The following is a 110,530-nucleotide window of genomic DNA, read 5'->3' as shown; positions in this document are numbered from 1 at the left end:
TGCGCCGTCGCGCTGGCTGACCGTGAGGCCGAGCCCGCCATAATTGCCGTCGGTGGTGAGGCGCATATTGTTGAAATCGCTGGCTTCGACATAGCTGCTGTGCGGGTCGAGCGAGGCCAGCATTCCGTCGATCGCGCCCTTGATCAACGTGTGATCGTCGACTTCCTCGACATAGTTGGCGCGGACCTGCTGGAAGACCGACAGGAAATTTTCCAATTCGCGATAGGTATCGACATCCTGCGCGGCCAGCGTCGCGCTGGTCATCGGAACCGCCGAAAGCGCCCCTACGACCGCCAACGGGGGCAGGAAGGTGGCAGCGAATTTCTTCATGCAAACATCCTTTGTCAAAGCGGCTCGCATCTTAACCGGTTCGAGCGCCATTTGACATGATTTTAGATGAACCTGCGATGAGAGCAGGCGAACGTGGGGCGCCCCGATGCCATAGTTCGACCCCGACAGGGCCTTGCGCCCGTCCGAGCGAGGCGCCCGCGCGCACCTGTTCGCCTTCCTCAAGGGTGGTCGCGACGCCGGTGAGCAGGCTCGCCCAGCCATCGCCATGGTCGATGATTACCACCCCGTCGAAACTGCGGAAGGCACCTGCATAGGCGATGCGCCCGTCGGCGGGGGCGATCAGCCGGGCGCCCCTCGGGGTATCGAGCAGCAGGCCGCGCGAGCGGATGCCGCCTTCCGACAGGCTTCCGAGGCCGCGCCGGACCGGTGCCGCGACGGGCAGGCGATAGCCCTGAGGTCCCTCGATGCGAAGCGGGCGAGCGGCGATTTGCGACGGGCGCGGCGGGGCGGGATCATATTGGGCAAGGGCGCGGGCCTGCGCGCGGCTTTCGCGGCGGCGGGCGGCACTGTCGCCGAGGTCGGCCAAATTTTCGGCGACCGCAATGCGCTGGCTGTCGGCGCGGAAGGCGGCATCGGTGAGCGCCTGCGCGGCGGCGAGCGCGGCGGCTTCCTCCTCGGCGAAGCGGGCGCGGCGGGCATCGCGCACGGCGATGCGTCGTTCGAGATCGGCCAGTTCGCGGCGTGCCGCCTCGGCCATGCTGCGCTGGCGGGCGGCGTCGGCACGGATCGCACGGGCGCGCTTTTCGAGCGCGGCAAGGCTCGATTCCACGAGCGCCTGGACACGCACCAGTTCATCGACCGACTGGCTGTCGACGAGCGCGAGAAGCGGCGGCTGGCGACCGGCGATGACCAGCCCGGCGAGCAGGCCCGACAGCGGCGCCTTTTCGGCACGGATGCGCTCTTCGCGGGCAGCGATTTCGCGCCGGATCGCGGCGAGTTTGAGGCTCGCCTCGGTGATGCGCGCCTCGTCGGCGGCAATCTGTTCGGCGAGCGCGGCGCGGCGGGCGGCGAGCCTTTCGGCATCGCTGCCGGCTTTTTCGGCCTCGGCGGCGAGGCTGCGGGCGCGTTCCTCGGCTTGCTCGGCCTGGCGGCTGGCCTCGGCAAGCCGGTCATCGACGCCGGGCGCGCGGCTGTCCTGCGCGGCGGCGGCGGCGCCGAGGAGAAGGAGAAGAGCGAGCGGGGCGCGCCTCATCCGCCCGTGCGTCCTTCGCGGTGATAGGGGTGGCCCGAGAGGATCGCGACCGCGCGAAACAATTGTTCGGCAAGCATCGCGCGGCACAGCATATGCGGCCAGGTCGCGGGTCCGAAGGAGAAAAGAAGGTCGGCCTCGCGAGTCAGTTCCTCGCTGTGACCGTCGGCGGCGCCGATCAGGAACTGGGTTTCGCGCACCCCTTCGTCCCGCCAGCGGCCCAGCAGTTTTGCGAAATCGGCCGAGCGCATGGCCTTGCCCCGCTCATCGAGCACAATGGTCTTCGCGCCGTCGCGCGCGGGCAAATTGCCGCCGGTGTCGGGCAGTTCGGTGACGCGGGTTTTCCAGTTGATCCGCTTCAGATAGCGGTCGGTCAGTTCGGCTTCGGGAGATCGGCCGATCTTCCCGCGGGCGACGATATGCAGCAGCATGTCCGCCCGCCGGCAGGATCAGGCCGAACCCGTGGACGGCTCGTCGCCGAAGGCCCACATGCGTTCGAGATTGTAGAAGCTGCGCACTTCGGGCCGGAACAGGTGGACGATCACGTCGTCGGCATCGATCAGCACCCAGTCGGCCACGGGCAGGCCTTCAATCCGCACCGGGCGGCCGAATTCCTTCTTGATCCGCTCGGCCAGCTTCTGCGCCATCGCGCCCACCTGGCGCGACGAGCGGCCCGAGGCGATCACCATATAGTCGGCGATCGAGGATTTGCCGGCCAGCGGGATCGAGACGATTTCCTCGCCCTTGTCATCGTCGAGGCTTTTCATCACGAGCGCGTGCAGCTTCTCGATCTCCTCGGGAGTGGCAGGCGGGGACTTGCGACCGGTCTCACTCAAGGCGTGCGATTCAGCCAAATTCATTCCTTTTCAATACGGCCAGGCAGGGCCTTGGAAGCCCTGTCCTTGTGCCAATCGGGGTTGAGCGCGCGCAAGCGTGTAGCGGATGTCGGATCGGGCGGTAAACGCAGGAACGTGATCGCCGGAACACTCCATTCGGTCCACTGTCTTGCCTTGGCCGAGGGGCGGACGAACCACCTGAGCCAGCCCATCGCGCGCGCCGCGCGGGCATCGTCATGATACCCCGGGCGGCTCAGCACTGCAATCGCTACGCTTTTAGCGAGGCGGCGCCAGTCCTTCCATTGGTGAAATTGGGCAACAGTATCCTCGCCCATCAGCCAGATGAAATCATGCTGGGGATGGCGTTCGAGAAGCTTTTCGAGCGTGTCCACGGTGTAGCGGGTCCCGACCTGCCGTTCGAAGTCGGACACGCGGATGGGAGCGCGGCGAGCCATCGCGCGGGCCGAGGCGAAGCGGGCTTCGTAGGGGGCCATGCCCTTGGCGGATTTCAGAGGATTTCCGGGCGAAACCAGCCACCAGACCTCGTCCAGCCCGAGCGCTTCCCTCGCATGGAGGCTCACCTTGCGATGACCGAAATGGGCCGGATTGAAACTGCCGCCGAGGAGACCGATGCGCGCCATGCAGACGGCGCTAGCATGCACATTTTGCCTGCGCCACCGCGATGGCCTAACAGGAGGGGGCCTGAATGAAGGGGAAGGGGCGATGAGCGAACTGGAAGCGGCAGCCGAAGTCGCGGGCGGCGCCATGCTGGGCCGCGCGGTCGAGCCGGTGAGCGACGGCAAGGGCGGCGAAGTCACGCCGGGACCGGGTGATTGCCTCAATTGCGCGGCGCCTCTCGAGGGCCATTATTGCTCCAACTGCGGGCAGAAGGTGCAAATCCATCGCACGCTCGGCGGGCTGGTCCATGACATCGTCCATGGCGTTCTCCATCTCGACGGCAAGTTCTGGAACACGCTGCCGCTTCTCGTCTGGAGACCGGGGAAACTGACGCGGCGCTATGTCGCGGGGCAGCGCGCGCGCTTCATCAGCCCCATCGCCTTCTACCTGTTCACCGTGGTGGCGATGTTCGCGCTGGTCGTCTCGGTGGGCGATGTCAAAAGCGAGGACGTGACCTTCGGGGGCGCGGCGGCTGCCGATACGATCGAGGAACAGGAAGCACGGATCGCGGGCCTCGAGGAAGCGCTGGCCGAACTCGAAGAGCAGCAGGGATATGGAACCGAGGGGATCCGGACCGGGCTTGAGGCCGCGCTGGAGACCGCCGAGGAACAGCTGGAAGTGATGCGCGCCGAGGATGCGGGCATCGAGCCGCCGCCCGCGCGGCAAGTCTCGATCACCAGCAGCGACAGTCTCAAGCCGCTGGTCGAGGAACAGTTCGAAAAGGCGCGCGCCAACCCGGGGCTGTTTCTCTACAAGGTCCAGACCAAGGCCTACAAGTTGAGCTGGCTGCTCATCCCGCTGTCATTGCCCTTCCTGTGGCTGCTTTTCCCCTTCTCGCGGACATGGCGCATGTATGACCATGCGGTGTTCATCACCTATTCGATCAGCTTCATGATGCTGCTGGTGATCGCGGTGGGGATTGCCTCGCGCTTCGGCTTCGGCGAACTGGCCGGCGTGGCGGCGCTTTTCTATGCGCCCTTCCACATGTTTCGGCAGCTGCGCGGCACCTATGGCCTGTCGCGCCTGTCGGCCCTCGTCCGGACAGTGCTTCTCATCCTGGCGGCCTTCATCGTGCTCGCGCTGTTCGCGGCGCTGATGCTGGTCCTCGGCGCGGTGGGCTAGGCGGTCGCGGGACCGCCGATGCCGCCCTTCCTGGGGCGCTTGGCCTTGGGGATCGAGCTGCCTGCCGCCGGGATGGTCGGGGCGCTCGGCCCGCCACGGTCGATCGAGCCGCCGTCGAGCAGAGTCTTGATCTCGTCGCCCGACAGGGTCTCATATTCGAGCAGCGCCTGGGCGAGCGTCTCGAGTTCGTCGCCATGCTCGGTGAGAACGGTCCGCGCCCGGTCATAGGCCTGGTCGATGATGCGACGGATTTCCTTGTCGATCTTCTGCGCGGTCTCGGCAGAGACGTTCATCCCCTGGCTCTGGGAGTAGCCGAGGAAGGTCTCGCCCTGCTGTTCCTCATATTGGACCGGGCCCATTTCGTCGGACATCCCCCACTGGGTGACCATGTCGCGCGCAAGCTTGGTCGCGTACTGGATGTCGCCCGAGGCGCCCGAGGAGACCTTTTCATAGCCGAAGATGATTTCCTCGGCGACGCGGCCACCCATCGCCACGGCAAGGTTCGCGTGCATCTTGTCGCGGTGGTAGGAATAGCTGTCGCGTTCGGGCAGGCGCATCACCATGCCGAGCGCGCGGCCGCGCGGGATGATGGTCGCCTTGTGGATGGGGTCGGACGCCGGTTCGTGGAGCGCGACGATCGCATGGCCCGCTTCGTGATAGGCGGTCATCTTCTTCTCGTCCTCGGTCATCACCATGGACTTGCGCTCGGCGCCCATCATGACCTTGTCCTTGGCTTCCTCGAATTCGCTCATCGCGACGAGGCGCTTGCCCTTGCGGGCGGCCATCAGGGCGGCCTCGTTGACGAGGTTGGCAAGATCGGCGCCCGAGAAGCCGGGCGTACCGCGCGCGATTACGCGCGGATCGACGTCGGGAGCGAGCGGCACCTTGCGCATATGGACGATGAGAATCTTCTCGCGGCCCTCGATGTCGGGGCGCGGCACGACGACCTGACGGTCGAAACGGCCCGGGCGCAGGAGCGCCGGGTCGAGAACGTCGGGGCGGTTGGTGGCGGCGATGATGATGATGCCTTCATTGGCATCGAAGCCGTCCATTTCGACGAGCAGCTGGTTCAAGGTCTGTTCGCGCTCGTCATTGCCATTGCCGAGGCCCGCGCCCCGATGGCGGCCGACCGCGTCGATTTCGTCGATGAAGATGATGCAGGGCGCGTTCTTCTTGGCCTGCTCGAACATGTCGCGCACGCGGCTGGCGCCGACGCCGACGAACATCTCGACGAAGTCGGAGCCCGAAATGGTGAAGAAAGGCACCCCTGCCTCACCCGCGATGGCGCGGGCGAGCAGCGTCTTGCCGGTGCCGGGCGAGCCGACCAGCAGCGCGCCCTTGGGAATCTTGCCGCCGAGACGGGCGAACTTGCCCGGATCCTTCAGGAATTCGACGATTTCCTGCAGTTCCTCGCGCGCTTCGTCGATGCCCGCGACATCGTCGAAGGTCGCTTTCTGCTTGTTCTCGGTGAGCATCCGCGCCTTGGACTTGCCAAAGCCCATCGCGCCGCCGCCGGCATTCTTCTGCATCTGGCGGATGACGAAGAAGGTGATCCCGAGGATGAGGAGGAAGGGCAGCGAGTTGATCAGCAGATATTGCCACAGGCTGCCCTGTTCTTCCTGCTGGACCTTGACCGAGATGCCCTGTTCGATGAGCCGGTCGCCAATATTGGTATCGGGCGGCGCGGTGGTGGTGAACGGGGTGTCGCCGTCGAGCGTGCCCGCGATCTGGGCATTGCCGCTGGGCGTGGTTGCCATGGTGACCGACTTCACCTTGCCTTCGTCGACCTGCTTGACGAATTCGCTGTAGGGAATGGCTTCGCCTTCCTCGGCGTCGGAAGGTCCGCTCAACGCCTGGACGAACAGCACCATGCCGAAGATGATCGCGACCCACAGGAAGAGGGAGCGCGTCCAATTGTTCTGCGGCGGCTGCGGAGGCTGGTTCTGGTCCATGACGATCTAGGTTTCCGGCAAAATGCTTGATGTGCGCTTAAGATAGGGTGCGGAAGGGCGCCCTACAACGCCCGACGCGGCGGGGCCGGGGCAATTCGCCAATTTTCGCCCTTTACCGAGAGCAAAAGACCCCCGAGCGCGGCTTGGCGGCCCTCGAAAAGCCCGTCGATCGCGCGCGCGAGGTCGGGGCCGCGAGGCGGGCTGCGGTGGAGCGAGTCGAAGGCCATGAGAAGGATGCGGCGGAGAATTTCGCGCGGCAGGCCGCGATGCGCGAAGAGAAGCCCGTCTCCATCCTCCTTCACGCGGTGCGGATAGATGAGTCGTGCCGCCCAGCCGAGGGCCTGTTCGGCCTCGGCGAGATGTGCCGCGCTTTCGGCGAATTTGGCGGCGTCGCCAAAGCCTGCTTCGCGCAGTGCCTCGCGAAGGCGCGCCCGGTCGTGGGACGGATCCTTGTTCATGGGATCGTCGATGATCGGCAGGCCCGTGGCTTCGACCAGCGCCCGCAAGGTCGCGCGGGGCCAGTGAAGGAGGGGACGCACGAGCGTCACCTTTTCGCCCAGCGGACGCTGTTCGCGGATCGCGGTGAGACCCGAAAGGCCCGCGCCGCGTGCGAGGCGCATCAGCATGGTCTCGGCCTGGTCCTCGGCATGATGGGCGGTGGCGATATGGGTCAGCCCTTCGCCGGTCGCCCAATGGGCGAGGCGGGCATAGCGGATCTTGCGGGCGCTGGCCTCGATATTGGAAATCGGGGGGCCTTCGGGCCAATCGGCCTTGAGGATGGAGTGCGGGATTTCGCGATCGAGGCAGATCGAGCGGACCTGCCGCGCTTCCTCCGCGCTTTCGCGGCGCAGGCCATGATCGACCGTGACCGCGCGCACCGCGCCCGGCCGTGCGGCGGCGGCGAGCAGGAGAAGCGCGAGGCTGTCGGCTCCGCCCGACACCGCGAGGCCGAGCGGGGCGGTGCCGGGAACGAGCCGGTCGAGATCGACGGCGAAACGGCGAACGGCGCTTTCGTCAGGAAGCGACCCGTCCGCCATCAGCTAGTTCCTAGCCGCACTTGGCATCGCGCATCGCGGCGGGAAGGCGTTCGCGCAGATAGTCGCGCATGTTCGCGCCATAGACGTCGTTGAGTTCCTCATAGGCCTTGCAGGCCTGTCCCGGCTGGTTGAGGCGCATCAGCGCCTGGCCGAGGAAATAGAGGCTGTCGGCGGCGCGTTCGCCGTCGGGATCGCTGCGGTAATTGGCCAGCAGTGCTTCGGCGGCGGCGCGCGGTTCGCCCTTGTCGAGAAGCGCGCGGCCGATGAGATTGCGTGCCCAGCTCACGCGGCGATGACCCGGAAAGGAGGATTCCATTGCCCGAAGCACGGTGATCGCTTCGTCATTGTTGCCGCTGTTCCACAGGCGATAGCCCTGCGTATAGGCCTCCTCTCCCGCTGCCTCGAACGAAGGGTCGTTGGCGGGAACGGGCTTCACGGTCGTGTTGGCCTGCGCGGCGCGCGGAGCGGGCGGCGGCGGAGCGGCCTCTTCCTCTTCCGCGGGTTCGGGGCGGTTTTCATAACGCGGGGTCGAGACTGCGGGGCGCGTTTCGTCCTCGACCACCACCGAGCGGCGCGAGGCGGCTTCCTGTGCGGCGCGAAGGCGCGCCAGCTCGGCTTCCATCTGGCCGAGGCGATATTGCGCCTCTTCGGAATTGCGGATGAGTTCGGTCATCTGCCGTTCGAGCGTGTCGACGCGGCCGGTGAGAACGTCCACCGACGAGCGGCTGGCGACCGGATCGTCGTAGAAACCCGCGGTATCGGCGGGGCGGCCATCGGGGAAGACCTGCTTCTGGACCTGGCGGACCTGCTTCTCCAGCCGCTCGATCCTCTCGCGGTTTTCGCGTTCGCGCTTGCGGTCGTCCTGGGCGTGGGCCGGAACCGCGATCAGCGAAGTGGTGACGAGGAAGGCGGTGAGGATGGGAAGTCGCATGGTCAATCTCGTGAATTCTGGTGAAACGCTGTGATGGAAAAGACGAGCTTACTCGCCGCTGAATGTCAGGGATTGGCGGGCGGAGGCGCGGTGCCGCCGCTTGCCCCGCCGGTCGTACCGGTGGGTGCCGGTGCGGATTGCGCAGGTTGCGAGCCGCCCAGCAGATCGGAGCCGAGAAGGCTAACATTCTGGACGCGGACGCCCGCGGGCCCGACCTGCGGGGCATCGCGGTTGCCGACGCTGATGCGCAGCACTTCGGGGCGGGCGGTTTCGAGCATCGGCGCATTGGCATCGCTCGGCACCACGAAGGTTTCGCCTGCCGCGAGTTCGCGGGCGATGAGGACCTGGTTGCCGTCGGTCACGCGCACCCAGGCGGCCTCGTTGGCGATGATCACCACATTGTCGGCGGGGACGATCGCGGCCTCGGGCTCGCTTTCCTCGGCCTGCGTGCCGATGGTCGTGAGCGCGGGCGGATCGACGTCGCCGTCGCTGCTGAGCGAACGTTCGTTGTACCAGATGAAGAAGGCGATCGCGCCGATCAGCAGGATGAGCGCGGTCCAGATCAGCCAGCCGGGCATCGCGCGGTTGGGATCGGCGGGTTCGAATCCCTCGACCGTCTCGACGGGAGAACGGAAGCCGTCCATTTCCTCGCGAAGCTGGGCGCCCGCCTCGTCGCGGTCGAGGCCCACTTCGCTGGCGTAGGACTTGACGAAACCCATCGTGTAGGTGGGCGCCGGAAGCCGCGCGAAATCGGCATTTTCAAGGCTTTCGATATGGCGCTTGGGGATGCGCGTCTTGGCCGCGATATCCTCGATGCTCAGACCCTTCGCCTCGCGCGCTTCGCGAAGCCGCTGACCGATCGGGGTGACCCCCGGCAATTCGTCCTGAACGCTCTCTTCTTCCATCGCCCACTCCCAAGATTGGCGCACTGTCACGCAGCCCATCGGCGCAGTCAATGGCCATCCGCCAAGCCGGTGGATTAAGTCCTAGCCGAGATCGACCTTCTGCCGTTTCGCCCAGTCGGTGAGACTGCGGCGCACGTCGCGCGGCGGCTTGGCCAGGACCTTGCGCATCTTCTTGCGAACCTTCTCCGCGTCGAGCGAACGGACCATCGCCTTGATGGGTCCCATCGCGGCCGGCGTGATCGAGAAATTCTCGATCCCGATCCCGATGAGCGCCATCGCTTCGAGCGGGCGCCCGCCCATTTCTCCGCAGATCCGCACGGGGACGCCGGCCTCGTTGGCCTGGTCGGCGATCCGCTTGAGGAAGCGGAGGATGGCGGGCGATAGCCAGTCGTAGCGTTCGGCGAGGCGCGGTTCGGCGCGGTCCGCGGCAAAGAGGAACTGAGTGAGGTCGTTGGTGCCGATCGACAGGAAATCGAGCTGGGGCAGGAGGATGTCGAGCGTCTCGGCAAGGCTCGGCACCTCGAGCATGCAGCCATATTCGATGCGGGTGGGCAGCATCCGCTTGCGCGAATGGCACCATTCGACCTGCTCTTCGAAGAGGGCGCGCGCTTCCTCGAACTCCCACGGTTCGGAGACCATCGGGAACATCACCTTGAGCGTGCGTCCTCCGGCAGCTTCGACGAGAGCGCGGGCCTGCGCCTTCATGAGGGCGGCGCGATCGAGACTGAGCCGGAGCGCGCGCCAGCCCATCGCCGGATTTTCGGCCTCGTCCTTCTCGTCCATCAGATAGGGGAGCGCCTTGTCGCCGCCGATGTCGAGCGTGCGAAAGACGACCGGGCGGTCGCCCGCCGCGTCGAGGACTTCACGGTAGAGCTTGAGCTGGCTTTCGCGGCCCGGCAGCGTCGCCGCGACGAGGAACTGGAACTCGGTGCGGAAGAGGCCGATGCCTTCGGCGCCGGAAGCATCGAGCATCGCGGCATCGTCGGCGAGACCCGCATTGACCATCAGCGTGACGCGGGTGCCGTCCCTTGTCTCGGCCTTCTTGTCGCGAATCGCGGCATATTCCTCGCGGCGCTTCTGGCTGGTCGCCATGCGCTGGTCGAAGGTGGCGGCGATGCCGCGTCCCGGACGGACGATGACAATGCCCTGGTCGCCATCGACGAGGATGGTGTCGCCTTCCGCAACGATATGACGGATATCCTCGATGCGTCCGACGACGGGGACGCCCATGGCGCGCGCGACGATGGTGACATGCGCGGTGAGCGAGCCTTCCTGGAGCACCACGCCCTTCAGGCGGCGGCGATCATAGTCGAGCAGTTCGGCGGGCCCGAGATTGCGGGCGATGAGGATGGTGTCTTCCTGGAGCCCGGTCTGCGCCGCAGTGCCGACACGTCCGGCGACGATCCGCAGAAGGCGGTTGGACAGATCCTCGAGGTCGTGCATCCGCTCGGCCAGCAGGGGATCGTCGATGTCGCGCATGCGCGCGCGGGTGCGCTGCTGGACGCGCTCGATCGCCGCCTCGGCGGTGAGGCCGCTGTCGATCGCTTCGTTGATGCGCCGCGACCAGCCTTCGTCATAGGCGAACATCTTGTAGGTCTCGAGGATCTCCTCATGCTCGCCGCCGACGCCGAACTCGGCATCGCGGGTCATATGATCGATCTGTTCGCGCATCTTGCGGAAGGCTGCATAGACGCGCGCGCGCTCGGCCTCGGTATCCTCGGCGACGGTATGTTCGACGGTGACCTTGGGCTGGTGGAAGACCGCCTTGCCGCGCGCCATGCCGGTGACGAGCTTGAGCCCTGCAAGGCGCTGCGCGCCGGTTTCGCGGTTTCGACCGCGTGTGCCGTCGGCGATGCCCGCATTGGCGAGCAGCTCGGACAGGACCATCGCGACCGTCTGGAGTGCTTCGATCTCGACATCGAGATATTTGCGCGTGTCCTCGTGCTGGACGGTGAGGACGCCGATCGGCTCCTCGCGGCGGACGATGGGGATGCCCGCGAAACTGTGGAAATCCTCTTCGCCCGTTTCGGGGCGGTAGGCATATTGCGGATGGCTCGAGGCTTCGTCGAGATTGAGGATGCGCCCTTCCTCGGCAATCGTGCCGACGAGGCCTTCGCCCAGCCCCAGCCGGGTGACATGGACGGCTTCCTTGTTGAGGCCGTGGGTGGCGTAGAGTTCGAGCGCCCCGTCGCGCAGCACGTAGATCGAGCAGACTTCGCTGGCCATGGATTCGGCAATGAGGTCGACCACCCGGTCGAGCTTCGCCTGGGTCGAGCCGCGACCCGCCATGATGTCATGGAGCCCCGTCAGGATGTCCCGGGCAGCAGTGGCGGCGCTTTCTGGCATGGGGGAGGGGCTAGCAGAGCCGCACGGCGGGCGGAAGCACCCTTATTTCCCCCCGCTTCGGACCCTTTGTTGCTGGCAGCCCCGCCACCGCCTCTGTCAGTCTTCCCGCCGAATGACAGGGAATCAGGAAAGGCGCCCCGGCAGGCGGCACGATAGCCGCACCGTCCGGGGCATTTTTCCTTCACATGAAAGGCACCATCAATGGCGAGTTTCGAGCGCTTCTGCCGCTTCCTGGACAAGCTCTGCGAGAATGGCCGCGACCGGCTCCTCGCGCTTGACCATGCCGACCGACTGACCGGCCATGACGCTTCCGGTCTCGACGTCGCCGTCAATGACCGCGCGCTTGAGAGCGCCGGCCCAGTAATGCTCGATCTGGAGCTGGGCCTCGGCCATCTCGACCTCCCCCGTGTCGAGCGCCTGGGCGACCTCGCGCTGCTTGGCGGCGAAGGCTTCCATCTCTTTGTTCTTGAGCGCCCGAACGGGAATCACGGGCAGCCGGGGATCAATCTGAACTGAGGGAATGGCATCGCGCGCCGATGCGCGAATGAACATGCGTTTGAAATTCTCATGCGCGATACATTCGGTGGCGCAGACGAAACGGGTGCCGATCTGGACGCCCACCGCGCCCATTTCGAGATAGGCGGCGATCGCTTCGCCGCGGCCGATTCCGCCCGCGACGAACACCGGAACCTGCTCGGCGACCGCGGGGAGAATCTCCTGCGCGAGCACGCTGGTGGCGACCGGGCCGATATGACCGCCGGCTTCCATGCCTTCGATCACGAGGGCATCGCATCCGGAACGGATCAATTTCTTGGCGAGCGCGAGCGCCGGCGCGAAGGCGATCAGCTTGGCGCCGCCTTTCTTGATGCGCTCGATCGCCTTGCCCGAGGGCAGGCCGCCCGCGAGAACGATATGGCCGACTTCATGTTCGAGGCAGATGTCGATCAGCCGGTCGAGATCGGGGTGCATGGTAATGAGGTTCACGCCGAACGGCCGGTCGGTCATCTCGCGCGTGGCGGCGATTTCCTTGTCGAGCAGTTCGGGCGGCATCGCGCCGCAGGCAATCACCCCGAAGCCCCCGGCATTGGAAATCGCCGAGACGAGGTTGCGCTCGGAAATCCAGCTCATCGCGCCGCCCATGATCGCATGGTCGCAGCCGAGAAATTCGGTGCCACGCTGCATCAGCTGGGCGAGCCGAGCCGCGCCGCCCGCGTCGGGCAGGGGCCGGGTTTCGGGAATCAAGCCTTCACCACTCATCAAATCATTCCTGTTCCTGGTCCAGTTCGAAGGCGCTGTGCAGCGCGCGCACCGCGGTGTCCACATCCTCTTCGCCGATCAGCACGCTGACGCGGATTTCGGAGGCGTTCGCCGCGAGGATGTTGATCTGGCGGTCGGCCAGCGTGTCGAACATCCGGCTCGACAGCGCGGGATCCGAGCGGATGCCCACGCCGACGATCGAGATCTTGGCGATCCGGTCATCGCTCTTGAGTTCGGCATAGCCGATATCGTCCCGCGCATCTTCGAGGAGCGACAGTGCCTTGGCCAGCGATGGCCGCGGCACGGTGAAATTGAGATCGCTCTGCCCCGCGCCTTCGGTGGCGGCGTGGACGATCATGTCGATGGGAATGCCCGCATCGGCCAGCGGGCGCGTCGCATCGGCGAGCGCCCCCGACTGATCCTTGATGCGCGTCAAAGTGATGCGCGCCTCGTTCCGGTCGGCGGCGATGCCTGCGATGGCGGTGCGTTCCATATCCTCTCCCAGTTCGGCGACGATTTCGGTACCCGGCAAATCCTCGAAGGCGGAGACCACGCGCAGCGGCATATTCTCGCGCATCGCCAGCCCCACGCTGCGGACCTGCAGCACCTTGGCGCCTGCACCCGCCAGTTCGAGCATTTCCTCGAAGGTGACCTGTTTGAGCTTGCGTGCCTTGGGGACGATGCGCGGATCGGTGGTATAGACGCCATCGACATCGGTGTAGATGTCGCAGCGGTCGGCCTTCACCCCCGCGGCGATCGCCACCGCGCTGGTGTCCGATCCGCCGCGTCCGAGCGTGGCGACGCGGCCATCCTCGCTGACGCCCTGGAAGCCCGGGATGACGCAGACCTGTCCGCCAGTCAGCGCTTCGTCGAGCAGACCTGCCTCGATCTTCTCGACCCGCGCATTGCCATGCACGCCGCTGGCGCGGACCAGCTGCCAGCCCATGAAGCTGCGGGCATCGACGCCCATGTTCTGGAGCGTCATCGCAAGAAGGCCCGAAGTGACCTGTTCGCCGCTGGCGACCACCACGTCATATTCGCGAGGATCGTGTAGAGCGGCGGCTTCCTTGCACAACTGGACGAGGCGGTCGGTTTCCCCCGCCATCGCCGAAACCACCACGAGGACCTGATTGCCTGCCGCGGCTTCGCGCGACACGAGGCCCGCGACATGGCGGATCCGCTCGATGCCTGCCATCGAGGTCCCGCCGAATTTCATCACGATGCGTTGAGGCTCGCCCATAAGGGTTCATGCTGGTAGGGAGCAGGCATGACGAACACAAGCAGCATCGTAGACCGCGAAGCCGCCCATTTCGGATCGATGGCCGCCGATTGGTGGGATCCCAAGGGCAAGAGCGCGATGCTCCACAAGCTCAATCCGGTGCGGCTGCAATATCTGCGCGACCGCATCGACCAGCATTTCGATTGCGACGAATGCCAATTCCGCCCGCTCGAGGGAAAGAGTGCGCTGGATGTCGGCTGCGGAGCGGGGCTGCTGGCCGAACCGCTGGCGCGGCTGGGTGCGAAGGTGACGGGTGTCGATGCCGCCGCCGAGGTGATCGCGGTCGCGCGCGGCCATGCGGAAGAGCAGGGGCTCGAAATCGACTATCGGGTCGGGGGCGTCGAAGATGTCGAGGGGCAATTCGACCTGGTGACCGCGATGGAAGTCATCGAGCATGTCGCCGAACCGACCGCGTTCGTGGCGGCGCTCGAAAAGCGGCTCGCGCCCGGCGGGCTGCTCGTCATGTCGACGCCCAACCGCACCGCCTGGTCAAAGCTGCTGACCATCACGCTCGCCGAGGGGATGGGGAAGATCCCGCGCGGCACGCATGACTATGACCAGTTCATCCCGCCCGAGGAATTGCAGGCGATGCTTGGCACGGTCGGTCTCGAGGTCGAGGATGTCACGGGGATCGCGATGGGGCCGATGAAAGGGCTGCATCTCAGCGACGACATGCGGCTCAACTATCTGGTGAGCGCCCGCCGGGCCTGAGGGATCAGGGCGGCCTGACCCCGTCGATCGGGCTCGCTGGCGCGACCCGTCGGCCGGCCGTCGCGATCTCTTCGACATAAGCCCGCCTTCGCCTTGCGAAGCCGCACTCATGCTCGGTCGCTCCTGCTAGAAGTCGACCTTGTCGTAATGCGCGGGGGGCGCGATATTTTCCATGCGCTCGCCGAGCAGCGGGCGGAAGCAGGGGCGCGATTTCATCACGCTGTACCAGTCCTTGGTCTGCTGGTGGCCGCGCCAGTCGAGCGCGCCGAGATAGTCGATCACCGACAGGTGCGCCGCGGCGGTGAAATCGGCGAGGCTGAGGCTGCTGCCCGCCAGCCAGCGGCGGTTGTCGAGCAGATAGTCGAGATAGTCGATATAATTATTGCCCACGCGCATCGCCTGGCGCAGCGCGCCCGTATCGGGGGCCTGGCGGCTGACGAGCCGTTTCATCATCCTCTCGTGCATCAGCGGGGCGACGACATCGCCATAGAGCCGCTCGTCGATGAACTGCACGAGGCGGCGCACCTCGGCACGGGCGCGGGCATTGCCGTCGAGCATCGGCGCCTTTTCGGTGGTTTCCTCGAAATATTCGACGATCGGCTGCGATCCGATCAGCACCGCCTTGGTCTCGACCTCGACGATCACGGGGGTTTCGCCCGCGGGGTTCATGTCGATGAATTCGTCGCGCTTTTCCCAGGGATTTTCACGCACCAGTTCGTGCGGAATGCCTTTTTCGCCCAAGACGAGGCGCACCTTGCGGGAAAAGGGGCACAGGGGAAATTGGAAAAGTTGCCACATATCAAGCGGCACTAAGAAAAGCCGCCGCGCCCGTCCAGCGGGCACGGCGACTTATCAACAGAAAAGAAGGGCTATTCGCCTGACCCGGCAGCCTCGGTGCGCATCTCGGCGGCGCGGGCGCGCAACTCGGCGGCCTCGGCTTCGAGCTCTTCCGCCATTTCCTCGAGATGCTCGGGCGTGTCTTCGTGCGCCGCGCAATCCTCTTCCCCTTCCTCACAGGCCTCGATCTCGGGTTCGGGGAACATCGGCGGCAGGTGGGCAGTGCGCGCTTCGAGCGTTTCGACGAGGCCCGGCATGCCTTCGACAAAGTCGGGGAGGCCCGCGAAGACCGCGCGGTAGAAGGTCGGTTCGAACGATGCGGTCCAATTGGTGTGGACGAACTTCTGCCCCGCCGCCGTGTCGGCGAAGGCGGCGAGTTCGCGAAGCTCGCTATCGGTGAACTTCTCGGCGAACAGTTCGGCCAGGACCGCGCGCATCTTGGGTTCGGACTTGTCGAAGACCGGCGGCAGTTCGGACTTCAGAACATCGCGGACGATGTCGAAACGTTCGTCGAAATGCTCGTCTTCGCCCTTGAGGATGCCGCGCAGCGTCTTGTCGCCGAACATGGCGAGCATGAATTCGGCGCCTGCCTCCATCTGCTCGGTGGTGGGCAATTCTTCGCTCGCCTCGCCCGCTTCCTCGGCGGCGATCGGAGCCAGAACGCCGAATGCCTGGATGAGTTCGGTCATGCCGAAGTCGCGGGCGAGCGTCTTGATCGGCGTGTCGAGCATCATCGTCGCGAAATCGTCGAGCATATAGTTGACGACATATTCGGCTTCGCCCTCGGGCCAGTAGAGATCGACCGCATCGAGCGCGAGGGCGCGCCGTTCGGGGCTAAGGGCAGGCGCTTGGGCGGTGGCCGCGCTTTGGCTTTCCTGCGGCAGGCTGGCGCTGGCCGCGGGCGCGGCAAGGCCGATCGACAGCGCGGTGAGGCTGGTGGTGACGATGTGCATGATGTTTCCCCCGTTGAACCTGTCTATTCGGCCTTGGTGCCGAGCGCTTCGAGCCGTTCCTCGATCCCCTCGCCCGGCGGCGGCAGGTGGCTCGTCCGTTCCACGACCTTCTCGATCGCGGCGGGCATGACTTCCATGAGTTTGGGTGTCATTTCGCCCATTACGGCGAGATATTCGGGATCCATGTAGGTCGACATGAATTTGGACGCGAAGCCGCTACCTTCCGGCGTCGCGAAGAAGCGGTTCGCGGCGGCCAGTTCGATGGCGCTATAGTGCCGGTCGAACGCCTGGGCGAGGCGCGCCTTCATCATCGGTTCGACCTCGATCATCACTGGAGCCATCGCCTTGAACGTGACGTCCATGGTAATGCGCTGACGTTCCTCGAAATACGGATCGATAACCGCCATCAGTTCACCCAGCGTCATGCCGGACAGGCGCGCCTCCATGTCGGCGCGCTGCTCATCGTCAATCTGGTTGCCGATCATTTCGATGATCTGATCGGTCGACAGCGACGACATGGAGCCCAGGATGACATCGGTCATCGGACCCGCCATCTGCTCCATCATGGTTTCGCTGGTTCCCTCGGGCCAGAGCGCGTCGACCGCGGCGGTGGCTTGCGGGCTGGCCGAGGCGGTTTCGGCATAAGCGGGTGTGGCCACGCCGAGCGACAATGCGCCCAGCGTGCAGATGATCGATCGCAGCAATGGAATTCCCCCGGTTAAACTATCGGGGACCCTTCAATCATATTGCGCCGAGCCACACAAGCGCGGCCGCCCCGACCGCGATACGGTACCAGGCGAAGGGAGCGAATCCGTAGCGGGTAACGACCGCCATAAAGGCCTTCACCACGATATAGGCGACGATGAAGCTGACGAAGGCGCCGAGCCCGATCCAGCCGAGTTCACTGGCGACGATGCTGTCGCGCGCCTTGAACATTTGCAGCGCGGTGGCGCCGGTGAGCGTGGGCACCGCGAGGAAGAAGCTGAATTCGGCAGCGGTCTTGCGGTCGATGCCGAAGCTCATCGCGCCCATGATGGTCGCACCCGATCGGCTGACGCCCGGGATCATCGCGAGGCACTGGACCAGGCCGATGAGAAGCGACTTCTTGAAGCTCATCGTCGCGACCGCGCCCCCGACCTGGTCTTCGGGGATGTCGGGGCGGGCAGGGGGGTCGGCCCATTTCTCGATGATGAGGATGGCAATGCCGCCCACGATCAGCGCCCACGCCACGACCACCGCATTTTCGAGGAGGTCGTCGATATATTCGCCGAGCGCGAGGCCCAGCACGACCGCAGGAGTGAAGGCGACGAGCAGGTTGCGCGTGAAGGCGATGGCGCCCGGGCTTTTTTCGAAAAGGCCGGTGAGCACGCCCCAGAAGGTCTTCCAGTAAAGGATGACCACCGCGAGAATGGCGCCCGGCTGAATGGCGATGTTGAATAGCGCCCAGCGTTCGGCGTCATAGCCCATCAACTCGGTCGCGAGGATGAGATGGCCGGTCGAGGAGACGGGCAGATATTCGGTGAGACCCTCGACGATGCCGAGGATGATGACGAGCCAGAGAATGGGCATGGGTCTATGCCGTCTCGCTGACGGCGAAGCGGCCGCCCTTTCGATAGCGACCGAGCCATTCAGGCGCGGCCTGTGCGAGCGGGGTCGCCTCGATGCCCATGTCGGCAAGGCCCGGGCGTGCCGGATCGGCGACATTGTCGGACTGGAGCATCAGCCACTGGTCGCGGCTGATCGGCGCGCCCGGCAGGAAGCCGAGCCGCGACATGGCATCGCCGACGAAATCGGGAAGGTCGACGATCTGGGGGGAGCGACCCGCCATGCGCGCGATCCGTTCATTGAGTTCGTGCATCGTCAAAACGTCGGGGCCGGCAATGTCATAGGTCTTGCCGCCGTGCCGGTCGGGACGGAGCGCGGCCTCGGCGATCGCCTTGCCGAGGTCGCCCGCGAAGACCGGTTGGAAACGGCACTTGGGCGCGAGGACCGGCAGGAAGGGCAGGATCGACATGGAGGCGAAGCGGTTGGTGAATTCGTCTTCGGGGCCGAACACGACGCTGGGGCGCAGGATGGTCGCGCCCGGGAAGGCATCGCGAACCGCCTGTTCGCCTTCGCCCTTGGTGCGGCCATAGACCGAGGTGGCATCCGGATCGGCGCCGATCGCGCTAACATGGACGAAGGCCTTGGCACCTGCTTCCTTGGCGGCGAGGGCGGCAGTGCGGGCGCCTTCGACATGGACCGATTCGAGATCGCCGTCGAAAGTGCCGACGAGATTGATCACCGCCGAAGCGTTGACCACCGCGCGCTGGACCGTCGCGGGGCGAGTGAGGTCCGCGGGCATGAGCGCGACCTGGCCGACATCGCCGAGCGGCTGAAGCCGGCTGGCGCGCTTGGGCTGCCGCTCGGCCACGCGCAGGCGGACATCATGCTTGAGCAGATGTTCGCAGGCGTAGCGGCCAATGAAGCCGCCGCCGCCGAAGACGGTGATGATGGGAATGGAATTGGGGTCGCTCATCTGCCTACCGATCACGCTTTCGTAATGGAGGCATCCCTTGGGCCAAGCACGGGTCGCTTGGCAAGGGGGGGAAAGAGCAGGGCCGTCCTCGGAGGGGATATGATGAGGCTTTCACGCGGCCCTGCTCGATCCTTTGGGCGGGTGGCCGTCACCAAGGGATTGAGGGGCCTTGGTGCCGACGCGCCCGACTGCCGGGCGGAGCGTCAAGGGGAATGGCCGGAACGGACCGGGCGCCGGGAAGGGATGTCATCGCGGGCGGAGCACGCCATACCCCTCGCCGCTCGATCCTCTTCGCACGGGCCTTTGCGGCTCGTCCCTGCCGTCGACTATTCGCCTGGCAGTGAGGCCATGTTAAAGCGCGGCAGATGAAAAGCTGTTGAAGCAAGAGGGTAAATGGCGGGGAAGCCATGATGCCTTTCGCACAGCGCAATCGGGCCGGAATCGGGGCCCCCCACAAGGATGTGTTGACAAGGAAGGCAGCACTCCCTTAAGCGCCGCGGCCTACCTGCTGGAAACAGCCCGTGCCCAGGTGGCGGAATTGGTAGACGCACCGTCTTCAGGTGGCGGCGCTCGTAAGGGCGTGGAGGTTCGAGTCCTCTCCTGGGCACCATCTTTTCTTTTACCGTTGATCGTCGGTGTGGCCTAGGCCGCCCCGTGCGAGGCTGGGCGCGAGGGCGCGGCCTCTCGGGGCCACCGCTGAGCAGCGTGGTGCATCGCCGTTCCGCCAAGGGTGGCGAGAAGGCCGACGGCCAGGCTGTCGAAGATCAAGAGCGACCAGACCGCCGCCTCCGGAGCGCCGAATGCCCAGTCATGATTCTTGCCATGCAGAAATTGCAGCGGGATCCACACCATCGCCGTAAAGACGAGCAGGCGGATGGCGGCGAACCAGCCGTCACGGAAAACATCCCGCAATCCGGTCACCCGGTCTCCGGAAATGCCGCGCACCAGAAGCACCAGCAAGGGCAGGGTAGCGATCCCCAAGGCCATGTCGATCCAGCCGGCTTTTTCCTCCCCGATGCTATCGCGCAGCAAGGTTCCGGGCAGCGCCGCCAGCGCAATCAGGACAATCGCGACCGCAACTTTCGCCCATGCCACGGACGCCAGGTTCCACCATCGACCTTCGGTTCGGTCGGCTCCCCAGAAGCGGATGGTGGCGAGAATCGCTAGCAACAGTCCTGCAAGCTTGGCAGCGCCGAACGCCATTCTCGTGGGATTTTCCGAGATGACGCGACCGGCCTCGCGGCTTTCGAACATGCCGAGCTGGATCTCGGCCACGTGCTGGGCGAATTCCGGCAGAACGACCAGTGCGGGAATGATGGGCGCAAGGGCCCAGATGCGGATGCCATCGCGAAGCACCGCCCACATGCGGTCACGCAAGAGTTTAAACACGCTTAACTACCCCCCCCCCCCCGATCAGCTCACGGTCTTCGGTGAAGAAATCGCCGGCCCCATGTCTGCTGTCGACCGGTCTATCAAGCGAGGCAGCCGAGGCAAGGCCGATAAACCGAAAAAGGCCGGGGGTGACCCGGCCTTTTCCTTTGCCAGTTTGACGCGCCTCGTCAGAGGACGGGGGTGAACTGCCCGAGGGTGGGGATGGTGGTACGAAGATCGCGCAGGAAGCGGCGAGTCGCGCTTTCACCGACGACGACGATATCATTGGCGAAGACTACCGGATCCTCGAACTTGCCCGAACGGATGTCCTTGAGGTCGAACATCGCGGCCATCTTCTGGCCGCCCGCCTGGCGGAACACGATCACCCGGCTGAGGCTGGCGGTTTCATCGGCGCCGCGGGCCATCGCGACGGCCTGCTGGAGCGTCAGCGTGCCGACGATGGGATAAATGCCCGGCTGGCGCACCGCGCCATCGACGGTGACAGTGTTGGCGCGCGCCTCGATGATGCTCACCGAGACCTGCGGGTCCTTGAGATAGCGACCGCGCAGCTTGTCCTCGACCGTCTTGGCAAGTTCCTCGGGGGTCTTGCCGCCGGCGAGCACCGCCCCCGCGAGCGGCATGGAGAAATAGCCCGCCGAATCGACGGTGCCCTTGCGGGTCATTTCCTCGACGCCGAACACGGCGATCTCGATCTCGTCATTGGCGCCGATGCGATAGTCGGCGAAATTGCGAGTCAGCGCATCGGGATCGGGCGGAGGAAGCTTGTCCGCGACCGCGACGGCGGTCGAACCTTCATCAAGGCCGACGGAGCTGGCGCAGCCGGCAAGTGCGGCCGCGGCGATCAGGAAAGACGCATGTTTGAACAATGGAATACTCCAGTCCGAAATTATGGGCGATCCATATCGCCTGGATGATGGCCTCCGCCTGAATGGCAGGCAGCGGCGATGTGCCAGGACATTAGGAGATTGGGCGCAATCGCATCAAGCGCAAAGAAAAAAGGCCGGGAAACCATAGGTTTCCCGGCCCCCAATTCTGTCGATGAAAACGATCAGCCACCGCTAACAGGTACAGGTACAGGCGGAATCACGCCTACATCGTCGTCGTCGCTGTCGAGGACAATCGCAGCAATTAAAGCAAGCCCCACCATCATAGAAGCGAAGATAAACGCACGGTCATCCGAGGTGTCTTCGTTATCCTCCTGCAAGCCGACCATCGAAGTGGTCGCTGAAGGAATGGCAGCAGCCGGGCGAACCGAGGCGGCACTGACTGGCGTCGCCAAAAGGCTCAAAACCGCGAAACTTAGGACTGCTTTTTTCACTACTCTTCTCCCAAACACAACTAGCCAGGCTTAGCCCAAGCTCACCGGAAGAGTTTCTTCCTCTTCGTCGTCAAGCAGGGTGATAATGCCCCAAATGAACAGGCCAGCCGCAATCGCGCCAACGACCAAGGTGCCGGCATCCCAGCCATAGCTGCCATCATCATCGATAGCAGTGGTTGCCGAAGTGGTCATCGTCGGCACAGCCGCAGCCGGTCGCGTGGCAGCGCCAGCAGCCGTCATCGGAGCAGCGATCAGTGCAGCCGCAGCAGCAGCGCAAAGCGTCTTTTTCACAATCATTACTAAAACCCCTCTTCTTCGAGTTCTCAGCCGCCTAACATAAGGCATTACACGGAGCAACCCTAACTCACGGACGGACATAGAGTTGCATCGACCTTAAAAAACGGTGAATTTCGGGGAAAAGATTGTCGATTTAGCAACAGGTAAACCGGCTCTCCCCCTGCCGCCCGATTGTCCCCAAGCACGCAATTTATGTTAGTTTTTCGGCAGTTAGCAGGTGCAGCATCGTCCCCGGCGGCATCCCGTTACCCGTTTTGCCCCATGGCGGGCCAATCCCGTCGAAGAGCTGGCAGGCCGCTTCGAACGCTCTGACAAGTCGGGATAAACTGTTGCGCCGTTGCGACAGAAAGTCCGCTTTATCACGGCGTCGACGCTCCTCGTGCGACTCGCTAGAAACGAATCATGACAATCTATTCGCTTGGCGAGCTTTCGCCTTCGATTGACGCTACGGCATGGGCCGCTCCCAGTGCCGATCTCATCGGCGACGTGCGTCTCCACGCCCGGTCGAGCGTATGGTTCGGAGCGGTGATCCGCGCCGACAACACGCCCATCATCCTGGGCGAGGAAAGTAATTTCCAGGATGGGGCGATCGGCCATTCGGACCCCGATGCGCCGCTCATCATCGGCAAGCGGGTCACGGTCGGGCACCAGGCGATCCTCCATGGCTGCACGGTCGAGGACGAGGCGCTGATCGGCATGGGTGCGCGCATCCTCAATGGCGCGGTGATCGGGAGCCAGTCGATCGTCGGGGCAGGCGCGCTGGTGACCGAAGGGAAGGAGTTTGCGCCCCGCAGCCTGATCGTGGGCACGCCTGCGCGAGTGCTGCGCACGCTGGACGAGGAGCAGGTCGAGATGCTGCGCGCCTCGGCGGCACTTTATGCGCGCAAGGCCGCCGATTATGCCCGGCAGCTGAAGGCACATGGATGAGGGCAAGGCACATCGGCGCCACTTGAACCCGCTAAAAAGCGGGCGAAATATCGGACCATGATCGACATCCGACCTTTTGCTTCGCTGGGCCATGCCCGTCATGGCTGGCTCGATGCCCGCCACCATTTCAGCTTTGGCGGCTATCATGACCCCGCGCGCATGGGCTGGGGCGCGATCCGCGTGTGGAACGACGACCGCATCGCTCCGCACAGCGGTTTTCCGCCGCACCCGCACCGCGACATGGAAATCATCACCTATGTCCGCAGCGGCGCGATCAGCCATGAGGATTCGCTGGGCAACAAGGGGCGGACCAAGGCAGGCGATGTCCAGGTAATGAGCGCGGGAAGCGGCGTCATCCATGCCGAATATAATCGCGAGGACGTGGAAACCACGCTGTTCCAGATCTGGATCGAGACCGATCGTCCGGGCGTCGCGCCGTCATGGGGAATGAAGCCTTTTCCCAAGGAAGCGCGGCAGGATAGCCTGCAATTGCTTGCTAGCGGGGAGCGGAGTGACGGGGCGCTCGACATCCATGCCGATGCGCGCGTCTATGGCGCCACGATCGTTAAGGGCGGCACGATCGAGCATGCCGCCGATCCGGCGCGTCATTATTATCTTGTTCCCTCAGGCCGTATCGAGGTGAACGGGGTCGAGGCGGGCGCGCGTGACGGCGTGGCGATCCACGGGGAGAGCGCCATTCAGATCCACGCAATGGAAGATGTGGAACTGGTGCTCGTGGATGCACGATAGGCCGCAACTGGCTTGACCCCGGCCGCATCCTGCTATTCGGGTCGCTGACATGATTCGGGGTGGGAAAATCGGAATGACGGCCCTCTGGCTGGCTGCATTGGCTGCGCAAGGCGCGGTGGCGACGCCGCCGGGCAATTATGAAGCCCTGCCGCCGGGCGAGGTCGACCTGCGTCCCGACGCGGTCGGGCCTGAAAGCCTGCGCGATTTCAACCTGGGTGGCGAGCGGCAGAGCCCGCCGCCACCTGCGCCGCGTGAGCCCGCGCCACAGCCGCGGGCCTCGCAGCCCGTTCCCCCACCGGTGCAGCCTGCCCCGCGTCAGGCGCCGCCGGTCACGCCCACGCGCATGCCCGAACCGCCCGCCGTCGAATCAGGACCGCGCCCCGATGCCGCGCCCGCGACGGCCACACCTGCGCCCCCGACCGAAATCATGACCGAAACGGCGCCTGCGCCCGCCACGAGCGCGCCGGTGCTGCCTCCGCCCGCGCGGGTCGATCTGCCGGGTGTTCCGCAGGACCAGGGGCCGCCAAGCTGGATGTGGGCGATCGTGGGGCTGCTCGCTCTGTTGATCGGCTATGCGATCTTCCGGTCGCGTCGGCCCGTTCCCGCCGCCGGTCCCACCGAAGCGCCGGTGCCGCTCCAGCGCGCGTCCTCCAGTGATACGGGGAGTTCCAAACCCGCGGCCGCTCGCGAACCCGCGCCTGCCGCTCCTGCCCCCGCGCCGCCTCCGCCGCCCGCGCCGTCGAGCGAGGGCTTCGTCGGTATCAAGCAGGCGCCCGACCTACTGCTCGACCTTACGCCGCTACGCGCGGCATTGACCGAGGAAGAGTTCAGCATCGATTATGCGGTGACCATGGCCAATCGAGGCACCGGTCCCGCGCTCGATATCGGGATCGACAGCGCGATGGTGATGGCGGGGCCGCAGCAGGAACAGAAGATCGCCGAATTCATCGCCCATCCTCCCGCCGAGGGGAAGGTCGCGCTGCAGATGCTCAACAGCCATGGGCAGGCGCAGCTACGCGGGACGATTCGCCTGCCGATCGCGCAGATGACGGTCATTCCGCTCGAAGGACGGCAGCTCATCATGCCGACGCTGGTCCTGCTCCCGCGTCATCGCCACGGGCGGGGCAAGCCCGCGCGCTTCGTCATCGGGCGCAAGCCCCGTGAAGGCGACAAGCTGGCTCCGATGCGCGCCGATCTCGGGCCGCGCAGCTGGCGCGATCTGATGGCGAAGAAGGCCTAGATCTCAGTCGAGCGGCGGAGCGTTATAGCTGTGCCAGGCAAGGATCGCCGCGGCGCCCCGATGCGGTGACCAGGGCAGCGCCCATTCGCGCAGCAAATTTTCGGCAGGGCGTTCCTCATGCCCCAGCATCCGCCCGATTTCCTTCTGCACGGCTAAATCGCCAGCAGGAAAGGCGTCGGGGCGACCCTCGGCGAACAGGAGATAGATCTCGGCCGACCAGCGACCGATGCCCTTGATCCGGGTCAGCGCCTCGATGGCTTCCTCGTCGTCCTCGGGCAGGTGGGTGAGGTCGAGTTCGCCCGTATGGACGAGCCCGGCGAGGCTGCGGGCATAGCCGGCCTTCTGGCGTGACAGGCCCGCCGCGCGCATTTCCTCGTCGCTTGCCTTGCTCATCGCTTCGAGATCGGGGTCGGTCCCGAAACGCTGCGTGAGCTTCGCCCACATCGAATTGGCGGCGGCGACGCTGACCTGCTGCCCGACGATGGTGCGGAGCAGGGTCGCGGCGCCCGTGGGCCGCAGGCGCGGCTCAGGCCTGCCATGCTGTTCGAGCGCGGCGGCGAAGCGCGGTTCGATCCCGACCAACGCATCGAGGCTGGTATCGAGGCTCTTTTGCGTCGCGACCATCAGGCGATGCTTGCCGCATAAAGACTGATCGCGGCGGCGTTGGAGACATTGAGGCTTTCCATCCGCTCGCTGATCGGCAGCCTGGCGAGGGCATCGCAATGGTCGCGCACATTGGCGCGCATTCCCGGCCCTTCGGCGCCGAGCACCAGTGCGACCCGGTCGGGACCGAGCGCCTCGGCAAGCGTCGTGTCGGCTTCGCCCGCCAGCCCGATCCGCCAGAAGCCCGCTTCGGCCATTTCATCGAGCGCGCGCGACAGGTTGACGACGCGCACCCAGGGAACTGTTTCAAGCGCGCCCGACGCAGCCTTGGCCAGCACGCCGCCTTCGGGTGGGGCATGGCGGTCCTGCGTGACGATGGCGACGGCATCAAAGGCCGCCGCCGAGCGCAGGATGGCGCCGACATTATGCGGATCGGTGACCTGGTCGAGGACGAGGATCACCGCCTTTTCCAGCGCATCGGCAAGCACGTCGCCGAGCCAGATATCCTCGAGCGGTTCGCATTCGATCACCACGCCCTGATGCGGTGCGTCGGCGGGAACGAGGCGGCCGAGATCGGGCGCTTCGGCCATCACCACCTGCACCTCGGGCGGGAATTGCATGAAGTTCGCGGCCTCGCGCGTCGCCCAGGCCTTGAGGACGGTGCGGTCGGGATTATCCAGCGCTGCGGCGACAGCATGCTTGCCCCAGAAACGGGGACGGTTGGGGTTGCCCCCGCTCTTGTTCTTGCGTTTGCGAGCCATGGTGGCGGCTTAGTGGGCGCCCGCGTGCGAGTCTAGCGATGGCAGGCCGCTTTTGCTTTCCGCCGTCAGCGCAAGATCTTATCGAGCGCCTTGCCCCTTGCAAGTTCATCGACCAATTTGTCGAGCCGCCGGATATTGCGCACCAGCGGATCCTCGATTTCCTCGACGCGGATCCCGCAGATGACGCCTTTGACCTGATCGGCATTTTCATGGATCTGCGGCGCTTCGTCGAAGAAGGTTTCGAGCGTCACCGAGCTTTCGATCTGCCTTGCCAGCCCAGCGTCATCATGGCCCGTCAGCCATTTGATGACGCGATCGAGATCCTCTTTCGTCTGGCCCTTCTTCTCGACCTTTTCGATGTAGAGCGGATAGATTTGCGAAATCTCATATTCGCCGATGGACTTGCGCGGCATGGCTAGCCGACTTTCTCGGCATCGAGCGCATAGCCCGCGCTACGCACGGTGCGAATGAGATCCGGCCCGCCATGTTCGCCGAGCGCCATGCGCAGGCGGCGGATGTGGACGTCGACAGTACGTAGCTCGATATCCTCGCTGTGCGGCCAGACATTCTCGAGGAGTTGTTGGCGCGAGAAGACGCGGCCCGGATTTTCGAGGAAATGGCGGAGCAGCCGATATTCGGTGGGACCGAGCTGGATGGGCTTGCCGTCGCGCGTCACCCGGTGCGCGGCAAGGTCCATCTCCACCCCGCCATAGTCGATCTGTTCGGCGGCAAGGGCAGGGCGCACGCGGCGCAGCACCGCGCCCGCGCGGGCGACCAGTTCCTTCGGGCTGAAGGGCTTGGTGATATAATCGTCAGCGCCGGTTTCGAGGCCGCGGATGCGGTCGTCTTCCTCGCCCCGCGCGGTTAGCATGATGATCGGCTTGTTAGCGGTCGCGCTCTTGCGGCGGAGGCGGCGGCAGACTTCGATGCCGCTGATGCCCTCGATCATCCAGTCGAGCAGGATGAGGTCGGGATCAATTTCCTCGACCAGAATGAGCGCTTCCTCGCCGTCGCCGGTACGGGTGACCTCATAGCCCGCCTTTTCGAAATGGTAGCTGATGAGGTCGGCGAGCGGCCGATCATCCTCGACAAGGAGCACGCTGGCCCGCTGCATCGTGGTGGGTTCGGCCGCGCCCGCCATCAATTATCGGCCTCGCCTTCCTCGACCTTGGCGATGCGGTCGGGCAGATGCTCGCCGGTGGCGGCATAATAGACCATCTCGGCGATGTTGGTGGCATGATCGCCCACGCGCTCGATATTCTTGGCGATGAACAGGAGATGCGCGGCCTGGCCGATATTGTGCTGATTTTCCATCATGTGGGTGAGCAGCGTGCGGAAGATCGAATTGTAGAAATCGTCGACCGCCTGGTCGCGTTCATAGACGCGCATCGCGGCTTCGGCATCGCGCTCGACGAAGGCGTTCAGCACGTCATGCACCATCTCGGTGGCGATGCGCGCCATTTCGGGCATGAGCGACAGAGGCTCGATGTCACGGCTCGCTTCGAGCTTGGGAATGCGCTTGGCGATATTCTTCGCATAGTCGCCGATCCGTTCGACCACCGCCGAGATCTTGAGCGCGGCGACGACATCGCGAAGGTCGCCCGCCATCGGGGCGCGCAGGGCAATGACCTGGATCGCGCGCTTCTCGGTCTCGATTTCGAGGGCGTCGAGCTTGGCGTCGTTGGCGATCACTTCCTTGGCGGCATCGAGATCGCGCGTCTGGAGGCAGCGGATCGCTTCGCGGATGGCATGTTCGGCCAGCCCGCCCATCTGGCTGATGAGCGCGCGCAGCCGGTTGAGATCGTCATCAAATGCCTTGAGCGTATGGCCCGTGGTCTCTTCGTTCATGTCCGTCTCCGATCAGCCGTAGCGGCCGGTGATGTAATCCTGCGTGCGCTTGGCCTTGGGATTGGTGAAAATCTCGCTGGTCTTTCCATATTCGACGAGCTCGCCGAGGTGGAAGAAAGCCGTGCGCTGCGACACGCGTGCCGCCTGCTGCATATTGTGGGTGACGATCGCGATCGCGTAGCGGCCGCGCAGTTCGTGGATCAGTTCCTCGATCTTCGCGGTGGCGATAGGATCGAGCGCCGAGCAAGGTTCGTCCATCAGGATGACCTCGGGATCGACCGCGATGGCGCGGGCGATGCACAGGCGCTGCTGCTGGCCCCCAGACAAAGCGGTGCCGCTTTCGTCGAGCCGGTCCTTCACTTCGTCCCACAGGCCTGCACGGCGCAGCGAGCTTTCGACGATCTGGTCCATCTCCGACTTGCTCGAGGTGAGGCCGTGAATGCGCGGGCCGTAGGCGATATTCTCGTAGATCGACTTGGGGAAGGGATTGGGCTTCTGGAAGACCATGCCGACCCGGGCACGCAGCTGCACCACGTCCATCGCCGGCGCATGGATATCCTCGCCGTCCAGTTCGATATGGCCGGTGACGCGCGCGGAGGGGATGGTGTCGTTCATGCGGTTGAGGGTGCGCAGGAAAGTCGACTTGCCGCAGCCCGACGGGCCGATGAAGGCCGTCACCTTGTCATCGAAGATGTTGATCGAGACGTCGTTGATCGCCTGCTTCTCGCCATAGAAGACGTTGACGTGCTGGGCGCGCATCTTGGGTTTGCGGCCCTGGTCCACTTCGGCGACCGGCAAGGGATCGGGAGCGGTGTCGACCTTCTCGGCCTTGGTGGTGGTGATGTCGTTCATAAGCTTTGGCCTACCAGCGCTGTTCGAAGCGGTTTCGGAGATAGATGGCGAGCCCGTTCATCAATAGCATGAAGATGAGCAGGACGATGATGGCGGCGCTGGTCTTCTCGACGAAGCCGCGATCGACTTCGTCCGACCAGAGGAAGATCTGCACCGGCAGCACGCTCGCCGGATCGGTGAAGCCCTGCGGCGGGCTGGTGATGAAGGCGCGCATGCCGATCAGCAGCAGAGGCGCGGTCTCGCCCAATGCACGTGCCAGCCCGATGATGGTGCCGGTCAGGATGCCGGGTAGCGCGAGCGGCAGGACATGGTGGAACACGACCTGCATCTTCGATGCGCCCACGCCGAGCGCCGCGTCGCGGATCGAGGGAGGCACTGCCTTGATGGCATTGCGCCCCGCGATCACGATCACCGGCATGGTCATCAGCGCCAGCGTCAGGCCGCCGACGATCGGGGCTGATCGCGGCAGGTGCATGAAATTGAGGAAGACCGCGAGGCCGAGCAGGCCGAAGATGATCGAAGGCACCGCCGCCAGATTGTTGATCGAGACCTCGACCATGTCGGTCCAGCGGTTCCGGGGCGCGAATTCCTCGAGATAGATGGCCGACAGGACGCCGATCGGGAAAGCCAGCACCATCGTCACGATGATGGTGAGGAGGCTGCCCTTGAGCGCGCCCCATACGCCCACCGCGCTGGGGTCGGTCGCGTCGGAAGCGGTGAGGAAGGTCGAGTTGAAGCTGCGCGACAGATCGCCCTTGGCCTCGACCAGTGCGACCAGCGCCTCGCTTTCGACATCGCCTTCGTCCTTGGCGGCGATCTCGACCTTGGAAGAAACGGGCAGTTCGACCGTCACCTTGCGGGTGAGCATCGAGGGATCCTCGACGAGCTTGTCGCCCAGCGCCCGTTCGGCGCCGTCGGTGAACAATTCCTCGGCCTCGGGGCCATATTGGGCGATCGCGGCTTCGCGGATGGTGGCCGACAGGTTGGCGCCGGCAACGATACCCTGCGCGCCCGGGCCTTCGAGGCTCTGCGGGTCGATGATCACGTCGGAGGCCGGGAAGTCGATCGTCACCGGCGCTTCCATGCGGGTGAAGCCGCCGATGCCCTTGGCCGCCATGGTGACGAGCAGGAAGGCGAGGAACAGCACCGAGATGCCGACCGCGACCAGCCCGAAGAAGCGGAAGCGCCGTTCGGCGGCATAGCGCTTCTTCACGCGGGTGGTCATCGACCCGTCGGTCCAGCGGCTGGCACCGTTTCCGGGCCCGTCGACCGCGGCAGGCGTGTGCGTCGACACGGCGGCGGCACCGGCCTCGGCCGAGCCTGCGCGTTCCAGATCGCTATTCATACGCTTCCCGATATTTGCGGACCACGCGCAGGGCGTAGAGGTTGAGAACAAGGGTGATGACGAACAGTACCAGCCCCAGCGCGAAGGCGGCGAGCGTCTTGGCGCTGTCGAATTCCTGGTCGCCGGTGAGCAGCTGGACGATCTGGGTCGTCACGGTGGTCACGCTGGCGAACGGATTGGCGGTGAGATTGGCAGCAAGACCCGCGGCCATCACCACGATCATCGTCTCGCCGATCGCGCGGCTGACCGCGAGAAGGATGCCCCCGACGACGCCCGGCAGGGCGGCGGGAAGGACGACCTTCTTGATCGTTTCCGACTTGGTCGCGCCGAGCGCCAGCGAACCGTCATTCATCGCCTGGGGCACGGCCGCGATGCTGTCGTCGGCCATCGAGGAGACGAAGGGGATGATCATGATGCCCATGACGAGGCCCGCCGCCAGCGCGCTTTCGCTGCTGGCGCTCTCGATCCCGATCGACACCGCGAAGCCGCGCACCGCCGGAGCCACCGTGAGCGCGGCGAAATAGCCGTAGACGACCGTGGGAACGCCCGCGAGAATCTCGAGGATGGGCTTGAGCCACTGGCGCACCCGGGCGGGCGCATATTGGGTCAGGAAGATCGCGCTCATCAGGCCGAGCGGGATCGCGACGATCATCGCGATGATCGCGCCGATGAAGATGGTGCCCCAGAAGAGCGGGATCGAGCCGAAAGCGCCCGAAGAGCCTGCCTGGTCGGCACGGATCGCCATCTGCGGGCTCCATTGCGTACCGAACAGGAATTCGCCCGGCGACACCATCTGGAAGAAACGCAGCGTCTCGAAGAGCAGCGACAGGACGATACCGAGCGTGGTGAGAATTGCGATCAGCGACGCGGCAACCAGCAGCCCCATGATCCACCGCTCCACGCCGGTGCGGGCGCGGAACTGCACTCCGAGGCGTCGAAGCGCGAAGAAGAGCCCGCCGAACGCGAGCAGAAGCGCGATGACCCCGCCGATGGTCGAGAAGCGCGACATGGCCGCGCCGTAGATCGGCGCCAGCTCGTTTGACTGGCTGTTGTAGCCCGCGCTGATCCGGCCCGAGGCGATGTCGCGCGCTTCGGCGACGATCTGGGCGCGCTGGATGTCGAAATCGGGAAGCGCCTGGCCTTGCGGCGTGGCAAGCACGGCCTGCTGGATCAGCCCGTCCTGGACGGGCGCCCAGATGGCAAGGAAGAGAAGTGCCGGAACCGCCGTCCAGATGATCGCGTAGAATGCGTGATAATTGGGCAGGCTGTTCAAGCGCGCACCGCCCTGGCGCAGCGTCAACGCCCGGTTTCGGGCATAGACGCCGGCCAGAACGGCAACGACGAGAATGGCAACGAGATAGATCGTCAGCGACATGGTCTCGCTGCCCTCCCTTTTACTTCAGCTGGGCGCCGTCGAGCTTCGTCATTTCCGAAGCGACCTTGGCCGATGCAGCACGTTCGGCATCCGCCAACGGAACGAGACCACGGCTGTTGAGAATGCCGCCCTTGTCCCAGGCCTGCGAATAGGCCTTCACGAATTCGCGAAGCGCGGGCTTCACCTCGGCATGCTGGCCCTTCACATAGATGAAGAGCTTGCGCGCGCCGGGATATTCCAGCTTCGAGATGGTTTCTTCGGTCGGGGTCACCCCGCCGATCGAAACCGGCTGAACCTTGTCGGCATTTTCCTCGAGGAAGCTGTAGCCGAGGACGCCGAGCGTCCCGGGGTCGGCCGCGACCTTCTGGACGAGCAGATTGTCATTCTCGCCCGCCTCGACGAAGGCACCGTCCTCGCGGATCTTGGTGCAGACGGTCTTGTGCTGGTCCTTGTCGGCTTCCTTGAGCGCTTCCATTTCGGGATTGGCGTCGCAGCCCGCTTCGAGGATCAGCTCGGCGAAGCTGTCGCGGGTGCCGCTGGTGGGCGGCGGGCCGAGCACGCGGATCTTGATCGCGGGCAGGTCCGGATTGACGTCGGCCCAGGTCTGGGCGGTCTGTTCCTTGCCATAGGGGTTGGCGGCGAGAGCCTTGTAGATGTCCTCGACGGTGAGGTTGATCGGGGCTTCGCCCTGCGCCTGGATAAGCGTGAGGCCGTCGATGCCGACCGCCAGTTCGACAATGTCGGTGACGCCGGCCTGCTGGCACATTTCGAATTCGCTCGCCTTCATGCGGCGCGAGGCGTTGACGACGTCGGGATGCTCCTGGCCGACGCCCGCGCAGAAGAGCTTCATGCCCGAACCCGTGCCGGTCGATTCGACCTTCACGCGAGTGCCGGGATTGGCACGCTCGAACTGTTCGGCGACCGCGGTGGTGAAGGGATAGACGGTCGATGAACCCACGATGTTGATTTCGCTGGTTCCCGCAGCACCGCTACCGCCACCGCATGCAGCGACCAGGGCCGCGAGCGGCAAGGCAAAAAGTGATTTCTTCATGTGATTCTCCACTGATTCGACCGGTTCCCCCTCGGCCATGGCCACGCCCTAGCCGCGAATACGCTGGTCTTTGTGACACTATGGTTTCAGTTTGATGACAGCGGCTCTCCCGACGCGGCGCGGTCGCGGTCTGGAAGGGGGAAATCGACGGTGACGCGCGTGCCTGCGCCTGGCGCGCTGGCGATGTCGAGCGAAGCGCGGTGCCGTTCGGCGATATGCTTGACGATGGCGAGCCCGAGGCCCGTTCCTCCGCCTTCGCGGCTGCGCGCGGCATCGACGCGGTAGAAGCGCTCGGTCAGACGCGGCAGATGTTGCGGCTCGATCCCCGGACCATGGTCGCGAACGGTCAGACGCACCCGCCCGCGAACCAGCGCGGTCGCGATCTCGATTCGACAATCCTCGGGCCCCGATCCGTAGCGGATCGCATTGGCGATTAGATTGTCGGCAAGCTGCGACAATTGGGGTCCGTCGCCGAGGATCTCGGGCAGGTCATCGGCGAGGCGGGAGACGATCTCGCATTCGCGCCGTTGTGCGAGCGGCGCATTTTGTTCGATGACCCGGGCAATCAGCGCCGACAGGTCGATACGGCTGCGCGGCTGGACGAACCGGTCGGCCTCGATGCGCGACAGGCCCATCAGGTCCTCGACGATCTGGAGCATCCGCTTGGCCTCGCTCTGGATGGTGCTCGCGAAGCGGCGGCGGGTTTCCTCGTCGGGAGCATCCTCGTCGGCAAGCGTTTCGGCATAGCCGAGGATGGTCGCGATCGGTGTGCGCAACTCATGGCTGGCGTTGGCCACGAAATCGACGCGCATCTTCTCGGCGGCGCGGGCCGCGGCGCGATCGACGAGGCGGATGAGCATCTCGCCATCGTCGAGCGGGACGCCGATCACTCGCCAGGGCCGCTCGGTTCGGCCGACGCCCTCGACATTGACTTCGCCGCGCCGTGCTGCCGCGACCATGTCGAGCACCTTGGGGTGGCGAATGACCAGGCGGATATCCTCGCCGACGATGCGCTGGCCGAGGAGATCGCGCGCAGCGCGGTTGGCGGCACGGACCTGACGCTTCTCGATGATCAGCGCAGGCTCGTCGATCGCCTCGAGAATGGGGGTCATGCTGGCCATGACGGCCCCTCTAGACGGTGGACAGGTCGCTTTCCAGCGATTCCCCGATCCGCTTGCGGAAGCGCCACACGGCAACCGCGATGATGAGAAGGATGGGGTAGGACCAGAATTTCTCGGCCGCGGCATAGGCCTGCGGCAAAAGGTCGAGGCGCGAGGCCTTCATCAGGTGCGAAAGGCTGGCGGTAAGGTGGAGGCCCGCGATCCACAGCGGCCAGAAGCGCTGGGAGCGAAGGGCGATGCCGACGAAAACGGCAAGCAAGGCCATGTCGACCAGCGCGACGCCGACTTCGACGCGGCCATATCGCTCGCTCAAGGGAGAGACGAGCGCGACGGTGAGGATGGCGGCGAGGACGCAGGCAGTCGCGGCAAGCTTCTGTTCGCCATTGCCGCGCACCATGGCGTAGAGCGCGACGATGATCAGCAGGGTCCAGAAAAGTGCCGGTGCCATCGTCTTGCCGTCATTCCTAAGAGGTGGAGAAAGTGGGTGGCCGGGCTGCGAAGGGGTGCAGCCCGGCGCAAGGGTTTAGGCGACGACGCGCAGATCGGCAAAGCCTTCTGCGGGCGGACATTCGCTGCCATCTCCGAAACCGGTGGTGCGCAGGCCCGGAACCGACTGCTGGGTTTCCTTGAGGACCATGTGGGCGTCGGCCATTCCGCCGCGGGCGGCAACCAGTGCCTGGACGGTCTGGGCGACATGTTCGAAGGCGGCATGGCCGGTCGCAGTGGCGATACGCGCGGTCGAACGTGCGTGGATCATGCGGCTCTGCAGCTCGGCGATTTCGGCGAGCGCGGTCTCGATGCTGTCTTCGACGGCACGAACCTGGGTGGCAACTTCAAAAGCGGCATTTTCGATCATCTGCTTGCGCATGGCTACTCCTTCGGAGCCGGACGCGTTTTCATAGCGCGCGGCCCAATCGATTATCGAGGAAGCAGACAACGGCAGGCGCCTTGCGGGAGCTAGCCTTTCAGAAGCCGCGCAAGGCTCTCCAGACCAGCCAGATACATCCCGGCGGAGAATGTGGCACCCATCGCGATGATGGCGATCCACAACAGCCGGGTGCCAACGCCCATTTCGTTGCGAGGTTGATTCCTCGTGGCGAACGGCAATGGCAGGGAGATCCGGCCACTCACGTGACCCTGCTCGGTTTTAGGCCCCGCAAAACCGGAACTCCCTGCACGATCAGCGTGCCGAATCTGATTGCTGATCGCCTCATCGGTTTGGCGGGGTTCGGTCGGGGCGGGAATGTGCGACGATTGATGTATCAACCGTTGATATGGGGCGCGGACCTGCGCGACGAGGCGCGCGGCCTGCTGTCGACGAGAAACCCCAAGGATCTGAAGGGACTGGCGGATGCGCTGATCGACGGTGTGCGGAGAAATATCGAGTTCGGCGGCGATTTCCTTCGACGACAGGTGCGCGTCGACCAGCTCCAGGCACTCCAATTGGCCCGGGCTCAGTTTCTCGACACGCTGCGTCAGGTCATCGCTTTCTCTGGTCATCGGTCTCACGCTTGCAATCATCATCTGCCCCCACATCGCCCGTGCTTTACGCATCGGCGATGCTTCTACCCTCATGCTCATGATGCATGCGGGCACATATCTACGCGAAACTCGGGCCGGAAACTACCACCCACCTCCCCAACGGATGAGGAGGCCAAGCGTTTCAACCGCGCAACGACATGCACTGCAAGACCGAATCGTTCCGGACTGCGTATCGGATGGGAAATGGAGGGATGGTGGTGGACAGGGCTGGATTCGAACCAGCGTACGCTTGCGCGGGCAGATTTACAGTCTGCTGCCTTTAACCACTCGGCCACCTGTCCACAGATGCAAGGCAGGCGCGCCAAATGGCGGGCCATGCCGCGACTGTCAACCGCCAATCCCGCAGGAAATGGGCCACCATGTCCCCGCCTCAGCAGGCAACGACATTGGCGGCCAGTCCGCCAAGGCTGGTTTCCTTATATTTGCTCGACATGTCGAGGCCGGTCTGGCGCATCGTCTCGATCACCTGGTCGAGCGAAACGCGCGGGCTTTCATCGGCGTGAAGCGCCAGCCGAGCGGCGTTGACGGCCTTTACCGCGGCAATCGCATTGCGCTCGATGCAGGGGATCTGCACCAGCCCGCCGACAGGATCGCAGGTCAGCCCCAGATTATGCTCCATGCCGATCTCGGCGGCGGCGCAAATCTGCGCGTTGGTGCCGCCCCAGACCGCGGCGAGCCCGCCGGCCGCCATCGAGCAGGCCACGCCCACTTCGCCCTGGCAGCCCATTTCGGCACCCGAGATCGATGCGCGCTGCTTGTAGAGAAGGCCGATTCCTGCGGCGGTCAGCAGGAAACGGCGCGACTTGGCGACGACCGGCTCGCTGCCCTCGGCGCAATAATGACGCATCACCGCCGGAATGATTCCCGCCGCGCCATTGGTGGGGGCGGTCACGACGCGTCCGCCGGCGGCATTTTCCTCGTTCACCGCCATGGCGAAGAGGTTGAGCCAGTCCATGAGATTTTCGGGCTCGTTGGTGCGCGACCCGCTTTGTAGCTGGCGGTAGATCGAGGGCGCGCGGCGGCGAACCTTGAGATTGCCGGGCAGCATGCCTTCCTTCGACAGGCCCGCATCGATGCATTCCATCATGGTGCGCGCGATGAGGTCGAGCCCTTCATGGGTTTCCTCTTCGCTTCGGTAAGCCGCCTCGTTGGCGAGCACCAGTTCGCAGATGGCGAGACCTTCGGCTTCGCAGCGCTCGACCAGTTCGGCAGCCGAGGCGAAAGGATAGGGCACCTGTCGCCCGCTCGAAACCAGGTCGCGTTCGGCGGTTCTCGAAAGTTGATCGGCGGTTGCGTGGAAGCCTCCGCCGGTCGAATAATATTCGCCCCTCGCGATTTCTTCGCCATTCGCATCGATCACCGAAAGCAGCATGCCGTTGGGATGAAGCGCGGGAATGATATCGCGCTTGAGGACGATGTCGCATTCGGGATCGAAGGCGATCTCCTTTTCCCCGAGCAGTCGCAGGCGGCCGGTGCGGCGCGCTTCGGCAACCTCGCCATAGGCGGTTTTGCAGTCGATCGTTTCGGGCTGGTGGCCGAGGAGACCAATGATGCAGGCATCGGGTGTACCATGACCTTCGCCGGTGAGCGCCAACGATCCCAGCAGCTCGACCTTTACCCGCGCGATGCGCTGGAACTGCTCCGCGCCGAGCTGCCCGAGGAAGTCGCGCACGATGCGGATGGGGCCCACCGTGTGGGAACTCGACGGGCCGATCCCGATGCGGAAAAGGTCAAGCGCGGAAATCATGGATCATGCCCTTAGGCAAAGCGGTGCGTGCGTCCAAGCATGGACATCACATCACGGCATATCGGGGATGGAGCGGGTAACGGGAATCGAACCCGTATATCCAGCTTGGAAGGCTGGTGTTCTACCGTTGAACTATACCCGCGCACTTTTCGCGCGCTGCCTCTGCCATCATGCGGGCCATCTGGTCAACAGGCTTCAACCGGCCTTGCCCGCGAAGCGGTCGGCGGCCCGCACAAGCCCGTCGAGGATGCCGGGCTCGTTGAACAGGTGGCCGCCGTCGGGAACGATCTGCAACTCGGCCTCGGGCCAGGCTTTCTTGAGTTGCCAGGCGGCATGGGGCGGAGTGCAGCAGTCGTGCCGACCTTGGACGATGATTGTCGGGATATGCCGGATCTTGTCGACGCCTTCGAGCAGCTGGTTTTCCTCCAGCCAGCAATGATGCGAGAAGAAATGGTTCTCGATCCGCGCCACCGCGACCGCATGGTCGTCCTCGGTGAAGCTGTTCATCACTTCCTCGTTTGGGAGGAGCGTGACGGTGACGCCTTCCCAGCGGCTCCAGGCCTTGGCGGCCTCGACCTTCAATCGCTCGTCATCACCGGTGAGGATCTGGCGGAAGGCGCCGATCGGGTCATCGCGGCCTTCGGGCGGCAGCGGAGCGAGAAACTTCTCATATTCCTCGGGATAGAGTTCGGACGCGCCATAGCGGTAGAGCCAGTTTTCCTCGCGCTCGCTGCCGAGGAAGATGCCGCGCAGGACGAGCTCGGTGACGCGGTCGGGATGGGTCTGGGCATAGGCAAGGCTGAGGGTCGATCCCCAGCTTCCGCCGAACACCATCCAGCGCTCGTGCCCGCAATGTTCGCGCAGCTTCTCGATGTCGGCGACGAGGTGCCAGGTAGTATTATTCTCGAGGCTGGCGAAGGGGGTCGAGCGACCGCAACCGCGCTGCTCGAACAGGGTGATGTCGTAAAGCTCGGGATCGAACTGGCGCCGGTGGTCGGGGCTGATGCCCCCGCCCGGACCGCCGTGGAGAAAGACGACGGGCTTGGCGCCCTTCGTGCCGCACCGTTCATAGTATAGGCGATGGCCGTCGCCGACATCGAGATGTCCGCTCTCATAGGGTTCGATCGGCGGATAGAGGCCACGGCGCGCGTTCATAATATCTCCCGGCATGAAAAGGGCGGCGGATGCTTAGCGCACCCGCCGCCCTCTTGCAGCCCAAAGTTGGGATTTACAGCGTGAAGCCGATTTCGACCCCGAAGATCCGCGGCTCGTTCACGAACCCGGTGAGGTTGTTGAAGTCAATCCCGCCGACGGCGCTTTCATTGTTGGTGATGTTCCGCACGAAGGCCGCAACGTCATAGGTGTCGGTGCGGTAGCCGATGCGGAGGCCGCCTTCCATGAGGTGATCGTCCGAGAATTCGACCGATTCGTAGAGGAAGAAGTTGATCTTCGAGCGGTAGTACCAGTCGGTGAAGAAATAGAGATCGCCCACGCCCCAGGGATGTTCGTAGCCCGCGGTCCAGTTGGCGGTCCACTTGGGTGCCTGCGGAAGCGGGTTTCCGTCGATCTCGAAGATGGCGGGGTTGAAGCCGACCGCGGGGACGAGGACGGGGTCCTTGACCGTGCAGGGCGCACCGCAACCCGCGACGCCGAGGCCCGGGCTGTCGATCTCGGTGTCATTGTAGCTGAGGCCGCCCGTCAGCGTGAGGCCGGGGGTCGGCTTGGCGGTCAGCTCGGCTTCGAAGCCCTGGCCGCGCACCTTGTCGGCATTGAGGAGGGTGGTGAAATTGTTGCCACCGCCCACGGCCGTGAGCTGCAGGTCCTCGGTCACGAAATGATAGCCACCAAGGTTGAAGCGCACACGGTTGTCGAGAAGCTCCGTCTTGATGCCGGCTTCATAGGACATGGTGGTTTCGCTGTCGGCGATCGAGATGTCGCGACCGAACAGCAAGCGACCCTGGATCGAGGGAGCGCGATAGCCGCGAGCCACGCGGGCGTAGAGATTGACATCGTCCGACGCGGCATAGTTGGCGGCGACGTCCCAGGTGATGACATCATCCTCTACCGAGCGGGTCATCGTCGGCACGGGGCCGCCGAAACCGAGGAAGCCCGGACGCTTGTCTTCGGGGCGCGAGGCCGAGAAGTCGCGTTCGTCATGGTTGTAGCGGATACCGGCCTGCAGGTTGAGGCCATTGTCGAATTCGTAATTGACCGAGCCGAAGATGCCCAGCGCTTCCGATTCCTGCCGCTGCAGCGCAATCGCCGAGGGTTCGAGATCCTGCGGCGTGCCGAAATCGAAGCTCGAGATGTCGAGCTTCTCGTTGAAGTAGAAGACGCCAGCCTGATAGCCGAGCCCGCGCGCATTGTTCGAGGCGATGCGGACTTCCTGCGTGAACTGGTCGAGGCTCGGGACATTGTCCTGGCTCTGCGCCGAGAAGGGAATGAAGCCCGGCCCCATGTCGGGGGCGAAGACATTGCCGAAGCCGCCGTCGATGTCGCCGCGGCTCTGCAGGTTGCCGTTCCAATAGCTCGTCACCGAGTAGAGCGTCGCGGGACCGAAGTCGTAATCGGCGTGCGCGCCGACGTTCCAGCTTTCGAGATTCTGGAAGTTGACGCCGTCGTGACGAACCTCGCGGCGGTCGAAATCGCCACCGTCGATGCCGATCAGCTCGTTCGAACCGGTGGCGAAGCTGTTGGCGCGGAAAATGCGCGCCGAGCCGCGCTGGTCGCGAAGCTGGCCGACGAGGCGAAGCGAGAAGGTATCGCTGGGGTCGATCGCGATCTGGAGACGGCCGGCGATGTCGTCATAGCCTTCCAGGTCGTTGTCATCGAGAAGATCGTCGACATTGTCGATCCAGTCGTCGCGGTGCTGCCACAGCGAGGAGGCGCGAACCGAGACGCTGTTGCCGATGTCGAATCCGACCGCGGCCTCGACATTGATCGTGTTATAGCTGCCCCACGAGGCGCGGAAGATATTGTCGGCGCTGCCGCCCGGCTTGACCGTGTCGAACTTGACGATGCCGGCAGGCGTGTTGCGGCCGAAGAGCGTGCCTTGCGGCCCGCGCAGCACTTCGATGCGGTCGAGGTCGAAGGCGGGGAAACCCTTGAGGATCGGATTTTCCAGAACGACTTCGTCATAGACGAGGCTGACCGGCTGCGAGGCGTTGAGGTCGAAGTCGGTATTGCCGAGCCCGCGGATGTAGAAGCGCGGGAAGGTGCGGCCGAACGAGCTTTCGACATTGAGGCTGGGGACGCGGCCCGCGAGTCCGCGGATGTCGGCACCGCCCGCGGTGACGGCGGCGAGCGTGTCGTCGCCCACGGTCGCGACCGAAATCGGCACGTCCTGCAGATCCTGTTCGCGGCGCTGCGCGGTAATGACGATCGCGCCGATGCCTTCCTCGGCATCCTGGATGGCGGTGTCGTCGTCGGCGGTTGCCTGAGCATGGGCAGGCATTGCGAAAGCCGTCGCGGCGGCAACGGCGGCAAGCGAAGTCAGTGGCGAAGTCAGTGGCTGGGTGAAGCGCATCGGACCAATCTCTTTCCTGTCGGCTGGAGCGGCCCCGGTGCCCGCTCCCGATGCTTCGGGCGCTCTAACCTTGCGAAGCCGCGAGTCAACGGCCCGCGTGGCGCGATGCGAAATCTTCACATTTCCATGGCGCGGCGGCCACAGATTTTTCGCGCAAATTCAGAAACTTTGTTCTTCGTAGATATGGCTGACATCGCCATTCCAGCGCCCGTGATAGGCTTCGAGCAACCGATCGGCCGGGCACATGCCGCTGGCCGTGATCTCGCGCAGCGGATCGAGGAAGCCCACTTCATTGTCGCCCGCGCCGTTCATCTCGGCCCGCTCGATGAGGCCGTCGGCGGCGATGTCGATGATTTCGGCAGCGAATTCGCGCATCGACCGGCCATCGGGTACCCGCGCATCGAGCGCGAGGCGCGGAACCTCGACGCGCAGTGCCTCGCGTTCCTCGATCGACCAGTTCTTCACCAGGTCCCATGCGGCATCGAGCGCGCTTTGCGAATAGAGAAGCCCGACCCACAGCGCGGGCAAAGCACAGATGCGGTTCCATGGCCCGCCATCGGCGCCGCGCATTTCAAGAAAGCTCTTGAGGCGCACTTCGGGGAAGGGCGTCGACATATGGTCGGTCCAGTCGGCCATGGTCGGCGTTTCGCCTGGCAGAGCGGGAAGCTCGCCCTTCAGGAAGGCGCGGAAATCCTGTCCGGCGCAGTCGATATAGTCGCCGTCGCGAAAGACGAAATACATCGGCACGTCGAGAACATAATCGCACCACCGTTCATAGCCGAAGCCCTCTTCAAAGACGAAGGGCAGCATGCCGGTGCGGTCGGGATCGGTGTCTTCCCAGACATGGCTGCGGAAGCTCTTGAAGCCGTTGGGCTTGCCCTTGAGGAAAGGCGAATTGGCGAACAGCGCGGTGGCCACCGGCTGGAGCGCGAGGCTGGTGCGGAATTTCTGCACCATGTCAGCCTCGGAGGAATAGTCGAGATTGGTCTGGATGGTGCAGGTGCGCTGCATCATGTCGAGGCCGAGATCGCCCTTGGTGGGCATGTATCGGCGCATGATGCCGTAGCGCCCCTTGGGCATCCAGGGCAGTTCGTCGCGCCTTTTGTCGGGCCACATGCCGACGCCGAGGAAGCCGAGGCCCAGGCGGTCGCCCACCGCCTTGACTTGTTCGAGATGGCGGCCCGCCTCGGCGCAGGTCTCGTGAAGGTCGCGCAGCGCCGCGCCCGACAGTTCAAGCTGGCCCGAAGGTTCGAGGCTGATCGTCCCGTCGGGACCGGTAAGCGCGATGATCTTGCCATGCTCCTCGACGGGCGACCAACCAAACTCGGTCAGTCCCGTCAGGAGGTCGCGGATCCCGCCTTCTTCATCCCAGCTTGGCGCGCGATGGTCCTCGAAGCGATAGACGAACTTCTCATGTTCGGTGCCGATGCGCCATTTCTCGCGGGGCTTCTCGCCACCCGTGAAGACCGAGAGAAGATCGTCGCGCCCCTCGATCGGGGGGCTTTCGCTAAGGTCGGTGCGGGTGGTCATGGCATCGCCCTAGTCTCTGGACCGCTTCAGGCAAAGTCATTTCCAATCGCCCGTCGAAGCCATGAAGGCTGCCAATGCGGCGAGCGCCGCGGTCTCGGCACGAAGGATGCGCGGGCCAAGTGAAATCGCGGTCGCTCCCGGGGCCCTACGGATCGCCTCTGCTTCCTCCGGGGTGAAACCGCCTTCGGGGCCCACCAGCAGGGTGGCAGGGGCGGGGGCGAAGCTGTCGATGGCGGGGGCACCGCCGGTCTCGTCGGCGAAATAGAGCGGATGGCCGTCATGCGCCTTGAGCATCGCCTCGAGCTTCATGGGCGGGTCGAGCCTCGCGACCGCGGTGCGGCCGCATTGTTCGGCGGCCTCGATGGCATGTGCCTCGAGGCGGTCCATCTTCACGTCACGGACGATCGTTCGCTGCGTCACCACCGGAAGGAGGCGCGATGCGCCCAGTTCGACTGCCTTTTCGACAAGCCAGTCGATCCGGCCTTTCTTGATCGGCGCGAAGGCCAGCGTCACGTCGAGCAGTCGTTCCTGCTCGCTTGTCTGCCGCTCGGCCCGCAGGCTCATCTTCTTCCTGCCCGCTTCCTCGACCGTTACGAGCCATTCGCCATCGCTGCCGTTGAAGGCAAGGAGCGTATCGCCTTCGCCAAGGCGCATGACATTGAAAAGATAATTGGCCTGCGCCTTGTCGAGGGTGACGAGCGCTCCGGGCTGGAGCGGCTGGTCGACGAAAAGGCGGGGACCGGACGTGGGCGGCCATGCGGGAGTAGCGGGCATGGCCTTTCCCTTAACCGCCGATGGAACGGGCGTCACGCCCGCGGATTGTTCGACTATGGCAGGCGAGAAGATCGAGCCGATTGTCGAGGAAGGCAAGAATGTCTGGCGCATCGCGCGCGCCAGCGAGGCCGCGATGATTGTCGACGCCGCCGATTATTTCCGGACCATCGGCAAGGCGATGCGCAAGGCGAAAGAGCGTATCTTCATCGTCGGCTGGGATTTCGACACGCGCATCTCGCTCGATCCCGAGGACGACCATGAATATGGCGATTCGCTGGGCCACCTATTCATCGAGTTGGCAAGAGAACGGCCGACCCGCGAAATCGACGTGCTCAAGTGGAATTTCGGCGCGCTCAAGCAATTTCTCTCGCTGCGCGCGATCTACTGGCTGTTTCGCTGGTGGCTGGCCAAAAATATCCACATGAAATTCGACAGCGCCCATCCTCCCGGGTGCAGCCATCACCAGAAGATCGTGGTGATCGACGAACATCTCGCCGCGTGCGGCGGCATCGATATCTCCAGCCGCCGCTGGGACACGCCCGACCATGAGCCGGATGACGAGCGTCGCAAGACTCCCAACGATCGCAGTTACGGACCCTGGCACGACACGACCATGCTGATGCGCGGGCCGATTGCCGGGGTGCTGGGTGAACTGGGGCGCGAGCGGTGGAAGATGGCGACTTCGAAGAAGCTCGACCCCGTGCCGTCGGGGAAGGTCGAATGGCCCAGCGATATCCGCGTGCAGTTCAACGATGTCGACGTGGGCATCGCCCGCACCCGGGCGAGCTATCGCGATGTCGACGAAGTGCGCGAGAATGAGCAGCTTGCCATCGACATGATCTGCGCCGCCGATCGGCTGGTCTATATCGAGAATCAATATTTCACCGCGCCCCGCGTCGCCGCCGCTATCGCGGCGCGGCTGAACGCGCCCGATCCGCCCGAAATCGTCATGGTCATGCCGCGCCGGGGCGATGGCTGGCTCGAATCGGTGGCGATGGACGGCACCCGGCAGAAGCTGATGCAGGCAATCCAGCGCCTTCGCGAAGGCGACCGGTTCCGCATCTATGTGCCGGTCAATCGTGCCGGGGAGGACATCTATGTCCATGCGAAGGTGGCGATCGTCGATGACCGGCTGCTTCGCGTGGGCTCCGCCAATCTCAACAACCGGTCGATGGGCCTCGACAGCGAATGCGACGTGGTGATCGACAGCGCGCTGCCTTCGAATCACGGCACCGAGGCATCGATCCGGGCGCTGCGCCATCGCCTGCTCGGCGAGCATCTGGGCGTCGATCCGCTGGTCGTCGAAAAGGCCGAAGAGGCGGAAGGCAGCCTGATCGCGGCGATCGAGCGGCTGCGCGGCGAGGGCAAGACTCTCACACCGCTCGAAGCCGACCCGCTTTCCGATCTCGACCAGTTCGTCGCCGAACATGAATTGCTCGATCCCGAGACCACCGAGGAAATGTTCGAACCGATCGCGCGCAAGAATCTCAGCCAGCGCTGGCTGCGGAGCCGCAAGCGCCTGCGCCGCCTCGTCCGTGGACGCCACTGACCGGCCTCGACATTCGGCGCGGGCCGAGTCAAAGCCTCTGCCAGCATGACCATCGAGACCGTCCCGGACAGCGAACGCAAGGGCTTCATCGGCGCCTTGCCGAGGGCATGGCGGCCCTATGCCTCGCTGATGCGGCTCGACCGGCCGATCGGCAGCTGGCTGCTTTTCTGGCCCTGCGCCTGGAGCCTGGTGCTCGCCGGTGTCGGAGGGCGCTGGCACCTGTTCGGCTGGTTCGCGCTCGGTGCCTTCGCGATGCGCTCGGCAGGCTGTGCCTATAACGATATCGTCGATCGCGACCTCGACCGGAAAGTAGAGCGCACGCGCCTTCGCCCGCTAGCAAGCGGACGCCTGTCGCCCGGCAAGGCCTGGGCGCTGGTGATTGCGCTTTGCCTCGTCGGCCTTGTGGTGCTGATCCAGCTTCCGCCGGTTGCCGCTGCGACCGCGCTGGCGAGCCTTGCATTGGTGGCGGCCTATCCCTTCATGAAGCGCATCACCTGGTGGCCGCAGGCCTGGCTGGGGCTGGTCTTTTCCTGGGGGGCGCTGGTCGGCTGGCCCGCCGTGACCGGAGAATTGGAGCTTCCCGCCTTTCTCCTTTGGGCGGGAACGGTCTTCTGGGTGATCGGCTATGACACCATCTACGCCATCCAGGATATCGAGGACGATGCGCTGGTGGGCGTCAAATCCTCTGCCCGCGCGCTTGGCTCGCGCGCCCGGCCCGGGGTGGCATTCCTTTATGCTGTCGCGCTGATCCTGTGGGGCGCGGCCCTGTGGCAGGTGAAGGCGAGCTGGCTTGCCCCCCTCGCGCTCGCCCCGGCGGCGATCCATCTCGGTCGGCAGGTAGCACGCATCGACCCGAAGGACGGGGAGGGGGCGCTTGCTCTTTTCCGTTCGAACCGCTTCGCCGGTGCGCTGGTCTTCGCCGCTTGCGCGGTGGTCGGCTTGTCCTGACGCCCAAGGCTCCCTAGTTCGCATCCCATGAAAACTCCCCAGGAAGCCCGCCGCCTTGCCCAGGATCTCGTCCAACGCGCGCTCGATGCCGGTGCCGATGCCGCCGATGCCGCTTATGTGGCGAGCCGCTCCTCCTCGGTCGAAGTGCGCGATGGCGCGCTCGAGGATGTCAGCCGGTCCGAAGGCGAGAAGATCGGTTTGCGCCTGTTCCTCGGAAGCAAGTCGGCTAGCGTCGCGGCTTCCGATTTTTCGGAGGCATCGCAAGCTGAGCTGGTCGAACGGTTGATGGCGATGGCGCGCGAAGCGCCCGAAGATCCCTATGCGGGTCTTGCGCCCGAAGAACTTCTTCTGAAGGGCGACTTCCCCGAACTCGACCTCGACGATGGCTATGAGCCCGATCCCGCGCTGCTCAAGGAACGGGCGCTTGCCGCCGAAGCCGCCCTGCTCGGCGTCGAGGGCGTCGCCAAGTCCACCGGGGCCTCGGCCAGCGCCTCGGGCAGCGTCAATGCGATCGCGACGAGCCATGGCTTCTGCGGCGCGCACAAGGCCAGTGGGCATGGCGTCTCGGCGGGCGGCATCGCGGGCGAAGGCAACGCCATGGAACGCGATTATGACTGGCATTCGGCGCACCATTTCGAGGATCTCGACGATCCGGCCGAAATCGGCCGTTCGGCGGGCGAGCGGGCCATCGCGCGCGTCGGGCCCAAGCGCATCGGCGGCGGCGTGATGCCCGTGCTGTTCGACCCGCGCGTGGCATCCAGCCTGCTCACCCATTTGTCGGGTGCGATCAACGGCGCGGCGGTGGCGCGGCGTACCAGTTTCCTCAAGGACAGGATGGGCGAACGGGTCTTTGCCGAGGGCGTTGACGTGCTCGACGATCCACTCCGCCGGCGCGGCCTTCGCAGTCACGGGTTCGATGGCGAGGGCCTTCCCGTCAAGCGCATGAAGATGGTCGAAGATGGCGTCCTCAAGAGCTGGTTCGCCGCCAGCGCGGCTGCCCGCCAGCTGGGGACCGCACCCACTGGCCATGCGCACCGCGGCAGCGGCGCGCCGGGCGCGGGGCCGAGCAATTTCCATTTCGCGCCGGGCAAGCGCAGTCGCGAGGAATTGATGGCCGCCTATCCGCGCATGCTGCTCGTCACCGAACTGATCGGGCAGGGCGTCAACATGGTCACCGGCGATTATTCGCGCGGAGCAGCGGGCTTCCTCGTCGAAAATGGCGAAATTGCCCATCCGGTGAGCGAAATCACCATCGCGTCCAATCTCAGGGACATGTTCGCGGCGCTCGAACCGGGCAGCGATCTCGAACTGCGGCGCGGCGTGGATGCGCCCACCGTGCTGGTTCCCGAAATGACCGTGGGAAGCGCCTGAGAGGGCGCCGCCCGATAATCGTCTAGCGGCTCATGGACGGGCGATAGCTCCGCGCCCAGAAGACATGGGTGATCTTGCGACGCCCGTTGCCCAATTCCTTCACGAAGGTGTCGGGCCGGCCCGCGCCGTCATGGCCGATCGCGCGGCCCCAGTCGCCCATTTCCTGTCCCGCGGGATGATCCTGGCCCACTTCGCGGAAGGTCAGCGCGTCATTGCCGCACTTGCGCCACCCGCCCCGGCATGGCGGCGGAGGCGGATCGCCGCCGCCCGTGTCGAGGTGGGCGTACATCGTCTCCAGCATTTCATAATCATGGGCATTGGGCTGCTCGTTCCCCGTCGGGTCGTTGCTGTAATCCATGCAGGTCCCGAGGTTGGCATTGTTGAAATTCTCGTCCTGGTGATCGAGCCCGATGTCGTGCGCCAGTTCCTGGCACATGACGAGATTGCGCCAGTCCGAGCGATTATAGCTGGGCGTGTCGAAATAGCTGTCGTTCACCTGCGTGGTGCCTTGGGTGATATGGCTTCCATCGGCCCAGATGGTGGCGATGCCCAGCCAGCCCCTGAACCCATAGGTGTCCGAACAGACGAGGATCTCCCCGGCGAGCGGATTGCATTTCTTGGTCCGCACCTGCCCGCTGAGGTCATTGCCCCGGATGAAATTGAGCACCGACGACTTGTTCCACTCGACGATCGAATGGTCCACGCTGGCGTCCCATTGGCTGCCCACCGCAGTATGGATCGTCAATAACAGGGGATTGGCGTCCCTTGCCCAATGATAATCGCCCCACTGGTGATCGGCACTCGCCGGGCCAGCGGTCAGCACGACCAGCGTTGCCAGCGAAGCGGTAATTGCTCCTTTTCGCATGTTCCGTCCCCTTTTCTCGCGTGCGGCATCCGGCCGCGCGGGGAAAGGAACAGGCGCGGCGATGCGCGGCGCTTATTGTCTGCCTCGCGGAGGCGGGGGTCAAGTTTGGGGAGACTGGGGCTCCACGCCCAACCTCGGGATCTCGATCTTGGGGCAGCGGTTCATCACCACCTTGAGGCCGGCAGCTTCGGCGCGCGCGGCGGCTTCTTCGTCGACGACGCCCAACTGCATCCAGATCGCCTTCGCGCCGATCAGGATCGCCTGGTCGACGAGCGGCCCCACGCGCGAGGAATTGACGAACATGTCGACCATGTCGATCGGCACGCCGATCTGCGACAGCTCGCGCCAGACATATTCGCCATGGACATGCTCGCCCGTGATGCGCGGATTGACGGGCATCACCCGATACCCTTTTTCCTGGAGATAATGCATCACCCCGTAGCTGGCGCGTGCCGGATTGTCCGACGCACCGACCATCGCGATGGCGCGCGTTTCCTTCAACAGCTGGGCAATGTCTTTATCGCGGGTAAGCGGCATGATTTTCTCCTTTGCCGCCCAAACGCATCAGCGCTTCGCTTTCTCCAATTGCGCGAGCAGCGCGCGCGCCAGCCCGGCAAAGGTATCGGCGGCCGGACCCGATCCGGCAGCCGGCGGCTGGCCGGCGTCGGAGGCTTCGCGAAGGCTTGCGCTCAAGGGCAATCGCCCGAGGAAAGGAATGTCGAGATCACGCGCCGAGGCTTCGGCGCCGCCGGTGCCGAAGGGATCGCTTTCCTCGCCGCAATGGGGGCAGCGATAGCCTGCCATATTCTCGATGAGGCCGAGCACCGGAACGCCGGTCTTGCCGAACAGGTCGACCGCCCGGGTGGCGTCGATCAGCGACAGATCCTGCGGTGTCGAGACGATCACCGCGCCATCGGGCCGCGATTTCTGGACGAGCGAGAGTTGCACGTCGCCCGTGCCCGGCGGCAAGTCGATGAGCAGGATTTCGCAATTCCCCCAATCGCCTTCGACGAGCTGGTTGAGCGCGCCCGCCGCCATCGGCCCGCGCCACGCCAGTGCCTGGCCCTCGCCCACCAACTGGCCGACCGACAGCAGTTTGACGCCCTGCGCCTCGACCGGAATGAGTTGCTTGTCGCGTGCTTCGGGCCGGGTCTTCGCACCCAGCAGGGTGGGCTGCGAGGGGCCGTAGATGTCGGCGTCGATCAGGCCCACCTTGCGGCCCATCTTCGCCAGCGCGACCGCGAGATTGGCCGACACGGTCGACTTGCCGACCCCGCCCTTTCCCGATCCGATCGCGATCAGCGTGCGCTGCGGCTTCGACGCGCTCATCGCGACCTGGACCGCGCTGACTTCGGGGATGGCAAGCGCGGCTTCGCGCAGCCGTGCCTCGAGCGCGTCGCGCTGTTCGCCATCAAGACCGCTCGCCTCGACCACCAGCATCGCGGTGCCGTCCCTGAAACGGCGCGAACGGATGCGACCGGCATCGGGATGGCTGTTGAGAAGGTGGAGCGGAGCGTCTTTGTCGGTCATGGCTCGCCAGATAGGCGGCTTTTCGATCAACGCCACTTCTTTTTAGCCCATGCCCTTCCTATAAAGACGGCATGAGCATCTTTCCCAGAGGCCTGAAGTGGGGCCTTTTCAGCGAAAACAAGGGGCCCTGGGGCAGTGGTCCCAAGGGCGGCGACGACGGCAAGGGCGACAAGCCCGGCGGTCCGTGGAAAAAGCCGACGGTTCCGCCTCCGGGCGGCGGCCGCCAGTTGGGCAATGTCTCCTCGCTTGACGACTGGCTGCGCAAGAACAAGGGCCGCTTCGGCGGCGGCGGAAAGGGCGGCGGACCGGGCCAATTGCCGGGCCTGCCCAGCGGCAATCTCCTTTTCTGGGGACTGATCGCCTTCGGTCTCCTCTGGCTCGCCTTCACTTCGATCCATCGCATCGCGCCCGCCGAACGCGGCGTGATCCTGCAGATGGGCCGCTATGCGGGGACGCTCAATCCGGGCATCGGCTTCACGCTGCCCGCGCCCTTTGCCAGCGTGACCAAGGTCAATGTCGAGGAAATCCATGAAATCGACCTCGGCACCGACAGCGCCGAGACGCTGATGCTGACGGGCGACGAGAATATCATCGACATCGCCTATCAGGTGCGTTGGAATATCCGCGATCCCGAGCAGTTCGAATTCGAGATCGCCAACCAGGAAGACACGATCCGGCAGGTCGCCGAAAGCGCGATGCGCCAAGTGATCGCCCAGTCGAGCCTGCAGGACGCGATCGGCGACGGCCGTTCGGAGATCGAGGCCGCGGTGCGCCAGGAAATGCAGGCGACCCTCGACAGCTATGACGCTGGTGTGCGTATCCAGGGCGTGGCGATCAAGCAGGCCGACCCGCCCGAGGAAGTCAACGACGCCTTCAAGGAAGTCACCGCCGCGCAGCAGGATGCGCAAAGCTATATCAACCAGGCGCGTGCCTATGCGCTCCAGCTCACCGCCAAGGCGCAGGGCGAGGCCGAGGCCTTCGACAAGGTCTATGAGGAATATCGCCTGGCACCGCGCGTCACGCGCCGCCGCATGTATTATGAAACGATGGAACGAGTGCTTCAGGGCGTCGACAAGACCATCATCGAAGCGCCGGGCGTGACGCCCTATCTGCCGCTACCCGAAGTCAATCGCCGCCGTTCGGCGCCGGCCTCGCCGCAGGCCTCGCAATCGGGCGGAGGAGGCCAGTAATGACCGCATTGATCAAGCGCCACCCGATGGCCAGCCTGTTCGTGGGCTTCTTCCTGCTCGTCACCATTCTCTCGAGCATCCATTTCGTCGACGAGACCGAACAGGGCATCAAGGTCCGCTTCGGCAAGCCGGTGGCGACCATCAACAAATATCGACCCGACGATCCCTTCGGTGACGAAGGCGCGGGCGTGGCGTTCCGCCTGCCCTTCGCCGAGGAACTGGTGATGATCGACAAGCGCGTGCGCGACCTCGACATGGAGCCGCAGCAGGTCCTGTCGACCGACCAGCTGCGCCTGCAGGTCGATGCCTTCGCCCGCTATCGCATCGTCGATCCGCTGCGGCTCTATGTCGCGGCCGGCAGCCTCGAGAATTTCGAGCAGGCAGTCGAGCCCGTGCTCGGCTCGCAGCTTCGCAACGAATTGGGCAAGCGACCCTTCGCCTCGCTCCTTTCGCCCGAGCGCGAAGGCGTGATGGAGAATATCCGCGCCGGCCTCGACCGGGTCGCGGGCCAATATGGCGCCGAAATCATCGATGTTCGCATCAAGAAGGCCGACCTGCCCGACGGGACGCCGCTGCAATCGGCCTATCAGCGGATGCGCACCGCGCGCGAACAGGAAGCCCGCTCGATCCGCGCGCAGGGTGCCAAGCAGGCGCAGATCATCCGCGCGCAGGCCGATGCCGAGGCCGCGCGCACCTACGCCGCCAGCTTCGGCAAGGACCCGGATTTCTACGATTTCTACCGCGCCATGCAGTCCTACCAGTCGACCTTCGTCGACGGTGAGGACGGCGACAAGGGCGCCACCTCGATCGTCCTGTCGCCGGACAATGAATATCTGAAGGAATTCACGGGCAACTGACCAACGGGCTGCTGCGTTCGACGAACGGGAACGCCTATTCAATGGGCGTTCATGCGCTGAACCTAGCGTCGCCTTATTGCCTGTTTTATGAGAGGAAGAGAATGCTGAGGGAGTTTCGAACCGTGCGCTACGCTTATGGAATTGCCGCTGCTCTGCTGCTCGGGGGCACGGCCTATTCGATGACCACCGGCACGACGGTCGGACAAGTGGCGCAGAACGCGCCGCGCCCCGTCCCGGTCGCCGGCGCGCCCGAGAGCTTCGCCGACCTCGCCGAGCGTCTAGCGCCCACCGTGGTCAACATCTCGACCCGCCAGCGCATCCCCGTTCGCCGCCAGGCCGATCCCTTCCAGGAATTCTTCCGCCGTTTCCAGAACCAGCCGCCGAGCCAGGACGATGGCGAGGAAGGTCCCACCCGCGAGACCGGTTCCCTGGGATCGGGCTTCATCATCTCGCCCGACGGTTATATCGTCACCAACAACCATCTCATCCAGTCGCGCACCGGCAATGGCACGGTGGACGAAGTTATCGTCACGCTGACCGACCGAACCGAATATGACGCGCGTATCGTGGGCCGCGATGAAAGCTCGGACCTCGCGCTTCTCAAGATCGACGGCGCCAACCTTCCCTATGTGAACTGGGGCAATAGCGACAATGTGCGCGTCGGCGACTGGGTCATCGCGATCGGCAACCCCTACGGCTTCGACGGCACCGTCACCGCGGGCATCGTCTCGGCGATCCAGCGTGGGGTGAACACCGGTCCGAACCGCTACATCCAGACCGATGCCTCGATCAACCAGGGCAATTCGGGCGGTCCGATGTTCGACATGGCCGGAAACGTGGTGGGCGTGAACTCCGCGCTCATCTCGCCGACTGGCGCCAGCGTCGGGATCGGGCTTGCCATTCCCGCCGACCAGGCGCGTCCGGTGATCGAAGCGCTCCGCCGCGGCGAACGTCCGCAGCGCGGCTATCTCGGTGTCGGTCTTCAGGGCCTCGACGAGGATATCGCCGCGGGCCTCGGCCTGCCGAGCGAGCGGGGCGAACTGGTACGTACCATCGTTCCGGGCGAAGCCGCCCAGAAGGCAGGCATCCGCCAGGGCGACGTGATCATCGCCATCAACGGCCAGGAAGTGAACCAGGACCAGACGGTAAGCTATCTTGCCGCCCGCCTGCGTCCGGGCACGAAGGTGCCGGTGGTGATCATCCGCGATGGCCGCCGCCAGACGCTCGAACTTACCGTGGGCGAACGGCCCACCGAAGAGGAGATGCGCCGCGCCCAGCAGGAATCGGGCGATGGCATGGTCGAGGAAGACCGTGCCCAGACCCGCGAACTCGGCATGGCGCTCCAGCCGCTTACCGACCGGATCCGCAATGCGCTGCGTCTTGACGATGATCTGCAGGGCGTGATCATCACCCGCGTCGATCCGTCGAGCGATGCCTTCGAGAAGGGCCTGCGCCGCGGTGACGTGATCATGTCGGTGAACCGCCAGCGCGTGACCAGCCCCGAACAGGTCGAACAGGCCGTCGGTGCGGCACGCGATGCGGGCCGGTCGAGCGTGCTCATGCTGATCAAGCGCGGCCGCGCGCCCGAGGCCTTCATCGGCATTCGTATCGCCGACTAAAGGTTGCGGCCAAGGACGGATAAGGCTTAGGCTCCTCTTCCAGCCGGAAGGGGAGCCTAACTTATGGATGGTGGCATTTATCTCGGGACCGCCAACGGCGAGCCACAATATCTGAGGCTCGACAAGGCCAATCGGCACGGCCTCATCGCGGGGGCGACCGGGACCGGCAAGACGATTTCCCTGCAAGGCATCGCCGAGGGCTTTTCCAGCCATGGCGTGCCCTGTTTCGTTTCCGACGTGAAAGGCGATCTGGCGGGCCTCGCGATGCCCGGCTCGGCTACCCACAAGCTGCACAAACCCTTCACCGAACGCGCAGCCGAAATCGGTGATGACGATTATGGCTATGAAGCCTTCCCGGTGCAGTTCTGGGACCTGTTCGGAAAGCAGGGCCATCCGGTCCGCACCACGGTCAGCGAGATGGGGCCGCTCCTCCTGTCACGGCTGATGGAGCTCACCGACACGCAGGAAGGCGTGCTGACCATCGCTTTCCATGTCGCCGACGAGGACGGGCTTCTCCTCCTCGATCTCGATGATCTCCAGTCGATCCTCCACCATATCGGGGAGCGGCGGAAGGAATTGACGCTCGAATATGGCAATGTCTCGACCGCCAGTATCGGGGCGATCCAGCGCAAGCTTCTCCAGCTGCGCAGCCAGGGCGCGGACCAGTTCTTCGGCGAGCCCGCGCTCAAGCTCGACGATTTCATCCGCACAGACGAGGAAGGCAAAGGCGTCATCAACATCCTTGCCGCCGACCAGCTGATGCAGTCGCCGCGCCTCTATGCGACTTTCCTTCTCTGGCTCCTGTCCGAACTGTTCGAAACGCTTCCCGAGGTGGGCGACCCCGACAAGCCCAAGCTCGTCTTCTTCTTCGACGAGGCGCATCTGCTCTTCGACGATGCTCCCAAGGCACTGATGGACAAGGTCGAACAGGTCGTCCGGCTGATCCGCTCGAAGGGCGTCTCGGTGATCTTCATCACCCAGAACCCGATCGACATTCCCGACGATGTCGCAGGTCAGCTTGGCAACCGGGTGCAGCATGCGCTCCGCGCCTTCACCCCGCGCGACGAAAAGGCAGTGAAGGCGGCGGCCGATACGTTTCGGGAAAATCCCGAGGTCGACGTGCAGGAAGTGATTACCGAATTGCGCGTGGGCGAGGCGCTGGTTTCCACGCTCGGCCCCAAGGGCGCGCCAAGCCCCGTCGAACGGGTGCTGATGAAGCCCCCGCGCGCCCGCGCCGGGCCGCTTACCGAACAGGAGCGCAAGGTCATGATGGCATCCGATCCGGTTGGGGCCAAATATGACGAGCCGCTGGACCGCGTAAGCGCCGAGGAAGTTCTCGCCGAGCGCGCGACCGAAGCCGCCGAGCAGGCTGCAGCGGCAGAAAAGGCCGAGGCCGAAGCCAAGGAACGCGAGGCCGAGCTCAAGCGGCGCGAACGCGAAGCGCGCAGTCGCCGTCCGCGTAGCGGCCGATCGCGCCAGACGACTACCGAAAAGATGGTGGTGTCCGCGGGCCGTTCGATGGCCAGTTCGCTGGGGCGCAAGATCGGCGATGCGATCATCCGCGGCATCCTGGGAGGCATGAAGCGTGGCCGCTGATCCCTGTATCGACGATGTCAAAAGGCTCGAAGGCGAATGGCGCGATGCGCTGTTCAAGAAGGATGAGGCCGCGCTTCGCCGGCTGATCCATCCCGAGTTCAAGCTGGTGGGAATCCGCTCGTCAGGGTCGATCGCGGTCGATCTCGAAGGCTGGATCGAAGCCCTGCAGCGCATGGATGTGGCGAGCCTCGATGTGCGCGTCACCGATTGCGTCTGCCTCGACAATCTGCTCGTCGCCACGGTCGATGCGCGCTGGAAAGTGCGCTATCTGGGCCAGCTCATCGACGAACGGGTGCTGCTCACTGATGTCTGGGTCTGCTGCGAAGGCGACTGGCAGGTGGTGCGCCGCCATTCCTCTCCCGTGCCGCCGGGCGTTCACCTCGGCGAGGAAAGCTAGCCCCGACCGCGATAGGAAGCGACGCCCTGGTCGGGCAGCCACAGTCCCTCGGGGGGCGTGCCGCTTTGCCAGAAAACATCGATCGGGATGCCGCCGCGCGGGTACCAGTAACCGCCGATCCGCAACCAGCGCGGTTTCATCTCCTCGAACAGGCGCTGGCCGATCCCCACCGTGCAATCCTCGTGGAAGGCCTGGTGATTGCGGAACGCGCCCAGGAACAGCTTGAGGCTCTTCGATTCGACGATCGTCTCGCCGGGCGCATAATCGATGACGAGATGCGCGAAATCGGGCTGGCCGGTGACCGGGCAGAGCGACGTGAACTCGGGCGCGGCAAAGCGCACGAGATAGAGTTCCCTCGCGCGCGGATTGGGGACATAATCGAGCTCCGCCTGTTCGGGACTGGCGGGCAGGGCGCTGTTCTGGCCAAGATGCTTCGGTGTCATAGCCCTGCGCCCCTAGCAGGGACAAAAGGCTTCGCCTATCCCCGGGGCGCGTGAAGGGAGAGAAGCATGGACGACCTGGTCAGCACCGACTGGCTCGAACCGAGGCTGGGCGAAGAGGATCTGCGCATTCTCGATGCCAGCTTCCACTTGCCCGCCAGCGGACGCGAGGCGCGCGCCGAGTTCGCAGAGACGCATATCCCGGGCGCGCAGTTTCTCGATATCGACGAGGTGGCCGATCGCGACCATCCCGCGCCGCACATGCTGCCCTCCCCCGAGATATTTGCCGCGGCGATGGAGCAGTTGGGGGTCGGCAGCGATGACCGGATCATCGTCTATGACAACAGCCCGCTGCGCACTGCGGCACGCGGCTGGTTCATGCTTCGCCATTTCGGGGCGCGGCAGGTCGCGATCCTCGATGGGGGGATGCAGAAATGGGTGGCCGAAGGGCGTCCGGTCGAAAGCGGCGCGCCGCGCAGCGGAATGGCGACCTTTGTTTCCCGTTCGCCGCAGATGAGCCTGATCGACAAGGCAGAAATCCTCGCGGGCAATGCCGGTCCGATCGTCGATGCCCGGGGACCCGAGCGTTTCGCGGGAAAGGTGCCCGAGCCTCGCGAGGGGCTCGAAGCCGGTCATATCCCGGGCGCCGCGAACCTGCCTTATTCGGCGCTGTTCCGCGATGACGGTCGCTACAAGGCGCGGGCGGCGCTCGAAGCGGCCTTTGCCGGGGCGGGCGTCGATCCTTCCCGACCCTTCACGGCGAGTTGCGGTTCGGGGGTCACCGCCTGCTCGCTCATTTTCGCGGCGCGGCTGCTCGGGCATGAAGGACATGCGCTCTATGACGGAAGCTGGTCGGAATGGGGTGCCGATCCCGACACGCCCAAGGAAAAGAGCGCCGCCTAGAGGGTCAGGAGCCCGTCGAGACCGTCGATCCCGCCGCGCAACTCGGCCGCCAGCTTCTCCATGCCATCGGCGACCCGGTCGTTCCCGGCGGACTGGACTGCGGTGATCGCGGCAAGGCCGGCGATGGCCGCTTCGGCAACCGCGTCGGCCCGTTCCTCGAAGGCATGGCGTTCGGCTGCGCCGGCGCGGGGCCAGGATGCCCCCATTTCATCGATGGCCACTCCGACCGGCCCGACTTCCTCGGCCGCGGCGATCGCCTGCTTCAGGCTTTCAAGGCGCTCGAGGGCTTCGAGATAAGGCTCCCCGCCCTGGGAAGCGCGTGCGGGCGAATCGGTGAGGAAGGAAATCATGCTCCATCGCTAAAAGAGCATGGTAAAGAATCCCTGAATCAATCTCCTTGAGGAGAAGTTTAGCCCTTGTTCGATGCCGCGTCGCGCAGGATCCAGCCGCGCTGGGGAATGGTCTCGATGAACTCGGCGCCATTCGATGCCGACCGCAATTTCTTGCGCAGCTTGGAGATGAAGACGTCGATGATCTTGGGCTGCGGCTGGTCGTCGGCGCGCCGATAGAGATGCTTCAGGAGCATGTTGCGCGTCACGACATTGTTGCGCGCATAAGCGAGCAGTTCGAGCACGCGATATTCCATCTCGGTGATGCCGATGGGATTGCCGTCGATGCGGATGAGCCGCTGCACCGGATCGACGGCGAGGCGGCCGTCGCACAGCGTTTCGGGCATTTCCTGCCCCTGCGCCTTGAGGCTGGCGAGCAGTTTGGAGGCTGCTTCCTCGCTATCCTCCTGGCTGACCGAGGAAGGCGAACCCAGCACCGCCGACTGGATTTCGGCGAGGCTCTGCTGCGCTTCGGCGACGAGGGCAAGGCCGTCGTCGAGACGGCGCTTGGCCCTTTCCAGCTGGCTTTCGAGGTCGACCAGCTTGGAGGAGATGTTGTTCGTCGCCATACGCTTCCCCAATCGCTCTTCTTACTGCGGCACGTCGGCCGTTGCGTCCTGCCCGTCGGTTTCGGGGGCAGCGATGATCTTCGAGGTATCGGCGCCCTTGTCGACGACGCGGGTGTCCGGATCGCCGGCGGTCGAACGCGTGCCGACGGTGCCGCTGTTGCTGCCCGCCGCCTCGATCGCGGCGCGTTCCACTGCGCTGCGGGGAGCAGGGCCGCCGAACAGGGCTTCGATCGCCTGCGCCTGCGCGCCGGTCGCGGTCGAGGACACCGTGCCCGCAGCGGGCGGCTCGAGCGTATAGTCGGGCGGAATGACGAGCGGCGCGTTGCGCTGCACCGCGAATTCGTCGAGCGAACCGCCGCTGCCGCAGGCGGTCAGCGCCAGGGGAGCAGCAAGCAGGATGAGCGTCTTACGCATTCGATTTCTCCTTGGGGGCCGCCATGAAAAAGGCCCGGATCAATAATATCACGACACCGATGCTAATGGCCGCATCGGCAATGTTGAAGACATAAAAGGGCCGGAAGTCACCGAAATGCAAGTCGAGGAAGTCGACAACATAGCCGAGACGAACCCTATCCACGATATTCCCCAGCGCGCCGCCGAGGATCATCGCGAGGCCGATCTGGTCCCAGCGCTGCGTTTCGCGGCGGAGCCACCAGCCCACGATCGCGGCAATCGCCGCGGTTCCCGCGACCAGCAGCCAGCGCGAAAGGTCATCCTGCGCCTGGAGCATGCCCAGGCTGATCCCGCGGTTTTCGACATAGGTGAAGGCGAAGATGGGCAGGAGGTCGATCCGGCCGACTTCGCGAAGCTCGAGCGGCCCGAGCATGATGAACTTGGTGATCTGGTCGGCAATGAAGATTGCGAGGGCGATCAGATAGGCGGTGGTGCGGTTCATTTCAGCACCTCTTCGCAACGGGCGCAGAGGTCGCCGTCTTCCTTGACCTCGGGCAAGTGACGCCAGCAGCGGCCGCACTTGGCGTGGTCGGTCGGTGTGACGGATAGCTGGGTGCCGGGGTGGACGGTGGAGGTGATGAAGAGTTCCTCGAGGAGCGTAGGATCTTCCCTACTGTCGACGGTGACCTCGGCCTGCAGGCTGGAGCGGATCTTCTTTTCGGCGCGGAGCGGTTCGATCGCCTCGTTGACCTGTTCGCGGAGCGCGATGAGCTTTTCCCAGCGGGCCGCGAGCGCTTCGTCCCGATGGTCGCCGATTTCGGGCCACTCGAGCAAATGGACGCTGCCGCCGTCGGGATAGCGGGTGCCCCATACCTCTTCGGTGGTGAAGACGAGGACGGGAGCGAGCCAGCGGACCATCGCGTGGAAGAGCATGTCGAGCAGGGTGCGATAGCTGCGCCGCTTCAAGCCGCCGGGCGCATCGCAATAGAGACAGTCCTTGCGGATATCGAAGAAGAAAGCGCTCAATTCCTCGTTGGCGAAGTCGGTGAGCATGCGCACATAGCTGTTGAAGTCGAAATCATCGACCGCGCGGCGCAGCTTGTGATCGAGCGTCGAGAGCTGGTGCAGCATGTAGCGTTCGAGTTCGGGCATGTCGGCGGGAGCGACGCATTCGTCCTCGCGGAAGCCGTCTAAGGCGCCGAGCATGTAGCGGAAGTTGTTGCGCAGCTTTCGATACTGGTCCGAGACGCCCTTCAAAATTTCATCGCCGATGCGATGGTCCTCGGTGAAATCGACGCTCAGCGCCCAGAGGCGGATGATGTCGGCGCCGCTGGTTTCCATCACCTTCAGGGGATTGACGGTGTTGCCGAGGCTTTTGGACATCTTCTTGCCCCTGGCGTCCATCGTGAAGCCATGGGTGAGCACGGCTTCATAGGGCGCGCGGCCGCGCGTGCCGCAGCTTTCCAAGAGGCTCGACTGGAACCAGCCGCGATGCTGATCCGAGCCTTCGAGATAGAGATCGGCGGGCCAGCGCTGTTCGGACCAGTCGCCGCTTTCGAGGACGAAGGCATGGGTCGAGCCGGAATCGAACCAGACGTCGAGAATGTCGCGGACCATTTCATAATCGTCGGGATCGCGGCCTGCGCCCAAGAACTCGGCGGCGCGCGCTTCGTCCCAGGCATCGACGCCTTCTTCGCGGATCGCGGCGGTGATGCGGGCATTGACCTCGGGATCGACGAGCAGTTCGCCCGTTTTCTTCTCGACGAACAGGGCGATCGGCACGCCCCAGGCGCGCTGGCGGCTGATCAGCCAGTCGGGGCGGCCCTCGACCATCGCCTGGATGCGGCGGCGGCCCTTTTCGGGGACGAAGCGCACGCGGTCGATCTCGTCCATCGCGATTTCGCGCAGCGTGGGGAAATCGTCGACACCGCCATTGTCATTGGGTTCGCCCCCTTCTTCCTCCCACCGTTCCTCGGCGAGGCTCTTGGGATCGAGATGGTGGAGGGGACGGTCGATGGCGATGAACCATTGCGGAGTGCAGCGGTAGATGACCTTGGCCTTCGAGCGCCAGCTGTGCGGATAGCTGTGGGCATAGTCGGCGCTGGCCGACAGCAGCGCGCCCGCTTCCCTGAGGTCCGAACAGATCGGGCCATCGGGGGCATTGAAGGGCTTGTTGATCACGCTGCGGCGCCGTTCGTCGTCGCCGCCGAGCCAGGGCCAGTCGTCGCGGTAGCGGCCATCGCCCATCACCGCAAAGACGGGGTCGATGCCATTGGCCTTGCACAGTTCGAAATCGTCCTCGCCATGGTCGGGGGCCATGTGGACGATGCCGGTGCCGCTGTCGGTGGTGACGAAATGGCCCGCGAGCAGCGGACGCGGGCGAGCATAGAAGCCGCCGAGATGATGCATCGGGTGGCGAGCGACGGTGCCAGCGAGTTCGGTGCCTTTGAACCGCATCCCCTTGGTGAGAGACCGTTCGCTGCCGATCCGTGCCTGGAAAGCATCGAACAGACTTTCGGCGACGAGCCATTTCTCGCCCTGACTGCCTTCGGCCAGCACATAGTCGACCTCGGGCCCGTAGGCGAGCGCCTGGTTCACGGGGATCGTCCACGGCGTCGTCGTCCAGACCACCGCGTGCGCGCCGACGAGTTCGGACAGCTTGCTCTCGACGATCTCGAAGGCGACGTCGATCTGGGGGCTGTCGGCCAGATCCTCATATTCGACCTCGGCGTCGGCGAGCGCGGTTTGCTCGACCGGGGACCACATCACCGGCTTGGCGCCGCGATAGAGCTGGCCCGTCTCGGCGAACTTGAACAGTTCGGCGACGATCTGCGCCTCGGCCTCGGGGCGCATGGTGAGATAGGGGCGGTCATAATCGCCGATATTGCCGAGCCGCTTGAACTGCTCGGTCTGCACCTTCACCCATTTGGCGGCATAGTCGCGGCATTCGGCGCGGAATTCCTTCGCCGGGACGTCATTCTTGTCGCGCTTCTTCTTGCGATACTGTTCCTCGATCTTCCATTCGATCGGGAGACCGTGGCAGTCCCAGCCCGGCACGTAAGGCACGTCCTTACCCAGAAGGCTTTGCGTGCGGACCACCATGTCCTTGATGGTCTTGTTAAGGGCATGGCCGATATGGATATCGCCATTGGCATAGGGCGGGCCGTCGTGGAGAATGAATTTCTCGCGCCCCGCGCGCGCCTTGCGCAGCTGGCCATAGACATCCTCTTCTTCCCACTTGGCGAGGATCAGCGGCTCTTTCTGGGGGAGGCCCGCCTTCATCGGGAAGTCGGTCTTCGGCAAAAAGACCGTTTCTTTGTAATTGGGTTTGTCGGACATATCGGGCGTGGGCCTTATTCGGTAGGAACGCCCGCGGCAAGCAGTCGCTTGGCCTCGGCGGCATCCATGTCCATCTGGCGCTTCAATGCGTCCATGTCGTGGAAGGCGGCCTCGGGGCGGAGATAGTGAAGGAGATCGACCTCGATCGCCTGGCCGTAGAGATCGCCCGAAAATTCGAACAGATGTGCTTCCAGGAGTTCCTTGGGCGGATCGAACATCGGGCGCACGCCGAGATTGGCGACCCCGTCATGTTCGCTGCCGTCGGCGAGGCGCACGCGCACCGCATAGATGCCGTAGGCAGGCCTCAGATAATGGCCGAGTTCGACATTGGCCGTGGGCCAGCCCAGTTCGCGCCCGCGCTTGTCGCCATGAACAACCGTGCCGCGAATCGCGAAGGGGCGAGTGAGGAGGCGCGTGGCGGTATGCGGATCGCCTGCCTGCAGCGCCTCGCGGATGCGGCTGGAGGAGATGATGCCCTCTTCGCTTTCGACCGGGGCGACGGCCTCGGCCTCGATCCCCGCGGCGGGGCCAAGCGCCTTCAGGAGGTCGGCATTGCCGCCGCGGCCCTTGCCGAAGGTGAAATCCTCTCCCGTGACCACGCCCGCCGCGCCGAGCCTTTTGCCGAGGAGCTCGGTGACGAAATCCTCGGCGCTGGTGGAGGCAAGCGCATCGTCGAAGGCGAAAACGAGCATGGCATCGGCGCCCGCGCCCGCGAACAATCGCTCGCGCTGGTCGAGGTCGGTCAGGCGAAAGGGCTTGGCATCGGGGCGGAAGTGGCGCACCGGATGCGGATCGAAGGTGGCGACGATCGCGGGGCGTCCCTCGTGCGCGGCGCGCGCCACCGCCCGCCCGACCACGGCCTGGTGGCCGAGATGAAAACCGTCGAAATTGCCTAGCGCCAGGATGGCACCGCGCAAGGCATCGGGGATGGGTGTATCAAGAGTGAGCCGCTGCATCGGCATTGCTCTATAGATCAGGCGCGGTGTTGCAAGTGCGAAGGCTTGACTCCGACCCTTCCCAAATCTACATGGCGCACATCCCGCGAGGACGGAACTCGGCGGCGCACTTGTTGCGCGCGCCATTTTTTCGTTGTTTCGACGGGAAAATAAACGCTTTGAGATGGAATCGTCGGGTGCCCGCGGTTCCGTGGAGCCGAGGAGTAGAATTTTTATGGCACGTATTGCGGGTGTCAACATCCCGACCAACAAGCGCGTCGAAATCGCGCTGACCTACATCCATGGTATCGGTCACACGACCGCCAAGGAAATCACCAAGAAGCTGAAGATCGCGCCGGAACGTCGCGTGTCGGACCTCACGGACCAGGAAATCCTGCACATCCGCGAGACCATCGACGCCGATTACACGGTGGAAGGCGACCTGCGCCGCGAGACCGCGATGAACATCAAGCGTCTCATGGACCTCGCCTGCTATCGCGGCCTTCGTCACCGCAAGGGCCTGCCGGTCCGCGGCCAGCGCACGCATACCAATGCGCGCACCCGCAAGGGCAAGGCCAAGCCGATCGCCGGCAAGAAGAAGTAAGCGGCCGGTCCGCTTTCTTCCATAGCATCAAGCTTTAAGGAATTTTCGAAATGGCACGTGAACCGCAACGCGTTCGTCGCCGGGAACGCAAGAACATCACCGCTGGCGTCGCGCATGTGAACGCCTCGTTCAACAATACCATGATCACCATCACCGACGCGCAGGGCAATGCGATCAGCTGGTCCTCCGCGGGCATGATGGGTTTCAAGGGCAGCCGCAAGTCGACGCCCTATGCCGCGCAGGTCGCCGCCGAAGATGCGGGCCGCAAGGCACAGGAACATGGGGTGCGCACCCTGGAAGTCGAAGTGAAGGGTCCCGGCTCGGGCCGCGAAAGCGCGCTGCGTGCGTTGCAGGCGGTCGGTTTCACCATCACCTCGATCCGCGACGTGACGCCGATTCCGCACAATGGCGTGCGTCCGTCCAAGCGTCGCCGCGTCTAAGCGCCCTCGCGCTGATCGCAACCCGACGGGACCTGACGTCAGTCCCATCGGTTGACAGATAAAGACAAGAAAGGCGGGGGACGCCCCGCCGCAGGGCAAGGAAACCTATGTCGATCAACGCTAAAAATTGGCAGGAACTGAAGAAGCCCAACGGCCTCGACCGCAAGCCCGGCACCGATGCCAAGCGCAAGGCGACCTTCATCGCCGAACCGCTCGAACGTGGCTATGGCATGACGCTCGGCAACTCGCTGCGTCGCGTTCTCCTGTCGTCGCTGCAGGGTGCCGCCGTCACCTCGATCAAGATCGAAGGCGTTCTGCACGAATTCTCCAGCCTCGCGGGTGTGCGCGAGGACGTGACGGACATCGTCCTCAACGTGAAGCAGATCGCGCTCAAGATGGAAGGCGAAGGCCCCAAGCGCCTGCAGCTTTCGGCAACCGGCCCGGGTGAAGTCACCGCCGGCCAGATCGCCTGCCCGGGCGACATCGAGGTCACCAACCCCGACCTCGTCATCTGCCATCTCGACGAAGGCGCGACGCTCAACATGGAACTGACCGCCGATGTCGGGAAGGGCTATGTCCCCGCCGCGATGAACCGTCCGGCCGATGCGCCGATCGGCCTCATCCCGGTCGACAGCCTCTACAGCCCGATCAAGCAGGTCGCCTACAAGGTGGACAACACCCGCGTCGGCCAGGACCTCGACTATGACAAGCTGTCGCTGACCATCGAGACCGACGGCACCGTGACCCCTGAAGATGCCGCCGCCTATGCCGCGCGCATCCTGCAGGACCAGCTCCAGCTGTTCGTCCACTTCGACGACAGCGCGATCGCTCCGGCGCCCGCGCAGAGCCAGGGTGCTGCCGAAGGTGGCCAGGACACCAACCAGCTCAACCGTTACCTCTTGAAGAAGGTCGACGAACTCGAGCTGTCGGTGCGTTCGGCCAACTGCCTCAAGAACGACAACATCATCTATATCGGCGATCTCGTTCAGAAGACCGAAGCCGAGATGCTGCGTACGCCGAACTTCGGCCGCAAGTCCTTGAACGAGATCAAGGAAGTGCTGGCTTCGATGGGTCTGCGCCTGGGTATGGAAATCCCCGGCTGGCCGCCCGAGAATATCGAGGAAATGGCGAAGAAGCTCGAGCAGGAACTGCTTGGCTAGGCTGTCTCTCGCCTGACAGAAGTGGGGCCGCTTCTTCGGGGGCGGCCCTTCTTTCTTCGAGGGAAGCGATTGCTTGACTCTGCGGGCCGAATCCTCTTTAGGCGCGCGGGTGTGAGAAGCGGGGGGCCGACCTTCCGCTCTTTTCATGTGACGGGATATGGGGCGGCTCCCTTAAAGTCCGCCTGGCTGGGATTACCTCGTACGGATCCCCGACGAACGGAGAAGAGATTATGCGCCATCGTGTTGGCCATCGTAAATTGCAGCGTACCTCGAGCCACCGCGCGGCCCTGCTGCGCAACATGGCGGCGGCCCTGATCAAGCATGAGCAGATCAAGACCACCACCGCCAAGGCCAAGGAACTGCGTCCCTATATCGAAAAGCTGATCACGCTGGCCAAGAAGGGCGGGCTTTCGAACCGTCGCCTGGCTTATTCGCGCCTCATGGACGATGCGCAGCTGACCAAACTGTTCGACGTGCTGGCGGACCGCTACAAGGATCGTGACGGCGGTTACAGCCGCGTGATCAAGGCGGGCATCCGTGCTTCGGACGCCGCGCCGATGGCGGTGATCGAGCTCGTCGATCGCGATGTCGATGCCAAGGGACAGGACTCCGGTCCGGTCGAAGTGGCCGAAGACGCGGACGCCTGAGCGAAACGCGATAAGCGGGGCTCTGGCCCCCTAGACATGAGGGCGCTGGCTGTTCATTCACTCGGCGCCCTTTTTCTATGCGGAGATCATCATGCGTTTTTTGTCCCTTGCTGCCATCCTGATGGCGACCACGGCGTGCACCACCACCATGGATGAGCCGGGGAAGGTGCCGCAGGTCGATCCGGTGAGCGCGATGGAAAAGGGTGCGCCGATCATCGCCTATCCCGAGACGCGCAAGGGCGATGTCGTGGAGACGATCCACGGGGTAACGCTGGCCGATCCCTATCGCTGGCTCGAAAATGACGTGCGCGAGGATGCCGAGGTGGCGGCCTGGGTCGAGGCGCAGAACGAAGTCACCGATGCCTTTCTCGACACGCTTGACGGGCGGGCCTGGTTCAAGGCGCGGATGACCGAGCTTTACGATTACGAGCGGATCGGGGTGCCGACCGAAAAGGGCGGGCATTATTTCTACCGCAAGAATGACGGGCTGCAGCCGCAGTCGGTCCTTTATGTCCGGCACGGCCTCGACGGCGAGGAAAAGGTGCTGATCGATCCCAATCTGTGGGCCGAGGACGGGGCCACCGCGCTGGCGGGTTATGTGCCCACCGAGGACGGATCGAAGATCCTCTATGCGATCCAGGACGGCGGTTCGGACTGGCGCACCATCAAGGTGATGGATGTCGCGACCGGCAGAATCCATGACGACGAAGTCGAGTGGGTCAAATTTTCCGGCATGGACTGGGCCAAGGACGGATCGGGTTTCTATTATTCGCGCTTCCCGGCGGTCGAGGCCGAAGGCAAGTTCACGGGCCTCAACGAGAACCAGGCAGTCTATTTCCACAAGCTGGGCACGCCCCAGTCGGCGGACGTCAAGGTGTTCGCGCGGCCCGACCGGCCCGATCTCAACAATATCGCGCAGGTGAGCGATGACGGGCGCTGGCTGATCACTACTTCGTCGAGCGGCACCGACGACCGTTATGAAATCGCGCTCATCGATCTTGAGCAGCCGAGCGCGGGGCCGCGGGTGCTGATCCCCGGATACGACTGGAACTACAGCTATGTCGGCAATGTCGGGAGCGACTTCTATTTCATCACCAACGAAGGGGCGCCGCGCCTCAAGCTAGTGAAGATGGACATCCGCCAGGGCACGCCCGAGAAAGTCACGATCATCGCCGAGGACGAGGCCACGCTCGACGGAGTGAGCATGGTGGGGGGCAAGCTGATTGCCAACTATCTGGTCGATGCCAAGAGCGAGATCCGCGTTCATGCGCTCGACGGCTCGCTTGAGCGCAAGGTCGAGCTGCCCGGCATCGGCAGCGCCGACGGTTTCGGCGGCGACATGGACGATCGCCAGACCTTCTACAGCTTCTCGAGCTTCGCCCAGCCCGCGACGGTCTATCGCTACGACATCGCCAGCGGCAAGAGCGAGGTCTGGGCCGCGCCTGAAGTGGCGTTCGACCCGGCCGACTATTCGACCGAGCAGGTCTTCTACACCTCGAAGGACGGGACGCGCATCCCGATGTTCATCACCCGCAAGAAAGGTGTCGAGGGACCCGTGCCGACGCTGCTCTACGGCTATGGCGGGTTCAACATCTCGGTCACGCCGGGCTTCAATCCGGTGCGGCTTGCCTGGCTCGATGCCGGGGGCGCCTATGCGGTCGCGAACATCCGTGGCGGGGGCGAATATGGCAAGGCGTGGCACGATGCCGGACGCCGCTTCAAGAAGCAGAATGTCTTCGACGATTTCGCCGCGGCGGGCGAATGGCTGAAAGCCAATGGCGTGACCACGCGCGATGGCCTCGCGATCGAGGGCCGGTCGAACGGCGGCCTGCTGGTCGGTGCGTCGATCAACCAGCGGCCCGATCTTTTCGATGCGGGCCATGCCGCGGTGGGCGTGATGGACATGCTGCGCTTCGACCGCTTCACCGCCGGGCGCTATTGGGTGGACGATTATAACTATCCGTCCAAACCCGAGGATTTCCGCTACAACCTGACCTACTCGCCCTATCATAACATCAAGGCCGAGATCGATTATCCCGCGGTGCTGGTGACCACTGCCGACACCGATGACCGCGTGGTGCCGGGACATAGCTTCAAATATGTCGCGCGCCTGCAGGAAATGGCGGGCCCCGAGGACGAGCCGATGCTGATCCGCATCGAGACCCGCGCCGGGCATGGATCGGGCAAGCCCACCGACAAGATCATCGAGGAAGCCAGCGACGTCGCGGCCTTCCTCGCCCATTTCACGGGCCTGTCGGTTCCCGCGAGCGAATAGAATGGATCGGCCCGGCTCCCTTTTTCGAGGAGACGGGCCGAGCCTTTCCTAGAGGCCGATCGAAACGCCCAATTGGGCAGTGACCTTGCCGTCGCCGCTATTGCCCGCGAGCCCGCAGCCGACCGCCAGCCGGTCGCCGATCCGCCCGGTAAGGCTGCCTGCCAGCGCCTGCGCGCTACCATGGGTGGCGGCATTGATCGAGAGAGTAAGAGGCGCGCTGGTGCGCATAAGAAAGGGCCGGAAGATCGCTCCTCCGGCCCCGCCAAGGTGACGGCTGTTGCCCGCTCGATCAGTAGCGAACGACGCAGCGCTGGCGCGGTGCGGGCATCACCGCCCGGACCTTGCCTTTCTTGGAATAGACCGAGACGCAGCGGTTGCCTTGCGGATTGTACCACAAGCTTTCCATGCTCTTGCGGTCGCGGCTGTAGTGGCTGATCTGGCGCCAGCCGCCATGGCGTAGCATGTCATAGGCGCGGGCGTCGCGTTCGCCCACGACCCGGGCAGGAGCGATGGTGGGGCCGCTGCGAAAGCGGTCGTCATGACGGGTATAGCGGTCGTGATAGTGATAGCGGTCGCGGCCGTCGTAGCGATGCTGATCGTCATAACGGTCGTCGCGGTCATAACGATGATGATCCTCATGACGGTCATGGCGAGTATAGCGGTCGTGATCGCGGTAGCGGTCGCCTGCATAGCGGCGATGTTCCTGCATCACCTGCTCGGCATAGCGCAGTTCGCGACCATCGCAGGCACGCGAGGCATCGACGCGCTGGCCGCGCCGGTCGAATTCGACTTGGCAGTCGCGCGCCATGGTGACGCTGGTCCCGCGTGCATGGTCGCGGACATGGGGATAGGATTGGGCTTGGGCGGGAGCGGCGAGGGCCAGCATTCCGGCGGTCGCAATCGCGGCAGTGGTAACGACTTTAAGCATCATGACACCTCGGACTCTCATTGTTTGGAGAGCCCCTTATGCCTGGTCGAGGTTGAACGGATGATGCGTTGCCCGTTCAGCAGCGGGTAAGGCACCCGCCGCCGAACGCGCGAGGTGTGGCTAGAGTCCGAAGGTGACCGCGCCGCGCACGCCGACCTTGCCGCTTCCGGTGTCGCCCGCGACGCCGCCCGAGAGATAGACGCCATCGGAGACACGGCCGTTGAGCGAGCCCGCGAAGGCGGTTTCGCCGGCATAGGACTGACCGGAGCGTTGGCCCGAAGGCAGGGAAAACCGCGTTTCCTTGCTGAACGGGGGACAACATTTCCGTTCAGCATCAATGAATTGCGACATTGCTAGAAGGGAGGGCGTTCGCCGGAGAAGCGGCGTTTAAACCAGCACCAGGGAGATCGCGTCCATGTCGATCAAGAAGAAGCTTTTCATCGGGGCCGCTGGCCTCACTGCCGCCGCCGGGATGGCCGCCGTCCCCGCACAGGCACAATATTATCCTAACTCGGGATATAACAACAACAACACGACCGGCCAGGTGGTCGGCGCCATCATCAGGGGCATCCTGGGCGCCGGTAACTATGGCAGCTATCCTTACGGCAACTATGGTTATGGCGACCGCTATGGCTATGGCATGTCGGAGCGCACTGCGGTCGATCGCTGCGCCCGCGCTGTCGAGGCGAGGCTGAACCATCAGGGCCGCTATGGCGCCTATGACCGATACAACAGCCGCTACGACCGTTATGGCTATGACAATTATCGCGGCCATGCGCGGGTTGCCGGGATCACCGACGTTCGCCGCAAGAGCTATGGCCTCAAGGTCTATGGCGTGGCGATGTCGGGTCATTCGGCGAGCCAGTACGACCGCTACAACCGCCATGGTTATGGCTACAACACTGCGCCCGACCTCAAGTGGGACTGCAAGATCGATCGCAGCGGACGGATCCGCGACATCGATATCGAGCGCAACGACCGTCGCTATCGCCGCTACTAGAGTTCAGCGAAGCGGGAATGAGGAAGGCGTGGCCGGAAGGCCTCGCCTTTTTCATGCGTGGCGGCGCATCTGCCCCGCGCCCAGGAGCGCTTCCACGCGGACCAGAAGTTCGTCGGGATCGCAGGGCTTTCTCACATAGTCGTCGGCGCCTGCCTGATAAGCGATCGCTTCGTCGGCGCGGCTGGTGCGGCCGGTAAGCATCATCACCGGGATCGAGCCGCCGGTATGGGCGCGCACTTCGCGCAGCGCCTAGATGCCAGTGGTGCCGGGCATTGAGCAATCGAGGATGAGAAGGTCGGGCATCTTGCGCGCGGTCACCTCGGCAACGGCCTCGCCGTCGCCGGTCGCGCCGACGATGTGGCCTGCCTGTTCAAGAAGCGTGCGGACGAGGAAGATGGTGGTGGGATCGTCATCGGCGATGATGATGCGGGCCATGGCAACACTTCTCCTGGGTGGGAGAGGCCAGTCTGGCGGCACAAGGTGAAAAGCCAATTGCCGAAGGGTCCGAAACGGACCGAGCCCGGCAGGGGGGTACAGCAGCCTTTCTAATCTAGATTATTGTCCTATTCAATTTTCAGCGGAAAACTGGCATATAGCCATGCCTTGAGCGGCAGCCGAGTCGGGCCGAGCCGCCGAGAAAGGAGGGCGCCCGTGGGGGAGCGCCGATACAAGGCCTTCCTGTCCTATTCCCACCGCGACAAGGCGGTCGCCAACTGGCTGCACCGTGCGCTCGAGACCTACCGGTTGCCCGAGGACCTTGTCGCCGAGGGGGCGCCCGAGCGACTCCATCCCATCTTCAAGGACCGCGAGGAACTGGCCGCCGCCGATGATCTGGGCGCGGCGATCCGCGAAGCGATCCACGAGAGCCAAGCGATGATCGTGCTATGCTCGCCAGACGCGGCGGCATCGCCCTGGATCGCCAAGGAAGTCGATGCCTTCAAGCGCGAGCATGGCGATCGCGATGTCTATCCGGTCGTGGTGGCGGGCGAACCGCCCGACAATTTTCCTCCACCGCTTCGGACCCATTATGAGCATGGCGCGCCCGGCGAGGGACTTGCCGAGCCGGTCGCGGCGGATTTGCGGCCCGAAGGCGACGGCCGCAAGCTCGCGAGGCTCAAGCTGGTCGCGGGGCTGGCGGGGGTGCCGCTCGACCGGCTGGTGCAGCGCGACCAGGCGCGCAAGCAGAAGAGGCTGGCGATGGTCGCGGCGGCGTCGCTGCTGGGCATGGTGGGGACGAGCGGGCTGGCGCTCTATGCCATCGACCAGCGCGACGAGGCCCGCGAGCAGCGCGCCGAGGCCGACGGGCTGATCGAATTCATGCTCACCGATCTTCGCAAGCAGCTGGAACCTGTCGGGCGGCTCGAACTGCTCGACAGCGTGGGCGCGCGCGCGCTCGATTACTATGCGCGGCAGAAATTGAAGGAGATGTCGCACAGCGAATTGGGACGACGGGCGCGGGCGGTGCAATTGGTCGCCGAAGTGCAGAATTTGCGCGGCAACAATGAGGCCGCGCTTCCGGCTTTCCGCGAAGCGGCGCGCACCACCGCCGAACTGCTGGAGCGGCGGCCGGACGATCCCGAGGCGATGTTCAACCATGGGCAGAGCCTGTTCTGGGTGGGCTATATCGCATGGCAGCATGAACGGCTGGACGAAGCGCGGCGCGCGCTGCGCGGCTATGCCGACATTTCCGAACGGCTGGCCGCCAAGGACCGGACCAACCTCGATTGGCAGATGGAAGCGGCCTATTCGCAGACCAATCTCGGCGCGCTGGCGGTCGAGGAAGGACGGCATGAGGAAGCGCTGGCCTATTTCGAGCAGGGAGTGCGCGATACCGAACGGGTCGCCCAAGCCGAGGGACGCCCGCCTGCGCGAATGATCTCTGTCGCCGAGGCGGAAAGCTGGGTTTCCACGACGCTGGCCAGCCTCGGGCGCTGGCGCGATTCGGCCCGCTCGCGAATGCGCCAGATCGAGGTCTATCGATCGATCCTGGAGCAGGATGCGAACAATCATGACGCGCTCCAGGGGCTGGTCTTCGCGCTGGGCCAGATGGGCATGATCCACATGATGACCGGCGAGCATCGCGCCGCGCAAAGCGATCTCGACGAAGCGATCGCGGGAGCGCGGACGCTGCGCGCCGCCGATGCGGACAATACGCTGTCGGTCGAACTGGCGCTCGATGCCTGGATCAACCGGGGGCTTCTCCATTTCGCGCAGGGGCGCGACCAACTGGCGCGGGAGGATTTCCGCACCGCGCGGGAGCTGGCCGCCGATCTCGCCCGCCGCGACCGGGACAATCCGGTCTGGAACAAGGACAATCTCGCGCGGGTGGACCTGCATGAAGCGCTGACCGTCGAGAAGGCGATGGCGCCGCGCGCGATGGCGGAACTGGCGGGTCGATGGATATCGCGGCTCGCCGACGAGCCGGTCAAATATGAATGGGAACTGGTGGCCGCGCATTTGCTGCACGGCGAAGCGATGCGCCGCGAAGGACGGGCCGGCGATGCGCGGACCGCCTGGCGCAAGGCGCTGGCGGTGGCAGGCAAGGAGGCCGACCCGAACGGTTATCGTTCGCTGGCGCTCAAGGCGGCGGCGGCCGAGCGGTTGGGCGAGCGGTCGCGGGCGCGCGAATATCGTGGCCGGTTGCAGAGGATGGGGATCGACCCGCCGATCGACGAGGGTTTGACGAGTTCATAGGGCAGGAGGCGTTGGTGAAGGTGCGGCCCGTGGCCGCTCGTGCCCCTTGGAGGAGGAAGCGGAACGGCCGCTTCCCGTGACAAAGGAGAAGCAAGGATGAGCAAGCAGACGAGCGGCGTGGGTGCCGTCACCATTACGGTCGATGACCAGCGGCAGGTGAGCTATGATCCGGAGGACGTCACGCCCGATGAAAACAACAATATCGAGATGACGCTGCAATCATCGGGGACCAAGCAATGGTCCTTCATGCAGAACAACCCGGTGACGATCGCCAACCCGCAGGATTTCACCAGCCGGTTGATCGACGACACCCATCTCAACGTCAATGACACGGGTGCCGACAAGGCACGCAACCCGACGCACCAATACACGGTGCATGTGGTGAGCAATACCGGCGAACATTGCGATTTCGACCCGATCATCCGAGATCGGGGCAATTGAGCGCCGAGCGGGCGGTCCTTCGAAAGAAGGGCCGCCCGTCCTTATTCAGGGCAGGAGTTTTTTCAACGGGAGGAGAAAGGGAGATGGCACAGGTAGTAAGTGTGGACGTCAGCGTGAAGGATGTCGTCTGGGACAGCGTCGACAATGTCTATCGCGGGCAGTTCAAATATCAGCAGAAGAGCCCGTCCAATCCCAAAATTATCGGGAAAACCGGCAATATCGATGCGAGCGCGGTGAACGATTCGCTCGATCTTACCTTCAATCTCAAGACCAAGAAGGTGAAGATCGGCGGCACCGATTATGACGTGTCGCTGAAAAATCCGGTCAATCAGAGTGTGCTTCTCGGCAACGGGATTCTCGACAAGCCCACCAACCCCGCGCCGCCCTCGGGTGGGCCCATCACCGTCAATCCCGGCGGCACGGACAGCTTCGTGATGAGTGACAGCAATGATAATGGCGGCAAATACAGTTATGCGCTGGAACTCCATGTCGACAAGGATGGAGGCCAGAAGCTGATGGACGATCCGATCATCATCAACCGCCAGCCGAGCGCCTGACGGCCTTTCCGACGGCCAGCCGCCCCCGCTGGACAGCGGGGCGGCGCGCCCCTATCGAACGCGCCAATCGAAGTGGCGCGAAAGGCTTGGGGCATGAGTGTGGCGGAAGAAGTTGGCGAGACGATCCTGATCGTCGATTTCGGGAGCCAGGTCACCCAGCTCATTGCGCGCCGCGTGCGCGAAGCGGGCGTCTATTGCGAGATCGCGCCCTTCGCCACTGCCGAAGAAGCCTTCGAACGGTTGAAGCCGGGCGGGATCATCCTGTCGGGTTCGCCCGCGGGCGTGCCCGAGGAAGGCTCTCCGCGCGCGCCGCAGATCCTGTTCGACAGCGGGCTTCCCATCCTCGGCATCTGTTATGGCCAGCAGGTCATGACCCACCAGCTCGGCGGGCGGGTCGAGGCCGGGGACAGCGGCGAATTCGGCCGGGCTTTCCTGACCGTCACCAAGCAATGCGCCCTGTTCGAGGGGATGTGGGAAGTGGGCGAGCGCCACCAGGTGTGGATGAGCCATGGCGACAAGGTCACCCAGTTCGCGCCCGGTTTCGAGATCGTCGCCACCAGCGACGGCGCGCCCTTCGCGGTGATCGCCGACGAGAAACGCAAATATTATGGCACCCAATTCCATCCCGAAGTGGTGCACACTCCCGACGGGGCGCGGCTCCTGGCCAATTTCGTCCACCATGTCTGCGGGCTCAAGGGCGACTGGACGATGGGCGCCTATCGCGAAGCCAAGATCGCCGACATCCGCGCGCAGGTGGGCGACGGCAGGGTCATCTGCGGCCTGTCGGGCGGAGTCGATTCCTCGGTCGCCGCAATCCTCATCCATGAAGCGATCGGCGACCAGCTGACGTGCGTGTTCGTCGATCATGGCTTGCTTCGCCTCAACGAGCGCGAGCAGGTCGAGACGCTGTTCCGCGACCATTACAACATCCCGCTCGTCGTGGTGGATGCCGAGGAACGCTTCATGAAGGGGCTCGAAGGGGTCACCGATCCCGAGGCCAAGCGCAAGTTCATCGGCGGCGAATTCATCGGGGTGTTCGAGGAAGAAGCGAAGAAGCTGGGCGGGGCCGATTTCCTCGCGCAGGGGACGCTTTATCCCGATGTCATCGAGAGCGTGAGCTTCACCGGCGGGCCCTCGGTGACGATCAAGAGCCATCATAATGTCGGCGGGCTGCCCGAGCGGATGAACATGGAGCTGGTCGAGCCCTTGCGCGAACTGTTCAAGGACGAAGTGCGCGAACTGGGGCGCGAACTGGGGCTCAATGACCAGTTCGTCGGGCGGCATCCCTTCCCGGGGCCGGGTCTCGCGATCCGCATTCCGGGCGAAGTCACCAAGGAGCGGTGCGACATCCTTCGCAAGGCCGATGCCATCTATCTCGACGAGATCCGCAAGGCCGGGCTCTACGATGCGATCTGGCAGGCCTTCGCGGTGCTGCTGCCGGTGCGCACGGTCGGAGTGATGGGCGATTATCGCACCTATGACAGCGTCTGCGCCTTGCGCGCGGTGACCAGCGTCGATGGCATGACCGCCGATGTCTATCCCTTCGACGCGGGCTTTCTCACCAATTGCGCGACGCGGATCGTCAACGAGGTAAAGGGGGTCAACCGCGTGGTCTACGACTATACCTCCAAGCCGCCCGGAACGATCGAATGGGAATGACGGGGGGGCGCGCGCAGGCATGACCTCGCCGCACGCCCGGCTGGTCTCGGGCTCCATCGCGGGCCATCTGTGGGCGCAGACCTCGCCCATGCTGCTGGGCGTGGCGGCGATCATGTCGGTGGGCATCATCGATGCCTATTTCATCGGCCAGCTGGGCTCGGCCGAATTGGCCGCGGTGAGCTTCATCTTTCCGGTGACGGTGGCGCTGTCGAGCCTTGGCGTGGGGCTGATGGCGGGAACGAGTTCGGTGGTGAGCCGGGCGCTGGGCGAAGGCGATCATGACAAGGCCTGGTCGCGGGGCAATCTCGCCATCGCGCTGGCAGCGATCGCGGGATTGAGTTTCGCGGGGTTGCTGCTGCTCGTCCGCTTGCCGCTGTTCCGCCTGATGCAGGCGGAACCCGAACTGCTTCCGCTGATCGATGCCTATATGGTGCCTTTCGCGATGGGCTATCCGCTGTTCTTCCTGATGTTCGGGATCAACGGGGGGTTGCGCGGGCAGGGGGCGGCCAAACGGTCCTCGGCGATCCTCATTGCCTACGCGGCGGCCAATTGGGTTCTCGATCCCATTCTCATCACCGGGGCTTTCGGCTTTGCGGGGTTCGGGATCGCGGGGGCGGCCTATGCGACCATCGGCGGATGGATGATCGCCGCGACGCTGGGCTTCTTCATGTTGCAGAGCGGGACGATCCCCTTTTCGCTCAACCGGTTGCGCGGGCTCGACTGGGGGGTCGGGACGAAGGCCATCGCGCGGGTGGCAGGGCCGGCGGCCTTTTCCAATTCGGTCAATCCCATCGGCCTTGCGGTACTGACCGCGCTGGTCGCGGCGAGCGGGCAGGACGCGGTGGCGGGCTTTGGCGCGGGCGGGCGCTTGCAGAGTTTCGCGGTGGTGCCCCTTCTTGCCCTGTCGGGGTCGATCGGGGCGATCGTCGGGCAGAATTGGGGAGCGAGGCGGATCGACCGGGTGCATCGTGCGCTCCTGCTGGCGGGTGGCTTCTGTCTTGCCTACGGGCTGGTGACCGCTGCGGCGCTGGTGTGGGCGCGCGAGCCGCTGGCGGCTTTGTTCAGCGAGGACGAGGCGATCCGCGCAGAGATCGGGCGCTATCTGGCGATCGCGGCCTGGGGCTATGCCGGATATGGGCTTCTCATCATGGGCAATGGCGCGTTGAACGCGGTCGACAAGGCGGGAGCGGCGCTGGCGCAGTCGCTGGTGCGGGTGCTTTTGGTGATGGTGCCGACGGGGCTGGTCCTGCGTGCCGCATGGGGCGCCGAGGGCGTCTACGCGGCCGAGCTGGCGGCCAATCTTGCCGGGGGGACGATCGCGGCGGCGATGCTTTACTGGCTGTTCTGGCGGCATCCCGAGGCGATCCACGAGCAGAGCTGAAGCGAAGGCCCCTTCACGCGGGGAGTTGCAGCGGCGGGGGCGGGGCGCTAGGGGGCGGCCATGGCTGACATCACACTTTACGGCATTCCCAATTGCGACACGGTCAAGAAGACCCGCGCATGGTTCGAGAAGCGCCAGATTCCCTACAGCTTTCATGACTATAAGAAGGCCGGGATCGAGAAGGAAAAGCTCGAACTGTGGGTGCTCGAAAAGGGGTGGGAGCCGATCCTCAACAAGCGCGGCACCACCTTCCGCCAGCTTCCCGACGTGCTCAAGGAAGATATCGACGGGGACAAGGCGATCATGCTGATGAGCGCGCATCCCTCGATGATCAAGCGGCCGATCGTCGAGATCGATGGCGAGCTGATCGTCGGCTATGATTCGACGGCGTACGAGACGCTGCTCGGCCTCTAGCCATCCGGAACATCGCGGGGGCGCCTTCCGTTCATGGCATCGAAGGAGAGATGCCATGGTCAAGGCGATGTGGAACGGCGAAGTCATCGCCGAGAGCGACGATACGGTCGTCGTCGAGGACAATCATTATTTCCCGCGCGACAGCGTGAAGATGGACCGGCTGGTGCCGTCCGAGCACACAAGCCATTGTCCGTGGAAGGGCGAGGCTTCCTATTATTCGATCAAGGCCGGCGGGGTGACCAATGCCGACGCGGCCTGGACCTACAAGGAACCCAAGGAAGCGGCGAGCGAGATCAAGGATCGCATCGCCTTCTGGAACGGGGTCGAGGTCAGCTAGCCATTCCCGCGAGCCGGGCGACGAGCAGTTCGCGGCGGGTCTCGCTGCGGTCGATGATGCGCGCAAAGAGGCTGACGACCAATCCGGTCAGGGCAAGCGCGGCATAGGGTACGACCGGCCAGTGCGAAGTGCTCGACAGCATCAGGAGGCCCGCGCCGAGCGCCGAAAGCATCAGCAGCATGTCGGCCCCGAACATGGTCATGGTGCGCAGCCGCACCGTGCCCCCGACAAGCATCATCAGCCCGCATACCAGCCAGGCAGCGATCACCATGCGGTCGCCCTGCGCCACGCCGAGGCGCGTGGTGGCGGCCAGGCCCGGCACCCCGATCCAGTGCGCGAGCGCAAAGACCGAGACGCCGAGGCCGCCGAGCGCCGCGACCCGGTCACAGAAATTGCGACCGGCATGCGGCGATGCCGGGACGGGACGCTGGCGAGGGGTGGGTGCCATTTGCGTCGCGCCAGTGGCGTCGGGAAGAGGTGCCATGACCAGGGAGCCTAGCGGCGGGCCATGAGCGCGCGCTGTTCGAGCGCAGTGCGTTCGCGGACGGCCTTGTCGAGACGGTCCTGCGCCTTGCGGAGCGCCGAGGCCGATTTGGATTCGCGTTCCTCGGCCTTGCGCCATTTCTTCGCGCCGTCTTCATGCTTGCGTTCGTGAAGCGCCCAGTCGTCGGCGGATTCGGCAAGCTTCTTCGCCCATCTGTCGGCCATTTCGGCATGGCCGGTGGGCGGAGGCGAAGCGAGCAGCCGCTCGTAAGACTGGCGTGCGTCGGCCGAACGGGACAAGGCCCGGTCCTTGGTCGCGGCGATCTCGGCAAGCTTGCTCATGTCGCGGGCATGGTCGGTATGGAGGCGGTTCACGTCGCGGCGCAGCTCGGCCTCCTTCTCGGATAGCTTGACCCATTCGCCTTCGGCGGGCGAACCCGCGATCGAGGCGGGCGGAATGGCCTGAGCGAGCGCGGGAGCGCCACAGGCGAGCGACAGGGCCGAGGCCATGGTGAAGACAGTCAGTTTGATCACGGGAAATCCTTTCATTCCCCGCCTGTAACGGTACGCCCTTATCCGGTATATCGGGATTGTCTGAAGGTTAAATCCGGTATAACCGGATAATCATGCAGATCGATTTCCTCCGGACCTTCGTGGCGGCGGCTCGCGCCGGGAGTTTCGGTGCGACGGGGTTGGTGGTCCATGCCAGCGCCTCGACGGTTACCGACCGGTTGCAGCGGCTCGAGGAGCGGCTGGGGGTGCGATTGTTCGAGCGCGACCGCGGAGGGTGCCGGTTGACCGTGGCGGGCAACCGGCTGCTGCCGGTCGCCGAGCGGATCGTCGATGCATGGGACGGAGCGCGCGCCGATGCCCAGCTTGCCGAGCGGTTCACCGACCGTATCGTCATTGGCGGGCAGACCGCGCTTTGGCCGGGCCTGATGCAGCATTGGCTGGTCGAGGCGCGGGCCGCGCATCCCGCGCTGGCGTTCGAGGTGACCGCAGGGGCATCGGCGCGGCTGGGGCGCGACCTAGTGGCCGGGCTGATGGACCTGGCGGTGACCTATGCGCCGCTGCTCGAGCCCGGGATCGCCGCGCGCAAGCTGGTCGACGACCAGCTCATCCTCGTTACCGGGGGCGAGCCGTCGCGATGGCGCGAGGATTATGTGCAGGTCGAATGGGGCGGAGTCATCGGGCGGCAGATGATGGCGATGATCGACTTGCCGCCCGGCAATGGCCTTGTCCTCGATCTCGGCGCGCAGGCGGCGCATTGGTTGGCCGAACAGGCGATGGCGGGCTTCATGCCCGCGCGGCTGGTGCGCGAGCGGATCGCTTCGGGCGAATTGCGGCGGGTGGAGGAGGTCGAACCCTTCGACTATCCGATCTTCGCTTGCTGGCGCCGATCGGCCCAGCATCCGGCGGCCGAGGAATTGATCGGGTCGCTGGGGCGCTTCCTACGCTAGATCCAGCGCTTGGTCGCGGCCTTGTAGGCGCGATAATCGTCCCCGAACTTGCGTTCCATATAGCTCTCTTCGCGGCGGATGACGCCCCGGTCGATCACCACCACCGCAAGCACGAACAGCGCCAAGAGGAGGAGGCAGGCGGCGATCAGCGTGATGCCGAAGAAGATGAGCGCCATCCCCAGATACATGGGATTGCGCGTTCGCCGGTAGATGCCGCCGGTGACCAGCGCGGTGGTCTCCTCCCAGGGTTCGGGCGGGGTTTTGGCCTGGCCGAAGCGGAGCAGCGCGAGGACGATGATCACCGCGCCCGCCGCCGCCAGCGCGCCGCCAGTGAGGGCACGCGGCAGCCAGGGCAGGATGGTTTCGGGAACGTCCATGCCGCCGATGGTGGCGTGGATCCACAGCCCCAGAGCGAGCGGGATGCCGTAGATCAGCGGAGGCGGAGCGATGACGCCCGCGATATCCTTGTCCTTGCCTGCCATCCGAGCCGGTCCTTCCCCAGATCTGGCCCCAGTTTTCGCCAGCCTAGCGCGCTCGCCCGCCCCCCGCTAGAAGCTTGGGCCATGAGCAAGATCACGATCGATACCGATACCAGCCGGGCGACGCCCGCGCCCAAGCCGGGCAAGCGCATGACGGTGCCCAAGATCCGGGCGCGCAAGGGCGATCCCGAGGCCGAACCGCTGGTGATGCTGACTGCCTATACGATGCGGCAGGCGCAACTGCTCGACGCGCATTGCGACATGCTGCTGGTCGGGGACAGCCTCGGCAACGTGATCTACGGGCTCGACAGCACCGTGCCGGTCACCATCGAGATGATGATCAACCATGGCGCGGCGGTGGTGCGCGGATCCTGGCACGCGCAGGTGACCGTGGACATGCCCTTCGGCAGCTATGAGGAATCGAAGGAAGTCGCCTTTCGCAATGCCAGTCGCATCCTCAAGGAAACCGGCGCGAGCGCGGTCAAGCTCGAGGGCGGGGAAGCGATGGCCGAGACCATCCATTTCCTCAACGCGCGGGGCATTCCGGTGATCGGTCATGTCGGCCTCACTCCGCAGGCGATCAACCTCCTCGGCAGCTATCGCGCGCGGGGGCGCGACGAAGCCGAAGCCGCCAAGGTGCTCGCCGATGCGCGTGCGGTGGCCGAAGCGGGAGCCTTCGCGCTCGTGATCGAAGGCGTGATGGAAGAGATTGCCGACGAGATCACCGAAAGCGTGGATATCCCGACGATCGGCATCGGCGCCTCGGCAAAGTGCGACGGGCAGGTGCTGGTGACCGAGGACATGCTGGGGCTGTTCGAGCGGGTTCCGCGCTTCGTCAAACGCTATCATGACCTTGCCGGCGAGATGAGCGATGCGGTCGAGCGCTATGCCGCCGAAGTGCGCAGCCGCAGCTTTCCCACCGATGAGCAGACCTATCGTCCCAAGGGCTGAAGCCTGCCCGTCGCGCCAGGCGCGGCGGGGGAGGGGTCATGTCCCCTTTGCCTTTGGCAAAACGCCGCGCTAGGGGGTAGCCAGCTTCTGTTCACCCGGGGTGGGAAAGAAGCGAGTCACAATCACGTCCGCCCCGTCCAGCGAAGAGGTCCCCATTGGCGCTGCCCCCCAATGACGCTCCTGTCAGTTTCGAACGCGAAGTGGATGAGAATCTGCGCCGCGACCAGATGGCCGACTTTGCCAGGAAATATGGCAAGTGGATCGTTTTCGGCCTGATCCTGTTCCTCGGCGCGGTGGCGTTCAGCCTGTGGTGGCAGGACCGCGAGGACAAGATCGCGGGCAAGCATGGCGAGGAAATGGCGCTCATCCTGCGCGACATCGAGAACAACCGCATGGACGATGTGCCGGCGCGGCTCGATGCACTCGCCGCCGAAAGCGAGGGGGCGGCGCGCGCGACCGCTCTCATGACCCGGGCCTCGGTGGCGCTTCGCCAGGGCGACCGCGCCAAGGCAATCGAGAGCTATGCCGCGGTGGCGGGCGACGAAGACCTGCCCGCGCCCTATCGCGAACTGGCGACCCTCCGCCAGACGCTGCTGGAGTATAACGATCTCGACCCCGATACCGTCATCGCCCGCATGCAGCCGCTCGCGCAGCAGGGCGAACCCTTTTACGGCACCGCCGCCGAGCTGACCGCGATCGCCATGGAGCGCGCGGGTCGAACCGCCGAAGCGGCCAAGCTTTTCGAAACCATCGCGCAGGACAGCGCGGTTCCCCAGACCTTGCGCAGCCGCGCCGAGCAGATGGCCAGCAGCCTTGCCGCCGCCGCGGCGGTGAAATCCTCCGCCGAAGCTGCCCCCGCACAGGAAGAAGAATCCGAATGATGAAGAGCCTTCGTACCGCGATCGTCCTGACCCTTGCCGCGACCACCCTTTCGGGCTGCGGCATCTTCAAGAAAGCGCAGCGTGGCACTCCGGTGCTCGGCGAGCGCGTGCCGGTGCTGGGCGCCGAACTGGAAATCGGGATCGATCCGGCGACCGCGGCGATGCCGATGAGCCTGCCGGTGCAGACCGCCAATGCCAGCTGGGAGCAGTCGGGCGGCAATGCCAACAAGTCGATGGGGCATCTCGCGCTCAATACGGGCGACGGGCTCAATTACACTTGGGGCGCTTCGATCGGCGAAGGCAATTCGCGCGAAGCCCGCATGGGCGGATCGCCGATCGTGGTTGGCGGGCGCGTCTATACGATGGACACGCGCGCGGTGGTGCGCGCCTTCGACGCCAAGACCGGCGCGCAGGCCTGGATGCTCAACTTTGGCGGGGGGCAGGGCAATGCCTCCTCGCTTTATGGCGGCGGCCTCGCCTTCGGCAACGGGCGTATCTATGCCACCAACGGCCTTGGCCAGGTGGGGGCGATCGACCCCGTCTCGGGCAGCCTCGTCTGGCAGGTCAAGCCGGTGGGTCCGCTGCGCGGCGCGCCGTCGGTGTCGGGCGACACCGTCTATGTCACCAGCCAGGACAATCAGATCATCGCGCTCAATGCCGCCAATGGCGAAACGCGCTGGAACCAGGCCGCGACGCTGGAAGTCGCGGGCGTGTTCGGGGCATCCTCGCCCGCGGTCGCGCGCGGCACCGTGGTCGCCGGTTTCTCCTCGGGCGAACTCAATGCCTATCGTTATGAGAACGGCCGGCTCGTCTGGTCGGACACGCTGGCGCGGACAAGCATTTCGCGCTCGGTGAGCTCGATTTCGGACGTCGATGCCGATCCGGTGATCGACAATGGGCAGGTGATTGCCATCGGGCAGGGCGGGCGCATGGTCGCGCTCGATCTCCTGTCGGGGCAGCGCATCTGGGAACTCAACATGGCGGGCATCGCCACTCCCTGGGTCGCGGGTGAATGGGTGTTCGTGGTCAATGACGATGCCCAGCTGATGGCGATTTCGCGGGCGACCGGACGGGTGCGCTGGATCAACCAGCTGCCGGCTTTCCGCAACGCGAAGAAGCGGCGCGACCCGATCAATTATGTCGGGCCGGTGCTGGCCGGGGACCGGCTGATCGTGGCCGGATCGAACGGCGCGCTCATCACCATCAATCCCAATGACGGCGCCTTCATCCAGCAGCAGGACGTGGGTGCGTCGGTGACTCTGCAGCCGGTGGTGGCCGACAATATGCTCTACATCGTCACGGGCGAAGGGCGGCTGATCGCCTATCAATAGGCGCTAAATGCTTGACCGGCGCGGCCGGGGCGGGCAGGGCGCGCTGCCATGGCCCTCCCTGTCGTAGCAATCGTCGGTCGACCCAATGTCGGAAAATCCACCCTTTTCAATCGGCTGGTGGGTAAGCGGATCGCGCTGGTCGATGATCGGCCAGGGGTGACGCGCGACCGGCGCGAAGGCACGGGCATCCTCCTGGGCACCGAATTCAAGGTCATCGATACCGCGGGGTTCGAAACCGACGATCCCGAGACGCTGCCGGGGCGGATGCGCGTGCAGACCGAAGCGGCCGTCCGCGAGGCCGATGTCGCGCTGTTCCTTATCGACGGGCGCGCGGGAGTGATGCCGCTCGACGAGGAAGTCGCGGGCTGGCTTCGCGCCATCGACACGCCGGTGATCGTCGCCGCCAACAAGGCGGAGGGATCGGCGGGGGAAACGGGGAGGCTCGAGGCCTTTTCGCTGGGCTTTGGTGAACCCTTTGGCCTGTCGGCCGAGCATGGCGAGGGGATCGTCGACCTGTTCGAGGGACTGCGGCCGTTCATTGGGCGCGAGGATGAGGAAAGCGGCGGGGCCGAGGACGAGGAAGAAGAGGGCGGACCGCTCAAGCTTGCCATCGTCGGGCGGCCCAATGCGGGCAAGTCGACCCTCATCAACAAGATGCTGGGGCAGGAGCGGCTCATCACCGGCCCCGAGGCGGGGATCACCCGCGATGCGATCACGATCGACTGGGAGCATGGCGGACGCAAGGTCCAGCTGGTCGATACCGCGGGGCTGCGCAAGCGCGCCAAGGTGCAGGACAAGCTGGAGAAACTCTCGACCATCGACACCAAGCGGTCGATCGACATGGCCGAGGTGGTGGTGCTTCTGCTCGATGCGACGCGCGGGCTGGAGGCACAGGACCTGCGCATCGCCGACCAGGTTCTCGAAGAGGGCCGCGCGCTCATCATCGCGATCAACAAGTGGGACGTGGCGGACAATGCCTCGAGCCTGTTCAACGGGATCAAGGCGGCGCTGGTCGACGGGTTGAGCCAGGTGAAGGGCGTGCCCGTGCTGACCGTGTCGGCCAAGACCGGCAAGGGCATCGACGTCCTTATCGAGGCGGCCTTCACGTTGCGTGACCAATGGTCGAAGCGGGTGCCGACGGGCGAACTCAACCGCTGGTTCGACGATGCCATCGAGGCGCATCAGCCGCCCGCGCCCAAGGGCCAGCGGATCAAGCTGCGCTACATCACGCAGGTCAAGTCGCGCCCGCCCACCTTCGTCATCTTCGGCAATCGGCTCGACATGCTGCCGGCGAGCTATGTGCGCTATCTCGAAAATTCGATGCGCGACGACCTCGACCTGGGGCCGGTGCCCATCCGGGTGAACCTCCGGATGCAGAAGAACCCTTATCACAAGCGGGCGCGCAAGGCCTGAGCGGCTTGCGTGCGCGGCAATCCGCAGCGGCGAAGCGTCAACCTAAAATTTACCTGCGGGGCGTAGCTGTCGGGCATGATCATTGCCCGGGCGATGTGGGGCCGCGCGGGTAACGGAGAGGGTGATGCAGCAAGGCGTCGAGATTATCGACTGGCGTTATTTCGAGAAGGCGCGGGCCGAGTTGGGGCCGGGCTTCATCCGGATTCTCGGCTATTTCCGGGAAGATGGAGCCACGGCGGTCGCCAATATCAAGGCGGCGATGCACGCGCAGGACCCCGTCAAGCTCATCATTCCCTCGCACACCCTCAAGGGAGAAAGCCGCCAGTTCGGTGCCGAGCCGCTGGCCGATGTCGCCGAGAAGATCGAGATGACCGCCCGCCAGGCCGTCGAGGAAGGACGCTATCCCGACGAATTGGTGCCCGACGTGGTCAAGCTCGAGCAATTGTTCGGACAGACCGTGGCGGCATTTGACGAGCGGATCAGCCCGCTCAAGCGGCGCGACCGGCCGACCTTCGGGCAGAAGGCCGCCAACACTGTTTTCGGTCGCTCGGGCTAGGCGGCCGCGCTCGCCCGGCCCATGGGCTGGAGCGAGAAGCGCGAGAGGCTGCGCCACAGCCATTCGAAGGGGCCGTAGCGGAAGCGGTCGAGCCAGGGTTTGGACCAGAGCAGCATCAGCGCCCACATCCCGATGACGAACAGGTAGAGCCCCGCGCGGCCGACCTCGCCATAAAGGCCGAGGCCGTAGCCGTAGAAGATCGTGGTCATCACGATCGAGGTCATCAGATAATTGGTGAAGGCCATTCGCCCCGCAGCGCCGATGCGGGTGGCGAGCGGGCCTTCAAGCGCGCCCTTGGCGAGCCAGGTGACAAGCGCCGCCCAGCCGATCGCCATCAACACGTCGAAGGGCATCGAAAGGACCAGCGTGCTGTTGAGCACGACGATCGCGTCATAATCGCTTTGCACCTGCCAGACGAGCAGAGCGAGATTGGCGGGCACGCCGATGGCGAAAAGGGTGATCGCCCATTTGCGATAGCGCTCCCTTGGCCACTCGCCGGTGAGGAAGCCCGATTTGAACAGCGCCATGCCGACCAGCATCAGCCCGAGCGTTTCGGGAAGGAGGAAAAGGGCGTTGGTGAAGGGCTTGAAGCGCCATTCGACGAACCGCTTGTCGACGATCTCTTCGTAGCTGCCCCGATGAAGCTCGAGATGTTCGCGGACCTTGGCCTCGGATTCGGGCGTGTTGGCGCCGAAAAACCCCTCGGTCTGCGTCAGCGCCTGGTCCAAGGATTTACGCTGCTCGGCGGTGAGGTCGGGATTGTCGGCCATCCGGAAAGCGAGATTCTGCGAACCGACGAAGAGGAAGCCCAGGGTGAGCATCACGATCGCCCAGATGCGCAGCACTTTCACGCTGCAGTTGCGCCAGAAGAAAAGGAAGAGGCCCGCGATGGCGTAGATGGCGAGGATGTCGCCCCACCAGATGAACCAGAAATGCACCAGCCCGAAGGCAAGGAGCCAGATCATCCGGGCATAGTGGCGCACCGCCGGGCGGTCGCTTTTCGCCATCGCCCGTTCGATGACAAGCAGTGTCGAAGCGCCGAACAGGATCGAGAAGAGCCCGCGCATCTTGCTGTCGACAAGGACGAAGTTGAACGCCCAGACGAGCCAGTCGATGCCGCTGTCGCCCCCATAGGCCGCGGGATTGAAATACATCGCGCCGGGACCGGCGAAGGCGTAGATGTTCATTGCCAGGATGCCCATCACCGCGACCCCGCGAATGATGTCGAGCGTCAGGATGCGCGTGCGCGTGGTCGTCGCCATATTTCCCCCCGGTTCAAGCGTCCGAAGATCCATGCATAGCCGATCGCGCCAATAAGCGCGATGGCCTCAGAACCAGCTGCTGATCTGTTCGAGGGGTTTCTTTTTGGTGGCGTGGACCGGGACGGTCGCGTCTTCGGCAGGATGGCCGGCGACGATGATCATCATCGGCTTTTCATCGCCGGGGCGATTGCAGATCTCGCGCAGGAAGCCCATCGGCGAAGGCGTGTGGGTGAGAGTGGCAAGGCCCGCCTTGTGGAGGCTGGCGAGAAGCAGGCCGCAAGCGATGCCGCAGCTTTCGGTGACATAATAATTCTGCTTCTTCTCGCCGGGTTCGATCCCGCCCTTCCGTTGGCCGAAGACCACGATGTGCCAGGGCGCGATGTCGAGATAGGATTTGTCCTCGTCGGTGCCGATGGGGGCGAGCGCTTCGAGCCATTCCTGCCCCGCCTTGCCCGCGTAGAAGGCCTTTTCCTCGACCTCGGCGGCTTCGCGGATGCGGTGCTTCATGTCGGCGTCCGAAATCACCGCGAAATGCCAGGGCTGGTGGTTGGCGCCGTTGGGGGCGGTGCCTGCGGCGAGGATCGCCTGTTCGATCACTTCGCGCGGAACGGGCTTGTCCGAGAACATCCGGCACGAGCGGCGCGATGCCATGTCGAGATAGAAGGAACGCGCCCGGGCGATGCGCTCGCTGTCGCTGAGGTCGGGCAGGTTGGTGTAGGGGATCGAGGGCACGTCTTGCATGCCCCCGCTTTTACAAGCCGACGCGCCGCCGTCCAGCCCGCTCAGCCGTCGGCGGGCTTGGACTGGAGCTGGATATAGTTTTCGAGGCCCATCTGGCGGATCATGTCGAACTGCGTCTCGATCTCGTCGACATGGTCTTCCTCGGCCGAGAGGATCGAGACGAAAAGGTCGCGGCTGACATAGTCCTGGACATTTTCGCAATGGCGGATCGCGCCCTTGAGCTGTTCGATCGCTTCGCGTTCGACCTCGAGGTCGGCTTTCAGGATTTCCTCGACGCTTTCGCCGATGCGCAGCTGGCCGAGTGCCTGGAAATTGGGAAGCCCGCCGAGATAGAGGATGCGCTTTGCCAGTTCGTCGGCATGCTTCATTTCCTCAATCGATTCCTCGCGCTCATGCTCGGCGAGGCGAGTGACGCCCCAGTCGTCGAGCAAGCGGTAGTGGAGCCAATATTGGTTGACCGCCGTCAGCTCGTTCTTGAGCGTCTCGTTGAGCAGTTCGATTACCTTGCCATCGCCCTTCATGTTCGGACCCCTTTCGCACGCAGCATTAAGCCTTCGCGGCGCTTAATGCAAAGCGAAAAAGTGGCGGAAAATCGGGAAAAAGTTGCGATTGCGACTGATTATCAGCCGCGGAGACGGATCAGGCCGCGGTCTTGTTCGCGGCGACGCCGAGCGCCTTTTCCTCGGCGATGATATGATCGGCATGATCCTCGCAGCCGCCGCACTGGAATTCGCAGCCCATCGAGCGATAGGCGCTCACGGCGCAGGGGTGCCCCTTGCGCGCGGCGTCACGGATGTCCCGTTCGCGAATCACGTTGCAGCTGCAAATAATCATGCGAGCCAATATAGGCTAATGCGAATGAGTTGCAATAATTAAGATGCAGCGCCCCGGAAGGGGTGTCAGAGTTCGCCTTCCATCAGCGTCGGAAAGAAGCCTTCATGCGCGGCGCGCAGCCGGTCGAGCGCGATGCTGTCGTTGCCGTCGAGGGTGATCTGGCCATCGTCGCGGGTGGTACCGAGGGGTTCGAGCGCTATGCCATTTTCCTTGGCGCTCTTGCGCAGGGCGTCGGGATCGGTGGTGGTGACGACATAGCGGGCCTGGTCCTCGCCGAAGAGCATCGCCGCGCGGTTGCGGGCATTGAGCCGTTCGAGATGGAGATCGGCACCCATGCCGCCCGCGAGTGCCATTTCGGCGAGCGCGACGAGCAAGCCGCCATCGGATATGTCGTGGACCGCGCTGACGAGACCCTCGCCGATCGCGGTGCGGACGAATTCGCCATGGCGCCGTTCCAGCTCGAGATCGACGGGCGGCGGAGGGCCTTCCTCGCGGCCATGCACTTCCTTGAGGAACACCGACTGGCCGAGATGGTGCGGGGTTTCGCCGACGAGGAAAATCTGTTCGTCGGCGGCCTTGAAGGCGAGGCTGGCCGATTTTTCCCAATCGTCGAGCAGGCCCACGCCGCCGATCGCGGGAGTGGGGAGGATCGCCATGCTCGAGCCGTCGTCGAGGCGGGTCTCGTTGTAGAGCGAGACGTTGCCCGAGACGATCGGATAGTCGAGCGCGCGGCAGGCTTCGCCCATGCCTTCGAGGCAGCCGACGAACTGGCCCATGATCTCGGGGCGCTGCGGATTGGCGAAGTTGAGGCAATTGGTGACCGCGAGCGGGCGTGCGCCCACTGCCGAGAGATTGCGGTAGGTCTCGGCGATCGCCTGCTTGCCGCCTTCGCGCGGGTCGGCGAAGCAGTAGCGCGGCGTGCAGTCGGTGGTGATGCCAAGCGCCTTGGTGGTTCCATGAACGCGCACCACCGCGGCATCGCCGCCGGGCTTCTGGACGGTGTTCGCGCCGACCTGGCTGTCATATTGCTGCCAGATCCAGCGGCGGCTGGCGAGCGCGGGGGAGCCCATCATCGCTTCGAGATCGGCCATCACGTCCTTGCTGTCGGGCTCGTCCTCGAGCGGAGCGGGGCGCGGGGTCTCGACATAGGGGCGGTCATATTCGGGGGCTTCGTCGGCGAGCGGGCCGAGCGGGATGTCGCACACCGTCTCGCCTTCGAAGGTGAGGACCATGTGGCCGCCCTCGGTGACTTCGCCGATAACCGCGAAGTCGAGTTCCCATTTCTCGAAGATGGCTTTCGCCATCTCTTCCTTGCCGGGCTTCAGCACCATTAGCATGCGCTCCTGGCTTTCCGAGAGCATCATTTCATAGGGCGTCATGCCTTCCTCGCGGCACGGCACCTTGTCCATGTCGAGGCGGATGCCGACCCCGCCATTGGTCGCCATCTCGACCGAGGAGGAAGTGAGGCCCGCCGCGCCCATGTCCTGGATCGCGACGATCGCGTCGGTCGCCATCAGTTCGAGGCAGGCCTCGATCAGGAGCTTTTCGGTGAAGGGGTCGCCGACCTGGACGGTGGGGCGCTTCTCTTCGCTATCCTCGTCGAAATCGGCGCTGGCCATGGTCGCGCCGTGGATGCCGTCGCGGCCGGTCTTCGAGCCGACATAGACGATCGGATTGCCCACGCCCGTGGCCGCCGAATAGAAGATGCGGTCGGCATCGGCGACGCCCACCGTCATCGCGTTGACGAGGATGTTTCCATCATAGGCGCGGTGGAAATTGGTTTCGCCGCCGACGGTGGGGACGCCCACGCAATTGCCATAGCCGCCGATCCCCGCGACCACGCCCGCGATGAGGTGGCGCATCTTGGGATGGTCGGGACGCCCGAAGCGCAGCGCGTTCATGTTGGCGACGGGACGCGCGCCCATGGTGAAGACGTCGCGAAGGATCCCGCCCACGCCGGTCGCCGCGCCCTGGTAGGGTTCGATGTAGGAGGGGTGGTTATGGCTTTCCATCTTGAAGATGGCGGCCTGGCCGTCGCCGATGTCGATCACCCCGGCATTCTCGCCCGGCCCACAGATCACCCAGGGCGCCTCGGTGGGCAGCTTCTTGAGGTGGAGGCGCGAGGATTTGTAGGAGCAATGCTCCGACCACATCACCGAGAAGATGCCCAACTCGACGAGATTGGGTTCGCGGCCGATGGCAGCGACGATCCGGTCATATTCCTCGGGCGAAAGGCCGTGTTCGGCAACGATTTCGGGGGTGATCTCGGTCATGGCGCAGGTCCATAGCGCCGAGGGGGGTGCGGGGCTAGTCGCAACCGTGCGGGGACGGCGAAATTTGCAGGGACTCGGAGGCGAGGCGCATAAGGCGGATTGCCTTGAGAGGGAGAAGCACCATGGCACAGCCCGTTCCCGAAGGTTTTCATAGCGTAACGCCCTATCTGACCGTCGACGATGCCGCGGCGGCGATCGATTTCTACAAAAGGGCTTTCGGCGCCGAGGAAGTGATGCGTCTCGAAATGGGGGATGGCATCGGCCATGCCGAAGTGAAGATCGGCGACAGCCATCTCATGCTGTCGGACGAATGGCCCGACCATGGCAAGCTGGGCCCCAAGTCGCGCGGCGGCACGAGCACCTCGATGATGCTCTATGTCGAGGATTGCGACCGGGCCTTCCGGCAGGCGGTCGATGCCGGAGCCACCGAAGTGCGTCCGGTCGAAGATCAATTCTATGGCGACCGGTCGGGCACCCTGACCGATCCGTTCGGGCATGAATGGACGATCGGCACGCACAAGGAGGATTTGTCCACCGAGACGATCCAGCGGCGTATGCACGAGATGATGGCCGCGCAGGCATGAAAAAAGCCCCGGCCGCAATGGCCGGGGCTCTCATGAATTTCGGATCGGACGAGCGAACGCCTCAGCGTTTGCAGGTCTGGCCGTTGTAGGTGATGCTGGCATCCGAGGGGGCACCCTTGACGGTGACGCCTTCGCCCGTGAACGTGCCGGCTTCCTCGCCTTCGACGGCGGTCACGCCCGCTTCGCCTTCGGGGGTGACGCGGACGCTGTTTTCTTCGCCCGTCTGGATGAAGTCGACCTGGACGAGACTGTTGTCGGCGCAGCGATAGTCTTCGCTGCCGACCATCACCGGAATGGGGCCGATCGGCTCGGCATTGGCGAGCTGGTTGGCCATCGGATCGGCGGGGCCGCCCACGACATCGGGTTCGTCATTCTGGCCACAAGCGCCGAGAATGGCGGTCGCAGCGATGCAGAAGCTGAGGACATTCTTTTTCATGCGCGCCCCTTTCGCGGGTGCAGCATCCTTCGTCAACCCCGATTGCAAAGCGGATCGACGAGCGGATAGGATAAGGCGATGGCATTAGCTTCCGATCATAGTCAGCGGATCCGCATCGGCCTTACCGGGCTGGGCGTGGTCTTTCTCATGGTGGTGCTGGGCAGCGCCATCGGCGGCGGAACCGAGGAAGAGGTGCCGGTCGCCAACGAGGTGGTCGCGCCGTCGCCGCGCGAGCCGCTGGCCGAGATCGGGGCAGCGCCCGGGTCGGCCGCCGAAGTCGACGCCGATGCCGCCGAGGCGCAGGCCGAGGCCAAGGCAGGCGCCAAGGCCGAGGACATGGTTGCCGAGGAATTGAAGGACGAGCTGGCCGGAGAAAGCCGCCCGCAATGATGCGCCGCGCGATGACCCTGCTGGCCGCGCTCGCGCTCGGGGCCTGCGCTTCGGAAGGCAATGGCGAATCGCCGCCTCCCGCCGAAGCCGGGCAGCCGCCGCTGGCGATGTTGACCAGCCTGCCGCTGATGTTCGGGGAAGAATTCTCGATCGAGGGCGCGGGGTCGCCCGCGCTGAGCGCGCTGCAAAGCGAATGGCAGGTGCAGGCGGTGGCAACCACCGATGCGCGCGAACTGGCGCCGCATGACCTTTTGCTGATGGCGCATGCGCCGGTGCAGACCGCCGAGGGTCTGGTCGATCTCGACGCCTGGGTGCGCGGCGGGGGGCGGCTGTTGCTGCTCGCCGATCCGCGGCTCGACTGGCCGAGCGACCTGCCGATGGGCGACCGGCGCCGTCCGATTCCCTTTTTCGCGGACACCGGGCTGCTCGGTCATTGGGGGCTGGTGCTGCACGGGCCGATCGCCGACGGGCCGGTGAGCGTCGATGTCGAAGGGCGCGACGTGATGACCAGCAGTCCGGGCCGTTTCGCCGCGACCGGCGAGGCATGCGCGCTGCGCGCCAATGGTTTCATCGCCACCTGCGCGCTCGGCAAGGGGCAGGTGACGCTGATCGCCGATGCCGATTTCCTGCGCGCCGAGCGCCAGGGCGATGCGGGGCTGGCCTTTCTGCTTTCCGAGCTGGCGCAGCTTTCGGCCCGATGAGCCGAGTCGGCGGCAAACCGCACTTTCCAACAGATTTATCCACAGGCTTTTCCCGATCGGGGAGGGGTCCGCCCATGTCATGACGTGCCGTAAAAAGTCGCGGAAATCCGCGAAGTGGCATGAGAATCCATGAAATGGCATAAAATCCCATTGTATCCCGCAGCGAGATGCGTTACCCACAAAGGGTTAGCGCGGGGCTACCCATTGCATGGTGCGATGATCCGGTGACCGGGCGGCGATGCCGCTCGCCTGGACACGGGAGAGGTTTGCCTCCGCTCGGGGAAGCAGCAGGGTGGCACTCGAACATCTTTTCCAGGGAAGCGCGCTCAACGCGGTAGACGCCAAAGGGCGTGTCTCCGTGCCCGCATTCCTGCGATCGGTGATCGAACGGCGCGGCGACGCGCGCACCATCGTGCTGGCGAAACATGACCTTTTCGATGCGCTGTCGGCCTATGATCCCGCTTATGCCGCACTGAAGCATGAAAAGCTCGAACGGCGGGCCGAGAAGCTCGAGACTTCGGACGGCTCCGACCTCGAATATATGCGCACCTCGATGATGGCCTTCGGTGCCACCGAGGAAGTTCCCTATGACAAATCCGGACGGATCGTCCTGCCCCCGATGATGCGCCGCAAGGGCCTTATCGAGGACCTCGCGCTGTTCATCGGCGTCGGCGAGACCTTCCAGATCTGGAACCCCCGAATTTTCCTCGGCGACGACCGCATCCCCGAGGACATGAAGGACATCGCCCGTTTCCGCATGGAAGAACGGGGGATCAGCGAATGAGCGCCCGGCCACCACATATCCCTGTGCTTCTCGACGAGGTGGTCGCGGCGCTCACCCCTACTCCCGACGACGTGATCGTCGACGGCACCTTCGGGGCCGGCGGCTACACGCGGGCCATTCTTGCCGCGGGGGCGGGGCGGGTGATCGGTCTCGACCGCGATCCGGATGCGATCGCGGCCGGGCCGGCACGCGTCCCATCGGATCGCCTCACGCTCATCGAAACCGAATTCTCGCGCATGGACGAAGCGGTCGGCGACAAGGTCGACGGCGTGGTGCTCGACATCGGCATCTCCTCGATGCAGATCGACCAGCCCGAACGCGGCTTTTCCTTCCAGGCCGACGGGCCGCTCGACATGCGGATGAGCCAGGCCGGCCAGACCGCCGCCGAATTTCTCAACCATGCCGACGAGGCCGAGATCGCGCGGGTCATCAAGACCTATGGCGAAGAGCCGCGCGCGCGCCGCGTCGCCGCCGCGATCGTCAAGGCGCGCCCCTTGAGCCGCACCGGCGAACTCGCCGACGTGGTTCGCGGCGCGCTGGGCCATCATGCGGGGATGAAGGTCGATCCGGCGACCCGCACCTTCCAGGCCATTCGCATCTATCTCAATGCCGAGCTCGAGGAGCTGGAGGCGGGGCTGCGCGCCGCCGAACGCATGCTCAAGCCCGGCGGCCGGCTCGCGGTCGTGACCTTTCACAGTCTCGAGGACCGGATCGTCAAACGGTTCCTGCGCGATCGTAGCGGGAACCGGCCCCAGGGGTCGCGTCACCGTCCCGTCGCGGCCCCTGGCCCTGAACCCACATTCACCAACATCGCCAAGCCCGTCGGCCCTTCGGACGACGAATTGGCCCGGAACCCGCGCGCGCGCTCGGCACGGCTGCGGTCGGCAGTCCGCACCGACGCGCCCGCGTGGGACGAGAGGGAGGCAGCATGAGAGGCTTCGGTCCCATCCTCTGGGCGTGCGGCGTCGCTTTCGCAGCCCTGTCCTGTTATCTGGTATCGCTTCAGGTGGCGTCCGAACGGGCGCAGCTCGAAGATGTCGAGCGCGAGATCCTCGCGGTTACCCGCGAGATCCGCGAACTGGAAACCGAGATCGGCACGCGCGGGCGGCTCGCCCAGCTCGAGCAGTGGAACGTCCGCTTTCTCCAGCTTTCGGCGCCTCGCGCCGGACAGTTTCTCGATGGCAGTTTCCAGCTGGCAACGCTGACGCGGCCCGAAGAGAAGCCCGTGGTCGAGGCGCCGGTCATCCTGGCCGCCGCGCCCGCCGAGGAAAGCGTTTCGCGTGAAGATCTGCTGGTGCAGGCATCGCTGCCCGCGCCGGTCGAGCCCAAGCGGGCCAAGAAAATCGCCCCGGCTCCGGTGCAGGTGAGCGCGGCCGATCCGCTTGCCCCCTTGCCAGCGCGCGAACAAGCGTCCAACGCTGGCCGCGAGGATGAGCGCAGCCCGATGGCATTCATCTCCACCAAGGAATCAAGCCCGGCACGATGAACGCACCCATGCCCAACCTCGTCGCCAAGCCCGAGCGGCTGCGGCTGGTCGGGCAGAAGCGCAAGCTCCTGGCCATGATGCACCAGCGCCTGATGCTGGTGCTGATCCTTTTTGCCGGGGCGATCCTCCTCGTCGCGGGGCGGATCGGCTGGCTTGCCGCATTCGGTGACAGTTCCTCCGAGCGCGCGGGCGTGGGCGCCTTCGTCCCGGCACGAGGCGACATCATCGACCGCGAAGGCGAAGCGCTGGCCCGCACCATCGATGCCTGGTCGATCGCGGTGCAGCCGCCCAAGGTCATCGGCAACAAGCTGGACCTTGCGCGCAAGCTCGCCGAGATCATGCCCGACCGCGACGAGGGACAATATTACGAACTGCTCTCCTCGGACCGCAATTTCATCTATCTTTCGCGCCGTGCCAGCCCGCGGCTCGTCGAGCGGGTCAACGCGCTGGGCGAGCCCGGCATCCAGCTAATGCGCGAGCCTGACCGGCTCTATCCCCAGACCGCGCTGGCGGCCCATGTGATCGGCTATACCGATGTCGACGGCAATGGCGTCGCGGGGGCCGAGCGCGCCTTCGACGAATGGCTCACCGATCCCTCGCGCCGCGCCGAGCCGGTGCAGCTGTCGATCTCGAGCCGTATCCAGCAGGCGTTGAAGGCCGAACTGGCGCACGCCATGGAGAAATATTCGGCGATCGGGGCGGCGGGCGTCATCATGGACATCCACACCGGCGAAATCCTCGCGATGACGAGCCTGCCGCAGCTCAATCCCAATGTCGCGGGCGAAGGCTCGGCCGATGCGCGGTTCAACCGCGCGAGCCTTGGCGTCTATGAACTCGGATCGACCTTCAAGCCCTTCACCGTCGCGATGGCGATGGACGAGGGGATCGTGAAGAGCTTTTCGCAAATGTATCCCTGCCCCAAGAAGCTAACCATCGGGAAGCGCACGATCGGCGATACCCATCCCTTCGGGCGCGCCTGCTCGGTGGCCGAGATCATGCAGGAAAGCTCCAACGTCGGGACCGCGCAGATCGCGCTCCAGCTGGGTGCCAAGCGGCAGGAAGAATATCTGCGCAAGATGGGCTTTCTCGACCGGCTGGGCCATGAGCTGCCCGAGCGCGGGCGCACGCTTTATCCGCGCGACTGGAGCGAGATCGCCACCGCGACGGTGGGCTATGGCCATGGAATTGCGGTGACGCCGCTCCATCTGGCGACCGGCTATGCGACGCTTCTGAATGGCGGGCTCTATCGCAAGCCGACCATCCTCAAGGTCGGGCCCGGCCATCCCGCCGCCAAGGGCGAGCGGGTTTTTTCCGAGGACACCAGCTACAAGATGCGCGCGCTTTTGCGGATGGTGGTCACCCATGGCACGGGGCGCAAAGCCGAGGCCAAGGGCTATCGCGTCGGGGGCAAGACCGGGACTGCGGAGAAACTGGTGAACGGCCGCTATTCGCGCCAGCTGGTCGTTAACAGCTTCGCGGGCGTTTTCCCCATGGACGAACCCCGCTATGTGGCGGTCGTGATGCTTGACGAACCCAAGGGAACCAAGGAAACATTCGGTTTCCGCACGGCCGGGTGGAACGTCGCGCCGGTCGTTTCCGGAACGATCAGCCGCATCGCACCGATGCTGGGGGTTCGTCCCGACGAATCCCGCGAACCCGAACTGGATAGCGTTCTGCCCTATTTGTACGAAAACAAGGATTAGGCTTTTGAAATTGTGCGACCTGGTACGCCGGGGAAGCGACCAGAAAGTCACCGGCTTCGCGATCGACCATCGCAAGGTCGTGCCGGGCAATGTCTTCGGGGCCTTCCAGGGCGCCAAGTTCAACGGCGAGGATTTCATCGAAGAAGCGGTGGAGCGCGGAGCGATCGCGGTGGTGACGCGCCCCGGGGTCGAGACCGGCCGCGCTTTCCGCATCGAGAGCGACAATGTGCGCGCGACCTTCGCCGAACTCGCCGGGCGTTATTATGCGCCTTACCCCGACGAGATCGTCGCGGTGACCGGGACCAACGGCAAGACTTCCACGGTCGAGATGACGCGCCAGATCTGGCGGATGACGGGCAAGCGTTCGGCCTCGATCGGGACGTTGGGCGTGACCACTGGCGATGACCAGGTGAAGACCGGCCTGACCACCCCCGACATCGTCACCTTCCTGTCGAACATGGCGGGGATGCGGCGGATGGGGATCAGCCATGTCGCCTATGAGGCGTCGAGCCACGGGCTTGACCAGCACCGCTCCGAAGGGCTGCCAGTGAAGGTCGGCGCCTTCACCAATTTCTCGCGCGACCATCTCGATTATCACAAGGACATGGACGCCTATTTCGCGGCGAAGATGCGCTTGTTCACCGATGTGGTGGTCGATGGCGGGGCCGCGGTGGTGTGGACCGATGATCCGCGCTCGGACGAAGTGATCGCGCACGTCAAGGAACGCGGGTTGCGGCTGCTCACGGTCGGTGAGCGGGGGGATACGATCCGGCTGGGCGAGCGCCGCTCGACTCCGCTGGGGCAGGCGCTCAACATCGTGCATGACGGTGAACAGCGGTTGTTGAAGCTGCCGCTGATCGGGGCCTACCAGGCTGCCAACGTGCTCGTCGCGGCGGGGCTGGCGCTGGCGACCGGAGGCGACTGGGAGAAGATCTTCGGGGCGATGACGAGATTGTCGCCGGTGCGCGGTCGGTTGGAACGGGCGGTGATCAGCCGCAAGGGCGCGCCCGTCTATGTCGATTATGCCCATACGCCCGACGCGCTCGAGGCGGCGATCGCCGCGCTTCGCCCCCATGTCGAAGGGCGGCTCATCACCCTGTTCGGAGCGGGCGGGGACCGCGACACGGGCAAGCGGGTGCCGATGGGCGAAGTTGCCGCGGCAGGGAGCGATCTCGTGATCGTCACCGATGACAATCCGCGCAGCGAGGATCCCGATGCGATCCGCGCCGAGATCATGAAGGGCGCGCCCGATGCGCTCAACATCGCCGGGCGGCGCGATGCCATTGCGGCCGCGATCAAGGAAGCGCGCGCGGGCGATATCGTCCTGCTCGCGGGCAAGGGGCATGAACAGGGGCAGATCGTCGGCGACAAAGTCTTGCCGTTCGACGATGTCGAAGTGGCGCGGGAGTGTGCGGTATGAGCGTTCTGTGGACCGCCGAGGAAATCGCCGCCGCGACCGGCGGGGAAATTCATGGGAACTTCGCCGTCGGGGGCGTGACCTTCGATAGCCGCGAAGTCGAGCCCGGCGACCTGTTCGTCGCCATGCCCGGCACGCGTCATGACGGCCACCAGTTCGTTCCCATGGCTTTCCAGAAAGGCGCGCATGGCGCCTTGGTGAGCGAGGAAGTGAAGGGGCCGCATATCCTCGTTCCGGATGTCGCGGCGGCGCTTGACGCGCTGGCGCGCGCGGCGCGCGAGCGGCTTTCCGAGGATGCGGTGGTCATTGGCGTCACGGGGTCGGTCGGCAAAACCTCGACCAAGGAAGCGCTCTATGCGGCGCTCGAACGCAGCGCGCGGGGACGAGCGCACCGTTCGGTCAAGAGCTATAACAACCATACGGGCGTGCCGCTGAGCGTGGCCCGCACGCCGCGCGACGTGCGCTTCGCGGTCTTTGAAATGGGAATGAACCATGCGGGCGAAATTGCCGAACTGGTCAAGCTGGTGCGGCCGCATATCGCGCTGGTCACTGCCATCGCGCCCGCGCATATCGAGAATCTCGGCACCATCGAGGCGATCGCCGACGCCAAGGCCGAAATCTTCACCGGGCTGGAGGAAGGCGGGACCGCGATCCTGCCCGAGGATTCGCCGCACCGCGACCGGCTGATCCGCGCGGCGCGGGGCAAGACCCGGCATATCCTCACTTTCGGCAGCAAGGATGCCGATGCGGCACTTCTCCATGCGGTGCCCGCGCGGAGCGGCGGGAGCCTGGTGACGGCCCGGCTGCGCGGGCGCGAAGTCACTTACACCATCGCGCAGAAAGGCGACCATTGGATCGCCAATTCGCTGGCGGTGCTGGCCGCGGTCGAGGCGGCGGGCGGCGATGTCGCGCAGGCCGGGCTGGCGCTGGCCGACATGGCCGGGCTCAAAGGACGCGGCGAGCGCCATGTCATTCCGGTCGATGACGGCCAGGCGCTGCTGATCGATGAAAGCTATAATGCCAATTCGGCGTCGATGAAGGCGACGCTGGCAAGCCTCGGGCGCGAGGAGGGGCGCAAGATCGCGGTTCTCGGTGCGATGAAGGAATTGGGCGAGCAGAGCGCGCAGCTCCATGCCGATCTTGCCGCGCCGATCCTCGATGCGGGGATCGAACAGCTCATCCTGGTCGGCGAGGAAATGGCGCCGCTCGAGGCAGCCCTGGAAGGCAAGGTCCCCCTGGCGCGGGTCGACGATGCCGGCGAAGCGACCGACGCCGCAAAGGCGATTTTGCGGCCCGGGGACGCGATCCTCGTCAAGGCGAGCAACTCGGTAGGACTTGCGAAACTGGTCGAAGCACTGGCAGGGGGGCGTCCATGCTCTACCTGATCGCCGAACAGCTGGGCTTTCCCGGCGTCCTGAACCTCATCCGCTACATCACATTCCGTGCGGGGGCGGCGACGGCGACCGCGCTGATCATCGGGCTGATCCTCGGGCCGCCGCTCATCAACTGGCTGCGGAAAAAGCAGGGCAAGGGCCAGCCGATCCGCGCCGACGGACCGCAGACCCATCTTGCCAAGCGTGGCACCCCCACCATGGGTGGCCTGCTCATCCTCATTTCGGTGATGATTTCGGTCCTTCTTTGGATGGACCTGTCCAATCCTTTCGTCTGGGCCTGCATCATGGTCACCGTGGGCTTTGGCGCGATCGGTTTTCTCGACGATTATGCGAAGGTGAAGAAAGCCCATCATGGCGGCATCTCGGGCAAGATGCGGCTGCTTCTGGAATTTGCCATCGCGGGCTTTGCGACATGGGCAATGGTGCGCGTGTCGGGCACCGAGCTCTACCTGCCTTTCGTGCAGGGCGCGCTGTTCGATATCGGCTGGCTTTACATTCCCTTCGGCGCCTTCGTGATCGTTGCCTTCGGTAATGCGGTCAACCTGACCGACGGGCTCGACGGGCTGGCGACCATGCCGGTGATCATCGCGGCGGTTGCCTTTACCCTCATCGCCTATCTCGTCGGCAACGCCATCTTCGCCGAATATCTGGGCATTCCCAACGTGCTGGGCGTAGGCGATCTTACCGTGCTCCTGCTTGCCATCGTGGGAGCGGGGCTGGCCTTTCTCTGGTTCAATGCGCCGCCGGCGGCGGTGTTCATGGGCGATACCGGTAGCCTTGCACTGGGCGGCGCGCTGGGCGCGGTCGCGGTGGCGACCCATCATGAATTCGTGCTGGCGATCATCGGCGGGCTGTTCGTGCTCGAGGCGGTGAGCGTGATCGTGCAGGTCTTCTTCTACAAGCGGACGGGCAAGCGGATCTTTCGCATGGCGCCGATCCACCATCATTTCGAACAGCTTGGCTGGTCCGAGCCGACCGTGGTGATCCGTTTCTGGATCATCAGCTTCGTTCTCGCGCTGGCGGGCCTTAGCACCCTGAAACTGCGGTGATCCTGAGCGAGGCCTGGCAGGGCAAATCCTACGCTGTCTACGGGCTGGCCCGTTCGGGGCTGGCGAGCGTCGAGGCGCTGGTGCGCTCGGGCGCCAAGGTTGCCTGCTGGGACGCCAGGGAAGAAGCGCGTGCCAAGGCCTCGCCATGGGCTAGCCGAGTCGATTTCGAGACCGAGGGGCTGGATGGTTATGACGCGCTGATCGTGTCGCCCGGCGTGCCGATCAACCGGCACTGGATCGCCGACATGGCAAGGAAGGCCGATGTGTCGGTCATCGGCGACATCGAACTGTTCGCGCAGGCGAGGGCCGGGCTTCCCGATCATGCAGTGGTGGGGATCACCGGAACCAACGGCAAGTCGACGACGACTGCGCTGATCCATCATATCCTCAAGGAAGCGGGGGTGCCGACGAGCATGGGGGGCAATATCGGGCTGCCCATTCTCGAGCAGGAGCCGCTGCCCTTCGGTGGGGTCTATGTGCTCGAGCTGTCGAGCTTCCAGATCGATTTGACCCGCAGCCTCGATTGCGAGGTCGCGGTGCTTTTGAACGTCACGCCCGATCATCTCGACCGCTATGCCGATTTCGATGCCTACAAGGCCTCGAAGGAGCGGCTGTTCGCCATGCAGTCCGAGGAGGGGGTGGCGATCGTCGAGCCCGACGGGTCGGGTCTCGACACGGGCAAATGGCCGAGCCTCCAGGGCCCGCACAATGCCCAGAATGCCGCTGCCGCGGTGATGGCCTGTGCGGCGCTCGGTCTCGAACAGGCGGAAATCGAGGCGGGGCTCGCCAGCTATGGAGGGTTGCCGCACCGGATGGAGCGGGTGGCCGAGAAGGATGGCGTGCTGTTCGTCAACGATTCGAAGGCGACCAACCCGACCGCGACCGCGCCCGCGCTGGCGGCCTATCCGCATATTCGCTGGATCGCGGGAGGGCAGGCCAAGACCGACAATCTCGACGATCTCGAGCCGCATTTTTCCAATGTCGCGCGGGCCTATCTGATTGGCGAAGCCGCCGACCTGTTCGGCCGGTTGCTCGACGGCAGGGTCGATGCGGTGCAATGCGGGACGATCGACGAAGCGGTGAAACAGGCGGCTGCGGATGCGGAGGCAGGGGACACGGTGCTGCTGTCGCCGGCCTGCGCCAGTTTCGACCAGTTCGACCATTATGAAGCGCGCGGCGATGCCTTCCGGAAGGCGGTGGAGGCCCTGTGAAGAGTTTTGCCGACAAGGCCCGTTACGGGCGCGCCGACCGCTCGATGATGGGGCGCTGGTTCTGGGAAGTGGACAAGGTGCTCCTCCTGATGATCGCGATGCTGATCGGCATCGGGCTCATTGCGGTCGCCGCGGCCAGTCCGGCGGGCGCGCGGCGCCTGTCAGGCGGAGCGGTAAAGGTCCCCGAACTCTATTTCTTCTACCGGCAGATCGCCTGGATCACCCTGTCGATCCCGATCATGTTGTTCATCTCGATGATGAACCGCGACATGGCGCGGCGGTTGAGCCTCGTCGGGGCGGGGGTGGCTTTCGTCGCGCTGCTTCTCGTGCCTTTCATCGGATCGGAGACCAATGGCGCGCAGCGCTGGATCGACCTCGGCATCTCGCGCTTCCAGCCGTCGGAGTTTCTGAAGCCCTTCTATGTCGTCGCGCTGGCATGGCTGTTCAGCCTGAAGGACAAGGGGCTGCCGACCGGGCTGATTTCGGCTGCGATGTTCGGGGCGGTCGCGGTGCTCCTGATGGCGCAACCCGATTTCGGATCGACGATCATCTTCGGCGCGGTCTGGGCGGGGATGTTCGCGCTGGCCGGGGCCAATATGCGCCTGTTGGGCGCGATGGGCGTGGCCGCGCTGGTCGGGATCATTCTGGCCTATTTCTTCTATGATGTCGCGCAGACGCGCATCGATGCCTTCCTTTTCGGCGAGGGCGACAATTTCCAGACGCAGAATGCGATGCGCACGCTGACCGCGGGCGGGCTGTTCGGCATGGGGCCCGGCGCAGGACGCTTCAAATTCACCCTGCCCGAACCGCATACCGATTATATCTTCTCGGTGATCGGCGAGGAATTCGGGCTGATTGCCTGCCTGGTCATCGCGCTTCTCTATCTTGGGATCATGGCGCGGGTGCTGGTGCGGCTGCTCGACGAGGAAGATCCCTTTGCCATTCTCGCGGCATCGGGGCTGGCGATGATGTTCGGGCTGCAGGCCTTCATCAACATGGCGGTCAACGTCCAGATCGCGCCGTCGAAGGGCATGACGCTGCCCTTCATTTCCTACGGCGGTTCCTCCATGCTGGCCTTGTCGATCATGATCGGATTGCTGCTCGCCTTCACGCGTGCGAACCCTTATCTCAACCGGTCACCCTATGTGGTCAAATGGAGCGGATCATGAATGTCATCCTCGCAGCGGGCGGAACCGGCGGTCACATGATCCCGGCGCATGCGCTGGCCGATGAACTGAAGCGGCGCGGGCATGGCGTGATGCTGGTCACCGACCAGCGCGGCGCGGGCATCCCCGCGATCTTCGACGATGTCGAGACCCATGTGCTTCCCGCCGGGCGCCTGCAGGGCGGGCCGCTCGGCATGATCCGGACGATCTGGAACGTCTACAAGGGCACGCGCGCGGCCAGCGAACTTTACGAAAGCTATCCGCCCGACGTGGTGGTGGGCTTTGGCGGCTATCCGGCCCTGCCGTCGTTGCTGGCGGCGCAGCGGCGCGGCATCCCGACGCTGCTGCACGAGCAGAATGCGGTGCTCGGACGCGTCAATCGTGCGCTGGCGGGCAAGGCCAAGGCGGTCGCCACTGCCTATCGCAAGGTCCAGCGGCTGAAGGACCAGGGCAAGGCGGTACTGGTCGGCAATCCGGTCCGCGCCGAAATCCAGCGGCTGGGCGAAATTCCCTTTCCGGCCTTCGACGAAAGCAGCCCGCTGCATATTCTCGTGACCGGCGGGAGCCAGGGCGCGCGCGTGCTGGGCGAGGTCGTGCCAGCGGCGATGGGGCGGCTTCCCGAGGAACTCAAGCACCGCTTGAATATTGTTCAACAGTGCCGACCCGAGGATATCGACGATGTCCGACAGGCCTATGTCGACCTCGATATTCCCGCGGAGACCATGACCTATATCGAAGACATGCCGGGCCGGATCGGCGATGCCCATCTGGTGATCGCCCGTGCGGGTGCCTCGACCATCGCCGAACTGACCGTCGCCGGTCGGCCCGCGATTCTCGTGCCGCTGCCGAGTGCGACCGACAATCACCAGACTTATAATGCCATGGACATGGCCGAGGGCGGGGGAGCGCGGATGATCCGGCAGGAGAATTTCACCGCCGAGACGCTGGCCGCGCAGGTCGCCGAAATCTGTTCCGATCCGCAGGCGCTTGCCAACGCCGCGCAGCGCTCGCTCGCGATCGGCAAGCCCCATGCCGCGTCCGAACTGGCCGACCTGGTCGAGCGGGTTGCGGCGGGGGACAATCCAATGCCCACCGATCCCGTTCGCGCGCAGCGCCCCGCTCCGCGAACCGGCGGGATGGGGGTGCCCGCATGAAGGCCCTGGGGCGCGACATCGGGATCATCCATTTCGTCGGCATCGGCGGGATCGGCATGTCGGGGATCGCCGAGGTGATGTGCGAACTGGGTTACCAGGTCCAGGGCAGCGACATGAAGGAAGGGCCGACGGTCGAGAAATTGCGGTCCAAGGGGATCGAGGTGAAGATCGGGCATGACCGGGACAATCTCGGCGATGCCGCGGTGGTTGTCTGTTCGACCGCCATTTCGCGCGGCAATCCCGAAGTCGAGGCGGCGATCGAGAAGCGCCTGCCGCTGGTCAAGCGAAGCGAGATGCTGGCCGAACTGATGCGGATGCAGGCGACCATCGCGGTCGCGGGCACCCATGGCAAGACCACCACCACCTCGATGATCGCGGCGATGCTCGACCATGGCGGGATCGAGCCCACCGTCATCAATGGCGGGATCATCAATCGCTACGGTTCGAATGCGCGGTTGGGCAAATCGGACTGGATGGTGGTCGAGGCCGACGAGTCCGATGGCAGCTTCCTGCGGCTCGACGGCACGGTCGCGGTGGTGACCAATATCGATCCCGAGCATCTCGAGCATTATGGCGGGTTCGACAAGGTCAAGGACGCTTTCTGCCAGTTCATCGAGAATGTGCCTTTCTACGGTCTCGCGGTGATGTGCATCGACCATCCCGAGGTGCAGAATGTCCTCAGCCGCATCCAGGACCGGCGCATCCAGACCTATGGTTTTTCGGCCGCCGCCGATATCCGCGCCGACAATGTGCGGTCCGAAAATGGCGGCAGCCGTTTCGACGTGGTGATCACCGATCGCGACGGCGAGAGCCGTACGCTTCGCGATGTCTTCCTGCCCATGCCCGGGCGGCATAATGTCCAGAATGCGCTTGCCGCGATCGCGGTCGGGCTCGAACTGGGGATGAGCGACGAAGCGGTCACGCAGGGCTTTGCCGACTTCGACGGCGTGAAGCGGCGTTTCACCCGCGTCGGCGAAGTCGATGGCGCGATCATCATCGATGATTATGCCCATCACCCGGTCGAGATCCGCGCGGTGTTGAGCGCGGCGCGCGAAGCGGTGTCGGACAGCGATGGCGGGCGGGTGATCGCTGTGGCGCAGCCGCACCGCTACAGCCGTCTTCACGATTTGATGGACGAGTTCCAGACCGCTTTCAACGAAGCCGATATCGTGATGATCACGCCCGTCTATGCCGCGGGGGAGGAGCCGATCGAGGGGATCGACGCCGAGGCGCTGGCCGATGGCCTGCGCGCACGCGGGCACCGCATGGTGCGCACGGTGAAGGACGAGGAGGATCTGGCCGAAGCGCTTCGCGACATTGCCGCCGAGGGCGACCTGGTCCTGTGCATGGGCGCGGGCGACATCACCCGCTGGGCCGCGGGGCTGGCCGATGGAATCAGGAAGGCGCGTGTTTCGAAATGACTGAAATGCCCTCCGTTCGAGGCAAGTTGAAGAAGGATGCGCCGCTGGCGAAGCTTGTCTGGTTCAAGGCCGGCGGTCATGCCGACTGGCTGTTCGAGCCTGCCGACCGTGACGATCTTGTCGAATTCATCGCTTCGATACCCGAGACCATGCCGGTGATGGCGCTGGGCCTCGGGTCGAACATGATCATCCGCGATGGCGGGGTCGAGGGCGTGGTGGTGAAGCTCGGCAAGGCCTTCGCCTCGGTCGAGAAGCTGGACGATGTGACGCTCAAATGCGGAGGCGGAGCGCATGGCGTTCTCGTGTCCTCGGCGGCGCGCGATGCGGGGATCGGCGGGCTGGAATTCCTGCGCTCGATACCGGGCACGGTGGGCGGTTTCGTCCGCATGAATGGCGGCGCCTATGGGCGCGAGACCTGCGAAATCCTCATCGAGGCCGAGGTGCTGCTGCGCGACGGAAGCGTGCGCACGCTGTCGAACGAGGAGCTGGGCTACAGCTATCGGCACAGCGAACTGCCCGAGGGCGCGATCGTCCTGTCGGCGACCTTTCGCGGCCATCCCGAAAAGCCCGAGGCGATCCAGGCCGAGATGGACCGCATCCAGGAAGCGCGCGAGAATTCGCAGCCGGTCCGCACCCGCACCGGCGGTTCGACCTTCAAGAATCCCGAGGGTGGGAAGGCCTGGGAGCATGTCGACGCGGCAGGATGCCGCGGCCTCACCCGCGGCGACGCGCAGGTGTCGGAGAAACATTGCAACTTCCTCATCAATCTCGGTAACGCTTCGGCAAGCGACATCGAGCAGTTGGGCGAGGATGTTCGCGACAAGGTGAAGGCCCATTCGGGCGTGGAACTGGAATGGGAAATCCAGCGGGTAGGACGGAAATCCGGGTGAACAAGGATCTCATTGTCGTCGTTCTGATGGGCGGTTGGTCCGCCGAGCGCGAAGTCTCCTTGATGAGCGGCAAGGGAGTGGTCGCAGCGCTCGAGGAGCGCGGATGGAAGAATGTCACCGCGCTCGACATGGACCGCGACATAGCCGCGAAACTTGCCGAACTGCGCCCCGATGTCGTCTTCAACGCGCTGCACGGCACGCCGGGCGAGGATGGCAGCGTGCAGGGCCTGATGGACATCATGGGCATCCGCTACACCCACTCGGGCGTGACCACCTCGGCGGTGGCGATCGACAAGCAGCTCACCAAGGCGGTGCTCGAACCGCATGGCATTCCGATGCCGCCCGGAAAAGTGGTCGAAAGCGCTTCGCTTTTCGAAGGCGATCCCCTTCCTCGTCCTTTCGTCCTCAAGCCCGTCAACGAGGGGTCGAGCGTCGGCATCGCGATCGTCACCGAGGACAGCAATGTCGGCCATCCGATTTCGGCCAAGGCCGAGGGTCCGTGGCAGAAGTTCGACCGGCTTTTGGCCGAGACCTTCATCGAGGGACGCGAACTCACCGTTTCGGTGCTGGGCGAAGAAGCCTTTTGCGTCACCGAATTGAAGCCCAAGGCGGGCTTTTACGACTATGAGGCCAAATATACCGACGGGAAGACCGACCATATCTGCCCCGCGCACATCCCCGACGACGTCGCCGAGGCGATGAAAGCACATGCCGTCGAAGCGCATCGCATTCTTGGTTGCAAGGGCGTGTCGCGCTCCGATTTCCGCTGGGACGACGAAAAGGGCATGGACGGCATCTTCCTTCTCGAGACCAATACCCAACCCGGCATGACCCCGCTCAGCCTCGTGCCCGAACAGGCGCGCGCGATCGGGATGAGCTATGGCGAACTCGTCGAGAAGATCATCGCGGAGGCGCTTTCGCGATGAGCGCCAAGCATGTGAAACGCAGTGCCCCCAAGCGGCGAAGCGCGCGGCGGACCCGCAAGGCCGCTCCGCGCAAGAATGCCGCCGGCGGCGCGCAGGCAGGAGCCGACAGGGTTGCCCGTTTCGCATTCTTCGCCTTTGCCGCGGTCATCGGCATCGCCATTCTCTTCGCGCTCGACCTGCCCGGCAAGGCCGCTCGGGCGGCCGGGGAAGGCGTGGGCTCGATGGGCTTTCGCGTGAAGAGCGTCGATGTTCAGGGCATCGAGCGGATGGATCCCGAACCCGTCTATCGCATCGCGCTCAACCAGCGCACCACCGCCCTGCCGCTGGTCGATACCTCGGACGTGCGGCGCCGCCTGCTCGATTTCGGCTGGGTGCATGATGCGCGCGTGTCGCGCCGCTATCCCGACACGCTGGTGATCGACATCGTCGAGCGCGAGCCTGCCGCGCTGTGGCAGGACGACGGGCGGCTGATGCTGATCGATGCAGAGGGCAGGATCCTCGACCGGGTGCCGATCAGCGAGATGCCCGACCTGCCGCTTCTGCTCGGCCCCGGCGCGCCCGCCAACTATGCCCAGCTGGCGCGGATCCTCGACCGCGAGCCCGCGCTCAAGAGCCAGCTTGCCTCGGCGCGCTGGGTCGGGCGGCGGCGCTGGGACCTCAATGTGACGAGCGGGGAAATCCTCGTCCTTCCCGAAGGCGAGAAAGCCGCGTCCGAGGCGCTTGCGAGCTTCATGAAGAACGATCGTGCCAATCCGCTCCTGGGCCTCGGGGTGAAGCGCTACGACCTGCGCATTCCGGGCCAGGCGATCGCGCGGATGCCGGGGCCGGTCGAGGAATTGCGCGACGGGGGAGGCGCCTGATGGCTGCGCTCGGCGAAGCGCCCATTGCCGCGCTCGACATCGGTTCGTCCAAGGTCTCCGCGCTGGTCGTCCAGAAGGATGATGACGGCGCGATCAAGGTGCTGGGATCGGGGCAGCGCGAGTCCAAGGGCGTCAAGCGCGGCTATATCACCGACATGGAAATCTCCGAGGTGGCGGTTCGCGAGGCGGTCGATCTTGCCGAGCGGATGAGCGGAGTGACCGTCGATGAGGTCTGGGCGGGATTTGCCGCGGGCGGACTGGTCAGCGACGTCGCGAATGTCGAAGTCGAACTGGGCGGCCATCCGGTCGAGGAAAGCGACATCGCCGAACTCCTGGCGGCGGGGCGCGCGGCGATCGACCGCGAAGGGCAGGTCGTTCTCCATGCCCATCCCGCGCTTTACACCATCGATGGTGTGCAGGGCGTCAAGAACCCGCGCGGGCTCCATGCCGGACGACTGGGGGTCGATATCCATGTGATTGCCGCCGACGAGGCGCCTTTGCGCAACCTCGATTATGTCATCCGATCGGCGCATCTTGGCGTCCGCGCCATCGTCGCTTCGACCGCCGCCTCGGCCGAGGCCGTCCTTACCGAGGACGAGCGCGACCTCGGCGTCGCGCTGGTCGAACTTGGTGCCGATGTCACCAATGTCTCGCTCCATGCGGGGGGAATGCTGGTCGGACTGCGTTCGATCCCGCTTGGCGCGCGCGATGTCACCGAGGATATCGCGATGGCATTCGGCGTGCCGCGCCGCGATGCCGAGCGGATGAAATGTTTCTATGGCTCGGCGATGCAGAGCCCGCGCGACAATCACGAGATGATCGATGCGCAGGTCGGCGCCTCGGGCGAGCCGATGCGCATCACCCGCGCGCAGCTCGTCACCGTCATCCGCCAGCGCACCGAGGAAATCTGCAACGAAGTCGATGCGGCGCTGCGGAGCCTTGGCTTTTCGGGGCCGGTCGGGCGGCAGGTCGTGGTGACCGGCGGCGGGGCCGAGCTCAAGAATGTCGATGACTATATGGGCGGGGTGCTGGGTCGGCAGGTTCGGGTCGGACGGCCGCGCGGGCTGCCCGGGCTTCCCGATGCGCTGTCGGGGCCGGCTTCGGCGACGCTCATCGGCCTTGCGCTGATGGCAGCCAAGGGCGACGACGGATTGCATGACATCGCGCTAAAGGAAGCGGCGCGCACGGCGCGCAGCGGGGGCCTGTTGTCGCGCCTCATCCGCGCGCTCAAGGAAGGTTATTAGGTCCGGATTGCAGGCATTTGTTGCGCGAAAGACTCAGCAATTGTCCTATATTGAATCAAATCCTAACTTTTTTGGGCCCGCGTTAACTTTTTGCTTGGGCGGTGCATCGGGCTGTGCAAGGATTCGCAGCAAGTGTTGAACCAGTAGTGAGGTCAGGGGGCCAATCATGAGCATTGATCTGATGCGTCCGGAAGTCGATGAACTTCGTCCCAGAATCAGCGTGATCGGGGTCGGCGGCGCCGGTGGCAATGCGGTCGCCAACATGATCCGCGCCGATGTCCAGGGCGTCGAATTCCTCGTCGCCAATACCGATGCGCAGGCGCTCAATGCCTCCGATGCCGATACGCGCATCCAGCTTGGCCTCAAGATCACCCAGGGTCTGGGTGCGGGTTCGCGGCCCGAGATCGGCCGTGCCGCCGCCGAGGAAACGCTCGAGGAAATCGAAGCGGCGCTCGAGGGGGCACACATGTGCTTCATCGCTGCGGGGATGGGCGGCGGAACCGGTACCGGCGCTGCGCCGGTGATCGCCAAGACCGCTCGCAACAAGGGTATCCTGACCGTCGGCGTGGTGACCAAGCCCTTCGCCTTCGAAGGTGCGCGCCGGATGCGTTCGGCCGACAGCGGCATCGAGGAACTGCAGCAGCATGTCGACACGCTGATCGTCATTCCCAACCAGAATCTCTTCCGCCTCGCCAATGCCGACACCACCTTCAAGGAGGCCTTCGAGATGGCCGACGAGGTGCTGCAGCAGGGCGTGCGCGGGATCACCGACCTTATGGTCATGCCGGGCCTCATCAACCTCGACTTTGCCGACGTGCGGTCGGTGATGGGCGAGATGGGCAAGGCGATGATGGGCACCGGCGAGGCCGAGGGCGACAATCGCGCCATCGAAGCCGCCGAAAAGGCCATTTCCAACCCGCTGCTCGACGGGGTGAGCATGAAGGGCGCCAAGGGCGTCATCATCTCGATCACCGGCGGCATGGACATGAAGCTGATGGAAGTCGACGAAGCGGCCAGCCACATCAAGGAACTGGTTGACGACGATGCCAACATCATCTGGGGTTCGGCCTTCAACGACAGCCTCGACGGCAAGATCCGCGTGAGCGTGGTCGCCACGGGTATCGACGGCGAGGAAGGCGTGATGCCCGCGGGCGGCACCACCCAGGCAAGCGGGCAGGCGGGCAAGGTCTTCACCTTCCCGAGCGCCAAGCCCGCGACCCCGACGAGCGCCGCGCCCGTCACCGAGACCCCGGCGCCGACCGCGCCCACGGTGCAGCAGGACGACGAGGGCAGTGACGAGGGCGACGATCTCCTCGACCTCACTGCCGAGGACGAAGCGGGCGACGAACTGCTTCTCGACAATGAGGAAGTGCTGACCACGCCCGTCACCAAGCCGCCGTTCGTGCCGAGTGACAATGACGATGTCGTCACCTCCGAAGGCAGCGCCGAGCGCGACGAGGGCGGCAAGGATGCCGACACGGGCAAGGCCGCGGGGGGCACGCTGTTCGAGCGCATGTCCAACATCGCGCGCGGTTCGGGAGCGGGCGAATCGGGTTCGGGCGAGGGGCCGAGCCTACGCCGCGAACCTCTTGATATTCCGCGTTTTCTTAACCGGCAGAATAACCAATAGGCAGTTAACGCCGGCGACCGGTCATTCACCGTTCGCCGGCAACGTCCTGTCGCGCCGCGTCTCTTCGGACAGGTGAAAGACAGGCGAGGTCTGGCATGGGAGCAATATGCAGACCCGTATCCTCAAAAACGCCCTGACCAGCGCGCTCGCGGCGACGGCTCTTGCCGTGGCCATGCCCGCTTCCGCTCAACATAGTGGCGAACCGCCCGCCGACGTGTTGAAGCGCCAGCTCCAGACGCTCAATTCGCGTCCCAATGACATGGAGGCGCTGGTCGCGGCCGGCTATGCCTCGCTCGATCTGGGCGACTATCCCGCGGCGGGGGGCTTTTTCGGCCGCGCCGCCGACGTCAATCCCAACGATCCGCGCCCGCAGGCGGGGATGGGCGCGGTGATGGCCGAGAATGGCGAAGCCGAACGGGCGCTCGCCTATTTCGCGGCGGCCGAGCGGCTGGGCGCCTCGCCCGCGCAGTTCGGGGTCGATCGCGGCCTTGCCTATGACCTCATCGGCCAGTTGAAGGCTGCCGAGGCCGATTATCGCAAGGGGCTTGGCACCCATCGCGACGCGCAGGCGCGCCGCCGCCTCGCGCTCAATCTGGCGATGCAGGGTGACCGTACCGCGGCGCTCGCATTCCTGAAGCCGCTGCTCGATGCCGGCGATCCCGCCGCGCAGCGCGGGCGCGCCTTCGTGCTGGCGCTGACGGGCGATCTCGACGGTGCACGGCGCGCTTTCGACAGCGCGATGCCCGGCACGGCCGATCGCATCGATCCCTTCATTCGCAAGCTCGGCATCATCGCGGTGCCGCAAAAGGCGGCCGCGGTGCACCTCGGCCGGTTCCCGAGCGACGATCAAATCCAACTTTCCTCGCGCGTGCCGACGCCGCAGGCGCGCACGGTGCCCCAGCGCAGCGTCGCCGAGAATGTATCGCGGCCCGAGCCGCGTCCGGCACCCGAAGCCCAGCGCAGCGCCGACCAGGAAGATGGTCGGCGGGTTCGCCGCTTCCGCCAGGTGGTCGCCGAGCGGCCCACGCCGCATGGCCCCGACCGGCGCGTCAAGCTGGTCGAGATCAACCCCGACCCCGACGATGACGTGGA

General features: G+C 64.8%; 114 protein-coding genes, 3 tRNA genes and 1 pseudogene (2 of these 118 cut by a window edge). 54 read left to right on the top strand and 64 right to left on the bottom strand.

Annotation, left to right across the window (positions count from 1 at the left end):
• The 5 genes from FHS50_RS07595 to FHS50_RS07575 all read right to left on the bottom strand — a co-directional run.
• A protein-coding gene (locus tag FHS50_RS07595) for a S41 family peptidase (RefSeq protein WP_183933721.1) crosses the window boundary here: on the bottom strand, nt 1–330 show its 5' end (the start). It extends 1,014 nt beyond the left edge of the window; only the first 330 of its 1,344 coding nucleotides appear in the window; the start codon lies at nt 328–330; its stop codon lies off the left edge, out of view.
• 31 nt (nt 331–361) lie between these two features.
• The gene (locus tag FHS50_RS07590) at nt 362–1,543 is read right to left on the bottom strand and encodes a murein hydrolase activator EnvC family protein (RefSeq protein WP_183933720.1); all 1,182 of its coding nucleotides are present in this window, start codon (nt 1,541–1,543) and stop codon (nt 362–364) included.
• Nucleotides 1,540–1,971 (bottom strand): 23S rRNA (pseudouridine(1915)-N(3))-methyltransferase RlmH, encoded by a 432-nt coding sequence (locus FHS50_RS07585; RefSeq protein WP_183933719.1) that lies wholly within the window; start codon nt 1,969–1,971, stop codon nt 1,540–1,542. The genes FHS50_RS07590 and FHS50_RS07585 overlap by 4 nt, the downstream gene beginning before the upstream one ends.
• Before the next feature lie 18 nt (nt 1,972–1,989).
• Nucleotides 1,990–2,307, bottom strand: coding sequence for a ribosome silencing factor (gene rsfS / locus FHS50_RS07580; RefSeq protein ID WP_246333087.1), 318 nt, complete (start codon nt 2,305–2,307; stop codon nt 1,990–1,992).
• Between the two features lie 89 nt (nt 2,308–2,396).
• Nucleotides 2,397–3,017, bottom strand: a complete 621-nt coding sequence (locus tag FHS50_RS07575) for a nicotinate-nucleotide adenylyltransferase (RefSeq protein WP_183933717.1) — start codon at nt 3,015–3,017, stop codon at nt 2,397–2,399.
• A gap of 82 nt (nt 3,018–3,099) precedes the next feature.
• Here FHS50_RS07575 and FHS50_RS07570 point away from each other — a divergent pair, with 82 nt between their 5' ends.
• Nucleotides 3,100–4,176, top strand: coding sequence for a DUF3667 domain-containing protein (locus tag FHS50_RS07570; RefSeq protein WP_183933716.1), 1,077 nt, complete (start codon nt 3,100–3,102; stop codon nt 4,174–4,176).
• On the opposite strand, the gene ftsH is transcribed toward FHS50_RS07570, so the two are convergent.
• The 7 genes from ftsH to FHS50_RS07535 form a co-directional block, all read right to left on the bottom strand.
• Nucleotides 4,173–6,128, bottom strand: a complete 1,956-nt coding sequence (gene ftsH, locus FHS50_RS07565) for an ATP-dependent zinc metalloprotease FtsH (protein WP_183933715.1) — start codon at nt 6,126–6,128, stop codon at nt 4,173–4,175. The genes FHS50_RS07570 and ftsH overlap by 4 nt on opposite strands.
• 62 nt (nt 6,129–6,190) lie before the next feature.
• A complete protein-coding gene (gene tilS / locus FHS50_RS07560; protein WP_183933714.1) occupies nt 6,191–7,165 on the bottom strand; it encodes a tRNA lysidine(34) synthetase TilS in 975 nt (324 codons plus the stop codon).
• 10 nt (nt 7,166–7,175) lie between these two features.
• Nucleotides 7,176–8,096 (bottom strand): tetratricopeptide repeat protein, encoded by a 921-nt coding sequence (locus FHS50_RS07555; protein ID WP_183933713.1) that lies wholly within the window; start codon nt 8,094–8,096, stop codon nt 7,176–7,178.
• Between the two features lie 65 nt (nt 8,097–8,161).
• On the bottom strand, nt 8,162–9,001 hold the full coding sequence (locus FHS50_RS07550) for a RodZ domain-containing protein (protein WP_183933712.1): 840 nt from the start codon (nt 8,999–9,001) through the stop codon (nt 8,162–8,164).
• An 81-nt stretch (nt 9,002–9,082) separates the two neighbouring features.
• Nucleotides 9,083–11,347: a phosphoenolpyruvate--protein phosphotransferase gene (ptsP, locus tag FHS50_RS07545; RefSeq protein WP_183933711.1), complete on the bottom strand. Its 2,265-nt coding sequence runs from the start codon at nt 11,345–11,347 to the stop codon at nt 9,083–9,085.
• Between the two features lie 198 nt (nt 11,348–11,545).
• Nucleotides 11,546–12,604, bottom strand: coding sequence for an NAD(P)H-dependent flavin oxidoreductase (locus tag FHS50_RS07540; protein WP_246332993.1), 1,059 nt, complete (start codon nt 12,602–12,604; stop codon nt 11,546–11,548).
• Between the two features lie 4 nt (nt 12,605–12,608).
• A complete protein-coding gene (locus tag FHS50_RS07535) occupies nt 12,609–13,844 on the bottom strand; it encodes an aspartate kinase (protein WP_246332992.1) in 1,236 nt (411 codons plus the stop codon).
• Between the two features lie 27 nt (nt 13,845–13,871).
• Between FHS50_RS07535 and ubiG the strand changes: the two genes are divergently transcribed.
• Nucleotides 13,872–14,594: a bifunctional 2-polyprenyl-6-hydroxyphenol methylase/3-demethylubiquinol 3-O-methyltransferase UbiG gene (gene ubiG / locus FHS50_RS07530; protein ID WP_183933710.1), complete on the top strand. Its 723-nt coding sequence runs from the start codon at nt 13,872–13,874 to the stop codon at nt 14,592–14,594.
• Between the two features lie 126 nt (nt 14,595–14,720).
• Here ubiG and FHS50_RS07525 read toward each other — a convergent pair whose 3' ends face one another.
• The 5 genes from FHS50_RS07525 to FHS50_RS07505 form a co-directional block, all read right to left on the bottom strand.
• A complete protein-coding gene (locus tag FHS50_RS07525) occupies nt 14,721–15,392 on the bottom strand; it encodes a glutathione S-transferase family protein (RefSeq protein ID WP_183933709.1) in 672 nt (223 codons plus the stop codon).
• A 71-nt stretch (nt 15,393–15,463) separates the two neighbouring features.
• Nucleotides 15,464–16,384 carry a DUF2059 domain-containing protein gene (locus FHS50_RS07520; protein WP_183933708.1) on the bottom strand — a complete coding sequence of 307 codons (921 nt, stop codon included), beginning with the start codon at nt 16,382–16,384 and terminating at the stop codon, nt 15,464–15,466.
• Between the two features lie 23 nt (nt 16,385–16,407).
• Nucleotides 16,408–17,088, bottom strand: a complete 681-nt coding sequence (locus FHS50_RS07515; protein WP_183933707.1) for a DUF2059 domain-containing protein — start codon at nt 17,086–17,088, stop codon at nt 16,408–16,410.
• 37 nt (nt 17,089–17,125) lie between these two features.
• The gene (locus tag FHS50_RS07510; protein ID WP_183933706.1) at nt 17,126–17,953 is read right to left on the bottom strand and encodes an undecaprenyl-diphosphate phosphatase; all 828 of its coding nucleotides are present in this window, start codon (nt 17,951–17,953) and stop codon (nt 17,126–17,128) included.
• A 4-nt stretch (nt 17,954–17,957) separates the two neighbouring features.
• Nucleotides 17,958–18,902: a complex I NDUFA9 subunit family protein gene (locus FHS50_RS07505; RefSeq protein ID WP_183933705.1), complete on the bottom strand. Its 945-nt coding sequence runs from the start codon at nt 18,900–18,902 to the stop codon at nt 17,958–17,960.
• A 523-nt stretch (nt 18,903–19,425) separates the two neighbouring features.
• Between FHS50_RS07505 and FHS50_RS07500 the strand changes: the two genes are divergently transcribed.
• A tRNA-Leu gene (locus FHS50_RS07500) sits at nt 19,426–19,512 on the top strand.
• Between the two features lie 32 nt (nt 19,513–19,544).
• Here FHS50_RS07500 and FHS50_RS07495 read toward each other — a convergent pair.
• The 4 genes from FHS50_RS07495 to FHS50_RS07480 all read right to left on the bottom strand — a co-directional run bounded on the left by FHS50_RS07495 (nt 19,545) and on the right by FHS50_RS07480 (nt 21,909).
• The gene (locus tag FHS50_RS07495; RefSeq protein WP_221184843.1) at nt 19,545–20,291 is read right to left on the bottom strand and encodes a hypothetical protein; all 747 of its coding nucleotides are present in this window, start codon (nt 20,289–20,291) and stop codon (nt 19,545–19,547) included.
• A 170-nt stretch (nt 20,292–20,461) separates the two neighbouring features.
• Complete coding sequence (locus FHS50_RS07490; protein WP_183933703.1) at nt 20,462–21,160, bottom strand: polysaccharide biosynthesis/export family protein; 699 nt, start codon at nt 21,158–21,160, stop codon at nt 20,462–20,464.
• Between the two features lie 182 nt (nt 21,161–21,342).
• Entirely contained in the window at nt 21,343–21,612 is a 270-nt protein-coding gene (locus FHS50_RS07485; RefSeq protein WP_183933702.1) for a hypothetical protein, read from the bottom strand.
• Nucleotides 21,613–21,642: 30 nt separating this feature from the next.
• Complete coding sequence (locus FHS50_RS07480) at nt 21,643–21,909, bottom strand: hypothetical protein (protein ID WP_183933701.1); 267 nt, start codon at nt 21,907–21,909, stop codon at nt 21,643–21,645.
• A 402-nt stretch (nt 21,910–22,311) separates the two neighbouring features.
• Here FHS50_RS07480 and FHS50_RS07475 point away from each other — a divergent pair, with 402 nt between their 5' ends.
• From FHS50_RS07475 to FHS50_RS07465, 3 genes are all read left to right on the top strand, one after another.
• Entirely contained in the window at nt 22,312–22,836 is a 525-nt protein-coding gene (locus FHS50_RS07475; protein ID WP_183933700.1) for a gamma carbonic anhydrase family protein, read from the top strand.
• 57 nt (nt 22,837–22,893) lie between these two features.
• The gene (locus FHS50_RS07470; protein WP_183933699.1) at nt 22,894–23,586 is read left to right on the top strand and encodes a pirin family protein; all 693 of its coding nucleotides are present in this window, start codon (nt 22,894–22,896) and stop codon (nt 23,584–23,586) included.
• A 73-nt stretch (nt 23,587–23,659) separates the two neighbouring features.
• Nucleotides 23,660–24,826 carry a hypothetical protein gene (locus tag FHS50_RS07465; RefSeq protein WP_183933698.1) on the top strand — a complete coding sequence of 389 codons (1,167 nt, stop codon included), beginning with the start codon at nt 23,660–23,662 and terminating at the stop codon, nt 24,824–24,826.
• Nucleotides 24,827–24,829: 3 nt separating this feature from the next.
• On the opposite strand, the gene FHS50_RS07460 is transcribed toward FHS50_RS07465, so the two are convergent.
• The 20 genes from FHS50_RS07460 to FHS50_RS07365 form a co-directional block, all read right to left on the bottom strand.
• A complete protein-coding gene (locus tag FHS50_RS07460; RefSeq protein WP_183933697.1) occupies nt 24,830–25,450 on the bottom strand; it encodes a DNA-3-methyladenine glycosylase family protein in 621 nt (206 codons plus the stop codon).
• The gene (rlmB, locus tag FHS50_RS07455) at nt 25,450–26,190 is read right to left on the bottom strand and encodes a 23S rRNA (guanosine(2251)-2'-O)-methyltransferase RlmB (RefSeq protein ID WP_183933696.1); all 741 of its coding nucleotides are present in this window, start codon (nt 26,188–26,190) and stop codon (nt 25,450–25,452) included. The genes FHS50_RS07460 and rlmB overlap by 1 nt, the downstream gene beginning before the upstream one ends.
• A gap of 65 nt (nt 26,191–26,255) precedes the next feature.
• The gene (locus FHS50_RS07450; protein ID WP_183933695.1) at nt 26,256–26,603 is read right to left on the bottom strand and encodes a DUF2200 domain-containing protein; all 348 of its coding nucleotides are present in this window, start codon (nt 26,601–26,603) and stop codon (nt 26,256–26,258) included.
• 2 nt (nt 26,604–26,605) lie between these two features.
• Nucleotides 26,606–27,304, bottom strand: a complete 699-nt coding sequence (gene phoB / locus FHS50_RS07445; RefSeq protein WP_183933942.1) for a phosphate regulon transcriptional regulator PhoB — start codon at nt 27,302–27,304, stop codon at nt 26,606–26,608.
• Nucleotides 27,305–27,330: 26 nt separating this feature from the next.
• Nucleotides 27,331–28,038: a phosphate signaling complex protein PhoU gene (gene phoU, locus FHS50_RS07440; protein ID WP_183933694.1), complete on the bottom strand. Its 708-nt coding sequence runs from the start codon at nt 28,036–28,038 to the stop codon at nt 27,331–27,333.
• Between the two features lie 12 nt (nt 28,039–28,050).
• Nucleotides 28,051–28,797, bottom strand: coding sequence for a phosphate ABC transporter ATP-binding protein PstB (pstB, locus tag FHS50_RS07435; RefSeq protein WP_221184910.1), 747 nt, complete (start codon nt 28,795–28,797; stop codon nt 28,051–28,053).
• A gap of 103 nt (nt 28,798–28,900) precedes the next feature.
• Nucleotides 28,901–30,115: a phosphate ABC transporter permease PstA gene (pstA, locus tag FHS50_RS07430; RefSeq protein ID WP_183933941.1), complete on the bottom strand. Its 1,215-nt coding sequence runs from the start codon at nt 30,113–30,115 to the stop codon at nt 28,901–28,903.
• A 112-nt stretch (nt 30,116–30,227) separates the two neighbouring features.
• Nucleotides 30,228–31,610: a phosphate ABC transporter permease subunit PstC gene (gene pstC / locus FHS50_RS07425; RefSeq protein WP_183933692.1), complete on the bottom strand. Its 1,383-nt coding sequence runs from the start codon at nt 31,608–31,610 to the stop codon at nt 30,228–30,230.
• Between the two features lie 19 nt (nt 31,611–31,629).
• The gene (locus FHS50_RS07420) at nt 31,630–32,661 is read right to left on the bottom strand and encodes a substrate-binding domain-containing protein (RefSeq protein ID WP_183933691.1); all 1,032 of its coding nucleotides are present in this window, start codon (nt 32,659–32,661) and stop codon (nt 31,630–31,632) included.
• Between the two features lie 86 nt (nt 32,662–32,747).
• Nucleotides 32,748–33,782, bottom strand: coding sequence for an ATP-binding protein (locus tag FHS50_RS07415; RefSeq protein ID WP_183933690.1), 1,035 nt, complete (start codon nt 33,780–33,782; stop codon nt 32,748–32,750).
• Nucleotides 33,783–33,792: 10 nt separating this feature from the next.
• Nucleotides 33,793–34,230: a hypothetical protein gene (locus FHS50_RS07410; protein WP_183933689.1), complete on the bottom strand. Its 438-nt coding sequence runs from the start codon at nt 34,228–34,230 to the stop codon at nt 33,793–33,795.
• A gap of 75 nt (nt 34,231–34,305) precedes the next feature.
• Nucleotides 34,306–34,650 (bottom strand): hypothetical protein, encoded by a 345-nt coding sequence (locus FHS50_RS07405; RefSeq protein ID WP_183933688.1) that lies wholly within the window; start codon nt 34,648–34,650, stop codon nt 34,306–34,308.
• 89 nt (nt 34,651–34,739) lie between these two features.
• A complete protein-coding gene (locus FHS50_RS07400) occupies nt 34,740–35,282 on the bottom strand; it encodes a helix-turn-helix domain-containing protein (protein WP_183933687.1) in 543 nt (180 codons plus the stop codon).
• 237 nt (nt 35,283–35,519) lie between these two features.
• Nucleotides 35,520–35,605: transfer RNA gene (locus FHS50_RS07395), tRNA-Tyr, on the bottom strand.
• A gap of 89 nt (nt 35,606–35,694) precedes the next feature.
• Nucleotides 35,695–37,071, bottom strand: coding sequence for an L-serine ammonia-lyase (locus FHS50_RS07390; protein ID WP_183933686.1), 1,377 nt, complete (start codon nt 37,069–37,071; stop codon nt 35,695–35,697).
• A 68-nt stretch (nt 37,072–37,139) separates the two neighbouring features.
• A tRNA-Gly gene (locus FHS50_RS07385) sits at nt 37,140–37,213 on the bottom strand.
• A gap of 53 nt (nt 37,214–37,266) precedes the next feature.
• Complete coding sequence (gene pip / locus FHS50_RS07380) at nt 37,267–38,226, bottom strand: prolyl aminopeptidase (protein ID WP_183933685.1); 960 nt, start codon at nt 38,224–38,226, stop codon at nt 37,267–37,269.
• A gap of 73 nt (nt 38,227–38,299) precedes the next feature.
• Nucleotides 38,300–40,597: a TonB-dependent receptor gene (locus tag FHS50_RS07375; RefSeq protein WP_183933684.1), complete on the bottom strand. Its 2,298-nt coding sequence runs from the start codon at nt 40,595–40,597 to the stop codon at nt 38,300–38,302.
• Between the two features lie 159 nt (nt 40,598–40,756).
• Nucleotides 40,757–42,127: a glutamate--cysteine ligase gene (locus tag FHS50_RS07370; RefSeq protein ID WP_183933683.1), complete on the bottom strand. Its 1,371-nt coding sequence runs from the start codon at nt 42,125–42,127 to the stop codon at nt 40,757–40,759.
• Between the two features lie 36 nt (nt 42,128–42,163).
• On the bottom strand, nt 42,164–42,901 hold the full coding sequence (locus tag FHS50_RS07365; RefSeq protein WP_183933682.1) for a 16S rRNA (uracil(1498)-N(3))-methyltransferase: 738 nt from the start codon (nt 42,899–42,901) through the stop codon (nt 42,164–42,166).
• On the opposite strand from FHS50_RS07365, the gene FHS50_RS07360 reads away from it, so the two are divergent.
• The 3 genes from FHS50_RS07360 to FHS50_RS07350 are packed head-to-tail and all read left to right on the top strand — an operon-like array spanning nt 42,900 to nt 46,769.
• On the top strand, nt 42,900–44,450 hold the full coding sequence (locus FHS50_RS07360; RefSeq protein WP_246332991.1) for a phospholipase D-like domain-containing protein: 1,551 nt from the start codon (nt 42,900–42,902) through the stop codon (nt 44,448–44,450). The genes FHS50_RS07365 and FHS50_RS07360 overlap by 2 nt on opposite strands.
• Before the next feature lie 45 nt (nt 44,451–44,495).
• A complete protein-coding gene (ubiA, locus tag FHS50_RS07355) occupies nt 44,496–45,398 on the top strand; it encodes a 4-hydroxybenzoate octaprenyltransferase (protein ID WP_183933681.1) in 903 nt (300 codons plus the stop codon).
• Nucleotides 45,399–45,425: 27 nt separating this feature from the next.
• Entirely contained in the window at nt 45,426–46,769 is a 1,344-nt protein-coding gene (locus FHS50_RS07350; RefSeq protein ID WP_183933680.1) for a TldD/PmbA family protein, read from the top strand.
• Nucleotides 46,770–46,791: 22 nt separating this feature from the next.
• On the opposite strand, the gene FHS50_RS07345 is transcribed toward FHS50_RS07350, so the two are convergent.
• The 3 genes from FHS50_RS07345 to FHS50_RS07335 all read right to left on the bottom strand — a co-directional run bounded on the left by FHS50_RS07345 (nt 46,792) and on the right by FHS50_RS07335 (nt 49,164).
• Entirely contained in the window at nt 46,792–47,634 is an 843-nt protein-coding gene (locus FHS50_RS07345) for a hypothetical protein (RefSeq protein ID WP_183933679.1), read from the bottom strand.
• A 99-nt stretch (nt 47,635–47,733) separates the two neighbouring features.
• On the bottom strand, nt 47,734–48,171 hold the full coding sequence (locus tag FHS50_RS07340) for a CoA-binding protein (RefSeq protein WP_183933678.1): 438 nt from the start codon (nt 48,169–48,171) through the stop codon (nt 47,734–47,736).
• Between the two features lie 27 nt (nt 48,172–48,198).
• On the bottom strand, nt 48,199–49,164 hold the full coding sequence (locus FHS50_RS07335) for an Mrp/NBP35 family ATP-binding protein (protein ID WP_183933677.1): 966 nt from the start codon (nt 49,162–49,164) through the stop codon (nt 48,199–48,201).
• A gap of 71 nt (nt 49,165–49,235) precedes the next feature.
• On the opposite strand from FHS50_RS07335, the gene hflK reads away from it, so the two are divergent.
• The 5 genes from hflK (at nt 49,236) to FHS50_RS07310 (ending at nt 54,823) form a co-directional block, all read left to right on the top strand.
• The gene (hflK, locus tag FHS50_RS07330; RefSeq protein ID WP_183933676.1) at nt 49,236–50,354 is read left to right on the top strand and encodes an FtsH protease activity modulator HflK; all 1,119 of its coding nucleotides are present in this window, start codon (nt 49,236–49,238) and stop codon (nt 50,352–50,354) included.
• Entirely contained in the window at nt 50,354–51,211 is an 858-nt protein-coding gene (gene hflC / locus FHS50_RS07325; RefSeq protein WP_183933675.1) for a protease modulator HflC, read from the top strand. The genes hflK and hflC overlap by 1 nt, the downstream gene beginning before the upstream one ends.
• 101 nt (nt 51,212–51,312) lie before the next feature.
• Nucleotides 51,313–52,830 carry a Do family serine endopeptidase gene (locus tag FHS50_RS07320; RefSeq protein WP_221184842.1) on the top strand — a complete coding sequence of 506 codons (1,518 nt, stop codon included), beginning with the start codon at nt 51,313–51,315 and terminating at the stop codon, nt 52,828–52,830.
• 63 nt (nt 52,831–52,893) lie between these two features.
• Entirely contained in the window at nt 52,894–54,426 is a 1,533-nt protein-coding gene (locus FHS50_RS07315; RefSeq protein ID WP_183933673.1) for a helicase HerA-like domain-containing protein, read from the top strand.
• Entirely contained in the window at nt 54,416–54,823 is a 408-nt protein-coding gene (locus FHS50_RS07310) for a nuclear transport factor 2 family protein (RefSeq protein WP_183933672.1), read from the top strand. Before FHS50_RS07315 ends, FHS50_RS07310 begins: the two co-directional genes overlap by 11 nt.
• Here FHS50_RS07310 and queF read toward each other — a convergent pair.
• Nucleotides 54,820–55,266: a preQ(1) synthase gene (gene queF, locus FHS50_RS07305; RefSeq protein WP_183933671.1), complete on the bottom strand. Its 447-nt coding sequence runs from the start codon at nt 55,264–55,266 to the stop codon at nt 54,820–54,822. The genes FHS50_RS07310 and queF overlap by 4 nt on opposite strands.
• 66 nt (nt 55,267–55,332) lie before the next feature.
• Between queF and sseA the strand changes: the two genes are divergently transcribed.
• Nucleotides 55,333–56,166, top strand: coding sequence for a 3-mercaptopyruvate sulfurtransferase (gene sseA, locus FHS50_RS07300; RefSeq protein WP_183933670.1), 834 nt, complete (start codon nt 55,333–55,335; stop codon nt 56,164–56,166).
• Here sseA and FHS50_RS07295 read toward each other — a convergent pair.
• Genes FHS50_RS07295 through FHS50_RS07270 form a run of 6 tightly spaced genes read right to left on the bottom strand, consistent with a single transcriptional unit; the run spans nt 56,163 to nt 61,812 of the window.
• Nucleotides 56,163–56,516 carry a hypothetical protein gene (locus tag FHS50_RS07295; protein WP_183933669.1) on the bottom strand — a complete coding sequence of 118 codons (354 nt, stop codon included), beginning with the start codon at nt 56,514–56,516 and terminating at the stop codon, nt 56,163–56,165. The two genes, sseA and FHS50_RS07295, sit on opposite strands and share 4 nt — an antisense overlap.
• A 59-nt stretch (nt 56,517–56,575) precedes the next feature.
• Nucleotides 56,576–57,124, bottom strand: a complete 549-nt coding sequence (locus tag FHS50_RS07290) for a winged helix-turn-helix domain-containing protein (protein ID WP_183933668.1) — start codon at nt 57,122–57,124, stop codon at nt 56,576–56,578.
• A 21-nt stretch (nt 57,125–57,145) separates the two neighbouring features.
• Nucleotides 57,146–57,538, bottom strand: coding sequence for a DUF3035 domain-containing protein (locus FHS50_RS07285; protein ID WP_183933667.1), 393 nt, complete (start codon nt 57,536–57,538; stop codon nt 57,146–57,148).
• The gene (gene lspA / locus FHS50_RS07280; protein WP_183933666.1) at nt 57,531–58,019 is read right to left on the bottom strand and encodes a signal peptidase II; all 489 of its coding nucleotides are present in this window, start codon (nt 58,017–58,019) and stop codon (nt 57,531–57,533) included. Before lspA ends, FHS50_RS07285 begins: the two co-directional genes overlap by 8 nt.
• Nucleotides 58,016–60,856, bottom strand: coding sequence for an isoleucine--tRNA ligase (gene ileS, locus FHS50_RS07275; RefSeq protein ID WP_183933665.1), 2,841 nt, complete (start codon nt 60,854–60,856; stop codon nt 58,016–58,018). Before ileS ends, lspA begins: the two co-directional genes overlap by 4 nt.
• Nucleotides 60,857–60,870: 14 nt before the next feature.
• Complete coding sequence (locus tag FHS50_RS07270; RefSeq protein ID WP_183933664.1) at nt 60,871–61,812, bottom strand: bifunctional riboflavin kinase/FAD synthetase; 942 nt, start codon at nt 61,810–61,812, stop codon at nt 60,871–60,873.
• Between the two features lie 214 nt (nt 61,813–62,026).
• Between FHS50_RS07270 and rpsM the strand changes: the two genes are divergently transcribed.
• From rpsM to FHS50_RS07245, 5 genes are all read left to right on the top strand, one after another.
• Entirely contained in the window at nt 62,027–62,395 is a 369-nt protein-coding gene (rpsM, locus tag FHS50_RS07265; RefSeq protein WP_183933663.1) for a 30S ribosomal protein S13, read from the top strand.
• Between the two features lie 50 nt (nt 62,396–62,445).
• Nucleotides 62,446–62,835: a 30S ribosomal protein S11 gene (gene rpsK, locus FHS50_RS07260; protein WP_183933662.1), complete on the top strand. Its 390-nt coding sequence runs from the start codon at nt 62,446–62,448 to the stop codon at nt 62,833–62,835.
• Nucleotides 62,836–62,942: 107 nt separating this feature from the next.
• Entirely contained in the window at nt 62,943–63,995 is a 1,053-nt protein-coding gene (locus tag FHS50_RS07255; RefSeq protein WP_183933661.1) for a DNA-directed RNA polymerase subunit alpha, read from the top strand.
• A 230-nt stretch (nt 63,996–64,225) separates the two neighbouring features.
• Nucleotides 64,226–64,642 (top strand): 50S ribosomal protein L17, encoded by a 417-nt coding sequence (rplQ, locus tag FHS50_RS07250; protein ID WP_183933660.1) that lies wholly within the window; start codon nt 64,226–64,228, stop codon nt 64,640–64,642.
• Nucleotides 64,643–64,733: 91 nt separating this feature from the next.
• Nucleotides 64,734–66,917, top strand: a complete 2,184-nt coding sequence (locus FHS50_RS07245) for a prolyl oligopeptidase family serine peptidase (RefSeq protein ID WP_183933659.1) — start codon at nt 64,734–64,736, stop codon at nt 66,915–66,917.
• A 48-nt stretch (nt 66,918–66,965) separates the two neighbouring features.
• Here FHS50_RS07245 and FHS50_RS07240 read toward each other — a convergent pair whose 3' ends face one another.
• The 3 genes from FHS50_RS07240 to FHS50_RS07230 all read right to left on the bottom strand — a co-directional run bounded on the left by FHS50_RS07240 (nt 66,966) and on the right by FHS50_RS07230 (nt 68,196).
• A complete protein-coding gene (locus FHS50_RS07240; RefSeq protein WP_183933658.1) occupies nt 66,966–67,145 on the bottom strand; it encodes a YadA-like family protein in 180 nt (59 codons plus the stop codon).
• A 61-nt stretch (nt 67,146–67,206) separates the two neighbouring features.
• Nucleotides 67,207–67,848, bottom strand: a complete 642-nt coding sequence (locus FHS50_RS07235; RefSeq protein ID WP_183933657.1) for a hypothetical protein — start codon at nt 67,846–67,848, stop codon at nt 67,207–67,209.
• A gap of 117 nt (nt 67,849–67,965) precedes the next feature.
• Nucleotides 67,966–68,196 (bottom strand): hypothetical protein, encoded by a 231-nt coding sequence (locus FHS50_RS07230; protein ID WP_183933656.1) that lies wholly within the window; start codon nt 68,194–68,196, stop codon nt 67,966–67,968.
• 64 nt (nt 68,197–68,260) lie between these two features.
• Here FHS50_RS07230 and FHS50_RS07225 point away from each other — a divergent pair, with 64 nt between their 5' ends.
• The gene (locus FHS50_RS07225) at nt 68,261–68,845 is read left to right on the top strand and encodes a hypothetical protein (protein WP_183933655.1); all 585 of its coding nucleotides are present in this window, start codon (nt 68,261–68,263) and stop codon (nt 68,843–68,845) included.
• Between the two features lie 51 nt (nt 68,846–68,896).
• Here FHS50_RS07225 and FHS50_RS10755 read toward each other — a convergent pair.
• Nucleotides 68,897–69,280 (bottom strand): annotated as a pseudogene (locus FHS50_RS10755) (response regulator transcription factor).
• Between the two features lie 216 nt (nt 69,281–69,496).
• Between FHS50_RS10755 and FHS50_RS07210 the strand changes: the two are divergent.
• The 7 genes from FHS50_RS07210 to FHS50_RS07180 all read left to right on the top strand — a co-directional run bounded on the left by FHS50_RS07210 (nt 69,497) and on the right by FHS50_RS07180 (nt 76,328).
• Nucleotides 69,497–71,539: a toll/interleukin-1 receptor domain-containing protein gene (locus FHS50_RS07210; protein WP_183933652.1), complete on the top strand. Its 2,043-nt coding sequence runs from the start codon at nt 69,497–69,499 to the stop codon at nt 71,537–71,539.
• A gap of 96 nt (nt 71,540–71,635) precedes the next feature.
• The gene (locus tag FHS50_RS07205; protein WP_183933651.1) at nt 71,636–71,980 is read left to right on the top strand and encodes a hypothetical protein; all 345 of its coding nucleotides are present in this window, start codon (nt 71,636–71,638) and stop codon (nt 71,978–71,980) included.
• A gap of 83 nt (nt 71,981–72,063) precedes the next feature.
• A complete protein-coding gene (locus FHS50_RS07200; RefSeq protein ID WP_183933650.1) occupies nt 72,064–72,537 on the top strand; it encodes a hypothetical protein in 474 nt (157 codons plus the stop codon).
• Between the two features lie 93 nt (nt 72,538–72,630).
• Complete coding sequence (gene guaA, locus FHS50_RS07195; protein ID WP_183933649.1) at nt 72,631–74,196, top strand: glutamine-hydrolyzing GMP synthase; 1,566 nt, start codon at nt 72,631–72,633, stop codon at nt 74,194–74,196.
• A 19-nt stretch (nt 74,197–74,215) separates the two neighbouring features.
• A complete protein-coding gene (locus tag FHS50_RS07190) occupies nt 74,216–75,577 on the top strand; it encodes an MATE family efflux transporter (protein WP_183933648.1) in 1,362 nt (453 codons plus the stop codon).
• Between the two features lie 60 nt (nt 75,578–75,637).
• Nucleotides 75,638–75,991 carry an ArsC family reductase gene (locus FHS50_RS07185; RefSeq protein ID WP_183933647.1) on the top strand — a complete coding sequence of 118 codons (354 nt, stop codon included), beginning with the start codon at nt 75,638–75,640 and terminating at the stop codon, nt 75,989–75,991.
• Between the two features lie 55 nt (nt 75,992–76,046).
• Nucleotides 76,047–76,328 (top strand): DUF427 domain-containing protein, encoded by a 282-nt coding sequence (locus FHS50_RS07180; RefSeq protein ID WP_183933646.1) that lies wholly within the window; start codon nt 76,047–76,049, stop codon nt 76,326–76,328.
• Here the strand turns inward: FHS50_RS07180 and FHS50_RS07175 are convergent.
• Nucleotides 76,321–76,812: a hypothetical protein gene (locus tag FHS50_RS07175; protein ID WP_183933645.1), complete on the bottom strand. Its 492-nt coding sequence runs from the start codon at nt 76,810–76,812 to the stop codon at nt 76,321–76,323. The genes FHS50_RS07180 and FHS50_RS07175 overlap by 8 nt on opposite strands.
• A gap of 11 nt (nt 76,813–76,823) precedes the next feature.
• On the bottom strand, nt 76,824–77,345 hold the full coding sequence (locus tag FHS50_RS07170; RefSeq protein WP_183933644.1) for a hypothetical protein: 522 nt from the start codon (nt 77,343–77,345) through the stop codon (nt 76,824–76,826).
• Between the two features lie 92 nt (nt 77,346–77,437).
• Between FHS50_RS07170 and FHS50_RS07165 the strand changes: the two genes are divergently transcribed.
• Entirely contained in the window at nt 77,438–78,271 is an 834-nt protein-coding gene (locus FHS50_RS07165) for a LysR family transcriptional regulator (RefSeq protein WP_183933643.1), read from the top strand.
• Here FHS50_RS07165 and FHS50_RS07160 read toward each other — a convergent pair.
• Complete coding sequence (locus FHS50_RS07160; protein ID WP_183933642.1) at nt 78,268–78,753, bottom strand: methyltransferase family protein; 486 nt, start codon at nt 78,751–78,753, stop codon at nt 78,268–78,270. The two genes, FHS50_RS07165 and FHS50_RS07160, sit on opposite strands and share 4 nt — an antisense overlap.
• An 81-nt stretch (nt 78,754–78,834) precedes the next feature.
• Here FHS50_RS07160 and panB point away from each other — a divergent pair, with 81 nt between their 5' ends.
• The 5 genes from panB to FHS50_RS07135 all read left to right on the top strand — a co-directional run bounded on the left by panB (nt 78,835) and on the right by FHS50_RS07135 (nt 83,882).
• Nucleotides 78,835–79,701, top strand: a complete 867-nt coding sequence (panB, locus tag FHS50_RS07155) for a 3-methyl-2-oxobutanoate hydroxymethyltransferase (RefSeq protein ID WP_183933641.1) — start codon at nt 78,835–78,837, stop codon at nt 79,699–79,701.
• Nucleotides 79,702–79,856: 155 nt separating this feature from the next.
• Entirely contained in the window at nt 79,857–80,582 is a 726-nt protein-coding gene (locus FHS50_RS07150) for a tetratricopeptide repeat protein (protein ID WP_183933640.1), read from the top strand.
• A complete protein-coding gene (locus tag FHS50_RS07145) occupies nt 80,579–81,913 on the top strand; it encodes an outer membrane protein assembly factor BamB family protein (RefSeq protein WP_322597114.1) in 1,335 nt (444 codons plus the stop codon). The genes FHS50_RS07150 and FHS50_RS07145 overlap by 4 nt, the downstream gene beginning before the upstream one ends.
• 48 nt (nt 81,914–81,961) lie before the next feature.
• Complete coding sequence (der, locus tag FHS50_RS07140; RefSeq protein ID WP_183933639.1) at nt 81,962–83,326, top strand: ribosome biogenesis GTPase Der; 1,365 nt, start codon at nt 81,962–81,964, stop codon at nt 83,324–83,326.
• Between the two features lie 124 nt (nt 83,327–83,450).
• Nucleotides 83,451–83,882 carry an Hpt domain-containing protein gene (locus tag FHS50_RS07135; RefSeq protein WP_183933638.1) on the top strand — a complete coding sequence of 144 codons (432 nt, stop codon included), beginning with the start codon at nt 83,451–83,453 and terminating at the stop codon, nt 83,880–83,882.
• Here FHS50_RS07135 and FHS50_RS07130 read toward each other — a convergent pair.
• The 5 genes from FHS50_RS07130 to purL form a co-directional block, all read right to left on the bottom strand.
• Nucleotides 83,879–85,144 carry a DUF418 domain-containing protein gene (locus FHS50_RS07130; protein ID WP_183933637.1) on the bottom strand — a complete coding sequence of 422 codons (1,266 nt, stop codon included), beginning with the start codon at nt 85,142–85,144 and terminating at the stop codon, nt 83,879–83,881. The genes FHS50_RS07135 and FHS50_RS07130 overlap by 4 nt on opposite strands.
• Nucleotides 85,145–85,210: 66 nt before the next feature.
• Complete coding sequence (locus tag FHS50_RS07125) at nt 85,211–85,885, bottom strand: nitroreductase family protein (protein WP_183933636.1); 675 nt, start codon at nt 85,883–85,885, stop codon at nt 85,211–85,213.
• Between the two features lie 41 nt (nt 85,886–85,926).
• Nucleotides 85,927–86,406, bottom strand: coding sequence for a bacterioferritin (bfr, locus tag FHS50_RS07120; protein WP_183933635.1), 480 nt, complete (start codon nt 86,404–86,406; stop codon nt 85,927–85,929).
• A 118-nt stretch (nt 86,407–86,524) separates the two neighbouring features.
• Nucleotides 86,525–86,719, bottom strand: a complete 195-nt coding sequence (locus tag FHS50_RS07115) for a (2Fe-2S)-binding protein (RefSeq protein WP_183933634.1) — start codon at nt 86,717–86,719, stop codon at nt 86,525–86,527.
• 65 nt (nt 86,720–86,784) lie between these two features.
• Nucleotides 86,785–88,992: a phosphoribosylformylglycinamidine synthase subunit PurL gene (purL, locus tag FHS50_RS07110; protein WP_183933633.1), complete on the bottom strand. Its 2,208-nt coding sequence runs from the start codon at nt 88,990–88,992 to the stop codon at nt 86,785–86,787.
• 122 nt (nt 88,993–89,114) lie between these two features.
• Between purL and FHS50_RS07105 the strand changes: the two genes are divergently transcribed.
• Nucleotides 89,115–89,576, top strand: a complete 462-nt coding sequence (locus tag FHS50_RS07105) for a VOC family protein (RefSeq protein WP_183933632.1) — start codon at nt 89,115–89,117, stop codon at nt 89,574–89,576.
• Nucleotides 89,577–89,637: 61 nt separating this feature from the next.
• On the opposite strand, the gene FHS50_RS07100 is transcribed toward FHS50_RS07105, so the two are convergent.
• A complete protein-coding gene (locus FHS50_RS07100) occupies nt 89,638–90,012 on the bottom strand; it encodes a hypothetical protein (RefSeq protein ID WP_183933631.1) in 375 nt (124 codons plus the stop codon).
• A gap of 78 nt (nt 90,013–90,090) precedes the next feature.
• Between FHS50_RS07100 and FHS50_RS07095 the strand changes: the two genes are divergently transcribed.
• The 19 genes from FHS50_RS07095 to FHS50_RS07005 all read left to right on the top strand — a co-directional run.
• A complete protein-coding gene (locus FHS50_RS07095) occupies nt 90,091–90,402 on the top strand; it encodes a hypothetical protein (protein ID WP_183933630.1) in 312 nt (103 codons plus the stop codon).
• Nucleotides 90,399–91,103 (top strand): hypothetical protein, encoded by a 705-nt coding sequence (locus tag FHS50_RS07090; protein ID WP_183933629.1) that lies wholly within the window; start codon nt 90,399–90,401, stop codon nt 91,101–91,103. The genes FHS50_RS07095 and FHS50_RS07090 overlap by 4 nt, the downstream gene beginning before the upstream one ends.
• Before the next feature lie 358 nt (nt 91,104–91,461).
• A complete protein-coding gene (locus tag FHS50_RS10855; protein ID WP_183933628.1) occupies nt 91,462–91,887 on the top strand; it encodes a division/cell wall cluster transcriptional repressor MraZ in 426 nt (141 codons plus the stop codon).
• Entirely contained in the window at nt 91,884–92,819 is a 936-nt protein-coding gene (gene rsmH, locus FHS50_RS07080) for a 16S rRNA (cytosine(1402)-N(4))-methyltransferase RsmH (protein ID WP_183933627.1), read from the top strand. The genes FHS50_RS10855 and rsmH overlap by 4 nt, the downstream gene beginning before the upstream one ends.
• Nucleotides 92,816–93,373, top strand: coding sequence for a hypothetical protein (locus FHS50_RS07075; RefSeq protein ID WP_183933626.1), 558 nt, complete (start codon nt 92,816–92,818; stop codon nt 93,371–93,373). The genes rsmH and FHS50_RS07075 overlap by 4 nt, the downstream gene beginning before the upstream one ends.
• Nucleotides 93,370–95,076 carry a peptidoglycan D,D-transpeptidase FtsI family protein gene (locus tag FHS50_RS07070; protein WP_246332989.1) on the top strand — a complete coding sequence of 569 codons (1,707 nt, stop codon included), beginning with the start codon at nt 93,370–93,372 and terminating at the stop codon, nt 95,074–95,076. The genes FHS50_RS07075 and FHS50_RS07070 overlap by 4 nt, the downstream gene beginning before the upstream one ends.
• Complete coding sequence (locus FHS50_RS07065; protein WP_183933937.1) at nt 95,072–96,496, top strand: UDP-N-acetylmuramoyl-L-alanyl-D-glutamate--2,6-diaminopimelate ligase; 1,425 nt, start codon at nt 95,072–95,074, stop codon at nt 96,494–96,496. The genes FHS50_RS07070 and FHS50_RS07065 overlap by 5 nt, the downstream gene beginning before the upstream one ends.
• On the top strand, nt 96,493–97,878 hold the full coding sequence (locus tag FHS50_RS07060) for a UDP-N-acetylmuramoyl-tripeptide--D-alanyl-D-alanine ligase (protein ID WP_183933625.1): 1,386 nt from the start codon (nt 96,493–96,495) through the stop codon (nt 97,876–97,878). The genes FHS50_RS07065 and FHS50_RS07060 overlap by 4 nt, the downstream gene beginning before the upstream one ends.
• Nucleotides 97,866–98,936 carry a phospho-N-acetylmuramoyl-pentapeptide-transferase gene (mraY, locus tag FHS50_RS07055; protein WP_183933624.1) on the top strand — a complete coding sequence of 357 codons (1,071 nt, stop codon included), beginning with the start codon at nt 97,866–97,868 and terminating at the stop codon, nt 98,934–98,936. The genes FHS50_RS07060 and mraY overlap by 13 nt, the downstream gene beginning before the upstream one ends.
• Nucleotides 98,933–100,147 carry a Mur ligase family protein gene (locus tag FHS50_RS07050; protein ID WP_183933623.1) on the top strand — a complete coding sequence of 405 codons (1,215 nt, stop codon included), beginning with the start codon at nt 98,933–98,935 and terminating at the stop codon, nt 100,145–100,147. Before mraY ends, FHS50_RS07050 begins: the two co-directional genes overlap by 4 nt.
• 44 nt (nt 100,148–100,191) lie before the next feature.
• The gene (locus tag FHS50_RS07045; RefSeq protein WP_183933936.1) at nt 100,192–101,316 is read left to right on the top strand and encodes an FtsW/RodA/SpoVE family cell cycle protein; all 1,125 of its coding nucleotides are present in this window, start codon (nt 100,192–100,194) and stop codon (nt 101,314–101,316) included.
• Nucleotides 101,313–102,467, top strand: a complete 1,155-nt coding sequence (murG, locus tag FHS50_RS07040) for an undecaprenyldiphospho-muramoylpentapeptide beta-N-acetylglucosaminyltransferase (RefSeq protein ID WP_246332988.1) — start codon at nt 101,313–101,315, stop codon at nt 102,465–102,467. Before FHS50_RS07045 ends, murG begins: the two co-directional genes overlap by 4 nt.
• A complete protein-coding gene (murC, locus tag FHS50_RS07035) occupies nt 102,464–103,888 on the top strand; it encodes a UDP-N-acetylmuramate--L-alanine ligase (RefSeq protein WP_183933621.1) in 1,425 nt (474 codons plus the stop codon). Before murG ends, murC begins: the two co-directional genes overlap by 4 nt.
• Nucleotides 103,885–104,778 carry a UDP-N-acetylmuramate dehydrogenase gene (gene murB, locus FHS50_RS07030; RefSeq protein WP_183933620.1) on the top strand — a complete coding sequence of 298 codons (894 nt, stop codon included), beginning with the start codon at nt 103,885–103,887 and terminating at the stop codon, nt 104,776–104,778. Before murC ends, murB begins: the two co-directional genes overlap by 4 nt.
• Nucleotides 104,742–105,704, top strand: coding sequence for a D-alanine--D-alanine ligase (locus FHS50_RS07025; RefSeq protein ID WP_183933619.1), 963 nt, complete (start codon nt 104,742–104,744; stop codon nt 105,702–105,704). The genes murB and FHS50_RS07025 overlap by 37 nt, the downstream gene beginning before the upstream one ends.
• Nucleotides 105,701–106,564 carry a cell division protein FtsQ/DivIB gene (locus FHS50_RS07020; protein WP_183933618.1) on the top strand — a complete coding sequence of 288 codons (864 nt, stop codon included), beginning with the start codon at nt 105,701–105,703 and terminating at the stop codon, nt 106,562–106,564. The genes FHS50_RS07025 and FHS50_RS07020 overlap by 4 nt, the downstream gene beginning before the upstream one ends.
• The gene (ftsA, locus tag FHS50_RS07015) at nt 106,561–107,808 is read left to right on the top strand and encodes a cell division protein FtsA (protein ID WP_425505899.1); all 1,248 of its coding nucleotides are present in this window, start codon (nt 106,561–106,563) and stop codon (nt 107,806–107,808) included. The genes FHS50_RS07020 and ftsA overlap by 4 nt, the downstream gene beginning before the upstream one ends.
• Before the next feature lie 166 nt (nt 107,809–107,974).
• Nucleotides 107,975–109,438, top strand: coding sequence for a cell division protein FtsZ (ftsZ, locus tag FHS50_RS07010; protein ID WP_183933616.1), 1,464 nt, complete (start codon nt 107,975–107,977; stop codon nt 109,436–109,438).
• 106 nt (nt 109,439–109,544) lie between these two features.
• Nucleotides 109,545–110,530 carry the 5' portion of an SPOR domain-containing protein gene (locus FHS50_RS07005; protein ID WP_183933615.1) on the top strand. 616 nt of this gene lie beyond the right edge of the window, so 986 of the gene's 1,602 nt are visible here — the first part of the coding sequence; its start codon is at nt 109,545–109,547; the stop codon falls past the right edge of the window.

It is taken from the genome of Sphingomicrobium lutaoense (assembly GCF_014195685.1).
In the GTDB taxonomy this organism is placed as follows: Bacteria; Pseudomonadota; Alphaproteobacteria; order Sphingomonadales; family Sphingomonadaceae; genus Sphingomicrobium; species Sphingomicrobium lutaoense.
The sequence above is the reverse complement of the archived record's forward strand: the minus strand, read 5'-3'. Positions and strand labels throughout refer to the sequence as shown.

Bases quoted from the DNA above. Each gene is read 5' to 3' on its own strand.
- FHS50_RS07240 (WP_183933658.1), bottom strand. From the start codon at position 67,145: ATGCGCACCAGCGCGCCTCTTACTCTCTCGATCAATGCCGCCACCCAT.
- FHS50_RS07510 (WP_183933706.1), bottom strand. From the start codon at position 17,953: ATGCCCATTCTCTGGCTCGTCATCATCCTCGGCATCGTCGAGGGTCTC.
- FHS50_RS07450 (WP_183933695.1), bottom strand. From the start codon at position 26,603: ATGCCGCGCAAGTCCATCGGCGAATATGAGATTTCGCAAATCTATCCG.
- FHS50_RS07290 (WP_183933668.1), bottom strand. From the start codon at position 57,124: ATGGCGACGAACAACATCTCCTCCAAGCTGGTCGACCTCGAAAGCCAG.
- FHS50_RS07535 (WP_246332992.1), bottom strand. From the start codon at position 13,844: ATGGGCGAGCCTCAACGCATCGTGATGAAATTCGGCGGGACCTCGATG.
- FHS50_RS07105 (WP_183933632.1), top strand. From the start codon at position 89,115: ATGGCACAGCCCGTTCCCGAAGGTTTTCATAGCGTAACGCCCTATCTG.
- lspA (WP_183933666.1), bottom strand. From the start codon at position 58,019: ATGAACCGCACCACCGCCTATCTGATCGCCCTCGCAATCTTCATTGCC.
- rsfS (WP_246333087.1), bottom strand. From the start codon at position 2,307: ATGAAAAGCCTCGACGATGACAAGGGCGAGGAAATCGTCTCGATCCCG.
- rpsM (WP_183933663.1), top strand. From the start codon at position 62,027: ATGGCACGTATTGCGGGTGTCAACATCCCGACCAACAAGCGCGTCGAA.
- FHS50_RS07255 (WP_183933661.1), top strand. From the start codon at position 62,943: ATGTCGATCAACGCTAAAAATTGGCAGGAACTGAAGAAGCCCAACGGC.
- murB (WP_183933620.1), top strand. From the start codon at position 103,885: ATGACTGAAATGCCCTCCGTTCGAGGCAAGTTGAAGAAGGATGCGCCG.
- FHS50_RS07095 (WP_183933630.1), top strand. From the start codon at position 90,091: ATGGCATTAGCTTCCGATCATAGTCAGCGGATCCGCATCGGCCTTACC.
- FHS50_RS07225 (WP_183933655.1), top strand. From the start codon at position 68,261: ATGTCGATCAAGAAGAAGCTTTTCATCGGGGCCGCTGGCCTCACTGCC.
- FHS50_RS07420 (WP_183933691.1), bottom strand. From the start codon at position 32,661: ATGAAGAAATCACTTTTTGCCTTGCCGCTCGCGGCCCTGGTCGCTGCA.
- pstC (WP_183933692.1), bottom strand. From the start codon at position 31,610: ATGTCGCTGACGATCTATCTCGTTGCCATTCTCGTCGTTGCCGTTCTG.
- FHS50_RS07185 (WP_183933647.1), top strand. From the start codon at position 75,638: ATGGCTGACATCACACTTTACGGCATTCCCAATTGCGACACGGTCAAG.
- ileS (WP_183933665.1), bottom strand. From the start codon at position 60,856: ATGTCCGACAAACCCAATTACAAAGAAACGGTCTTTTTGCCGAAGACC.
- FHS50_RS07415 (WP_183933690.1), bottom strand. From the start codon at position 33,782: ATGGCCAGCATGACCCCCATTCTCGAGGCGATCGACGAGCCTGCGCTG.
- FHS50_RS07370 (WP_183933683.1), bottom strand. From the start codon at position 42,127: ATGACCACCCGCACCGACCTTAGCGAAAGCCCCCCGATCGAGGGGCGC.
- FHS50_RS07470 (WP_183933699.1), top strand. From the start codon at position 22,894: ATGATCGACATCCGACCTTTTGCTTCGCTGGGCCATGCCCGTCATGGC.
- FHS50_RS07345 (WP_183933679.1), bottom strand. From the start codon at position 47,634: ATGCGAAAAGGAGCAATTACCGCTTCGCTGGCAACGCTGGTCGTGCTG.
- FHS50_RS07130 (WP_183933637.1), bottom strand. From the start codon at position 85,144: ATGGCGACGACCACGCGCACGCGCATCCTGACGCTCGACATCATTCGC.
- FHS50_RS07165 (WP_183933643.1), top strand. From the start codon at position 77,438: ATGCAGATCGATTTCCTCCGGACCTTCGTGGCGGCGGCTCGCGCCGGG.
- FHS50_RS07285 (WP_183933667.1), bottom strand. From the start codon at position 57,538: ATGCGTAAGACGCTCATCCTGCTTGCTGCTCCCCTGGCGCTGACCGCC.
- FHS50_RS07100 (WP_183933631.1), bottom strand. From the start codon at position 90,012: ATGAAAAAGAATGTCCTCAGCTTCTGCATCGCTGCGACCGCCATTCTC.
- FHS50_RS07230 (WP_183933656.1), bottom strand. From the start codon at position 68,196: ATGTCGCAATTCATTGATGCTGAACGGAAATGTTGTCCCCCGTTCAGC.
- der (WP_183933639.1), top strand. From the start codon at position 81,962: ATGGCCCTCCCTGTCGTAGCAATCGTCGGTCGACCCAATGTCGGAAAA.
- FHS50_RS07175 (WP_183933645.1), bottom strand. From the start codon at position 76,812: ATGGCACCTCTTCCCGACGCCACTGGCGCGACGCAAATGGCACCCACC.
- FHS50_RS07295 (WP_183933669.1), bottom strand. From the start codon at position 56,516: ATGATTTCCTTCCTCACCGATTCGCCCGCACGCGCTTCCCAGGGCGGG.
- FHS50_RS07590 (WP_183933720.1), bottom strand. From the start codon at position 1,543: ATGAGGCGCGCCCCGCTCGCTCTTCTCCTTCTCCTCGGCGCCGCCGCC.
- FHS50_RS07160 (WP_183933642.1), bottom strand. From the start codon at position 78,753: ATGGCAGGCAAGGACAAGGATATCGCGGGCGTCATCGCTCCGCCTCCG.
- FHS50_RS07125 (WP_183933636.1), bottom strand. From the start codon at position 85,885: ATGCAAGACGTGCCCTCGATCCCCTACACCAACCTGCCCGACCTCAGC.
- FHS50_RS07270 (WP_183933664.1), bottom strand. From the start codon at position 61,812: ATGCAGCGGCTCACTCTTGATACACCCATCCCCGATGCCTTGCGCGGT.
- FHS50_RS07075 (WP_183933626.1), top strand. From the start codon at position 92,816: ATGAGAGGCTTCGGTCCCATCCTCTGGGCGTGCGGCGTCGCTTTCGCA.
- FHS50_RS07555 (WP_183933713.1), bottom strand. From the start codon at position 8,096: ATGCGACTTCCCATCCTCACCGCCTTCCTCGTCACCACTTCGCTGATC.
- FHS50_RS07205 (WP_183933651.1), top strand. From the start codon at position 71,636: ATGAGCAAGCAGACGAGCGGCGTGGGTGCCGTCACCATTACGGTCGAT.
- ftsH (WP_183933715.1), bottom strand. From the start codon at position 6,128: ATGGACCAGAACCAGCCTCCGCAGCCGCCGCAGAACAATTGGACGCGC.
- pstB (WP_221184910.1), bottom strand. From the start codon at position 28,797: ATGCGCGCCCAGCACGTCAACGTCTTCTATGGCGAGAAGCAGGCGATC.
- rsmH (WP_183933627.1), top strand. From the start codon at position 91,884: ATGAGCGCCCGGCCACCACATATCCCTGTGCTTCTCGACGAGGTGGTC.
- ubiA (WP_183933681.1), top strand. From the start codon at position 44,496: ATGACCATCGAGACCGTCCCGGACAGCGAACGCAAGGGCTTCATCGGC.
- FHS50_RS07375 (WP_183933684.1), bottom strand. From the start codon at position 40,597: ATGCGCTTCACCCAGCCACTGACTTCGCCACTGACTTCGCTTGCCGCC.
- tilS (WP_183933714.1), bottom strand. From the start codon at position 7,165: ATGGCGGACGGGTCGCTTCCTGACGAAAGCGCCGTTCGCCGTTTCGCC.
- FHS50_RS07340 (WP_183933678.1), bottom strand. From the start codon at position 48,171: ATGCCGCTTACCCGCGATAAAGACATTGCCCAGCTGTTGAAGGAAACG.
- FHS50_RS07090 (WP_183933629.1), top strand. From the start codon at position 90,399: ATGATGCGCCGCGCGATGACCCTGCTGGCCGCGCTCGCGCTCGGGGCC.
- FHS50_RS07540 (WP_246332993.1), bottom strand. From the start codon at position 12,604: ATGAGTGGTGAAGGCTTGATTCCCGAAACCCGGCCCCTGCCCGACGCG.
- FHS50_RS07190 (WP_183933648.1), top strand. From the start codon at position 74,216: ATGACCTCGCCGCACGCCCGGCTGGTCTCGGGCTCCATCGCGGGCCAT.
- FHS50_RS07390 (WP_183933686.1), bottom strand. From the start codon at position 37,071: ATGATTTCCGCGCTTGACCTTTTCCGCATCGGGATCGGCCCGTCGAGT.
- FHS50_RS07410 (WP_183933689.1), bottom strand. From the start codon at position 34,230: ATGGCACCGGCACTTTTCTGGACCCTGCTGATCATCGTCGCGCTCTAC.
- FHS50_RS07320 (WP_221184842.1), top strand. From the start codon at position 51,313: ATGCTGAGGGAGTTTCGAACCGTGCGCTACGCTTATGGAATTGCCGCT.
- phoB (WP_183933942.1), bottom strand. From the start codon at position 27,304: ATGCAGCGGGCCAGCGTGCTCCTTGTCGAGGATGATCGGCCGCTCGCC.
- pstA (WP_183933941.1), bottom strand. From the start codon at position 30,115: ATGACCACCCGCGTGAAGAAGCGCTATGCCGCCGAACGGCGCTTCCGC.
- FHS50_RS07505 (WP_183933705.1), bottom strand. From the start codon at position 18,902: ATGAGCGACCCCAATTCCATTCCCATCATCACCGTCTTCGGCGGCGGC.
- FHS50_RS07365 (WP_183933682.1), bottom strand. From the start codon at position 42,901: ATGCCCGCTACTCCCGCATGGCCGCCCACGTCCGGTCCCCGCCTTTTC.
- FHS50_RS07480 (WP_183933701.1), bottom strand. From the start codon at position 21,909: ATGATTGTGAAAAAGACGCTTTGCGCTGCTGCTGCGGCTGCACTGATC.
- FHS50_RS07400 (WP_183933687.1), bottom strand. From the start codon at position 35,282: ATGACCAGAGAAAGCGATGACCTGACGCAGCGTGTCGAGAAACTGAGC.
- phoU (WP_183933694.1), bottom strand. From the start codon at position 28,038: ATGAACGAAGAGACCACGGGCCATACGCTCAAGGCATTTGATGACGAT.
- FHS50_RS07520 (WP_183933708.1), bottom strand. From the start codon at position 16,384: ATGCACATCGTCACCACCAGCCTCACCGCGCTGTCGATCGGCCTTGCC.
- FHS50_RS07585 (WP_183933719.1), bottom strand. From the start codon at position 1,971: ATGCTGCTGCATATCGTCGCCCGCGGGAAGATCGGCCGATCTCCCGAA.
- FHS50_RS07350 (WP_183933680.1), top strand. From the start codon at position 45,426: ATGAAAACTCCCCAGGAAGCCCGCCGCCTTGCCCAGGATCTCGTCCAA.
- FHS50_RS07575 (WP_183933717.1), bottom strand. From the start codon at position 3,017: ATGGCGCGCATCGGTCTCCTCGGCGGCAGTTTCAATCCGGCCCATTTC.
- rpsK (WP_183933662.1), top strand. From the start codon at position 62,446: ATGGCACGTGAACCGCAACGCGTTCGTCGCCGGGAACGCAAGAACATC.
- FHS50_RS07145 (WP_322597114.1), top strand. From the start codon at position 80,579: ATGATGAAGAGCCTTCGTACCGCGATCGTCCTGACCCTTGCCGCGACC.
- FHS50_RS07235 (WP_183933657.1), bottom strand. From the start codon at position 67,848: ATGATGCTTAAAGTCGTTACCACTGCCGCGATTGCGACCGCCGGAATG.
- rplQ (WP_183933660.1), top strand. From the start codon at position 64,226: ATGCGCCATCGTGTTGGCCATCGTAAATTGCAGCGTACCTCGAGCCAC.
- FHS50_RS07335 (WP_183933677.1), bottom strand. From the start codon at position 49,164: ATGACCGACAAAGACGCTCCGCTCCACCTTCTCAACAGCCATCCCGAT.
- FHS50_RS07405 (WP_183933688.1), bottom strand. From the start codon at position 34,650: ATGCGCAAGCAGATGATCGAAAATGCCGCTTTTGAAGTTGCCACCCAG.
- purL (WP_183933633.1), bottom strand. From the start codon at position 88,992: ATGACCGAGATCACCCCCGAAATCGTTGCCGAACACGGCCTTTCGCCC.
- guaA (WP_183933649.1), top strand. From the start codon at position 72,631: ATGAGTGTGGCGGAAGAAGTTGGCGAGACGATCCTGATCGTCGATTTC.
- FHS50_RS07135 (WP_183933638.1), top strand. From the start codon at position 83,451: ATGCAGCAAGGCGTCGAGATTATCGACTGGCGTTATTTCGAGAAGGCG.
- FHS50_RS07360 (WP_246332991.1), top strand. From the start codon at position 42,900: ATGGCCTTTCCCTTAACCGCCGATGGAACGGGCGTCACGCCCGCGGAT.
- FHS50_RS07465 (WP_183933698.1), top strand. From the start codon at position 23,660: ATGACGGCCCTCTGGCTGGCTGCATTGGCTGCGCAAGGCGCGGTGGCG.
- hflK (WP_183933676.1), top strand. From the start codon at position 49,236: ATGAGCATCTTTCCCAGAGGCCTGAAGTGGGGCCTTTTCAGCGAAAAC.
- FHS50_RS07245 (WP_183933659.1), top strand. From the start codon at position 64,734: ATGCGTTTTTTGTCCCTTGCTGCCATCCTGATGGCGACCACGGCGTGC.
- murG (WP_246332988.1), top strand. From the start codon at position 101,313: ATGAATGTCATCCTCGCAGCGGGCGGAACCGGCGGTCACATGATCCCG.
- FHS50_RS07525 (WP_183933709.1), bottom strand. From the start codon at position 15,392: ATGTGGCAACTTTTCCAATTTCCCCTGTGCCCCTTTTCCCGCAAGGTG.
- FHS50_RS07020 (WP_183933618.1), top strand. From the start codon at position 105,701: ATGAGCGCCAAGCATGTGAAACGCAGTGCCCCCAAGCGGCGAAGCGCG.
- ubiG (WP_183933710.1), top strand. From the start codon at position 13,872: ATGACGAACACAAGCAGCATCGTAGACCGCGAAGCCGCCCATTTCGGA.
- sseA (WP_183933670.1), top strand. From the start codon at position 55,333: ATGGACGACCTGGTCAGCACCGACTGGCTCGAACCGAGGCTGGGCGAA.
- murC (WP_183933621.1), top strand. From the start codon at position 102,464: ATGAAGGCCCTGGGGCGCGACATCGGGATCATCCATTTCGTCGGCATC.
- FHS50_RS07115 (WP_183933634.1), bottom strand. From the start codon at position 86,719: ATGATTATTTGCAGCTGCAACGTGATTCGCGAACGGGACATCCGTGAC.
- pip (WP_183933685.1), bottom strand. From the start codon at position 38,226: ATGAACGCGCGCCGTGGCCTCTATCCGCCGATCGAACCCTATGAGAGC.
- FHS50_RS07060 (WP_183933625.1), top strand. From the start codon at position 96,493: ATGAGCGTTCTGTGGACCGCCGAGGAAATCGCCGCCGCGACCGGCGGG.
- ptsP (WP_183933711.1), bottom strand. From the start codon at position 11,347: ATGCCAGAAAGCGCCGCCACTGCTGCCCGGGACATCCTGACGGGGCTC.
- FHS50_RS07025 (WP_183933619.1), top strand. From the start codon at position 104,742: ATGGGAAATCCAGCGGGTAGGACGGAAATCCGGGTGAACAAGGATCTC.
- queF (WP_183933671.1), bottom strand. From the start codon at position 55,266: ATGACACCGAAGCATCTTGGCCAGAACAGCGCCCTGCCCGCCAGTCCC.
- FHS50_RS07570 (WP_183933716.1), top strand. From the start codon at position 3,100: ATGAGCGAACTGGAAGCGGCAGCCGAAGTCGCGGGCGGCGCCATGCTG.
- FHS50_RS07045 (WP_183933936.1), top strand. From the start codon at position 100,192: ATGATGGGGCGCTGGTTCTGGGAAGTGGACAAGGTGCTCCTCCTGATG.
- FHS50_RS07070 (WP_246332989.1), top strand. From the start codon at position 93,370: ATGAACGCACCCATGCCCAACCTCGTCGCCAAGCCCGAGCGGCTGCGG.
- panB (WP_183933641.1), top strand. From the start codon at position 78,835: ATGAGCAAGATCACGATCGATACCGATACCAGCCGGGCGACGCCCGCG.
- FHS50_RS07460 (WP_183933697.1), bottom strand. From the start codon at position 25,450: ATGGTCGCGACGCAAAAGAGCCTCGATACCAGCCTCGATGCGTTGGTC.
- FHS50_RS07550 (WP_183933712.1), bottom strand. From the start codon at position 9,001: ATGGAAGAAGAGAGCGTTCAGGACGAATTGCCGGGGGTCACCCCGATC.
- bfr (WP_183933635.1), bottom strand. From the start codon at position 86,406: ATGAAGGGCGATGGCAAGGTAATCGAACTGCTCAACGAGACGCTCAAG.
- rlmB (WP_183933696.1), bottom strand. From the start codon at position 26,190: ATGGCTCGCAAACGCAAGAACAAGAGCGGGGGCAACCCCAACCGTCCC.
- FHS50_RS07475 (WP_183933700.1), top strand. From the start codon at position 22,312: ATGACAATCTATTCGCTTGGCGAGCTTTCGCCTTCGATTGACGCTACG.
- FHS50_RS07200 (WP_183933650.1), top strand. From the start codon at position 72,064: ATGGCACAGGTAGTAAGTGTGGACGTCAGCGTGAAGGATGTCGTCTGG.
- mraY (WP_183933624.1), top strand. From the start codon at position 97,866: ATGCTCTACCTGATCGCCGAACAGCTGGGCTTTCCCGGCGTCCTGAAC.
- FHS50_RS07315 (WP_183933673.1), top strand. From the start codon at position 52,894: ATGGATGGTGGCATTTATCTCGGGACCGCCAACGGCGAGCCACAATAT.
- ftsZ (WP_183933616.1), top strand. From the start codon at position 107,975: ATGAGCATTGATCTGATGCGTCCGGAAGTCGATGAACTTCGTCCCAGA.
- FHS50_RS07180 (WP_183933646.1), top strand. From the start codon at position 76,047: ATGGTCAAGGCGATGTGGAACGGCGAAGTCATCGCCGAGAGCGACGAT.
- hflC (WP_183933675.1), top strand. From the start codon at position 50,354: ATGACCGCATTGATCAAGCGCCACCCGATGGCCAGCCTGTTCGTGGGC.